The sequence below is a fragment of the Rhodococcus sp. NPDC006774 genome, from assembly GCF_040636045.1.
In the GTDB taxonomy this organism is placed as follows: domain Bacteria; phylum Actinomycetota; class Actinomycetes; order Mycobacteriales; family Mycobacteriaceae; genus Rhodococcoides.
The window spans coordinates 226,645-319,527 of sequence record NZ_JBEYIW010000007.1; the positions used below are offsets into that span (position 1 = coordinate 226,645).

At 64.4% G+C, this 92,883-nt stretch carries 88 protein-coding genes and 1 pseudogene (1 of these 89 only partly in view); 49 read left to right on the forward strand and 40 right to left on the reverse strand.

What is annotated here, in order from left to right:
- Nucleotides 1-565, reverse strand: partial view of a putative glycolipid-binding domain-containing protein gene (locus ABZ677_RS13635; protein ID WP_230596146.1) — the 5' portion only. 62 nt of this gene lie to the left of the window's left edge; the window shows 565 of its 627 coding nt (coding positions 1-565); the start codon lies at nt 563-565; the stop codon falls past the left edge of the window.
- Nucleotides 566-642: 77 nt separating this feature from the next.
- Here ABZ677_RS13635 and ABZ677_RS13640 point away from each other — a divergent pair, with 77 nt between their 5' ends.
- A complete protein-coding gene (locus tag ABZ677_RS13640) occupies nt 643-984 on the forward strand; it encodes a hypothetical protein (protein ID WP_037188837.1) in 342 nt (113 codons plus the stop codon).
- Here ABZ677_RS13640 and ABZ677_RS13645 read toward each other — a convergent pair.
- Entirely contained in the window at nt 981-2,804 is a 1,824-nt protein-coding gene (locus ABZ677_RS13645) for an ABC transporter ATP-binding protein (RefSeq protein ID WP_358370095.1), read from the reverse strand. The genes ABZ677_RS13640 and ABZ677_RS13645 overlap by 4 nt on opposite strands.
- Nucleotides 2,797-4,590 (reverse strand): ABC transporter ATP-binding protein, encoded by a 1,794-nt coding sequence (locus ABZ677_RS13650; protein ID WP_358370098.1) that lies wholly within the window; start codon nt 4,588-4,590, stop codon nt 2,797-2,799. Before ABZ677_RS13650 ends, ABZ677_RS13645 begins: the two co-directional genes overlap by 8 nt.
- 178 nt (nt 4,591-4,768) lie before the next feature.
- On the opposite strand from ABZ677_RS13650, the gene dcm reads away from it, so the two are divergent.
- The 5 genes from dcm (at nt 4,769) to ABZ677_RS13675 (ending at nt 8,596) form a co-directional block, all read left to right on the forward strand.
- On the forward strand, nt 4,769-5,917 hold the full coding sequence (dcm, locus tag ABZ677_RS13655; RefSeq protein ID WP_179274696.1) for a DNA (cytosine-5-)-methyltransferase: 1,149 nt from the start codon (nt 4,769-4,771) through the stop codon (nt 5,915-5,917).
- Complete coding sequence (locus ABZ677_RS13660) at nt 5,914-6,330, forward strand: very short patch repair endonuclease (protein WP_358370101.1); 417 nt, start codon at nt 5,914-5,916, stop codon at nt 6,328-6,330. The genes dcm and ABZ677_RS13660 overlap by 4 nt, the downstream gene beginning before the upstream one ends.
- Nucleotides 6,331-6,392: 62 nt before the next feature.
- On the forward strand, nt 6,393-7,436 hold the full coding sequence (locus ABZ677_RS13665) for a hypothetical protein (RefSeq protein ID WP_358370104.1): 1,044 nt from the start codon (nt 6,393-6,395) through the stop codon (nt 7,434-7,436).
- 9 nt (nt 7,437-7,445) lie between these two features.
- The gene (locus ABZ677_RS13670; protein WP_358370106.1) at nt 7,446-8,135 is read left to right on the forward strand and encodes a DUF998 domain-containing protein; all 690 of its coding nucleotides are present in this window, start codon (nt 7,446-7,448) and stop codon (nt 8,133-8,135) included.
- The gene (locus ABZ677_RS13675; protein ID WP_358370108.1) at nt 8,111-8,596 is read left to right on the forward strand and encodes a GAF domain-containing protein; all 486 of its coding nucleotides are present in this window, start codon (nt 8,111-8,113) and stop codon (nt 8,594-8,596) included. The genes ABZ677_RS13670 and ABZ677_RS13675 overlap by 25 nt, the downstream gene beginning before the upstream one ends.
- Here ABZ677_RS13675 and ABZ677_RS13680 read toward each other — a convergent pair.
- A complete protein-coding gene (locus tag ABZ677_RS13680) occupies nt 8,580-10,238 on the reverse strand; it encodes a dihydroxyacetone kinase family protein (protein WP_358370111.1) in 1,659 nt (552 codons plus the stop codon). The genes ABZ677_RS13675 and ABZ677_RS13680 overlap by 17 nt on opposite strands.
- Nucleotides 10,239-10,303: 65 nt before the next feature.
- On the opposite strand from ABZ677_RS13680, the gene ABZ677_RS13685 reads away from it, so the two are divergent.
- Both ABZ677_RS13685 and ABZ677_RS13690 read left to right on the forward strand, forming a co-directional pair.
- On the forward strand, nt 10,304-10,855 hold the full coding sequence (locus ABZ677_RS13685; protein WP_094740772.1) for a YceI family protein: 552 nt from the start codon (nt 10,304-10,306) through the stop codon (nt 10,853-10,855).
- Nucleotides 10,856-11,007: 152 nt separating this feature from the next.
- Nucleotides 11,008-11,625, forward strand: a complete 618-nt coding sequence (locus tag ABZ677_RS13690; protein WP_082323533.1) for an SIMPL domain-containing protein — start codon at nt 11,008-11,010, stop codon at nt 11,623-11,625.
- Here the strand turns inward: ABZ677_RS13690 and ABZ677_RS13695 are convergent.
- The 4 genes from ABZ677_RS13695 to ABZ677_RS13710 form a co-directional block, all read right to left on the reverse strand.
- Entirely contained in the window at nt 11,622-12,731 is a 1,110-nt protein-coding gene (locus ABZ677_RS13695; protein ID WP_358370115.1) for a CoA transferase, read from the reverse strand. The genes ABZ677_RS13690 and ABZ677_RS13695 overlap by 4 nt on opposite strands.
- A gap of 32 nt (nt 12,732-12,763) precedes the next feature.
- Nucleotides 12,764-13,405, reverse strand: a complete 642-nt coding sequence (locus ABZ677_RS13700) for a TetR/AcrR family transcriptional regulator (RefSeq protein ID WP_037187621.1) — start codon at nt 13,403-13,405, stop codon at nt 12,764-12,766.
- Between the two features lie 54 nt (nt 13,406-13,459).
- Nucleotides 13,460-14,827, reverse strand: coding sequence for a lipase family protein (locus ABZ677_RS13705; RefSeq protein ID WP_358370277.1), 1,368 nt, complete (start codon nt 14,825-14,827; stop codon nt 13,460-13,462).
- A 247-nt stretch (nt 14,828-15,074) separates the two neighbouring features.
- On the reverse strand, nt 15,075-15,956 hold the full coding sequence (locus ABZ677_RS13710) for a class III extradiol ring-cleavage dioxygenase (RefSeq protein ID WP_358370118.1): 882 nt from the start codon (nt 15,954-15,956) through the stop codon (nt 15,075-15,077).
- A 307-nt stretch (nt 15,957-16,263) separates the two neighbouring features.
- Here ABZ677_RS13710 and ABZ677_RS13715 point away from each other — a divergent pair, with 307 nt between their 5' ends.
- Nucleotides 16,264-16,665: a GAF domain-containing protein gene (locus tag ABZ677_RS13715; protein ID WP_358370120.1), complete on the forward strand. Its 402-nt coding sequence runs from the start codon at nt 16,264-16,266 to the stop codon at nt 16,663-16,665.
- On the opposite strand, the gene ABZ677_RS13720 is transcribed toward ABZ677_RS13715, so the two are convergent.
- On the reverse strand, nt 16,637-16,846 hold the full coding sequence (locus tag ABZ677_RS13720; RefSeq protein ID WP_358370123.1) for a hypothetical protein: 210 nt from the start codon (nt 16,844-16,846) through the stop codon (nt 16,637-16,639). The two genes, ABZ677_RS13715 and ABZ677_RS13720, sit on opposite strands and share 29 nt — an antisense overlap.
- Nucleotides 16,847-16,940: 94 nt before the next feature.
- Between ABZ677_RS13720 and ABZ677_RS13725 the strand changes: the two genes are divergently transcribed.
- The 4 genes from ABZ677_RS13725 (at nt 16,941) to fahA (ending at nt 20,717) form a co-directional block, all read left to right on the forward strand.
- A complete protein-coding gene (locus ABZ677_RS13725) occupies nt 16,941-17,468 on the forward strand; it encodes a MarR family transcriptional regulator (protein ID WP_037187611.1) in 528 nt (175 codons plus the stop codon).
- Between the two features lie 72 nt (nt 17,469-17,540).
- Nucleotides 17,541-18,734: a homogentisate 1,2-dioxygenase domain-containing protein gene (locus tag ABZ677_RS13730; protein WP_358370126.1), complete on the forward strand. Its 1,194-nt coding sequence runs from the start codon at nt 17,541-17,543 to the stop codon at nt 18,732-18,734.
- Nucleotides 18,731-19,519, forward strand: a complete 789-nt coding sequence (locus ABZ677_RS13735; protein ID WP_358370128.1) for a hypothetical protein — start codon at nt 18,731-18,733, stop codon at nt 19,517-19,519. Before ABZ677_RS13730 ends, ABZ677_RS13735 begins: the two co-directional genes overlap by 4 nt.
- 31 nt (nt 19,520-19,550) lie before the next feature.
- Nucleotides 19,551-20,717 carry a fumarylacetoacetase gene (fahA, locus tag ABZ677_RS13740; RefSeq protein WP_358370131.1) on the forward strand — a complete coding sequence of 389 codons (1,167 nt, stop codon included), beginning with the start codon at nt 19,551-19,553 and terminating at the stop codon, nt 20,715-20,717.
- Between the two features lie 9 nt (nt 20,718-20,726).
- On the opposite strand, the gene ABZ677_RS13745 is transcribed toward fahA, so the two are convergent.
- Nucleotides 20,727-21,383, reverse strand: a complete 657-nt coding sequence (locus ABZ677_RS13745; RefSeq protein WP_037154768.1) for a helix-turn-helix domain-containing protein — start codon at nt 21,381-21,383, stop codon at nt 20,727-20,729.
- A 202-nt stretch (nt 21,384-21,585) separates the two neighbouring features.
- On the opposite strand from ABZ677_RS13745, the gene ABZ677_RS13750 reads away from it, so the two are divergent.
- From ABZ677_RS13750 to ABZ677_RS13760, 3 genes are all read left to right on the forward strand, one after another.
- Complete coding sequence (locus ABZ677_RS13750; protein WP_358370134.1) at nt 21,586-22,809, forward strand: CaiB/BaiF CoA-transferase family protein; 1,224 nt, start codon at nt 21,586-21,588, stop codon at nt 22,807-22,809.
- A 1-nt stretch (nt 22,810) separates the two neighbouring features.
- Nucleotides 22,811-23,686: a hydroxymethylglutaryl-CoA lyase gene (locus ABZ677_RS13755; RefSeq protein WP_094609225.1), complete on the forward strand. Its 876-nt coding sequence runs from the start codon at nt 22,811-22,813 to the stop codon at nt 23,684-23,686.
- Between the two features lie 73 nt (nt 23,687-23,759).
- Nucleotides 23,760-25,139, forward strand: coding sequence for an SLC13 family permease (locus ABZ677_RS13760; RefSeq protein ID WP_094609224.1), 1,380 nt, complete (start codon nt 23,760-23,762; stop codon nt 25,137-25,139).
- Between the two features lie 106 nt (nt 25,140-25,245).
- On the opposite strand, the gene ABZ677_RS13765 is transcribed toward ABZ677_RS13760, so the two are convergent.
- Nucleotides 25,246-25,731 carry an Lrp/AsnC family transcriptional regulator gene (locus ABZ677_RS13765; RefSeq protein WP_052058764.1) on the reverse strand — a complete coding sequence of 162 codons (486 nt, stop codon included), beginning with the start codon at nt 25,729-25,731 and terminating at the stop codon, nt 25,246-25,248.
- Nucleotides 25,732-25,889: 158 nt separating this feature from the next.
- On the opposite strand from ABZ677_RS13765, the gene pdhA reads away from it, so the two are divergent.
- Genes pdhA through lpdA form a run of 4 tightly spaced genes read left to right on the forward strand, consistent with a single transcriptional unit; the run spans nt 25,890 to nt 30,659 of the window.
- Nucleotides 25,890-27,005 (forward strand): pyruvate dehydrogenase (acetyl-transferring) E1 component subunit alpha, encoded by a 1,116-nt coding sequence (pdhA, locus tag ABZ677_RS13770; protein ID WP_358370137.1) that lies wholly within the window; start codon nt 25,890-25,892, stop codon nt 27,003-27,005.
- The gene (locus tag ABZ677_RS13775) at nt 27,002-28,006 is read left to right on the forward strand and encodes an alpha-ketoacid dehydrogenase subunit beta (protein WP_358370139.1); all 1,005 of its coding nucleotides are present in this window, start codon (nt 27,002-27,004) and stop codon (nt 28,004-28,006) included. The genes pdhA and ABZ677_RS13775 overlap by 4 nt, the downstream gene beginning before the upstream one ends.
- Nucleotides 28,003-29,289, forward strand: coding sequence for a dihydrolipoamide acetyltransferase family protein (locus ABZ677_RS13780; protein WP_358370142.1), 1,287 nt, complete (start codon nt 28,003-28,005; stop codon nt 29,287-29,289). Before ABZ677_RS13775 ends, ABZ677_RS13780 begins: the two co-directional genes overlap by 4 nt.
- Nucleotides 29,286-30,659: a dihydrolipoyl dehydrogenase gene (lpdA, locus tag ABZ677_RS13785; RefSeq protein ID WP_358370145.1), complete on the forward strand. Its 1,374-nt coding sequence runs from the start codon at nt 29,286-29,288 to the stop codon at nt 30,657-30,659. The genes ABZ677_RS13780 and lpdA overlap by 4 nt, the downstream gene beginning before the upstream one ends.
- Before the next feature lie 102 nt (nt 30,660-30,761).
- On the opposite strand, the gene ABZ677_RS13790 is transcribed toward lpdA, so the two are convergent.
- Nucleotides 30,762-31,286 carry an AsnC family transcriptional regulator gene (locus tag ABZ677_RS13790; RefSeq protein ID WP_358370148.1) on the reverse strand — a complete coding sequence of 175 codons (525 nt, stop codon included), beginning with the start codon at nt 31,284-31,286 and terminating at the stop codon, nt 30,762-30,764.
- Between the two features lie 207 nt (nt 31,287-31,493).
- Between ABZ677_RS13790 and hppD the strand changes: the two genes are divergently transcribed.
- Nucleotides 31,494-32,699, forward strand: coding sequence for a 4-hydroxyphenylpyruvate dioxygenase (hppD, locus tag ABZ677_RS13795; protein WP_358370150.1), 1,206 nt, complete (start codon nt 31,494-31,496; stop codon nt 32,697-32,699).
- Between the two features lie 110 nt (nt 32,700-32,809).
- Here hppD and ABZ677_RS13800 read toward each other — a convergent pair whose 3' ends face one another.
- Entirely contained in the window at nt 32,810-33,793 is a 984-nt protein-coding gene (locus tag ABZ677_RS13800; RefSeq protein ID WP_358370152.1) for an NAD(P)-dependent oxidoreductase, read from the reverse strand.
- An 89-nt stretch (nt 33,794-33,882) separates the two neighbouring features.
- The gene (locus ABZ677_RS13805; protein ID WP_358370155.1) at nt 33,883-34,953 is read right to left on the reverse strand and encodes an isocitrate/isopropylmalate dehydrogenase family protein; all 1,071 of its coding nucleotides are present in this window, start codon (nt 34,951-34,953) and stop codon (nt 33,883-33,885) included.
- A gap of 279 nt (nt 34,954-35,232) precedes the next feature.
- Between ABZ677_RS13805 and ABZ677_RS13810 the strand changes: the two genes are divergently transcribed.
- The 3 genes from ABZ677_RS13810 to ABZ677_RS13820 all read left to right on the forward strand — a co-directional run bounded on the left by ABZ677_RS13810 (nt 35,233) and on the right by ABZ677_RS13820 (nt 36,750).
- A complete protein-coding gene (locus tag ABZ677_RS13810; protein ID WP_358370158.1) occupies nt 35,233-35,637 on the forward strand; it encodes a VOC family protein in 405 nt (134 codons plus the stop codon).
- The gene (locus ABZ677_RS13815) at nt 35,634-35,948 is read left to right on the forward strand and encodes a helix-turn-helix domain-containing protein (protein WP_358370161.1); all 315 of its coding nucleotides are present in this window, start codon (nt 35,634-35,636) and stop codon (nt 35,946-35,948) included. Before ABZ677_RS13810 ends, ABZ677_RS13815 begins: the two co-directional genes overlap by 4 nt.
- Before the next feature lie 91 nt (nt 35,949-36,039).
- The gene (locus ABZ677_RS13820) at nt 36,040-36,750 is read left to right on the forward strand and encodes a hypothetical protein (RefSeq protein WP_358370164.1); all 711 of its coding nucleotides are present in this window, start codon (nt 36,040-36,042) and stop codon (nt 36,748-36,750) included.
- A gap of 132 nt (nt 36,751-36,882) precedes the next feature.
- On the opposite strand, the gene ABZ677_RS13825 is transcribed toward ABZ677_RS13820, so the two are convergent.
- Complete coding sequence (locus ABZ677_RS13825) at nt 36,883-38,184, reverse strand: MFS transporter (RefSeq protein ID WP_358370167.1); 1,302 nt, start codon at nt 38,182-38,184, stop codon at nt 36,883-36,885.
- A 293-nt stretch (nt 38,185-38,477) separates the two neighbouring features.
- Between ABZ677_RS13825 and ABZ677_RS13830 the strand changes: the two genes are divergently transcribed.
- Nucleotides 38,478-39,887: an FAD-linked oxidase C-terminal domain-containing protein gene (locus tag ABZ677_RS13830; protein ID WP_358370170.1), complete on the forward strand. Its 1,410-nt coding sequence runs from the start codon at nt 38,478-38,480 to the stop codon at nt 39,885-39,887.
- Here ABZ677_RS13830 and ABZ677_RS13835 read toward each other — a convergent pair.
- From ABZ677_RS13835 to ABZ677_RS13855, 5 genes and pseudogenes are all read right to left on the reverse strand, one after another.
- The gene (locus ABZ677_RS13835; protein WP_358370172.1) at nt 39,871-40,983 is read right to left on the reverse strand and encodes a helix-turn-helix domain-containing protein; all 1,113 of its coding nucleotides are present in this window, start codon (nt 40,981-40,983) and stop codon (nt 39,871-39,873) included. The two genes, ABZ677_RS13830 and ABZ677_RS13835, sit on opposite strands and share 17 nt — an antisense overlap.
- Nucleotides 40,984-41,013: 30 nt before the next feature.
- A complete protein-coding gene (gene paaI, locus ABZ677_RS13840) occupies nt 41,014-41,382 on the reverse strand; it encodes a hydroxyphenylacetyl-CoA thioesterase PaaI (RefSeq protein ID WP_358370280.1) in 369 nt (122 codons plus the stop codon).
- A 23-nt stretch (nt 41,383-41,405) separates the two neighbouring features.
- A complete protein-coding gene (locus ABZ677_RS13845; protein WP_358370175.1) occupies nt 41,406-41,723 on the reverse strand; it encodes an EthD family reductase in 318 nt (105 codons plus the stop codon).
- Nucleotides 41,720-43,746: pseudogene (gene paaZ / locus ABZ677_RS13850) on the reverse strand (phenylacetic acid degradation bifunctional protein PaaZ). Before paaZ ends, ABZ677_RS13845 begins: the two are co-directional and overlap by 4 nt.
- Nucleotides 43,747-43,822: 76 nt before the next feature.
- Nucleotides 43,823-44,434: a TetR/AcrR family transcriptional regulator gene (locus tag ABZ677_RS13855; RefSeq protein ID WP_032380646.1), complete on the reverse strand. Its 612-nt coding sequence runs from the start codon at nt 44,432-44,434 to the stop codon at nt 43,823-43,825.
- A 111-nt stretch (nt 44,435-44,545) separates the two neighbouring features.
- Here ABZ677_RS13855 and ABZ677_RS13860 point away from each other — a divergent pair, with 111 nt between their 5' ends.
- The 11 genes from ABZ677_RS13860 to ABZ677_RS13910 all read left to right on the forward strand — a co-directional run bounded on the left by ABZ677_RS13860 (nt 44,546) and on the right by ABZ677_RS13910 (nt 54,347).
- Nucleotides 44,546-45,745: a thiolase family protein gene (locus ABZ677_RS13860; RefSeq protein ID WP_358370178.1), complete on the forward strand. Its 1,200-nt coding sequence runs from the start codon at nt 44,546-44,548 to the stop codon at nt 45,743-45,745.
- Nucleotides 45,742-46,464, forward strand: coding sequence for an enoyl-CoA hydratase/isomerase family protein (locus tag ABZ677_RS13865; protein WP_358370181.1), 723 nt, complete (start codon nt 45,742-45,744; stop codon nt 46,462-46,464). The genes ABZ677_RS13860 and ABZ677_RS13865 overlap by 4 nt, the downstream gene beginning before the upstream one ends.
- The gene (locus tag ABZ677_RS13870) at nt 46,461-47,312 is read left to right on the forward strand and encodes a 3-hydroxyacyl-CoA dehydrogenase family protein (RefSeq protein WP_358370184.1); all 852 of its coding nucleotides are present in this window, start codon (nt 46,461-46,463) and stop codon (nt 47,310-47,312) included. The genes ABZ677_RS13865 and ABZ677_RS13870 overlap by 4 nt, the downstream gene beginning before the upstream one ends.
- A complete protein-coding gene (locus ABZ677_RS13875) occupies nt 47,309-48,079 on the forward strand; it encodes an enoyl-CoA hydratase-related protein (RefSeq protein ID WP_358370187.1) in 771 nt (256 codons plus the stop codon). The genes ABZ677_RS13870 and ABZ677_RS13875 overlap by 4 nt, the downstream gene beginning before the upstream one ends.
- 187 nt (nt 48,080-48,266) lie before the next feature.
- Nucleotides 48,267-49,214: a 1,2-phenylacetyl-CoA epoxidase subunit PaaA gene (paaA, locus tag ABZ677_RS13880; RefSeq protein WP_037187547.1), complete on the forward strand. Its 948-nt coding sequence runs from the start codon at nt 48,267-48,269 to the stop codon at nt 49,212-49,214.
- On the forward strand, nt 49,211-49,573 hold the full coding sequence (gene paaB / locus ABZ677_RS13885; RefSeq protein ID WP_358370191.1) for a 1,2-phenylacetyl-CoA epoxidase subunit PaaB: 363 nt from the start codon (nt 49,211-49,213) through the stop codon (nt 49,571-49,573). Before paaA ends, paaB begins: the two co-directional genes overlap by 4 nt.
- 28 nt (nt 49,574-49,601) lie before the next feature.
- Complete coding sequence (gene paaC, locus ABZ677_RS13890; protein WP_358370194.1) at nt 49,602-50,519, forward strand: 1,2-phenylacetyl-CoA epoxidase subunit PaaC; 918 nt, start codon at nt 49,602-49,604, stop codon at nt 50,517-50,519.
- A gap of 41 nt (nt 50,520-50,560) precedes the next feature.
- Complete coding sequence (paaD, locus tag ABZ677_RS13895) at nt 50,561-51,022, forward strand: 1,2-phenylacetyl-CoA epoxidase subunit PaaD (protein ID WP_052047417.1); 462 nt, start codon at nt 50,561-50,563, stop codon at nt 51,020-51,022.
- Nucleotides 51,022-52,116 (forward strand): 1,2-phenylacetyl-CoA epoxidase subunit PaaE, encoded by a 1,095-nt coding sequence (gene paaE, locus ABZ677_RS13900; protein ID WP_358370197.1) that lies wholly within the window; start codon nt 51,022-51,024, stop codon nt 52,114-52,116. Before paaD ends, paaE begins: the two co-directional genes overlap by 1 nt.
- 16 nt (nt 52,117-52,132) lie before the next feature.
- Complete coding sequence (gene paaK / locus ABZ677_RS13905; RefSeq protein WP_094634083.1) at nt 52,133-53,440, forward strand: phenylacetate--CoA ligase PaaK; 1,308 nt, start codon at nt 52,133-52,135, stop codon at nt 53,438-53,440.
- A gap of 1 nt (nt 53,441) precedes the next feature.
- Nucleotides 53,442-54,347, forward strand: a complete 906-nt coding sequence (locus tag ABZ677_RS13910; RefSeq protein ID WP_094634082.1) for a helix-turn-helix domain-containing protein — start codon at nt 53,442-53,444, stop codon at nt 54,345-54,347.
- A gap of 10 nt (nt 54,348-54,357) precedes the next feature.
- Here ABZ677_RS13910 and ABZ677_RS13915 read toward each other — a convergent pair whose 3' ends face one another.
- From ABZ677_RS13915 to styD, 8 genes are all read right to left on the reverse strand, one after another.
- Nucleotides 54,358-55,593: an acyl-CoA dehydrogenase family protein gene (locus ABZ677_RS13915; RefSeq protein ID WP_358370200.1), complete on the reverse strand. Its 1,236-nt coding sequence runs from the start codon at nt 55,591-55,593 to the stop codon at nt 54,358-54,360.
- A 115-nt stretch (nt 55,594-55,708) separates the two neighbouring features.
- Nucleotides 55,709-56,656, reverse strand: coding sequence for a helix-turn-helix domain-containing protein (locus ABZ677_RS13920; protein WP_358370203.1), 948 nt, complete (start codon nt 56,654-56,656; stop codon nt 55,709-55,711).
- 120 nt (nt 56,657-56,776) lie between these two features.
- The gene (locus tag ABZ677_RS13925; RefSeq protein WP_358370206.1) at nt 56,777-58,297 is read right to left on the reverse strand and encodes a GMC family oxidoreductase N-terminal domain-containing protein; all 1,521 of its coding nucleotides are present in this window, start codon (nt 58,295-58,297) and stop codon (nt 56,777-56,779) included.
- Nucleotides 58,298-58,413: 116 nt separating this feature from the next.
- Nucleotides 58,414-58,896, reverse strand: coding sequence for a DUF5134 domain-containing protein (locus ABZ677_RS13930; protein ID WP_358370208.1), 483 nt, complete (start codon nt 58,894-58,896; stop codon nt 58,414-58,416).
- A 5-nt stretch (nt 58,897-58,901) separates the two neighbouring features.
- On the reverse strand, nt 58,902-60,320 hold the full coding sequence (locus ABZ677_RS13935) for an APC family permease (protein ID WP_358370210.1): 1,419 nt from the start codon (nt 60,318-60,320) through the stop codon (nt 58,902-58,904).
- Nucleotides 60,313-62,259 (reverse strand): primary-amine oxidase, encoded by a 1,947-nt coding sequence (locus ABZ677_RS13940; RefSeq protein ID WP_358370212.1) that lies wholly within the window; start codon nt 62,257-62,259, stop codon nt 60,313-60,315. The genes ABZ677_RS13935 and ABZ677_RS13940 overlap by 8 nt, the downstream gene beginning before the upstream one ends.
- Nucleotides 62,260-62,347: 88 nt before the next feature.
- Complete coding sequence (locus ABZ677_RS13945) at nt 62,348-62,917, reverse strand: TetR/AcrR family transcriptional regulator (protein ID WP_094740977.1); 570 nt, start codon at nt 62,915-62,917, stop codon at nt 62,348-62,350.
- Nucleotides 62,918-63,206: 289 nt separating this feature from the next.
- Entirely contained in the window at nt 63,207-64,691 is a 1,485-nt protein-coding gene (styD, locus tag ABZ677_RS13950; protein ID WP_358370214.1) for a phenylacetaldehyde dehydrogenase StyD, read from the reverse strand.
- 301 nt (nt 64,692-64,992) lie between these two features.
- Here styD and ABZ677_RS13955 point away from each other — a divergent pair, with 301 nt between their 5' ends.
- Genes ABZ677_RS13955 through ABZ677_RS13965 form a run of 3 tightly spaced genes read left to right on the forward strand, consistent with a single transcriptional unit; the run spans nt 64,993 to nt 68,016 of the window.
- Nucleotides 64,993-66,051 carry a carbon-nitrogen hydrolase family protein gene (locus ABZ677_RS13955; protein ID WP_358370216.1) on the forward strand — a complete coding sequence of 353 codons (1,059 nt, stop codon included), beginning with the start codon at nt 64,993-64,995 and terminating at the stop codon, nt 66,049-66,051.
- A complete protein-coding gene (locus tag ABZ677_RS13960; protein ID WP_358370219.1) occupies nt 66,044-67,045 on the forward strand; it encodes a phenylacetaldoxime dehydratase family protein in 1,002 nt (333 codons plus the stop codon). Before ABZ677_RS13955 ends, ABZ677_RS13960 begins: the two co-directional genes overlap by 8 nt.
- Nucleotides 67,046-67,065: 20 nt before the next feature.
- Nucleotides 67,066-68,016 (forward strand): helix-turn-helix domain-containing protein, encoded by a 951-nt coding sequence (locus ABZ677_RS13965; protein WP_037187511.1) that lies wholly within the window; start codon nt 67,066-67,068, stop codon nt 68,014-68,016.
- Nucleotides 68,017-68,018: 2 nt separating this feature from the next.
- Here ABZ677_RS13965 and ABZ677_RS13970 read toward each other — a convergent pair whose 3' ends face one another.
- The gene (locus tag ABZ677_RS13970) at nt 68,019-68,996 is read right to left on the reverse strand and encodes an alpha/beta hydrolase family protein (RefSeq protein ID WP_052047322.1); all 978 of its coding nucleotides are present in this window, start codon (nt 68,994-68,996) and stop codon (nt 68,019-68,021) included.
- A gap of 222 nt (nt 68,997-69,218) precedes the next feature.
- On the opposite strand from ABZ677_RS13970, the gene ABZ677_RS13975 reads away from it, so the two are divergent.
- Nucleotides 69,219-69,710 (forward strand): MarR family transcriptional regulator, encoded by a 492-nt coding sequence (locus ABZ677_RS13975; protein WP_358370222.1) that lies wholly within the window; start codon nt 69,219-69,221, stop codon nt 69,708-69,710.
- Entirely contained in the window at nt 69,707-70,093 is a 387-nt protein-coding gene (locus ABZ677_RS13980; protein ID WP_094634070.1) for a DUF5313 family protein, read from the forward strand. Before ABZ677_RS13975 ends, ABZ677_RS13980 begins: the two co-directional genes overlap by 4 nt.
- Here ABZ677_RS13980 and ABZ677_RS13985 read toward each other — a convergent pair.
- Complete coding sequence (locus ABZ677_RS13985) at nt 70,087-72,468, reverse strand: ATP-binding protein (protein WP_358370225.1); 2,382 nt, start codon at nt 72,466-72,468, stop codon at nt 70,087-70,089. The two genes, ABZ677_RS13980 and ABZ677_RS13985, sit on opposite strands and share 7 nt — an antisense overlap.
- Before the next feature lie 123 nt (nt 72,469-72,591).
- Here ABZ677_RS13985 and glgX point away from each other — a divergent pair, with 123 nt between their 5' ends.
- Nucleotides 72,592-74,634 (forward strand): glycogen debranching protein GlgX, encoded by a 2,043-nt coding sequence (gene glgX / locus ABZ677_RS13990; protein WP_358370228.1) that lies wholly within the window; start codon nt 72,592-72,594, stop codon nt 74,632-74,634.
- A 60-nt stretch (nt 74,635-74,694) separates the two neighbouring features.
- Here the strand turns inward: glgX and ABZ677_RS13995 are convergent, their stop codons facing one another.
- Genes ABZ677_RS13995 through ABZ677_RS14005 form a run of 3 tightly spaced genes read right to left on the reverse strand, consistent with a single transcriptional unit; the run spans nt 74,695 to nt 78,766 of the window.
- Nucleotides 74,695-76,401, reverse strand: a complete 1,707-nt coding sequence (locus tag ABZ677_RS13995; RefSeq protein ID WP_037187502.1) for a glycerol-3-phosphate dehydrogenase/oxidase — start codon at nt 76,399-76,401, stop codon at nt 74,695-74,697.
- Nucleotides 76,398-77,915: a glycerol kinase GlpK gene (gene glpK / locus ABZ677_RS14000; protein ID WP_037187500.1), complete on the reverse strand. Its 1,518-nt coding sequence runs from the start codon at nt 77,913-77,915 to the stop codon at nt 76,398-76,400. The genes ABZ677_RS13995 and glpK overlap by 4 nt, the downstream gene beginning before the upstream one ends.
- On the reverse strand, nt 77,912-78,766 hold the full coding sequence (locus tag ABZ677_RS14005) for an MIP/aquaporin family protein (protein WP_032379865.1): 855 nt from the start codon (nt 78,764-78,766) through the stop codon (nt 77,912-77,914). The genes glpK and ABZ677_RS14005 overlap by 4 nt, the downstream gene beginning before the upstream one ends.
- Before the next feature lie 121 nt (nt 78,767-78,887).
- On the opposite strand from ABZ677_RS14005, the gene ABZ677_RS14010 reads away from it, so the two are divergent.
- The 5 genes from ABZ677_RS14010 to ABZ677_RS14030 all read left to right on the forward strand — a co-directional run bounded on the left by ABZ677_RS14010 (nt 78,888) and on the right by ABZ677_RS14030 (nt 83,571).
- The gene (locus ABZ677_RS14010; protein WP_358370233.1) at nt 78,888-79,871 is read left to right on the forward strand and encodes a sugar-binding domain-containing protein; all 984 of its coding nucleotides are present in this window, start codon (nt 78,888-78,890) and stop codon (nt 79,869-79,871) included.
- 355 nt (nt 79,872-80,226) lie between these two features.
- Nucleotides 80,227-81,189, forward strand: coding sequence for a DUF6745 domain-containing protein (locus tag ABZ677_RS14015; protein ID WP_358370235.1), 963 nt, complete (start codon nt 80,227-80,229; stop codon nt 81,187-81,189).
- A gap of 36 nt (nt 81,190-81,225) precedes the next feature.
- Nucleotides 81,226-81,681 carry a hypothetical protein gene (locus tag ABZ677_RS14020; protein ID WP_094740975.1) on the forward strand — a complete coding sequence of 152 codons (456 nt, stop codon included), beginning with the start codon at nt 81,226-81,228 and terminating at the stop codon, nt 81,679-81,681.
- Between the two features lie 131 nt (nt 81,682-81,812).
- A complete protein-coding gene (locus ABZ677_RS14025) occupies nt 81,813-83,144 on the forward strand; it encodes an MCE family protein (RefSeq protein ID WP_037187493.1) in 1,332 nt (443 codons plus the stop codon).
- 67 nt (nt 83,145-83,211) lie between these two features.
- Entirely contained in the window at nt 83,212-83,571 is a 360-nt protein-coding gene (locus tag ABZ677_RS14030; protein ID WP_037187491.1) for an STAS domain-containing protein, read from the forward strand.
- Here the strand turns inward: ABZ677_RS14030 and ABZ677_RS14035 are convergent.
- Nucleotides 83,548-84,696, reverse strand: a complete 1,149-nt coding sequence (locus ABZ677_RS14035; protein WP_094634065.1) for a SpoIIE family protein phosphatase — start codon at nt 84,694-84,696, stop codon at nt 83,548-83,550. The two genes, ABZ677_RS14030 and ABZ677_RS14035, sit on opposite strands and share 24 nt — an antisense overlap.
- A complete protein-coding gene (locus ABZ677_RS14040; RefSeq protein ID WP_037187486.1) occupies nt 84,693-85,493 on the reverse strand; it encodes an alpha/beta hydrolase in 801 nt (266 codons plus the stop codon). The genes ABZ677_RS14035 and ABZ677_RS14040 overlap by 4 nt, the downstream gene beginning before the upstream one ends.
- An 86-nt stretch (nt 85,494-85,579) precedes the next feature.
- Between ABZ677_RS14040 and ABZ677_RS14045 the strand changes: the two genes are divergently transcribed.
- Nucleotides 85,580-86,632: an NAD(P)H-binding protein gene (locus tag ABZ677_RS14045; protein WP_358370242.1), complete on the forward strand. Its 1,053-nt coding sequence runs from the start codon at nt 85,580-85,582 to the stop codon at nt 86,630-86,632.
- A gap of 23 nt (nt 86,633-86,655) precedes the next feature.
- Here the strand turns inward: ABZ677_RS14045 and ABZ677_RS14050 are convergent, their stop codons facing one another.
- On the reverse strand, nt 86,656-87,738 hold the full coding sequence (locus ABZ677_RS14050) for a GGDEF domain-containing protein (RefSeq protein ID WP_358370245.1): 1,083 nt from the start codon (nt 87,736-87,738) through the stop codon (nt 86,656-86,658).
- A gap of 120 nt (nt 87,739-87,858) precedes the next feature.
- Nucleotides 87,859-89,343 carry an amidase gene (locus ABZ677_RS14055; RefSeq protein WP_358370248.1) on the reverse strand — a complete coding sequence of 495 codons (1,485 nt, stop codon included), beginning with the start codon at nt 89,341-89,343 and terminating at the stop codon, nt 87,859-87,861.
- A gap of 141 nt (nt 89,344-89,484) precedes the next feature.
- Here ABZ677_RS14055 and ABZ677_RS14060 point away from each other — a divergent pair, with 141 nt between their 5' ends.
- On the forward strand, nt 89,485-90,714 hold the full coding sequence (locus tag ABZ677_RS14060; RefSeq protein ID WP_358370251.1) for an SGNH/GDSL hydrolase family protein: 1,230 nt from the start codon (nt 89,485-89,487) through the stop codon (nt 90,712-90,714).
- Here ABZ677_RS14060 and ABZ677_RS14065 read toward each other — a convergent pair.
- From ABZ677_RS14065 to ABZ677_RS14075, 3 genes are all read right to left on the reverse strand, one after another.
- Nucleotides 90,687-91,862: a 4-hydroxybenzoate 3-monooxygenase gene (locus ABZ677_RS14065; protein WP_358370254.1), complete on the reverse strand. Its 1,176-nt coding sequence runs from the start codon at nt 91,860-91,862 to the stop codon at nt 90,687-90,689. The two genes, ABZ677_RS14060 and ABZ677_RS14065, sit on opposite strands and share 28 nt — an antisense overlap.
- Nucleotides 91,863-91,929: 67 nt before the next feature.
- Nucleotides 91,930-92,682 carry an IclR family transcriptional regulator gene (locus ABZ677_RS14070; RefSeq protein ID WP_358370256.1) on the reverse strand — a complete coding sequence of 251 codons (753 nt, stop codon included), beginning with the start codon at nt 92,680-92,682 and terminating at the stop codon, nt 91,930-91,932.
- A 36-nt stretch (nt 92,683-92,718) separates the two neighbouring features.
- Nucleotides 92,719-92,883, reverse strand: a 165-nt coding sequence (locus ABZ677_RS14075; protein WP_358370285.1) for a citrate/2-methylcitrate synthase, incomplete at its 5' end; no start/stop codon positions are given.

Here is a 92,883-nt window from a genome sequence, read left to right on the forward strand (position 1 = left end):
ACGAGGTCGACACCGGTGAGATGACGTGGATGCCCTCGGAACCGCTGCTGTACGTCAGCGTCGCCTCTTGAATGCTGAGGTCGAGCACGTTCACGTAGACCGTCGGCACCTCGAGGTCCTGGACCTGGGTGTGCAGACCGAATCGACGGATCGGCAGAGTGTTGAAGAAGGGGCTGAGCACCATGTCGACGTCGAGTGCGCCGCTGTAGGTGGAGCGCTGATGGCTGGTGCTGTTCTCGACCATCCAGTAGCCCTCGTCGTCGCGGCTGACGGACGCCTGCCGGTCACCCGACGCGAGCGAGGTGCGCACCGAGAGCCGCTTGGTGACGCCGTATTCGTCGGTCACCAGGTCGTAGGACGCACTGAAGGCGGGGTGATCGCTGCACGCGGCACCGATGATGCGTCCGGCAGCCTTGATGCGGTTGCCCGAGAGCTGGACCCGCACCGATTCCATACGGGGAACGTCGTGCGCTCGCCACGTGAGGATCGAGGGCCAGGTTTTCGCGTCTGCGGAGCCGGTCGCGGGGATGGAGACATGCTCTGCACCCGATGCTTGAGTGATCACGCACCTACGGTAGGCGACGAGGCCCCCAGAAGATCAAGCGGACGTGCCTTTTCTCGCAGTTCATTAAGGTTGTGCCCGTGACGACAGAGAACACCGGCGGCGGGCAGTTCGATTTCGCGCACTCCGAACAGGCCGCGAAGAGTCGACAGGACAAGGCGACCGCTCTGGCGCGTTACGTGTGGGATCGCGGCATCACCGGTGCCGAGCTCCTCGACCTCACCGACGCCGTCCGCCGAAAGCTGGCCCGCGCCGCCGACCTACACCCACCGAGCACGATGGAGACGTGGACCATCGTGGCCGAGTTGCTCGACCGTAAATCCGCATGGGCGGCCGAACACCCGGGCCACGACGGCGCGACGCCCCAGCACTCGGACGAGAAGATCATGTGGGTCAAGCCGCCGATCACTCCCTGGACTTAGACCAGCGAGTCCTCCCACGCCTCGTGCAGGTGCGCGAAGCGTCCATCTCCCGCGATGAGGTCCTCGGGGGTTCCGTCCTCGACGATGTTTCCGTCGGCCATGACGAGTACCCGATCGGCGATCGCCACCGTCGACAGGCGGTGCGCGATGATCAGCGCAGTTCGCCCCTGCAGGATCGTCTCGAGTGCGCGCTGCACCAGTCGCTCGCTCGGGATGTCCAGGCTCGATGTTGCCTCGTCCAGCACGATCACCGACGGCGCGGCCAGGAACACCCGCGCGAAGGCCACCAATTGCCTTTGGCCCGAAGACAATCGACCTCCGCGCTTGCGCACGTCGGTGTCGATTCCCTCCGGTAGCGACGCGATGAACTCCGTCAGTCCGACGGCGTCGGCCGCTGCCCGCACCTCCGCATCGGTCGCGGTGGGGCGTCCGAGCCGGATGTTGTCTGCCACCGAACCGGAGAACAGGAACGACTCCTGTGTCACCATCACGACGTTGCGACGCAGGTCCTCGTCGCCGATATCCCGCATGTCGACGCCGTCGAGCCGCACGGCTCCGGCCGTCGGATCGTAGAAGCGCGCCAACAGCTTTGCCAGTGTCGACTTGCCTGCTCCGGTGGCTCCGACCATCGCGACCACCTGTCCGGCGGGTACGTGCAGCGAGAATTCCGGCAGAACGACGCGTTCGGGGCCGTAGGCGAAGTGCACGTCGTCGAATGTGATGTCGCCCTTCGCGGTTCCGATCTCCACCGGGTTCTTCGGTGCCGTCACCGACGGCTCCTCTTCGAGGACACCGGAGATCTTCTCCAGGGCAGCGGCTGCGGACTGGTAGGCGTTGAACACCATCGCCAGCTCGTCCAGCGGCCCGTAGAACCGGCGCAGATACAGCACGTAGGCCGCGAGCACACCGATGTCCATGTGGCCGTTGATCACTCGCCAGCTACCGAACACCAGGATGATCGCGAGCGTGACGTTGCCGATCCAGCGCACGATGCCGGTGTAGCTCGCCATACCGCGCAGCGCCGCGGTGGTGGCGTCGCGATACTCCGAGTCCTCGGTACTGAGAATGGCGTCGTTGCGGCCCTCGCGTCGGAACACCTGCACCGCGCGGATGCCGCCCATCGACTCCACGAAATGGACCACCACGCGCGCGATCGCCACCCGTGTTCGACGGTATCCCTGGCGTTGTCGCCGCTGTGACCAGCGGGTGACGAGGACCAGCGGAACGAAGCCGGCCAGCACGATCATCGCCATCGGAACGTCGAGGTACACCAGGATGATCGCGATCGACACCATCGACAGGATCGCCGTCAAGGCATCGTTGAGCGCACTCTCGAGCAGTGTCTGCAGAGATTCGACATCGCTGGTCAGTCGCGAGATGAGCCGTCCCGAGGTGTACTTCTCGTGGAACGACAGACTCAGTTTCTGGGCATGGTCGAACACCCGTCCGCGCAGGTCGTACAGGATGTTCTGGCTCAGCCGACCGGAGACGGTGAGAAACGCGTAGGTGGTGAGCATCCCGAGCAGACCGAAGCCGGTGTAGCCGCCGACCGCCCACAGCAGCGGGCCCCAATCACCCTGTCCCGCAGCACCGACGCCGTTGTCCAGCGCATAGGCGATGAACAGCGGACCGGCAACGTAGGTGATGTTGTCGACCAGAATGATCAGGAAGGACAGCAGGGCCTGCTTCTTGTACGGGCGCACCAACGAGACGAGCAACCGGCGAGAACGCCCGGCCAGCACCAGGTTTCCGGTTGCGTCGACCTCGGATTCCTCGCCGCCGACGCCGCGCCAATCCGCAGCTGCAGTTTGATCAGCCATGAATCGACCCCATCACCTCGCGGTACCGCGGCGACGACGCCAGCAGTCCCTCGTGTGTTCCCTGCTCCACAATTCTTCCGTTCTCGAGATACAGCACGCGGTCGGCCAACGCAGCGGTCGACGGCCGGTGCGCCACCAGCACTGTCGTCGAATGCGCCAACACACGCCGCAATTCCTTCTGCACTTTGGCTTCGGTGTCCACGTCGAGCGCGGACAGTGGGTCGTCGAGCACCAGTACCCGCGGCTTGCCCAGCACCGCCCGCGCCAGTGCGAGCCGCTGCCGCTGCCCACCGGACAGACTCATGCCCTGCTCACCGATGCGAGTGTCCAGACCCCACGGCAACTGCTCGACGAAATCCGTTGCGTGCGCGATCTCCAACGCCTCGGCAATCTCGGCATCGGACGCGCCGGGCGAACCGAGCGCGATGTTCTCGCGCGCACTGGCCGAGAACAACACCGGATCCTCGAACGCCACCGTGACGATCGAGCGCAGATCGGCCAACCGCATCGAGGCCACGTCTATTCCGTCGATGGTGATGGACCCCTCGGTGGCGTCGAACAGTCGAGGCACGAGGTTCGTCAGTGCAGTCTTTCCGCTACCGGTGTTGCCGACCAGCGCGACGGTCTCACCCGGCTCGACGACGAAGCTGACGTCGGTGAGAAGCGGCGAGGACGCGTCGGGAAAGGTGAATCCGACGCGATCGAATTGCACTCGGCCACGGATTCTTTCGGGCAATTCGACGGGATTGTCCGGATCGGTGACGGTTTCGGGAGTGTCCATGATCTCCCAGTACCGATCCGCAGCCGTGCGCGCATTGTTCAGCTCGGCCAGCAGATACCCGAACGATTCGATCGGCCACAGCAGGAAGGTGACGATGGCGATGGCCGCGACGAGCGTGCCGACCGTCATGGTGCCCTGCACGATCGAGTACGTGCCCACCGCCAGGATCGCACCGATGGTGATCGGCTGCAGTCCGACGATCACCGCCCAGATGATCGCCAGGTAGCGCACCTTCTTCAGTTCGGTGCCACGCAACGTGCGCGCCTGACGAAGAAACTGCTTGCCCAAGTGGGCACTTCGACCGAATGCCTTGAGGACGCGAATACCCTGGATGGACTCTTCGACCGTCGTCGTGACGTCGCCTGCCTGATCCTGAGCGTCACGGGCCACGACGCGATACAGCGTCTCGAACTTGGTGCAGGCGATCACCAGCGGTACCGACGTCACCAGCATGATCAGCCCCAACTGCCAGGACTGCACCAGCAATACGCCGATACCGACGACGAGTGTGACGGCGTTGATGATGATGAACGGGCCGATGAAGGCCATGAACCGCCGCAGCGAGCCGAGGTCCGCGATGGCGCGCGAGAGCAGCTGACCCGATTCCCAGCTTTCGTGAGCCGAGACCGACAACCGCTGCAACTTGTCGAATACCGTTGCCCGCGCTGAGATCTCGAATTGGCTCGACGGGCGGGAGACCAGGTAGCGGCGAACCCAGATACCGAGTGCGTCGATGGTGCCGAGCAACAGGACGAACGCCACGGGCCACCAGACTGCCGAGAAATTGCGGTCGGTGATGGGGCCGTCGATGACGCGTTGCATCACCAGCGGAATCACCAGACCGGTCATGGTGGCGATCAGCGAGACCACGATCGAGGCGATGTAGAACCACTTGTACGGCAGCAGAAACGGCGCGAAACGACGCAGTGAGCTCGGTGGCTTCGCGGTGTCCGGGTACGGCTGATCCAGGGTTCGGGTTTCGGGATCGAGCACACCCGTAGACACAGTTCTTCTCCTTATTGCTGTGCTCGAATGATTTCATTGCACAGGCTCAGTTTCCAACCGATTTTTCGGCCCTCGCATTCCAGTGTGAAACCTCGAGCAAGGTCGAGGTCAAGTGAACCGACTCTCGAGTAACGTAGGACCGTCGGGCGAGGGAAGGGCACACGTGAGCGCACGGTCGATGGTCGGGTTGTTCGCGGGGATCGGCGGGCTCGAGCTGGGGTTGGCCGACGCGGGGTGGACGACGCAGTTGCTGTGCGAGATCGATCCCGGAGCCGGGGCCGTCCTTCGAGCGCGCATGCCCGAGACACCTCTGCACACGGACGTGACCACTCTTCGAAGCCTGCCCGCCGACACCGAACTGGTCGCGGCCGGTTTCCCGTGTCAGGACCTCTCCCAGGCCGGACGCACCGCGGGCATCACCGGTGCCCGTTCCGGTTTGGTGGACGAGGTGTTTCGGCTGGTCTCCCGTCGACGCGGTCCGCGATGGCTGCTGATGGAGAACGTGCCGTTCATGCTGCAGCTCGGCCGCGGGGCAGCCATGCGCCACATCACCGACGCGCTCGAGGACCTCGGCTACATGTGGGCCTACCGCGTCGTCGACGCCCGCGCGTTCGGTTTGCCGCAGCGTCGACAGCGGGTGGTGATGCTGGCCTCGCGCACCGACGATCCACGGGAGGTGCTGTTCTCGCAGGACGCAGGACCGCTGCCCGACGGCGACCCCACCACCCAGCCGTGCGGCTTCTACTGGACCGAGGGCATTCGCGGGCTGGGCTGGGCGGTCAACGCCGTCCCGACGCTCAAGGGCGGATCCTCGCTCGGTATCGCCAGTCCCCCGGCGGTTCGCCTGCCGTCGGGAGAGATCGTCACGCCCGGCATCATCGGGGCCGAGCGTCTGCAGGGGTTCGATCCCGACTGGACGCTGCCCGCCGTCCAGCAGCCCGGTGTGCGCAGCGGACATCGCTGGAAGCTCGTCGGCAACGCCGTCAGTGTGCGCATGGCGTCATGGGCAGCGAGCGCACTCGACGATCCCCAGCCGTACGACGCGTCGAACGATCAAGCTCTGCTGCCTGGTCAGGCCTGGCCGACCGCAGCGTGGGGACGCGATCGCACCAGCTACCGGGTCGACGTGACGACCATGCCGGTGCACGAGCCCTACGAAGACCTGATCGATTTCCTCGACGACTCGAAGCTGCTCTCCGCGCGAGCGACCGCCGGATTCCTCAAGCGGGCACGAGCAGGCAATCTCCGTTTCGTCGACGGCTTTCTCGACGACCTCGACGCACACCTCGAGCGCATGGGCGGATACGTCGATCGAGTTCCGGTGTGAGCGCGGACCGACCCGCCACCGACGCCAAGACCAGTGCCCGGCTGAGCAAGCAGAAACGCCGTGACACCAAGCCCGAGGTGGCGCTGCGGCGAGCACTGCACCGTCGAGGTCTGCGGTATTTCGTCGATCGCGCTCCGCTGAAGGGCATGCGGCGTCGAGCAGATCTGGTGTTCCCCAGGCGCAAGGTCGCGGTCTACGTCGACGGCTGCTTCTGGCACAGCTGTCCGATTCACGCCACCAAGCCCCGCAACAACGCGCAATGGTGGGCCGACAAACTGGCCGCCAACGTCGCCCGCGATCGCGACACGGACAGACGATTGATCGACGAGGGCTGGCGCGTGGTGCGAATCTGGGAACACGAGGATCCCACCGTCGCCGCCGACCGAGTGGTCGACGAACTTTCAGGAGCCTGAAACCATCTCGAGCCCCCGCGCGTCCAACCCCATGATCGGTTGATTCGAGTTCGGGGGAAACTGTGCGTAGAAATTGGTTGCTCGCGGCAGTGGCGCTGGCGATGTCGGTATCGACGAGTGGATGCGCGGTGGTGTTGCTCGGCAATGCTCTCCCCGTAGGCAGTTCGTCGCCGCAGAACAAGTACGGATTCAAGATGTCGGAGGCAGACCGATATCTCGCCGACTCGGCGGAATTCGTCCGGAGTCTCGACCCCTGCGGTTTTCTCGCCGAGGACGATCTCGCCGCCCTCGGCACAGTCGTGCAGCTCCGCCCCGATGGCGAATTGAGCACGTGCTCGGCCACCCTGAGACCTGCGACATCGAGCGCCACCGACGCCGTCTCCATCGATCTGAACGCGTATCGGCCGACGTCCGACGACCCGGGGACCGAGCAGGTCACGATCGGTGGCGAACAGGTGTATCTCGACAACTCGGCGCAAGGGTCGTGCCGCATCAGCTTTCCGCTTCGCGGGGAGTTCGACGGTGCCACCGCGGGGGCGATGGACGGTTACCTCACCGAATCCGGTCGTAGTTTCGCCGCGATCGAGGTGTCCCGCAGTGTGGGAGACGCGTGCACCGCAGCGACATCCGTTACCGAGACCGCACTCGGTCTGTTGGACGATCCACCACTGCGCGCCGAGTCCAGGTACAACCTTCCACTTGCCATGAAAGACCTGTGCGCCGTCCTGGAGCACTTGCCCGCAACCTGGACGGTGGCGCGCTGGAACCCTGCGTCCGATCCGTACCGTTGTCATTTCACGGCGTCCTCGGCAACATTCGCGGACAGCCTGGCGATGCTCGACGTCTCGCTCGGCTACGTCGACGGCGACATGCGTTCGACGGACCGCGAGCCCGTCCAGCAGGGCGGCTACACCGTCGAAACACGCGATTCCGATTCGTCGTGCTTCGCGGACATCGTGTTGGGCAACCCCGTGCTCGGCATGCCCGAGAAAGACGACACTGCCGCGCGATATGCCCGCACGGTCCCCACATTGACCGTCCTGACCGACCACTGCGACTCCGCGGTCGCACTGGCGGTGGCAACTGCCGATGTACTGACTGGCTAGCCTTGGTCGGTGCGTTCGAGAACTGAAGGCGTGGATATCCGCCGGGTCGTAGTGGCGATCTGCTTGATCCTCGCCGGACTGCTGTACTCCGCGTGGGTGGCCGAGTTCTTTCTCGATACCGGCCTGGACCCGACCACCTCGTTCCTCAGCGAACTCGACGCCCGCGATCAGCCGTACCGCGAGTTCTTCTCCACCGCAGACGTCGTCACGGGTTCACTGATGATCTTCGCCGCGGTTCTCGGCTTCCTGGCAACCCCGCGTCGACGGCTCGTCGTCACCGGCTGGGTCGCGTCGGGCATCTTCGGTATCGCCACCATCGCCGACGCAAAACTTCCCCTCGAGTGTGTCGCTGCCGACGATCCGAGTTGCCCGATCGAACCCAGCGGGCTCTTCCCGCAACTCCATCATCTTCACGCACTCACCAGCACCATCGCGGTGTTCGCGATCTTCACCGTCATGGTTGCGTTCACGCTGGCCGCGTTCCGCTACCGGCTGTACCCGCTCCTTCGGACGCTGGGCCTTGCCGTCCTGATCCTCACGACGCTGGCCACCGCGTGGCTGTTGATCGCCGACAATCTGCCCGGTCAGTACGGTCTCGGCATCGCGCAACGGATTCAAGTGGGCGGCATGTCGGCGTATCTGGTGGTGCTGGGATGTGCGCTTAGACTCGGCGCATGTCCTTCACCGCGACCGAACTGAACGGATCCAAGGTAGAGCAGTACCAGCAGCTCACCGAGCAGGCCCGCGGCCTGGTATACGAAGAGTCGAATCTGATCGCGAACGCCGCCAATCTCTCTGCGTTGGTCTATCACGCTCTGCCCGAGGTCAATTGGGTCGGCTTCTACCTGTACGACGGCACCGAACTGGTGGTCGGGCCGTTTCAGGGTCAACCGGCCTGCGTGCGCATCGCCCTGAGCAAGGGTGTTTGCGGTGCGGCCGCGACCACCCGTGAGACGCAGCGCGTCTCTGACGTCCATGCCTTCCCGGGCCACATCGCGTGCGATGCCAATACTCGCTCCGAGGTCGTCGTACCGCTGTACCAGGGTGAAACGCTGATCGGTGTGTTCGATCTGGACAGCCCTGTCCCCGACCGCTTCGACGCCGACGATCAGGCCGGCCTCGAAGCGATCGCGGCGGTTTTTCTCAACTCTCTGGGGTAGAACCAGCTGCCGCCTCGAAGAACCAGGCCATGACCAGCGCACCGGGGTCGACGACGCCGCGCGCGGCCTCACCGACGTAGCTGGCGCGGCCGCGGTTTGCGGTGATGTCCTTCGTCGATTCGGCTCCGGTCTTCGCCGCGTCGGCAGCGTCCTGCAAGGTGCCGCCGTCCTTCTCGAGCGCGTCGACGGCCGGGGCGATGGCGTCGACCATCGTCTTGTCGCCCACCCGTGCGCCACCGAGTTCGGTGATGCTGTCCAGCCCGGCCCGGGCGGCCTGCCCGATGGCCGCGAGATCCGGCTCGGATTCGAGCATCGTCCGGTAGAACTGGCGGAACCAGATGCCGAACAGCGCGCCGGACGTACCGCCCGCATGGCCGAGGTAGGCCTCACTTACCGCCTCGAATACCGTTGCTGCCGAGTAGGTTTCCTTGACGGCGTCCAGATCGAGCTGTTCGAGGGCCGCCACCATGTTGGTTCCGAAATCGCCGTCGCCTGCCTTGCGGTCCAGGTCGGTCAAGGCCGGTTCCTCGTCGAGTACCCGCTGCGCCCACGTCCCGATCCATGTCGAGGCGAACGCCGAAACCTCTCCGGAGTCCGAGGGCTCGAAGGAGGGCCCGAAGCCTCCGCGTTCGCCCACCGGCTTCGCACCACGGCTCTGGGCGTTGGGCCAACCGGGCGCGTCGGTCGGCGCGTCCCAGAGTTCGAGCATCTCGTCGTCGGCGCGCACGAGGGTGATCGAGGCTCCGCCCATGTTGAGCGCGGTGACGAAGCTGCCGACGAGCGAGCGGGATATCTCGATCCCTTTGCCGTGCAGATACTCCGAGAGTTCACCGAACAGCAGGTGCAGCTCCAGCGGGTGCGTTGCCCCGAGCCCGTTGACCACGGCGATCACCGATTCGCCCGAGTTCAATCCGAGCGAGTCCACGATGGGATCGGTCAGTTTCGCGACGATCTCCTGAGCAGGCAGCCGGGGCACGCGGTCGGTGCCGCGTTCTCCGTGGATGCCGATGCCGAGTTCGATCTCTTCCCTGGGCAACTCGAAGGACGGTTCGTCCGCTCCCGGCAGTGTGGGCGGGTTCAGCGCCACCGCCATGCTGCGTGCGTTCTCCGCGGTTCGACGCCCCAGTGCGACGACCGCCTGCAGACTGTCGCCGCGTTCTGCCGCTGCACCGCATACCTTTTCGACGACGATGGTCGCCGCGGTGCCGCGGCGTCCCGGGCCGTCCTCGCTCTCGCTGGCCACGTCGTCGTCGACGAGAACGACATCGGCGGCAATGCCGTCCTCCTGCAACAACTCCCGGGCGATCTTGAAGTTCATCACGTCACCGGTGTAGTTCTTCACGATGTGCAGCACTCCGCCGCCGGAGTCCACGGCCTTGGATGCCTCGTGTACCTGGAGAGCGTTGGGTGAGGTGAAGACCAGGCCCGGGCACGCGCCGGTGAGCATGCCGCGACCGATGAAGCCGGCATGCAGCGGCTCGTGCCCCGATCCCCCACCGGACAGCAGGGCGACCTGGCCGTCGGAGATGCGGTAGCGGCGGGTGAGATAGCCGGGATCGGCGTGCCAGGTGACGTCGTCGGTGGCGGCGACGAAACCGCGGAGGGCGTCGGCGACGAATGTTCGAGGGGAATTGGAGAACATAACTCCACCCTAACCACCTGCGCCGCGTCCCTTCGTCGGTTCTGCGAGACGGATACAGTCGGGGCATGACTACCGAGACCTGGACGCTCGACGCATCGCACGGCGGGCAGCTGGCTGTCCGGACGGATGTCACAGGAAAAGCATCCAAGATGGGGCATCGCCTCACGATCGCGGTGAACTCCTGGTCTGCGACCGTCGAGTGGTCCGGGGGCGCTCCCGCCGCGGTTTCCCTGACCGCCGAGGTGAGATCGATCGAGGTGGTCCACGGTGAGGGCGGACTGACGCCCTTGATCGGACCGGAGAAGATCGTGGCGAAAGCCAACGCGCTCAAGAGCTTCGACGCCGACCGATACCCGTCGATTCAGTTCCGTTCGGCGGAGATCACCGCCGTCGACGCCGGATTTCGGCTGTCCGGCACGGCGGAGATCCACGGCGTTTCGAGGGAGATCACCGTGGATGTGGACGTCACGGACCTCGGCGATCGATGGCACATCGCGTCCGAAACTGCTGTGCGTCAATCGGATTACAAGATCACTCCGTATTCGCAGATGTTCGGAGCAATGAAGGTGGTCGACGAGGTCACCGTGACGTTCGACGCCGAATATCGCAAGCCCTGAGCCTTTCCAATTCACCTGCAATGGTGGACACTACGGCGGTGAGTCGAAATCGATGGATGATCGGATCGTGTGTACCGGCCCTGCTGCTGACCGTAGGCCTGACTGCGGGCTGTAGCAGTCCAGCCTCGACGTCTCCCGATGGACCTCCCGGAGTGAACGTCAACGGCGTGGGAGAGGTCCAGGGCGCACCGGATACGTTGACGACCCAGATCGGGGTTCAGGCCACGGCCGAGGACGTCACCGCCGCCATCGAACAGGCGAACGCGGCCGTCAGCGAGGTCACGGACGCCGTGATCGCAGCCGGCGTCGCTCGCGAGGACATCCAGACCCAACAGGTGTCGATCGATCCGCAGTACTCGGGCGCACTGCCGGGCGGCACCTCCGACATCTCCGGATACCAGGCCACCAACACCCTGCAGGTCACGGTTCGGGACCTGTCGAAGGCCTCCGCAGTGTTGGGCGACGCCACAACGGCCGGCGGAAACGCGACCCGCATCTCCGGGGTCTCCTTCAAGATCGACGACGATTCCGAGCTGATCTCCGATGCCAGGTCCAGGGCGTTCGCCGATGCCCGCGATCGCGCCGAGCAGTACGCGACGCTCGCAGGCGGAGAACTCGGCGACGTTCTGTCGATCACGGAGTCGATCACCGGCCAGGAGCAACCGAGGTCGTTCGCCGATTCCGCCAGTTCGTTCGACACGGCGGTGCCCATCGAACCGGGACAACAGACCGTCAGCGTGTCCGTGTCGGTGAAGTGGGCGTTGAACTAAGCCCCGGCGGGCGGTGGCAAGCGGTAGTTCACCGGAGTGGCCGAGAAGTCCAGCGGATTACGGACGCCGTCGGCCACTGAACCCGGAACCTGCACTCGCGGTTCGAGACCGAGTGATTCCGCGAACGCGAACGCCTCCTCGATGGAGTTGACCGGCCCCGCGGGGACGTTGCGGGCCATGAGTTCTCGATACCATTCGTCGGCCGTACGTGATCGCAAAGCCGAGTTGAGGATGTCGACCAACTGATCTCGATGTTCGACGCGCAGAGAGTTGGACGAGAACCGCTCGTCCAGAGCCAATTTCGGGATCCCCAGCACGTCGGTCAGCGAGGAGAATTGCCGGTCGTTGCCCACGGCCAATGCCAACGGACGATCGGCGGTCTCGAACACCTCGTACGGCACCAATGAGGGATGCTTGTTGCCCATCGGGACCGGCACGACGCCGGCCCCCAGATAGGCCGACGACTGATTGCTCAACGCAGACAGCACCGACGCCATCAGTGAGGTGTGTACCTGTTGGCCTGCACCGGTGTTCGACCGATGATGCAGTGCCGCAAGGATTCCGCTGAGCGCGTGCAGTCCGGTGACGATGTCGACCATCGCCACTCCCACCTTGGTGGGCGTCTGGGCGTCGGCCCCGGTGACGCTCATCAGCCCGCCGACGGCTTGGACCACCAGATCGTAACCGGGGAGCGCGGCTCCGCCACCGGTACCGAAGCCGGTGATGGAGCAGTAGATCAGACCGGGATTGCTCTGCGAGAGCGTCGAGTACCCCAGGCCGAGGCGGTCCATCGCGCCGGCTCGGAAGTTCTCGATCAGAATGTCTGCACCCGAGACGATCTCGAGCGCCTCGGCTACGCCGCTCTCGGACTGCAGGTCGATGAACCGAGACGTCTTGTTGCGATTGACCGAGTTGAAATATGTTGCGGTGCCAGCGGAATCGTACGGTGGTCCCCACGATCGGGTGTCGTCACCGGTTTGGGGCCTTTCGATCTTGACGACCTCGGCGCCCATGTCGCCGAGCATCATCGTCGCGTACGGGCCGGCGAGCACACGAGAGAAATCCGCGACGACGAGGCCTGCGAGTGGACCGGTGGCATGCGTCATCGGTCCACTGTATTTGCGCGACAGGCTGCAGTTCAGTTCAGGTCGGGAACGAACGCTCCGAGGACGGCGACCATCGTCTCCACGATGAGTTCGATGGGTGGGCGGGGCGGAACGGTGCGGGACCAGTCGGAGACGATCTCGGTGAGGGCACCGAGGAATGCTGTTGCGGCCAAACGGTATCCGCCGGGCGGAACGAAGTCGGACCCGATTTCGGCGCGCAGGGTGGCCTCGAAGAACTCCACCCACTGTGCACGACGGCGCGTCCGGTGCTGTTCGACGGCATCGCTGACACCCAGCATTTCCAGATACGAGATCCGCGCGCGGCGCGGATCACCCCCGATCGATCCCACCAAGGCCGTCATCGCAGCGGCGACGAGCGCGCGGCGATCTCGGTCGACGTGACCGTCGAGTGCGGCGACGACCGCAGCCAGCGCATCGTCTTGGATCAGGTCGTACACATCCACGAGCAGCGCCTCACGGTTGGCGAACTCGGCGTAGAACTGACTGCGCGCCAGACCGGCTGCCGCGCAGATATCCGCTACCGAGGTGGCTGCGTAGCCGCGTACCCCGATGACCTCGATCCCGGCGTGCAAGAACCGTGCGCGGCGATCGGCTCTTCGCGCGGCAGACGATTGTCCGGCGTACATGCGGCCCTGATCGTCGGCGACAGTCACCGGCGGAGTCTACCGCCGGTGACGCCGTCGCCTTCCGTGCGCCGATCGGTTCCCTCACGCCCCGATCGGCTTACCGAACAGTCCGGCGATTATCTCGCCTACAGCGTCGACGAAGAGCGGGTGTGCACTCGTGTCGAGCGCCATCGAACCGACGTCGTTCGTTCGGCAACCGGGTTCCACCGGAACACCGGCAAAGCGATCGCGCATCCACAACACCGCGCTCGGAAAAGCGATCAACTCCAGGGTGATGTGCTCACTGAAATGGTCGCGGGTGTACGTGATATCGGCGCCCGGACGGCTGCAATACGAATCGACCATCGCGTTGACCGGTCCGATCGGCACCAGCCAGTCCGGGTTGGAGTGGTAGACGTAGAGCGGCATGTTCGGTGTGGTGCCGCCGAGCTGCATCGCGGACAGCGCCTTCTTCACCACTGGTTGTTGGATCGGGTCACCCTCGGTGTGCAGGAAGCCCTTCAGGTTGACGAACGGCAGCAGCGCCGAGCTGTAACCGACGCAGAGATTGTCCTTGGCCGCGAACAACGCCCGGCCGAGCGGATCGATGTGTTCGTCGATGAAATCGGCCAACTCGGGATCTTCACGACTGGCACCGATGATTCCCGCAGCGACGATTCCCGAGCCGAGTGTGTTGTTGGCGTTGTCCACCAAAGCCCCGAGTTCAGCGGGGGTTCCGCCCTCGGTGACTCCGACGATGTCGAGCTCAGGGGCGTAGCGTTCGGCCAGTTCGGCTGCGTGGCCGGTGGCTATCGCGCCACCGGAGTAGCCGCTCATCCCCACCTTGGTGGCCTCCCCGGCCAACTGCATGGGCGCGAAGTTCTCGGCGGCTCGGATTCCGTCGAGTGTGATCCGCCCGGCGACCGGCCCTGCGGCGAACGAGTTGTTCGGACCTTGATGATCGGGTACCGATACCGCCCAGCCCTGCGCCAACGCTGCTTGCACCTCGAGGAATTGAGCACCCGACGTCACCGCGCCTGTGACCGGCCAGGGAATCGCACCCGCACGCATCGCATACGAGGGCGCGCAGTAGGCGGCGAGAGAATCCTCGGCCAACTGAATGGAGATCAAGGGCCGCGATGCCGCGGGGACGCCACGGGGTTTGATGACCGTGGTCACCGCTGCGATCGGCTCGTCGCGACCGTTGTTGGACCGGAAGGACAACTGCCACGCGTCGACCTGCGTGGGGATGACGTTGAGAGTGGCCAGTTCGACCGGCCGTGCCGCGATGATCTGGCCCGGCGCGGTCGCGGCCACCACGTCGGCGGGCGGAAGGTAGAAGTCGGTGTCGAATTCCGGGATCTTCGGCCACGTGAACGGTGCCAGAGGCGGCTGGATTTCCACATCAGGCGAATCAGGTGCAGCAGCAGCGGGCGTCGCCATGGCGGCGAAAACCGCTGCGGCGGTCATCACGCTGATCGCTGTACGCAGGGTCCAAGATCGGGCAGAAGACACGGGTGTACTCCTTCGCGCCGGAGGACGGGATCCACAGGAGGCGCGCCCGGCGACGGTTCGTACAGCGCATCCACGCATCTTGGACACCGATGTCCGAGATGGTGTTCAGAACTGTAGAGCGAAGTGGCGTGGATAACAATGCCCGAATCGAGAAAGATTCAGAAGTGAGCCGATTCCAGCTTCAACCGATCGCCTCTCCTGGTCAGGCGACCGCGAACGACCTCTTCGCCAAGCCGAACTGGAAGCCGGTGATGGCAGTGGTCACGGGTGCTTCCGGGTTCTCGGCCGCGCCGAGGGTGACGAACAGCGGCGTGAAGTGTTCGACGGTCGGGTGCGCATACGGCATTCCCGGTGCAGCGCTCCGGAAGTCCGCAAGCGTGTTGACGTCACCACGCGCCAACGCGTCGGCGGCCCACAGATCGAAGTCCTCCGACCAGGTCGGCACGGTGTTGGTGACGAAGTTCTCGCGCGAGAGGAACGGCAACCCGTGCGTCATGAAACCCGAACCGATGACCAACACTCCCTCGGCTCGAAGCTCTTTCAGCGCAGCGCCTATCGCCATCAGCCGGTCGGGAGCATGCGTCGGCAGGCTCAACTGGAGAACGGGGACGTCGGCATACGGGTACATCACCTTGAGCGGAACCCAGGCACCGTGATCGAGTCCGCGAGAGGTGTGTCGGTGCAGATTTTCCGACGCCGGGATTGCCGCGGCCACCCGTGCGGCCAGCACCTCTGCGTCGGGCGTCCGGTATTCCATCGAGAAGTAGCGCTGGGCGAAACCGCCGAAGTCGTAGACCAGCGGAGTCGCAGCCGCCGACGCGGACAGGCTCAGCGGGGCCTCCTCCCAGTGCGCGCTGACGATGAGGATCGCCTTCGGCTTGGGCATCGACTGCGACCACGTGAAGAGTTCGTTCATCCAGAGGGCGTCATCGAAAACCGGCGGTGCGCCGTGGCTGACGTACAGGGCGGGCATCGGACCGTCGCTCGGAGTCCACATCTGCTGTGACCGGCTCGCGGGTGCGGTATCGGCGAGAAATGCGTCGAACGCTGCTCCCGCGACGGGCGGGTTGATCACAGATGTCATGGCGGGTCCTTCGAGTGTTTACTTGAAGCTTCAAGTTACCACTCGAGTCGATTCATGACAACGCCACCTCGCGGGTAGACCTCGATCGCCGGTGACCTCAGCGTCCACTATTCGTGCCTGGAAACCTTTTCCCGTTTGTGGGAGCGAATTGTGGACACTCACGTCAGTGCCGTGAGGCGTCGACGCACCGTATCGATGATGCGGTCCACCACGTCTGCGAGGTTGCTACCGCTACACCCAGCGTCCCGAGATCATCGGGCAACAGACCATACGGTATGTAAACCCCTCGGGGCCTAGGCTCGGCTGCATGCCGGACGCCGTCTATCGCGCACCCATGCCGGGCGGCGTCGAGCGTGCCCTCACCTATGGTCTCTGCGGAATGTCGGCCGACGACGAACGCTCACTACGACGCGTCGAACGCTTCGAGCAGGTACCCGACGGATCGTGGATCTGGACGCGAACCGAGCGTGGGGAGTATTTTCTCGGCCGCATCTCCGGACCTATGCGTGAAGATCGCAGCGCCGACGCGGTGGCGTCGAACATGATGTTCGTGCGGGACTGCGAGTGGACGAGCGAACCCGTTCCCGAGCGCGAGGTTCCCGCGGCGACACTGCAGACCTTCGCGCGCGGTGGCCGCAATTTTCAGCAGACCCACGACCCGCGGGTCGGTGCGGAGTCGGCTAGCGTGTGGCGAGCCCGAGGTCGTTGACCTGGGGATCTACCTGCACGACGGAGTAGCCCTGAATCTCGAACTTGTTCTCGCCCTCGGGCGGTCCGAGGACGGCACGGACGATCAGCGTTGCGGCGGCAGCGACGAGTGCGATCACGATGACCACTGCTGCCACGATCAGCAGGGTCCGTGGGCCACCGAACAGGTTCTTCGAGCTCATGGGTCCATCATGACCCCTGCGGGATGAGACACGAATCGCGCGTACGGAAGTAATAAAGGTGTTGATCAGATGAGTTCATGGCTACAGTGAATCGGTGACCGATTCACCCGAGCCCGACTTCTGGTCGTTCATCGAGACCGCCAACACCACGCTGGCCCGGGACTACGGGTTCGAGCATCAGCTGGCGACCGAGGTGCTGCTGACCCTCAACCGGGCGTCGAACATCGTCACCTACGACCTCGAAGCGACGGTTCATCGCCCGCGAGGCTGGTCGTGGTCGTCGTTTCGGCTGATGTTCGTCACGTGGTTGTCGGGCCCGATCGAGCCCAAGCGGGCGGCCGAGCTGACGGGTATGAGCCGCGCGGCCGTATCCAACCTGTCCAAGACCCTCATCGCCGGCGGACTGCTCGCCAGCACTCCCGACGAGAAGGACGGGCGTTCGGTGCGCCTCGCCCTCACCGCCCAGGGGCACGACGAGATGGTCGAGGCGTTTGCCGAACAGAACGAACGAGAGAACGCGTGGGCCAGCGCGCTCACCGAACCCGAGCAGCGGATCCTGGTGATGCTGTTGACCAAACTCATCACCCACCGCAGCCAATTCGACGTCCGGGGACGCAACTGAGGGTTGCGTAGATCACGTAAAAATAGTTAATGTATTTACTACAAGCGGTGAACACAGCACAGGAGCGATGACGTGGCCTATTACCGGCAGCTCGGATCGGTACCGCCGAAGCGGCACACCCAGCACCGAACTCCCGACGGCAACCTCTACTTCGAGGAACTGATGGGCGAGGAGGGCTTCTCGTCGGACTCGTCTCTGCTCTATCACCGCCACATTCCGTCGGCCATCGTCGACGCCACGGTCTGGGATCTGCCCGACCAGACAACGACCCCGAATCACCCACTGATGCCGCGGCACTTGAAGTTGCACGAGCTGTTTCCGGACTCCGTCGTCGCCGACACCGACGTCGTCACCGGTCGCCGGCTCGTCCTCGGCAACGCCGATGTCCGACTCTCCTACGTCGTCGCATCGAAAACCTCACCGCTGTATCGCAATTCGATCGGCGACGAGATGGTCTACATCGAATCCGGTTCAGCCACCGTCGAAACCGTGTTCGGAACCCTCGAGACGCGGCAGGGCGACTACGTGCTCATTCCGCGTGCCACGACGCACCGCTGGATTCCCGACGGCACCCTGCGCGCCTACGCCATGGAGGCCAATAGTCACATTGCACCGCCCAAGCGCTTTCTGTCCAAGTACGGCCAGCTGCTCGAGAACGCTCCCTACTGCGAACGTGACCTCCGCGGCCCCACCGAGCCTCTACTGGCCGACGGCAGCGACGTCGAAGTGCTTGTCAAACACCGTGGTTCGACGGGCATCGTCGGAACCCGATACGTCTACCCCAACCACCCGTTCGACGTGGTGGGGTGGGATGGCTGCCTGTACCCGTACACATTCAACATCTCCGACTACGAGCCGATCACCGGCCGGGTGCATCAACCGCCACCGGCACACCAGGCTTTCGAGGGGTCCAATTTCGTGATCTGCAATTTTGTTCCACGCAAGGTCGATTACCACCCATTGGCCATTCCGGTGCCGTACTACCACTCCAACGTCGACTCCGACGAGATCATGTTCTACGTCGGCGGCGACTACGAGGCCCGCAAGGGCTCGGGCATCGGGCAAGGCTCGATCTCGGTGCACCCGGGCGGTCACGCTCACGGACCGCAACCCGGTGCCTACGAACGCAGTATCGGTGCCGAGTTCTTCGACGAGCTGGCCGTCATGGTCGACACGTTCCGCCCCCTCGAACTCGGCGAAGGCGCTCTCGCATGCGAGGACACCGGGTACGCCTGGACCTGGGCCGGCCGGGGACCGAACCGATGATCCCGAAGTTCTTCCATCGCCTGTGCGACGACGCCGCAGTCTTCCCTCCCGGCAACGCGCCTGTCGATGTTGCTGTGGCACAACACCTCGCATACCGGGCCAGTTCTTTCGCAGAGCTCGTCGGCCCGTTGGTCGTGCCGATGGACCGGGTGAACGAGCTCGACCTGGGTGCTCGGATGGAGGTGGCGTTGACCGCGCCTGCCGGCCCGGGCAGTGTGGAGGCAGGCCTGCGGGACGCCGACCGTACAGCCGGGGTGACGGTTGTCGCCGTCGAAGTGGCAGTCCCCGAAGGCACGAACATCGACGCCCTGCGCACCATCACTCAGGACATCGACATCTATGTCGAGATTCCTCGAGACTCCCGAAAAGACGACATCTTCGACGCCGTCGACGAGTTCGGGTACCGTGCCAAATTCAGGACCGGCGGCGTCACGGCCGACCAGTATCCGGACGAGCAGGAACTCGCCGCGTCCATCTACGAGGCGGCACGGCGCGAGGTCCACTTCAAAGCCACCGCGGGTCTGCACCATGCCGCCCGTAACACCGACCCCCACAACGGGTTCGAGCAACACGGTTTCCTCAACGTGATCCTCGCAGCTCAGGCCGCACACAGCGGCGCTCGCGTCGGTGAGCTCGAGAAGATACTGGCGATTCGAGATGCAGACGTCCTCGCCGGGCTCGTCGCCGGGATCGAGGGACAGCGTGCATTCGCCTCCTTCGGCACCTGCAGCATCCGTGAACCCCTGGACGATCTCGTCCGCCTCGGACTCGTCCCACCTCAGTGAACCCCATCCCCGTACATCAGGAGCGCCGCTCATGACGCACATCGACATCCCCGCCGATTCCGAGTTCGGAATCGACAACCTTCCGTACGGCATTGTCAGCACTCCGGGCACGGACGCTCGTGTCGGAGTCCGCTACGGCGACAACGTGATCGACCTGTATGCAGCTCTGGGTGACGCAGACTTCGCGTCGACGAGCCTGAATGCGTTCATGGCCCGCGGACGCAGTCGGTGGGCGGAGGTCCGCTCGTCGGTCACCGACATGCTCACCGGTGGCACGACCCCCGCGGAAGCAATCGTGCCCGTTTCCGATGTCACGATGCATCTCCCCTTCGAGGTGGCCGACTACGTCGACTTCTACGCCTCCGAGCATCACGCGTCCAATCTCGGCCGGCTCTTCCGGCCCGATGCCGAACCGCTGCTACCGAATTGGAAGCACCTACCCGTCGCGTATCACGGTCGGGCCGGCACGGTTGTCGCCTCCGGCACCGACATCAAGAGGCCTTCCGGACAACGCAAGGCACCCGACGAGTCGATGCCCACGTTCGGGCCGAGTCGGCGACTGGACATCGAAGCCGAGATGGGCTTCGTCGTCGGCGTACCGTCGGACGGTCCCATCTCGCCGGATAGGTTCTCCGAGCACGTGTTCGGTGCCGTCATCGTCAACGACTGGTCGGCTCGCGACATTCAGGCCTGGGAGTACGTCCCACTCGGGCCCAACCTCGGTAAGAGTTTCGCGACGTCCATCTCGCCCTGGGTGGTGCCCTTGCTCGCATTGGAGCACGCGCGAACCTCGACGCCGGTGCAAGACCCCGAGCCGCTCGAGTACCTCCGCGAATCCCGTTCCTGGGCTCTCGATATCGACCTGACGGTCTCGTGGAACGGTCAGGTCGTATCCCGTCCACCGTACAGTGCGATGTACTGGTCGCCGGCTCAGATGCTCGCGCACGAGACCGTCAACGGCGCACGCAGCCGAACCGGTGACCTGTTCGCGTCTGGCACCATCTCGGGACCGGAGAAGAATCAACGCGGCGCATTCATCGAACTGACCTGGGGCGGAAAAGAACCGGTGTCACTCGGCGCGGAGACTCGCACCTTCCTCGAAGACGGCGACGAGGTCGTCATCGCTGCGAGTGCTCCAGGCGCGAACGGTGCCCGTATCGGATTCGGTGAGGTCCGCGGCCGCATCGTGTCGGCCTGACCCGCCCCCCTACCACTCCGGCCGGACCACGAGGGACTGCTCGATCTCCGACGCGGCATCGCACACGGCTTGCCCCCAGAGAAGCCCTGCAGTCGTGGGTACCCGCTCGATCGGGCCTGCCACACAGACGGCCGCAACGATGCGTCCGTCCCGGCGGACCGGGGCGCTCACCGACGTCAGCCCCGGCGTGCGCTCCGATCTCGACTCCCACCAGCCGCGTTCCCGACTCTCCTCGTCGGCGTCGAAGTCCCCGGCCAGTACGTGGCCGGCCGAACCGGCACCGAGTGGAAGTAACGCGCCCGCAGGCAACGAGGCTCGCAACTCTTGCCGAGAATCCTCCGACACCAGACACAGCCGATTCGAGCCTCGCACTACCCACAACTGTGCAGACTCACCGGTGTCTTCCCGCACCCGACGAAGAATCGGTACCGAGAGGTCGACGAGCGAGGACGTCCCGAAGCGGTCGCCGGGATGCAACAGACCTCCGTCCCCGCGGCGCAACATCGAGTGCTTCGCCATGTCTCCCACCAGGCGGTAGACCGTGGATGCCGACAGGCCGAGCCGATTTGCGAGGTCACTGGTGGTCTGCGGGCTTGCCTCGACTGCGTCGAGGATTGCGGCCGCGCGAGCCAGCACGCCCGTGGTGTCGGTGTTGTTCGCCGTCACTGCTCGACCTCCGCCATCGAATGCACCATTCTCACCCTTCGATTGTGTCAGCCGACCCGAGCGTCGGTTTGCGATAGTTCGAATCACAGTGGTTGCGAAACGTGATCCACCGCACTATGGTCATTCCTACCAGGAGCGAATGCAATTATCAAATAATGATAATCACGCGATCCCGCCTCCACATCCTCAGGAGTGACGTCAGGTGCACACCGACAACCAGAACGGCCCGTTACACGGAATACGTGTCATCGAACTGGGCAACTTCATCGCCGCACCGTTCGCCAGCCGCCTTTTTGCGGACTTCGGTGCCGAGGTGATCAAGATCGAGCGCCCCGGCGTCGGCGACGAGCTTCGCGGCTGGCGCCGAAACCGCGGAGACACGTCGATGATGTTTCGCACGATAGCCCGCAACAAGCACTCGGTCACGGTCGATCTACGTACCGATGAGGGCCGCGACCTTGCGCTGAAGTTGGTCGAGACTGCCGATGTCGTCGTGGAGAACTTCCGTCCCGGCACTCTCGAGCGTTGGGGTCTGGGGCCCGACCGCCTGCAGGAGGCCAATCCCGACGTGGTTCTGGTGCGGATCTCGGGGTACGGCCAAACCGGGCCTCATCGCGACCGAGCCGGGTTCGGCGGGGTCGCAGAGGCATTCGGCGGGCTGCGCCACGTCACCGGACACGCCGATCGCGAGCCGGTGCGGGCGGCTGCGCCCGTCGGAGACGTCCTGGCCGGGTTGCATGGAGCCGTGGGAGCTCTGGTGATGTTGTTGGCACGTGAACGCAGCGGAGATCACTCTCGGCCGAAGGTGGCCGACGTCGCGCTGTACGAGGCCGTCTTCATGGCGATGGAGTCACTGGTTCCGGACTACGACGCGTACGGTGCCGTTCGCCAGCGGACCGCGGGCAACTTGCCCGGCGTGGTCCCCAGTGGGATCTATCCGACCTCGGACGGAAGCGTCATGATCGCGGGCAATTCGAGCAGCGTGTTCGGACGGCTCATGACGGCCGTGGACCGGCCGGACCTTGCCGACGACTCCGATCTGGCCGACGGCGTCGGGCGGTTCGAGCGTGAGACCGAACTCGACGGTGCCATTTCTGCATGGACCGGCGCACGCCCGACGAGCGTGGTCGTCGGCGAGCTAGGTGCCGCAGGCGTTCCCGTCGGAGAGGTGTTCGACGCCGCTCAGATCGCCGAGGACGAGCACTATCTCGCACGCGGGATGGTGCAGGCGCTGAAAGTCTCCATCGAACCGGGCAGCACCGAGGAAGTGCGTTTTCCCGGGGTGGTTCCGCGCTTCGGCGATACCACCACGACCGTCAAGTGGGCCGGCCCGGATCTGGGCGAGCACACCGACGATGTCCTCGGCCGCACACTCGGTCTCACCGAAGAACAGCTCGACGACCTCCGCGCGCGGAAGGTCATCTGACATGCCACGCGTACACATCACCGACGTCTATCTCCGCGACGGTTTGCAGGACGAGAAGTGCATCGTCCCCACAGAGGACAAGCTCGCCGTACTCGACGCCACCCTTGCGTCGGGAATTACGTCCCTCGAGATCGCGTCGTTCGTTTCGGCCACCAGAGTGCCGCAGATGGCCGACGCCGAGGAGGTCATCTCACGCGCGCCCCGTCGAGACGGAACCCGTTACAGTGCACTGACATTGAACGGCCGAGGCGTCCATCGCGCCGCAGAGACGGACATAGACGTGATCCAGATCGTCACGTCGGCCAGTGAGGGGCACAGCCGCGCCAACGCCGGCCGATCCCCCGACGACGCGCTACGGGACCTGAGTTCCGCCGTCTCGACGTATCCGGACCGCTCGTTCATCGGCGGTGTCAGTACCGCGTTCGTGTGTCCGTTCGACGGCGTCATCACGCCCGAGCGGCTCGTCGAGGTGTGTGAACGAATGGCCGACACCGGCGTATCGAGCCTCGGTCTGGCGGATACTCTGGGGATCGCCACCACCGATCAGGTACTGACCGGTGTCGACGCCGTCCGAACAGCCCTGCCCGAGTTGACAATCAGCCTCCATCTGCACAACGCTCACGATCAGGCCCTCGAAACAGCAGTACGTGCCGTACTCGACCTCGAGATCGAACACTTCGACAGCGCACTTGCCGGCTACGGCGGTTGCCCCTTCGCGCCCGGCGCACACGGGAACCTTGCGACTGAGCAGCTCGTGGAAGCATTCCATCGTGCCGGAATCGACACCGGAATCGACCCTGTATCTCTGGGCACCGCGGCCGATCTGGCTCGCGATGTCGTCGCGAGAGCGCAACCTCTTTCCACCGCCACACACTGATTTCGTTGGGCAACCAGCCCACACCCGCCGCGCTCCCCGCGGCTCACCTCATCCCCCGTCCGAAAGGCCAGCCATGGTCTACGCAATCTCGATCATTGCCTTGATCGCAATTTTCACCGTCGCCACGATCACACCCATCAACATGGGTCTGCTCGCTTTCGCCGGCGCATTCGTCGTCGGTGGCGCAATATCCGGCATCCCTGTCGAGGATGTGATCGATGCCTTCCCAGGAAGCACTTTCATCATCGTCGGCGGCATCACCTTGCTGTTCGCCATCGCCAAAGCCAACGGAACCATCGATGTCGTCATCGATCGATCTCTCCGACTCGTGGGCGGACGGCGCTGGGCCATCCTGTGGATGATGTTCTTGCTGTCCGGTCTGCTGATGGCCCTCGGATCCGTTCTTGCCGTGGGCATGCTGGCACCGATCGCGATGCCACTGGCCAAGCGCAACAACATCAATCCCTTCCTGATGGGCATGGTCGTCAGCCATGGGGCTCTCGCGTGCTGCTTCTCCCCGATCAACCTCTACGGTGCCTTCGTCAACGGTTTGATGGACTCCACCGGCGTGGGCTCACATCCGCTGGCTCTGTTCCTCATCCCGTTCGTGCTCAACACCCTCATCGCCCTCGTGCTGTTCCTCGTACTCGGCCGTGACCTCATTCGTGATCGGACCCGCGCGTTCGATGTCCAGGACCTGCGCGACAACGAAGGCGGACTGCCCGTACCGTCGAGCCCGCGCCCGGGCTACACCGGACTGCCCGAGGGTAGCGGGGGCGGCACTTCCGTACAGGTCGAGGTCGATCACATCGAATCGTCCTCTATCACAACAGTTCCCAATGAGACCGTACCGCTCAACCGAATCCGAGTACTCACTCTGCTCGGCATCGCGGCCCTGGTCGTGTTGTCCGTGAGCCTGGGGCTCGACATCGGAGTCAGCGCAATCTGTGTGTCGGTCGTGTTGCTGCTGCTGACACCCAAGACTCACCCCAAGGTCGTCGACAACATCGCCTGGCCCGCCGTGGTCCTGGTCTGCGGTGTTCAGACGTACATGGCGGTCATGACCCAGAACGGCACGCTCGGATTCCTCGGCGACGCTGCGTCGGCCCTCGGTTCCCCCCTGTTGACGGCGCTCATCCTGTGCTACGCGGTAGCGATCATCTCGGCATTCGGATCATCGATCGGAACCATCGGCATCGCTCTTCCTCTCGCCGCACCGCTGCTCGCCGCCGGTGAACTCGGTGCCATCGGATTCGTTGCTGCCATTGCCTTCTCGGCGACCGTGGTCGATGTCAGCCCGTTCTCCACCAACGGGGTCATGGTTCTGGCGGAAGCCCGAGTGGACGACAAGGCCCGGTTCCAGCGAAAGATGATGGGGTACTGCGCACTCGTCGTTCTCATCGCCCCACCGACGGTGTGGCTGCTGACGGTGGTCGCCCCCTCGGTCATCTGACCCGATCGCACAGCCCCTGCTCACCGACCCCTCACTCAGTAGAGGTTTGGTAGGCAGGGGCTTTCGGCGTCTGGGCGGTAGTGCGTGACTCGACCGGATCGGGCGATCAGCGTTCGGTGGCCGGCCTCGTGCGCCCAAGACCGCCTCGGTCCTCGTCGAAGATCAACCACGTGCGGGTCGCCCGAACGCCGTCGAGCGATTGCAGCCCCTCCAGCACCACTTGCCGCAGACTCTCGTTGTCGGGAGTCCTGATGAGCACCAGCACGTCGAAATCCCCTCCGAGCAAACTGAAATGGTCGACGAACTCCATCGATCGCAACCCCTCGGACACGCTGCGCCAGGAATCCTGACGGATCGACAGCGCGATGAATGCAGAGGTCCCGAGTCCGGATGCCGCGTGGTCGACCTGCACGGTGAACCGCTCGATGACGCCCGCATCCTTGAGCCTGTCCACTCGCGTATAGGTATGTGCACGAGAGAGATTCAGTCGATCTGCCAGTACCCGCATGGAGATCCGACCGTCGGCGGTGAGTTCGGTGAGAATGCGGCGATCGGTGTCGTCCAGTTCCACTCGCTTCGAGACCTCGTCCATTCGTCCGCTCCTCTGCGTCAGTTCACCGCCCCGATCGGACATATTTCAACTCTGATCCATCGTCGGCAGCCATATGTCTGCAATTTTACGCCGTTAGGTATTCCACATGACGCTATCGGCCAGAATCGCCCTACAAGCCAATTTCAGGAGAGTGCGCCATGACGACCGTCGAGAAGGTTCCGGCAACGTCCTACCAACAGTTCATGCCCGCCGACCGTCCCGTGCAATATCTCGCACCGGACGGGACGGGCGTCGACAGCGCCGCACGCTATGCGCGGCCGTCCGACGAACGCCTGTTGGAAATGTATGGCTCGATGGTGCACGGCCGCCGATTCGACCAGCAGGCAACAGCATTGACCAAGCAGGGCCGCCTCGCGGTCTACCCGTCGGCCCGCGGACAGGAGGCCTGCCAGATCGCGGCTGCGTTGTGCCTGGACGAGCAGGACTGGATGTTCCCGACGTACCGCGACTCGATGGCGCTCGCGGCGCGTGGAGTCGATCAGGTGGAGCTGCTCGGCATGCTTGCCGGCTACTGGCACTGCGGTTACGACCCGGCCGCCTACAAGGTCGCTCCCCAATGCACACCGTTGGCAACACAGTTGTTGCACGCGACCGGCTTCGCATACGCCGAGTCCAAGCAGGGACGCGACACCGTCGCCCTCGCGTTCTGCGGAGACGGCGCCACCAGCGAGGGTGACTTCCACGAGGCTCTCAACTTCGCAGCGGTGTTCCGCGCCCCGGTCATCTTCCTGGTCCAGAACAACGGATTCGCCATCAGCGTTCCGCTGGCGCGCCAGAGCGCCGCGCCGTCGTTGTCGCACAAGGGCGTGGGCTACGGCATCGGTAGCGAGCAGGTCGACGGCAACGACCCCGTCGCGATGATGGCGGTGATGGACGAGGCCGTGAAGTACGTCCGCGCAGGCAAGGGACCGGTGGTCGTCGAGGCGCACACCTACCGCATGGACGCCCACACCAACGCCGACGACGCCACCCGCTACCGCAAGGCCGACGAGGTCGAGGGCTGGCTGGCCCGAGATCCCCTCTCGCGCCTCGATTCCTACCTGCGTGCCCAGGGGGTTCTCACCGACGAACTCCGCGAGCAGATGACCGTCTCCGCTGACGCGGATGCGGCAGCGCTTCGGGCAGGCATGAACGCAGAGCAGGATGTCGACCCCGAGGACCTCTTCCGGTTCGTCTACTCCTCCCCCACCCCCGGTCTGATCGAACAGCGCAATCAGATCGCCGCCGAGATCGCAGCAGGAGAACTGTCATGACCACGATGACCATGGCCGGAGCCCTCAACGCCGCCCTGCGCGATGCGTTGACCGAGGACGAGAAGGTCGTCGTGTTCGGCGAGGATGTCGGCACTCTCGGCGGCGTCTTCCGCGTCACCGACGGACTGACCCGCGACTTCGGCGACGACCGCTGCTTCGACACCCCGCTCGCCGAGTCGGGCATCGTCGGATTCGCGATCGGGATGGCGATGTCGGGCTACAAGCCCGTCGTCGAGATGCAGTTCGACGCGTTCGCCTACCCGGCCTTCGAGCAGATCGTCTCCCACGTGGCCAAGCTGCGCAACAGAACTCGGGGCTCGCTGACCGCACCGATGGTCATCCGGATTCCATTTGCCGGCGGCATCGGCGGCGTCGAGCACCACTGCGACTCGTCCGAGGCCTACTACGCTCACACTCCGGGCCTGAAGGTCGTATCCCCGTCCACCGTCGCCGACGCCTACTCCCTGATGCGCGACGCCATCGCCGATCCCGATCCGGTGATCTTCCTCGAACCGAAGCGGCTGTACTTCTCCAAGGACGACATCGAGCTGACCAAGACCGAGCCGATCGGCACGGCCGTCGTCCGTCGGGCCGGCACCGACGTCACGCTTCTCGCCTACGGACCGACGGTGTCCGTGGCCATGCAGGCCGCGGAGTTCGCGGCCGAGGACGGCCGTAGCGTCGAGGTCGTCGACCTGCGATCGCTCAATCCGTTCGACGACGAGACCGTCGCGGCCTCGGTACGTAAGACGGGACGCTGCATCGTGGTCCAGGAGGCGCAGGGCTTCGCAGGCGTCGCCGCGGAAGTCGCTTCGCGCGTCTCCGAGCGCTGCTTCCATCACCTGCATGCCCCGGTACTGCGTGTTTCCGGACTCGACATCCCATATCCCGCACCGAAACTCGAACACTTCCATCTGCCGTCCGCAGACCGCGTACTCGACGCGATCGACCGGCTGCAGTGGAACGACGCCCCCGATCTCAGCAAGGCGGTCACAGTATGAGCATGCAGGTGTTCCTGCTCCCCGACCTCGGTGAAGGACTGACCGAGGCCGAGATCGTCGAGTGGAAGGTCAAGCCCGGCGACACCGTCACCATCGATCAGGTCGTCGTCGAAGTGGAGACCGCGAAAGCGTCCGTGGAGGTGCCCTGCCCGTTCGAGGGCGTCGTCGGCGAACTGCATGCGGCCGAGGGCACGTCACTCGCGGTCGGCGCGCCGCTGATCAGCATCACCGGCGGTGCCGTCGCCGACGTTCCCGCCGCCCACGAGCAGTACCGCGAAGAGGAAAGAGCCGGCTCGGGAAATGTGCTGATCGGCTACGGCACGGGGCACGGTCCCACCGGCCGTCGCAAACGTGCTTCGCAGCGGCAGAGTGCGGCTGCGCCACAGTGGAGTGAAAAAGCGCCCCCTGCGGCACTCAACCACGCCACTGCACCGAAGGTGCTCTCCCCCATCGTCCGGAGCATGGCGCTGCAGGGCGGTCTCGATCTGGGCAGTATCGACACAGAAGGCAGCCACGGCGTCATCACTCGTGCAGACGTCGAGCGCGCCTTGTCGACGAATGTTCCTACGGTTGCGTCCTCGACCGACGGAGTCACTCGAATCCCGATCACCGGGATACGTAAAGCCATCGCAGACAAGCTCTCTCGTAGTCGTTCGGAGATTCCCGAGGCCACCGTCTGGGTCGACGTCGATGCGACGGCGCTGCTGCAGGCCCGCCGCGACCTCGATGCCTCCATAGACGGCGTCAAGGTGACGTTGCTGGCGGTACTCGCCAAGCTGACGATGATCGCGTTGGCGAAGTTCCCGGAGCTCAACAGTACCGTCGATACCGCTGCGGGTGAGATCCTGCGCTACGAGAACATCGGGCTCGGCATTGCTGCCCAGACCGATCGCGGACTGATGGTTCCGGTTGTGCCGCAGGCCGACAAGGCAGATCTGAAGGAACTCGCCGAACGGCTGGCCGAGTTGACCGAGCTCGCACGGACCGGTTCCCTCCCCGCAGCTCGCCTGAGCGGAGGAACGTTCACCCTCAACAACTACGGCGTGTTCGGGGTCGACGGCTCGGCCGCGATCATCAACCATCCCGAGGCTGCGATTCTCGGCATCGGACGCATCATCGACCGCCCGTGGGTCGTCGACGGCCAATTGGCCGTGCGCAAGGTGGCGCAGCTGTCGTTGGCGTTCGATCACCGCGTGTGCGACGGCGGGGTGGCCGGCGGGTTCTTGCGCACGGTGGCGGACTATGTCGAAAACCCGGTCGTGGCATTGGGATCCGTCCGATGAGCGCTCATGGCGTCGATGTTCTGATCCTCGGAGGCGGCTCCGGTGGATACTCCTGCGCGCTGCGTGCCGACCAACTCGGCCTCTCGGTCGCGCTGGTCGAGGAAGACAAGCTCGGCGGCACCTGTCTGCACCGCGGATGCATCCCCACCAAGGCGCTGCTGCACACCGCCGAGGTCGCCGATGCAGTTCGCGGCTCGGCGCATGTCGGCGTCACCGCATCGCTGACCGGGGTGGACATGCCCGCGGCACTGGACTACCAGCGCAGCGTGGTCGCCGGCCTGTACGGAGGTCTGCAGGGACTGCTGAAGCGGCCGGGTATCGAAATCGTCTCGGGCCGTGGCCAGGTCGTCGGTCCTCGCACCGTCGAGGTGGAGGGTCGACGCATCACCGGAGGCTCGCTGGTTCTCGCCACCGGGTCGTATTCGCGCACCATTCCGGGAATCGAACTGGGGCCGCGGGTGCTCACCAGCGACAGCGCACTGTCGCTGGATCGAGTGCCCGAGTCGGTCGTCGTGCTCGGCGGCGGTGTGATCGGCATCGAATTCGCCAGCATCTGGGCATCGTTCGGTACGAAGGTCACCGTCGTCGAGGCACTCGATCGCATCGTTCCGGGTGAGGACGAATGGTCCTCGAAACAGCTCACCAAGGCACTACGCAAGCGCGGCATCGACATTCGTACCGGTACCAAGGTCGAGACCGTCACCGAATCATCCGACGACGTCTCGGTGGCCCTGTCGTCCGGGGATACCCTCACGGCCGATCTGGTGCTGGTGTCCGTCGGCCGCGGACCCCGCACCGACGGTCTCGGCCTGGCCGAGCAGGGCATCGCCACCGAACGCGGTTTCGTCACAGTCGACGACAACCTGCTCACCACTACGGACGGCACCTATGCCGTCGGCGACATCGTGGCGGGATATCAGTTGGCACACCGCGGTTTCCAGCACGGCATATTCGTCGCCGAGCACATCGCCGGCCTCGCGCCCGCGCGCATCGACGGCGACGTCGTTCCGCGAGTAACGTATTCGCACCCCGAGGTAGCGTCGGTGGGGCTCACCGAGAAGGCCGCAGAGGAGAAGTTCGGCACGGTGACGTCGGTGGTCTACGACCTCGGCGGCAACGGCAAGAGCCGCATTCTGGCCACAGCGGGCGGTGTCAAAGTGATTCGTGCACGCGACGACGGTCCTGTCGTCGGGGTTCACCTCGTCGGCGACCGTGTAGGCGAATTGATCGGCGAAGCCCAACTCGCAGTCGCATGGGAAGCACTACCGTCCGAGGTCGGCAGCTTCGTCCATGCCCACCCCACCCAGAACGAGGCACTCGGTGAAGCAATGATGGTGCTGTCGGGTCGGCCGCTGCACGCGCACAGCTGATCTGGGGGCAGCTGGATCGTCCTCGACGGGATCATTCTCGACGTGGCCACCGACACAGCACTTACGTCCGATGTCGGTGGCCCGTCAGGGTTCGTGTCACGCTTACTGTTCATCTTTCCGGAAAGCAGGTGCCTTGCTTGCTTTCTCGGTGTTCAGTGTTGCGATGAGAGGCAGTGTTCGCAACGAGATGATCTCCGACAGAGCGATCACGCTGGTCGACCTCGACACCACGCCGGACTTGTTCAGGGCGATCAGTGTGGCTTGTAGGCCGTCGTGGGATGCCGCAGCGATACGGCACAACACGTCTCCGGCCCCGGTCGTCGCAAAAGCCTCCAGCACACCCGGGATCGATTCCAATTCCGATGTGACCGAATCCAACGCACCCTGCACAATTTCGAGAGTCACGAAGGCTTGCACCCCGAAGCCCGCGGCCGAGAGGCCGATCCGCGGTTCGTATCCGGCCAGGACACCCGCATTCTCCAGCCTCCGAAGTCTCGAATGCACCGTCGCGCGAGCGACATTCACGAGTCGAGAGAGTTCCAGCGCGCCTGCGCGCGGGTGATGATGCATCGCAGTCAGCAAAGCGAAATCCAACTCGTCGAGAGTCACCGCACCGCGTGCCGCCATCGCCTGTCCCCTTCCGCGCATTTTCTAGACACATCGTATAGCTACAACGGCACTTTACCGGTCGATCCAGACACACTGCCTAGCTTGAGATGTGTTGATTGACTAGCGCCGCATCGTTGGGTTTGCTGAGTGCACAGCCTCGGTCCCGCCGCCGGCCGGCCATCCACTCTCGCGCAGACAGCCCTTCCAGCGATAGGAGCACAATCCATGTCCATCGAACAAACGCTCACCAACGAAGAGCAGCTCGCAGACCTCGGCCTCGAGCAACTCCAGCAGCTCGTCGGGCTGGTGGAATACGACGGCGCACGTGACCCCTTCCCGGTCAGCGGGTGGGACGGACTGGTGTGGATCGTCGGTAATGCAACGCAGACCGCCCACTTCTTCCAATCCGCATTCGGGATGGAACTGGTTGCCTACTCCGGCCCGTCGACAGGTAACCGGGACCATCATGCCTTCGTATTGAAAAGCGGCGCAGTGCGATTCGTGATCAAAGGTGCCGTGGACCCGCAGAGCTCATTGATCGAACACCACCGGAAACACGGTGACGGAATTATCGACATCTCGCTCGCAGTCCCCGATGTCGACAAGTGCATCGCCCACGCCCGGTCGCAGGGAGCAACCGTTCTCGTCGAACCGCACGATGCGTCCGACGACAACGGAACCGTCCGATCGGCAACCATCGCCACCTACGGGGACACCCAGCACACTCTCGTCGACCGTTCGCGGTACAACGGCCCCTATCTGCCCGGATACATCGAGCGAACATCTGCTTACGTCAAACGAGACGGCGCACCCAAGCGCATCTTTCAGGCACTCGATCATGTGGTCGGAAACGTCGAGCTGGGCAAGATGGATCAGTGGGTGGACTTCTACAACCGGGTCATGGGCTTCACCAACATGGCCGAGTTCGTCGGCGCGGACATCGCCACCGACTACTCGGCATTGATGAGCAAGGTCGTGTCCAACGGGAACCATCGCGTGAAGTTCCCGCTCAACGAGCCTGCGATCGCCAAGAAGCGATCCCAGATCGACGAGTACCTCGACTTCTACCAGGGCCCCGGCGCACAGCACCTGGCATTGGCCACGAACGACATCCTGACCGCAGTGGACCAGCTCCGCGCCGAAGGAATCGAATTTCTCACCACCCCGGACAGCTACTACGAGGACCCGGAACTCCGCGCGCGTATCGGCGAAGTTCGAGCACCCATCGAGGAACTACAGAAGCGCGGAATTCTCGTCGACCGTGACGAAGACGGCTACCTGCTGCAGATCTTCACCAAGCCCCTCGTGGACCGACCCACGGTCTTCTTCGAGTTGATCGAACGCCACGGCTCGCTCGGTTTCGGACTCGGCAACTTCAAAGCATTGTTCGAGGCCATCGAACGCGAACAGGCCGCACGCGGAAACTTCTGAGCCTCGACTGGACTGCGTCGACAGACAACAATGGTGTGTCCCCACTGAACCGGGGACACACCATTGTCGACTACCAACCGCTGGTCGGCGGTCAGGTACAGAGTCTGACTTCACACATCCACGGTGACCGCCGCACGTTTGACCGTAGTGATCACTCCGCTGGGGATACCACCTCGAAGGACCGTATCGAAGTTGTGCCACACGGTCTCGATTCTGCGCTGGACGTTCTCCCAGCCGACTCCGGCCATATGCGGCGTGCACACGACCTGATCCAGCCGAAGCAATTCGCTCGATAGGTCCAGCGGCTCGCTCTGGTACACATCCAGGCCGGCACCGGCGATGCGGCCATCACGCAGGAATTCGATCAGTGCGGTCTCGTCCACGACTTCGCCGCGTCCGACGTTGACGAGAACCCCGCTGCGTTTCATCATCGCCAGTTCGTCTCGGCCGATCATCCGATCCGATTCCTCGTTCAACGGGACACTGAGGCAGACGACATCCGATACGGCCATCAGTTCCGACAGTGAGACCTGCCGAGCCGAGATGAGTTCGGAAACGGTGAGGGGTATTTCGGCGTTGTCGTAGAAGACGACGTTGGCTCCGAACCCGTGATGGACTATCTTGCCCACCCACCGACCGATATTTCCCAGACCGACGATTCCGACGGTCTTTCCGTACAGCTCCGAGTACGAGGTCTCGTCCAGCTCTTGGCGCCACTTTCCGTCTCGCATCAGCTCCATCGACGCCGGAATTCGCCTGAGCAGCGTCAACATCAACGTGAGCGCATGTTCAGCGACGGAAATCGAGTGCGTCTTCATCTGCGCAACCGGGACACCCAGTTCGTTCAATACGGGGAGCGAGAGTTGTCCGTAGCCGGAACTCATGTACTGGATGAACTTGACGTTCTTTGCTGCGCGGAAGACGTCCTCCGGAACGTCGACGCCCGAGATGATGAAGTCGGCATCAGCGGCTTCCTCGCACATCTCGGACACGTCGGAATCCAAAGACATGATTTTGACCTCGAATCCATCCGGAACGGATTCGGTGATTCGGTCGATGTAGTCCTTCAACGGATTGACAAACAAAATTTTCATTGTCATGGCGTCACTTTCGGTGTTCGTTGTCGAACCGCGATCCGCGGTTCGCGTCGATCTCTACGCAGCACGCGAGGTGCCGCATTGGATCAGGCCGGCAGAGCGTCGACGACCGCTTCCACTACATCTTGGGTACTTGCCGATCCGCCCAGATCACGCGACCGCGGGCCCGACTCCAGCGCGGACTCGACAGCATCCTGGATACCCCGTGCGGCGGCGATGCAGCGATCGTCTCCGCGTCGTTCGCCGAGCCACTCCAGCATCATGGCGGCAGAGAGAATCATCGCGATCGGATTTGCTATGCCTTTGCCCGCGATATCGGGCGCGCTCCCGTGCGAAGGCTGGAATACTCCGCGCTCCGAACTGACATCGGCCGACGGCGCGACACCGAGACCTCCGACGAGACCTGCTGCGATCTCGGACACGATATCGCCGAAAATGTTTTCGGTGACCACGACGTCGAAGCGCTCGGGGTTGGTGACCATGAGCATGGATCCCGCATCGATGTAGAGCTTTGCGCTCCCGATGTCGGGGTTCTTCGCTGCAACCTCGTCGAAGACTCTCTCCATGAGGACATTGCTGCGCAGGGCATTCGACTTGTGCAGCAACGTCACGTGCCCCGGCGTTCCCCTCTTGCGTCGTTCCCGCGCCTGCCCGAAGGCCATTGCGAAGAGCCTCTCGCAATTGGCCCGGGTGATCGTCATCCGATCGCTCGCCTGCTCGTCGCTGGGCTCGTGCACGTCGGCCAATCCGGCGAACATGCCCTCGGTCGTCTCGCGGATCACGAGCATGTCGATGTGTTCCGCCTTCACAGCACTATCGACTCCTCGGAACAGCCGAACCGGCCGGAGACTCGAGAAAAGTCCGTAGTGCGCGCGCATTTCGACCTGAGCGCCGAGCTCGAGCCCTTCGGGATCACGGACGTCGGGTAGGCCCATCGCGCCGAACAACACGGCGTCGGACTTTCCTATCTCGTCCATGTCCGCCTCGGTGATCCTGCGCCCCGTGCGGCGGTACAGATCTGCACTGAAGTCATGAAATGCGAATTCCATCTCCAGCCCGTAGCGCGCTTCACATTTTTTCAGGACGGTCAGGGCAGCATCCACCACTTCGGTTCCGATTCCGTCGCCGGGGATGACGGCAATGTCGTATCGAGTCACTGTTCTCCTGCTTCGCTTGTCGCACGCGCCTGCGCTGTCGAGTCAAACAGCGAAGGCTCATTCGATTGTCACTGAGCGTTCTCATTCAGTGAGAATTTAATTACTGATTTATGAGAAGAATAGCAACGCGTGACTGGCCTCACAAGTAACCGTGCACAGCGATGGATGCCACGCTCGGCACTGATGGAGGAAGTTTCTCCATCGAGCGCTCGTGAGCTGCAGGAACGGTCGGCGAGCACAGGCTTTGACTCGGCACTTGCATTTTCCAAGCATGAGTCCATGAGCCTGTTCATCACCTGCCCCGTCGAGAACGTCGAGCGCGCGACCGCCTTTTACACGGCGCTCGGTTGGACCCTCGACACCGAGATGTCCGACCACAACGTGTCGTGCTTCGCCATCACGCCAGGGCAGTACGTCATGCTCGGCAGCCGCGAGATGTATGCGAGCGTGGGTGGTACCGAGGAGCTGATCGGCGGACCCGACACCCCGTCGAAGGTCACGGTCTCGTTCGACCTCGGCAGCCGAGAGGCAGTCGACGAGCTGATCGAGCGTGCCGGTGCTGCCGGTGGACGGATCGGAGACACCGATGACTACGCATTCATGTACCAACGTCAGTTCGACGACCTCGACGGATACCACTATTCGCCGTTCTGGATGAAGCCGGACACCGATACGGCCGAATGAGCGGCCTCTCCGACGCCCTCGACATCGTCGGCGCACGGTGGGCGCTTCTCATTGTCGAGCCGCTACTCGAGGAGCCGCAGCGGTATGGCGATCTGCAGCGCGACCTGGGCGTACCGACTAACATGCTCGCTACCCGGCTACGCGAACTGGAGGCGGCCGGCGTGTTGACTCGTCTCCCCCTTCGGCACAACACTCGGGCCTACGCCCTGACCGAGAGAGGCCGCGCCTTGCGTGGCGCAATTGCCGCACTCGAGGACTGGGGCAAAGCAGCTGCTCCACAAGTTCGTGATTCGGATGTGAGCACGACCTGACCGGAACCTTCATCTTCGGCGACCGTGTCAGAGAAACCAGACGCGCGGGCCAACACACCGGACTACTGCAGGAGGAGGGACGTGGAGACGAGTGGATACGGTACAAGCCGTGGTCGTGTTCTACATCGCGATCTGGGTCGGAGTGTCGGCGGTCGCGGCGATGGTCGGCAAACGGCGAGTGCTGTCATGGGTGGCCGCGGTTGCATGGACCGTCCCCGCCGCTTGGCTGACGCTCATCGGGACATGGATACTTCCGGACCGAAGTCTGTACGAGCCTGCGGCCTCGGTCGCACCGTCTGAGCTGTGGCCGGTCCACCTCGCGTTGGCCGTGTGGGTGATGCCCTTCGCGGGCGTGGCTGTGTGGCTGCGAAGCGGGAGAGCGGTTCGTAACGCGTGCACGATCTGTGGGATCGCTGTTGCGACGGGCGTAGCGGTGACCGTCTTCCAGATGGCCAACCCGGACGAACTGATCTTTCTGACAACTCGAAGCGACCGGCCGCACGTCTACATCATCGTTGGCTTAACTCTCACCGTCATGGGGCTCGTTCTCATCGCAGGCGTCGTCCGGCAACCGGGAACACGTCACGTCAACCGTCTTGTCGCGGGCGCGGTCGTATTCGGGGGTGCGGCCGTGACCACCTCGATGGGCGGTCTGCTCTGGCTCAGCTGGCTGTGTGTTGTCGCCGCAACAGTCGCTCTGGTCATCGCAGCGATCCGCGCCGATCGTCGACGCCAAATGCCTCGTCGGTCCGAACAGAGCGCAAGCGAATTCAGACAGGGTGGTCGCGAGCGGTCGGCGTGAATTGCAGTCGGCGGTTTTGCGTGCGCTTATGCGGTCTTATCCACTGCACGGGTTCAGCGTCGCGGCCGGTCTTGCGTACAGACGACGAAAGCCCCGAAATCACAGCGGCTTCGGGGCTTTCGAGCAGATAACTCAGACGTTCAAATCCTCGTCTCGGCGATTCTTGATTCGCGAGGTCGCAATGAACGAGATTGCGGCCAGCATCATCAGGTAGATCGAGATCGACATCGAGGTGCCGGTTCCCTTGAACAATGCCTCGGAGATCGTCGGAACGAAGGCTCCACCGAGCACCGTGCCGATCGCGTAGCCGATGGACGCACCACTGAATCGGACTGCAGCCGGGAACATCTCGGCGTACAGGGCCGGCTGCGGTCCGTACGACAGTCCGAGTCCGACGGCAAACAGCCCGAGGGCCAGGTAGATCCAGTGCAACTCACCGGTGTCGACGAGCAGGAAGAACGGGATGGCGCACAGCACCATTGCCGCGTTTCCGAGGTTCATGATGGTGGTGCGGGCGTAGCGATCGGACAGATGCGCGCCGAGCAGAGTGAATACGCCCCAGACGATGGCTGCGAACAAGCTCGCCACCAACACATCCACGCGAGCGAGTCCGTGTTCACGGGTCGAGTACGCGACGATGAATCCGCCGACGATGATGTAGCCGTTGCCGTTGGTGCCGATGAACGACAGCGCGGCCAGCATGACCTGCTTCTTGTTGGTACGCCACAGTGCACGAACAGGAGTGTGGTTGCGCTCCTTGCGTTCCGAGAGCTCCTTGAATACCGGAGTCTCCTCGACCCGGCGTCGGATGTAGAAACCGACGAGAATGAGCACGAAGCTGATGAGGAACGGGATGCGCCAGCCCCAGGCCTCGAACTGCTCTTCACTGAGCAGACCGGTGCACAGCGCCAGTGTGCCGACCGCGATGAGCATGCCGAGCGGAACACCCATCTGGGTTGCGGCACCGTAGATTCCGCGCTTGCCCTTCGGTGCGTGCTCGACGGCCATCAGCGCAGCGCCGCCCCACTCACCGCCGGTGGAGAATCCCTGCAGGATGCGCAGCACGATCAGGATGATCGGAGCCCAGATGCCGATTGTCGCGTATGTGGGCAGCAGACCCATTCCGACGGTGGCCGCACCCATCAGGGTGAGGGTCGCGATGAGGACCTTCTTGCGGCCGATCTTGTCGCCGAAGTAGCCGGCGACGATGGCCCCGAGAGGACGGAAGACGAAGCTGATACCGATGGTGACGTAGGCGACCAGCTGTCCGGACGAGCCCATGGGCGCGAAGAACAGCTGAGCGAAGATCAGCGACGCGGCCTGCGCGTAGATGAAGAAGTCGTACCACTCGACGGTGGTTCCGACCATGCTGGCCATCGCGGCGCGGCGATGCTCACGCGACACCCCGGTGGGCGTCTCGACCTGTGTTGTCATCGACGATCTCGTTTCGTTCGGGCTCCGGCGCTCGGGCATCGAGCGGCAGTTCGGAGTGGTGGGGCGGGGTTGCGATGGGTGAAGGACGGCAACTATGCGCAAGCGCAGAACCGGATAAAACTCACCGTCCATTCGGTCGGTAATTACTGTGACCGGCGCCACCGTAGTTTGTCAAGGTGCTTGCGTACATAACAAGGCGATGGACGCACTTCGTCGGAAACTACCGATCGAAGCCTCGCGCTTCGTCCGAAACGACGCAGACATCGGTAGTGACGCCGGTCATACTCGAACTCATGGCTGCACCCACGTCGACTCTCGCTCAGCACTCTCCGGTCACCGACGAACTGGCTCGCGCCCTCGGTGCCGACGCCGTGATGACCGACCCCGACATTCTCGCCAGTTACCGGCACGACGCCGCAGCTCTGTGCGAATCCGACCTGCCACTGGTGGCGGTATTGCCGACCACGGAATCGGACGTGCAGGCCATCATGGAGATCGCCTCGGCACACCGCATTCCTGTTGTGCCACAGGGAGCATTGACCGGCCTGGCCGGAGCAGCGAACGCCAGCGTCGGAGCCATTGCCCTCAATACCCGACGCATGAACAAGATCGTCGAGTTGGACGTCGTCAACCGCACGGCCGTCGTGCAACCCGGCGTGACGAACAAGGAACTCAAAGACGCTGCTCGCGAACAGGGTTTGACGTATCTGCCGGACCCGTCCAGCTGGGAGGCGTCGACGATCGGCGGCAACATCGCCACCAACGCCGGCGGCCTGTGCTGCGTGAAGTACGGAGTGACAGCACGATTCGTGCGTGGACTACGTGTCGTACTCGCCGACGGCAGGGCGACCTTCGTCGGTCGACGCACCGTCAAAGGCGTGGCCGGGCTCTCTCTGGCCGAGCTGTTCGTCGGCTCCGAGGGAACGCTCGGCATCATCACCGAGGCCACCGTCGGCCTCGATTTCCCCAGCGCCGTACCACTCACGATGGCTGCGACCTTCCCGTCCACTGTCGCCGCAGGAGAGGCAGTGTCGAGGATACGTGCAGCGGGCATCACTCCGAGCCTGTTCGAGCTGCTGGACCGCACCACCATCGCCGCGATCGACGCCTACGCCCGGATGGACTTCGGCACCGATGCCGCGGCCGTGCTGATCGCCCAATCCGACATCGGCGCAGGCGCTGTGGAGGAGCTCGAGGCTATCGCTGCGCTGTGTACCGAATCCGGTGCGATCGATGTGGCCGTTGCCGAGGACGAGGTCGAGTCGGAGCAGCTCGTGCAGGCCCGTCGACTGGCGTACCCGGCACTCGAGCGTCTCGGATCGCCGTTGGTCGACGATGTGTCCGTTCCTATTTCACAACTCGCCACGATGATCGACGAGGTGGGTCGGGTGGCAGACCGGTTGGGTATCGTCATCGGAGTCGTCGGCCACGCCGGTGATGGGAACATCCATCCGACGGTCATCGTCGACCCCGTCGACCCGTCATCGTTGGCCAAGGCACACAGCGCGTTCGACGAGATCGCAGCATTCGCTCTCTCGCTCGGCGGGACCATCACCGGTGAGCACGGCGTCGGCCTGCTCAAACGCGATCTACTCGAGACCGAACTCGATCCCGTCGCAGCCGAACTGCAGCGTGGCATCAAGGAATTACTGGACCCGAACTATCTGCTCAATCCAGGCAAGGTCCTCACCGCCCGGCCCTGAGCCGGAGCGACATCCACACGAGCAATCGGGTATCGGGATCATCGAGATCGAGATCGAAGAGTTCCTTCGTCCGACGTAGCCGGTAGCGAAAGGTGTTGGCGTGCAGATACAGCGATGCCGACGCTGCGGCGACGTTGGATTCGTGCGCGAGTAGCGCCAGTACCGTCGTACCGTAGTCGGTACCTTCGGCGGCGTCGTACGAGAGCATCCGTTCGACGGCCGGAATCGCCAGCGGCACGTCCGAGAGCGCGCCGGTCGCCCTGTTCAGGGTGACGGGTATCCTGCTCTCCTCGAATGTCGTGGTGTGCGAACCCTTCTCGATCGCATCCAGCACCCAGTGCGCGTGGCTACGCGCCACCGCAGGCCGAGCATGCGACCCGCCGACGGCGAATGTCACCGGCACACCGAATGCCACCTCCGCCCGCCGTCGGACGCCCTCGGCTTCCTCGGCGACACCACCGTCGTCGTCCCTCGCCACGACGAAGAACACGACGTGATCGTCGACGACGAACCCGGAATCCGTATCACCGCCGAACGTGAGTTCCAACAGACCCCCGAGCTGCACGAGCAGGGTCTCCGGTTGCGCAGAGTCCACCTTCGCTGCCACTACCGCGAAGCGGCTACCGGGCGAGGTGACGACGGCGGGATCGGTCAACAACGCACGTGCCCTGGGGTTACCAGGCTCGGCCGGACGACGTCGAGCGAGGAGCAGTGGCACCGCGGCAGCGGCTGCGCGAGTCAATGCGGTGACCGCGCCGCGGTCGGGTGGGCCGGACGGAGCAGTGGAGACGATGCACCAGATCGAGCCGAGGTACTCACCGTCCACCGAGACGGCCACCGCCAGTCGCGGTAGCGCGCCAGGAACGTCGACCACATGGACCGTCGAACTTCCCCGAAAGAGCGGATCGATGTGGTGCACCATGTAGCGGGCCGGGACCTGCTTGCCCAGAATCCCGTCGCGCCGCACGTCGTCGATCGGCTGCCCTGGAACGGATGAATATGCAACGACGTAGCCCTGCGGATCCATCACCGACACTGCACCGCCCACTGCCGTGGCAGTTGCGTCTGCCAGTGCCGAGAGGTCTGCAGTGGTCACCGATTCACAGTACTTTCATGTGCTGCACCCTCAGCGCGCTATGGTGCGACTGTCCCCTCGGAATTCGGCGATCAGCTCGTCTCGACAGGTCACCGACACGTCGTACAGACCGTTGCGGCCGAACCTCGCCCGTTCGACGGCGTCTGCGACCAGGACGTCGCCGGTCTTCGTCGGACGGAGATAGCGGATGTCACAGCGGGCCGCGACGGCCGAGTCCTCGTGCGAGTTGCAGGCCATCGCGAACGTGGTGTCCGCCAACAGGAACACGTAGCCGCCGTGGGTGATGGCATAGCCGTTGACCATGTCCTCGGTCACGACCATCGACATCCGCGCGTGGCCAGGTGACAACTCGATCAGTTCGATGCCGAGCTTGCGGGACGCGGCGTCGACCTCGAACATCTCTCGCGCGATCATCGAATCTGTCACGGCTCCAACACCGACTGCTCGTTCTGGGTGAACATCGTGACGCCTCCGGTCGCGAAGTTGCGAAGATCCTTGCCTGCGGCCTTCATCTCGGGCGAGGCCAGTCCGGTCTTCAGCGATGCCTCGTCCGCGAAGTACAGGCTGGCGATCGCGTAGTACGGCGGTGGTGAATCGTCGAGCGAGTCGAGCGTGCCCCAGGTGAAGTCGACCAGTCCGGGGACTGCACGCGCGAGGGGCACGTGCACCTCGGCGTAGTGACGATCGAATGCGGCAGGATCCTCGGGCATTCCGTAACAGACGGCCACTCGTACGCTCATGATGCAGCCTCGGGCTTCGCGACGAGAGTGAGCACGTCGTACGTCGCTACGGGATCGCCGTCCTGGTTGACGACCACTGCGTCCCATCGCACCTCGCCGTAGTCGGCGCTCTGACGAGGGGTGATGAGCTGGCCGTCAACGTTACCGTCAACGAATCCTCGGCCTTGACGGGCGTCAGGAAACGCAGACTGTCGACGCCGAAGTTCGCCAGGACGGGGCCCGGTGCGGGGTCGACGAACAGCCCTGCGGCAAGCGAGACCACCAGGTAGCCGTGCGCCACGATGCCGCCGAACAGCGGATTGGCCGCTGCCGCTTCGGGATCGGTGTGCGCATAGAAGGTATCGCCGGTGAACTCGGCGAAGTGATCGATGTCGGCGCGGGTGACCTGTCGGGGTCCACCGATGATGGTGTCGCCCAGCTTCAACTCGCCGAGGTTCTTTCGGAACGGGTGGACGTCGCCGGTCGTCTGCTTCGCCCCGGCGACCCACTTGTTGCCAATGGCCGTCAGAACGTCCGGGGTTCCCTGAATTGCGGTGCGCTGCATGTGGTGCAGCACGCCGCGGATACCGCCGAGTTCTTCACCACCGCCTGCGCGGCCGGGTCCACCGTGCACCAGTACCGGCAACGGCGAGCCGTGGCCGGTCGATTCCTTGGCGTCCTCGGAGTTCAGGACCAGGATGCGTCCGTGGTACGGCGCGCTGCCCAGCACGATCTCGCGCGCGATGGCCGAGTCCTTGGTTACCAGAGATGCAACCAGGGAGCCCTTTCCGCGGGCTACGAGATCGAGCAGGTCTGCGGTGCTGTCGTAACCGATGACGGTCGAGACCGGCCCGAACGCCTCGATCTCGTGCGGTTCGGATGCGGTCTTGTCGCCGGCCTTCAGCAGCACCGGTGCCATGAACGCGCCGGGCCGCGAATCCACGGCGTCCGGATCACCGAAGACGACCGTTGCCGACTTGGTCAGTCCACGAATGGATTTGAGCACCTCGTCGCGCTGATCGATGCTGGCGAGCGCACCCATGGTGACGCCCTCGTCGGCCGGATCACCGACGACGACCTTCTCCAGCTTCGCCTTCAGCGCCTCGATGACGGGCTCGACCGAGTCCTGCGGAACCAGCACGCGCCGGATCGCCGTGCACTTCTGACCGGCCTTCGACGTCATCTCGGTGAAGACACCCTTGACGAAGAGATCGAACTCTGGATCGCTCTGTGCCACATCCGAACCCAAAATGGACGCATTGAGAGAATCCGCCTCGGCCGTGAAGTGCAGTCCCTCGCCGACGACGTTGGGGTGTGAGCGCAGGGTCGCTGCGGTATCGGCGGATCCGGTGAAGGCCACCGAGTCCTGGCCGCCGAGGTGGTCGAGCACTCCTCGGGCGCTGCCACACAGCAGCTGCACCGAACCCTCGGGCAGCAACCCCGACTCGATGATCCGTCGGAACACCAGCTCGGTGAGATATGCAGTTTGGCTGGCGGGCTTGACGATCGACGGCACTCCCGCGATGAACGCGGGGGCCAGCTTCTCGAGGAAGCCCCAGACGGGGAAGTTGAACGCATTGATCTGCACCGCGACACCGCGCCGCGAGGTGTAGATGTGCTGACCGAGGAAGGTGCCCTTCTTACCGAGTTGCTCGATCGCACCGTCGAGATAGACCGTCTCGTTGGGGAGTTCGCGTCGGGCCTTGCTCGCGTAGCTCAGGACGGTGCCGAAACCGCCGTCGATGTCGACGCCGGAATCGCGGGTGGTGGCTCCGGTGTGCCGGGAGAGTTGGTAGAACTCCTCCTTGCCGGCCAGCAGTGTCAGGCCCAACTGCTTGAGCAGCGCAGCGCGTTCGTGGAACGTCAGTGCCGCGAGCGCGGGCCCTCCGACGGTGCGGGCGTAGTCCACCATGCCTGCGACATCCAGACCGCTGGACGACACCCGGGCGATCTCGCTGCCGTCGACGGCGCTCAGCAGCGGTGCTCCCTCATCGGTTGCGGAATACCACGTGCCCTGGGCATAGCTTTCCAGAAGTCTGCTCACAACGCCTCCATCTCACCGTACGTTCGGTCGGTAATTACCATCGCCGTCGAACGCCGAGATGTCAAGACTTGTTCTGCTACGTGCGACGCAACCCGTCGAAGGTCAGCGCTACCACCGCGTCGGCCAATTCCTCGACGGATCCGCCGGTGCGCGGGCGGTACCACTCGATGAGCGAGTTGACCGTGCCGAACACCAGCTTCGACGCCAGCGCCGGGTCGACACCGGGACGCAGGTCGCCTTCTTCGGCCGCGGCCACCACGAGCCCGGTGACGAAAGAGTCGAATTCGCGTCGACGCGCGAGGGCCCGGCGCTCGACGTCGGTGTTGCCTCGCACGCGGAGCAGCAGCGTCACGTAGGGCAGTTCCGCGCACAGGATGTCCACGCTGCGTCGCACCAGGTATTCGAGGCGGTCGATGTATCGCCCGGTCGTGGCCCGATCCTCGGTCGTGACGGCGAACAGGGCATTGAGAGCCCGCGACAGCGCGAGTTCGAGCAACTCGGACTTGCCGGACACGTGGTGATAGATCGAGGACTTGGTGATGCCGAGCCGCTTCGCCAGAACCTCCATGCTGGTTCCGTCGTATCCACGGTCGTTGAAGACCTTGACCGCCACGGCCAAGAGCGAGTCCAGGTCGTATCCCGGCCGCCCTGGCTGTCCGGTCTTGCGCGGCGCGCGTGCGGTTGTCATTGCCACATCTTCTCAGTCGACGCCCGATTCCACAGCACCGTGGGCAGCAAACCTTGCCAAACGACCGAATGTTCGGTTATTAATGACGCAACCGTACGAAGGAGATCTCCAGTGGGCGAAGTATTTCTCGTTGCCGGCGCACGCACCCCGCACGGACGCTATGGCGGAGCCCTTGCCTCGGTGCGTCCCGACGACCTGGCCGGGCTGGTCGTCGCCGAGGCGGTCCGACGAGCGGGTGTGCCCGTCGACCGGATCGATGAAGTGATTCTGGGCGCCGCGAACCAGGCAGGCGAGGACAATCGAGACGTAGCGAGAATGGCGGTTCTGCTCGCAGGACTCCCCCACACGGTGCCGGGTTACACCGTCAATCGCCTGTGCGCGAGCGGACTGACGGCAGTGGCCAACGCCGCGAGCACCATTCGTAGCGGCGAGGCTGACATCATCGTCGCCGGTGGCGTCGAGTCGATGACCCGCGCGCCCTGGGTCATGGCCAAGCCAGGAACCGCGTGGGCCAAGCCGGGCGAGCTCTTCGATACCTCCCTCGGCTGGCGCTTCACCAATCCGACCTTCGCCGCGCACGACGCGGGGAGCGATCCCAAGATCACTCTGTCGATGGGCGAAACCGCCGAGGAGGTCGCGCTCAGCGAGGGCATCACCCGCGAGGAGTCCGATGCCTTCGCATTCCGCAGTCAGCAGCGTGCCATCGCCGCCCAGGATGCCGGACGCTTCGCCGATGAGATCGTGCCCGTCACGACCAAGAACGGCGAGGTCACCGAGGACGAGACACCGCGACGCGGAACCACACCCGAGAAGCTCGGCACGCTGAAGACCGTGTTCCGCAAGAACGGCATCGTCACCGCCGGAACGTCCTCACCGTTCACCGACGGTGCGTCGGCGCTGGTCGTGGCCTCCGAGGAGGCCGTGAACAAGTACGGCCTCGAGGTACGGGGCCGCATCGTCACCAGTGCGAGCGCAGGCATCGCACCGCACATCATGGGACTCGGGCCGGTGCCATCCACACAGAAGGCACTCGCTCGCGCCGGGTGGTCTGCCGACGACCTCGGTGCCGTCGAGCTCAACGAGGCCTTCGCAGCGCAGTCACTCGGCGTCATCCGCCAGTTGAACCTGAACGAGGACATCGTCAATGCCGACGGCGGGGCCATCGCACTCGGCCACCCCCTCGGCTCGTCGGGTGCCCGAATCCTGTTGACGCTGTTGGGCCGCATGGAACGTGAGAAGGCGTCCCGCGGGCTCGCGACGCTCTGCGTCGGCGTCGGGCAAGGCGTGTCGATGTTGATCGAGGCACCGTGAACACACTTGTCGTGGAGGAGCTGACGGACCGCGTTGTTGTCACCCTGAATCGCGAGAAGCAGCGCAACGCAATAGATTCCGAGATGATCGGTGAGTTGCACGAGTTGTGCGCGCTCGTAGAGCAGGATCCCAAGATCGTCATCCTGACCGGAGCGGGCGAGCATTTCGCCGGGGGTGCCGACATCAATCAATTGCGTGCCCGCACCCGCGACGACGCATTGCGCGGCATCAACCGAAACCTGTTCGACCGCATCGCCGCACTGCCCCTGCCGACCATCGCTGCGGTGCGCGGCTACGCCCTCGGGGGCGGAGCCGAGCTGTCCTACGCCTGCGACATCCGTGTCGCGTCGCCGACGGCCGTGTTCGGCAATCCCGAACCAGGGCTGGGCATCATGGCTGCCGCCGGAGCCAGCTACCGGTTACCGACACTGGTGGGAGTGTCCGTCGCCAAGCAGGTACTCCTCGGTGGCCGGATGCTCGACGCAGAGGTGGCACTCCGCTCCGGCCTGGTGCTGGACGTCGTCGACGAGCCCTTGGCCGCAGCGCATTCCCTCGCGGATCGCATTGCCAAGCAAGCACCGCTGGCACTGAAGCTGACCAAGAAGATTCTCGATGCGCCCGGTTCACACCCGTGGGCCGACGACATCGCGCAGGCCGTTCTGTTCGAGACCGAAGACAAACAACGCCGAATGACGGCATTTCTGGAGAAGAAGAAATGACAGTTCCCTCTAACGTGGCCGTCGTCGGTGGCGGCCGCATGGGTGCAGGTATCGCGCAGGTGTTCGCGGCCCTCGGTTCCACCGTCGTCATTGCCGAAGCCGCCGACCAACAAGCAGCCCTCGGCCGAGTCTCGACCGGACTCGACCGGGCGCACGAGCGCGGCAAACTCAGCGAGGATCCCGCTGCGATTCTCACCCGGGTCTCCACCGTCGCCGGGCCCGCGGATCTCCCGGACGATCTCGACTTGATTGTCGAAGCGGTTCCCGAGATTCCGGCGCTCAAGGTCGAGGTGTTGGCTCTGATAGACAAAGTCGCATCCGAAAACACGGTCATCGCGTCGAACACGAGCTCGATCTCCATCGCCGAACTCGGCGCAGCACTCAGTGATCCGAGTCGCTTCATCGGGATGCACTTCTTCAACCCGGTTCCGGCGTCGACTCTCGTCGAGATCGTGCGCGCGCCTGCCACCTCCGCGGACGTGGTGCAGCGAGTACAGCAGTGGGTGTCGCTCCTGGGCAAGACCGAGGTGCTCGTCAACGACTCCCCCGGCTTCGCTACCTCGCGGCTCGGCGTCTGCCTCGGGCTCGAAGCCATTCGGATGCTGGAGGAAGGCGTCGCCGACGCCGAATCCATCGATCGCGCCATGGAACTCGGCTACAAGCACCCGATGGGTCCGTTGCGTTCGACCGACCTCGTCGGGTTGGACGTTCGGCTCGCCATCGCAGAACACCTGGCGTCGACCCTCGGCGACAGGTTCACTCCCCCGCAGTTGTTGCGAGACATGGTTGCTCGCGGCGACATCGGACGCAAGTCCGGTCGCGGCTTCCACGATTGGACGAACGCATGACAGTACGGTTCGACGTCGCCGACGGCTTGGCGACCATCACCCTCGCTCGCCCCGAGGCGCACAACGCCCTCGACGTCGCGACGAAGGTCGCGTTGGCGGAGGCCGTTCAGAGTGCCGCTGCACCCGAGGTGCGCGCCGTGCTGATCACCGCCGAGGGCAAGAACTTCTGTGTCGGCCAGGATCTCGGCGAGCACGTCACGGCGCTCGAAGCCGATCCGGCCACGGCGATGGACACCGTCGGCGAGCACTACAACCCGGTGATTCGAGGACTCGCTGCCCTCGAGGTTCCGATCGTCGTCGCGATCCCCGGCGCATGCGTCGGCGCAGGCCTCGGGATCGCACTGGCCGGGGACATCCGAGTGGCCGGTACCAAGTCGTCGTTCGCGACGGCATTCACCGGCATCGGCTTGGCCAGCGACTCGGGATTGAGCTACACGTTGGTCGAGGCACTGGGATCGAGCCGAGCCGCGGGCCTGATGCTGCTCGGCGACAGAGTCACTGCCGCGCAGGCTCTCGACTGGGGTCTGGTGCATCGCGTCGTCGAGGACGGGGACGTACTCGAGACCGCGCACACGCTGGCGACCTCCCTCGCTGCCGGGCCCACGCAGGCCTACCGGCAGGTCAAGTCTCTGATCGCTCGATCCGGACTGTCCGACGCCTTGGACCGCGAGGCACAGGCACAAACGGCTCTGGGACAGACGCAGGACCACAAGGCCGCCGTCGACGCGTTCCTGAACAAGACGAGAGCCTCCTTCCTCGGCATGTGAGCTGGAGTGGAGCCTGCGGAACGACCCATGTGAGCGGGAGTGGAGCCTGCGGAACGACCCATGTGAACGCAAACTCGCCCCCTGCTACGAGGTTCCGCGCTCGTGCGGCGCAGCCGCTCTTGTGCGCGGAGCTGCACTCGAGGCATACTGGTTACCAACCGATCATTCGGTAATGAAAGTAGGACTTATGACCACGTCAAACACCCTGTCCGCCGAGACGCTGCAGGACGGGTTCGACGAGACCATCGCCCACGAGCAGCGCGTCGAGCCTCGTGACTGGATGCCCGACGGCTACCGCAAGTCGCTCATTCGCCAGATCGCTCAGCATGCGCACTCCGAGATCATCGGAATGCAGCCGGAGGGCAACTGGCTCACCCGCGCGCCGTCGCTGCGCCGCAAGGCCATCCTGATGGCCAAGGTGCAGGACGAGGCCGGTCACGGTCTCTACCTCTACTCCGCCGCGGAAACGCTCGGAGCGGACCGCGCCGACCTGACGGTCAAGCTCATCGAGGGCAAGCAGAAGTACTCCTCGATCTTCAACTACCCCACCCTGACGTACGCCGACGTGGGCACCATCGGCTGGCTGGTCGACGGTGCGGCGATCTGTAACCAGGTTCCCCTGTGCCGCAGCAGCTTCGGTCCGTACGCACGCGCGATGATCCGGGTCTGCAAGGAAGAATCGTTCCACCAGCGCCAGGGCTACGAACTGCTCGCCACGATGATGCGCGGCACCGACGAACAGCGCGCCATGGTTCAGGAATCGGTCAACCGCTGGTGGTGGCCGGCTCTGATGATGTTCGGCCCGCCGGACGACGAGTCCCCCAACACCGAGCAGTCGATGAAGTGGGGCATCAAGCGCCACACCAACGACGAACTGCGCCAACGCTTCGTCGACATGTCCATCCCGCAGGCGAAGGCTCTCGGAGTCACGTTCCCCGACCCGGACCTGAAGTGGAACGAGGAGCGCAAGTCGCACGATTTCGGCGAGCCCGACTGGTCCGAGTTCATGCAGGTGATCAAGGGCAACGGTGCCTCCAACGTCGAGCGCATCGCGAACCGGCGCGCGGCTCACGACGGCGGTGCCTGGGTCCGTGAGGCCGCAACCGCATTCGCCGAAAGGAACGCAGCATCATGACCGAATTCACCGCCGAGGGCGGCCACGGAGCGGTGCCCACCGAGGGTGTTCCGGTCGAGCCGAAAAGGGAAGCCGTCAAGGCAGATTGGCCCCTGTACGAGGTGTTCCTGCGCGGCAAGCGCGGCCTGAACCACGTACACGTCGGATCGCTCCACGCTGCCGACGACCACATGGCGCTGCGGCATGCTCGCGACGTCTACACCCGACGCAACGAAGGCGTCGGCATCTGGGTCGTTCCGTCCAACTCGATCGTCGCATCGTCGCCGTCGGAGAAGGATCCGTTCTTCGCACCGAGTGGCGACAAGGTCTACCGCCACCCGACGTTCTACGAGATCCCCGACAACGTTCCCCACATGTGAGACCCACACTTCAAGAGGACAAGCACTCATGACTGATCACGACAGCGCCTACGAGGGCCTCGTCGACGAGGACTCGCACGGGCAGTGGGCATTCGGGACGAGCTTCGACGACCCGCTCGCCGGAGTCGACACCACCGTTCCCGACGACGTCGACCTGAAAGCTCTTGCCGCGTACTGCCTCATGCTCGGCGACGATGCGCTGATCAGCTCACAGCGCCTCGCCGAGTGGAGCACCCGCGCACCGGAACTCGAAGAAGAAGTGGCACTGGCCAACGTCGGCCTCGATCTCCTCGGCCAGGCCCGGCTACTGCTGGCCCGCGCCGCCAAAGCCGACCCGACGGTCGTGCCGTTCATCTCGGACACCTCGCCCGCACCGTCGGAAGATGCTCTCGCGTTCTTCCGCGACGACGCCGACTTCCGGAACGTGCGACTCACCGAGCTCGACAATGGAGACTTCGCGAAATCCCAGGTTCGCCTGCTGGTGTTCTCGACGTGGCGGCTCGCCGTCTTCACTCGCCTGCAGGAATCCCGGGATCCCGTTCTCGCCGCGGTTGCGAGCAAGGGCGTCAAAGAGCTGACCTACCACCGTGATTACGCGGCTCGCTGGGTCGTCACCCTGGGTTGCGGAACCGATGAATCGAAGCGACGTGTCCGCGAGGCCGTGACGCGAATCTGGCCGTACGTCTCCGAACTGTTCGTCCCGACGGACGAGGAAATCGCGCTGGCTGGGGTCGGTGTCGCCGTCGATCCCCGTGACGTGCGCGAGGAGTTCGATTCCGTTCTGGCGCACGTACTTCACGCCGCAGAGCTGGACGCCCCCGAGGGCAAGTCCGTGGGCACCATCGGTGGCCGCGGGGGCCGGCGCGGAATCCACACCGAAGCGTTCGGGCCGCTGATCGCCGAGATGCAGGTCGTGGCGAGAGCGCATCCGGAGGGGGTCTGGTGACCACACTCGAGAAAACCGCACGCGAGATCGCCGCGACCGTCATGGATCCCGAGATGCCACTGCTCACTCTCGACGATCTCGGCGTCCTGCGCGACGTCGAAGTACGCGAGAACGGCAGTGTGCTCGTCACCATCACCCCGACGTACTCCGGCTGCCCCGCGATGGCGACGATGCGCGACGACATCGCCCACAAGCTCCAGGATCACGGCTACGCGGATGTCGAGATCGTCACCAGCCTCTCCCCCGCATGGAGCACCGACTGGATCTCCGAGGAGGGCCTGCGCAAACTTCGCGAGACCGGTTACTCCACACCGGGACCGGCTCCTGCTCGTACCTCCGGCCCGGTTCCGTTGACCCTGACCGTGAAGCCGCGCCGAATCGACTGCCCTCGGTGCGGTTCCGCAAACACCCGCCTCACATCCGAATTCGGCGCAACGCTGTGCAAAGCCCAGTATCGGTGCGACGACTGCCTCGAACCCTTCGACCACGTGAAGGAAATCTGATGACCGTCACTGCCGAGCCGGAACTGAAGAACCTGCGCAACAAGCCCTTCCACACGTTGACCGTCGCCGACGTCGAATCGCTCTGCGACGACGCCGTCGCCGTCACGTTCGATGTGCCCGATGAGCTGCGTGCGGAGTTCGATTTCAAGCCGGGTCAGTCGCTGATGCTCAGCCGGACCGTCGACGGTATCGAGCACCGTCGCTCTTATTCGATCTGCGCCCCGGCCGGCGCGCGTCCCCGGGTCGGCGTCCGTGAGGTCTCCGACGGCCTGTTCTCCTCGTGGCTCGTCCACGAGGTCAAGGCCGGCGACCGTATCGACGTCCAGGGCCCCACCGGCAATTTCCACGCGGATCCGGCTACGGCCGGCAGGCACGTTCTCATCGCGGCCGGCTCGGGCATCACCCCGATGCTGTCGATTGCAGCCTCGGTCCTGACCAACCCCGACGCCGAAGTGGTTCTGCTGTACGGTAATCGGCGGACGCGAACGGTGATGTTCGCCGAGGAGATCGCGGACCTGAAGGACCAGTACGGCAGCCGGTTCGACGTCATTCACGTCCTGTCCAGGGAGCCGCGCGAGGTCGAACTGTTCAGCGGAAGACTCGACGCCGAACGACTGCGCGAGATACTCGACACCGTCGTCGCCACACCGGATATCGATCATTTCTGGTTGTGTGGCCCGTTCGGGATGGTCACCGATGCCCAACAGGTCCTCGGAGACCTCGGTGTGGCGAAGACCAGCATCCACGCCGAGCTGTTCTATGTCGACGACGTGCCCCCGCCGCAGGAGAAGCACCGCGAGCCCGGCATCACCGGGCCCAGCAGTGAGGTCACGATCATCCTCGACGGACGTGAGGTGAAAGGTGCACTGCCTCAGGACGAGTCGATCCTCGATTCGGCCGAGCAGCTGCGCTCCGATCTCCCCTTCGCGTGCAAGGGCGGCGTGTGTGGCACCTGCCGCGCGAAGGTCACCTTCGGCGAGGTCGACATGCGCCGCAACTACGCGCTCGAGGACAACGAAGTCGACGCCGGCTTCGTGCTCACCTGCCAGACCTTCCCCGTCAGCGACACCGTGACCGTCGACTTCGACGCCTGAGACCGAGAGAACCCTCATGACCAGTGTGCTGTCCACCCCCACCGACACCCCCGACATCGAGTTCGCCTCTCGGGACCGGATATCCACCCTTCAGCTGGAGCGCCTGCAGTGGTCGCTGCAGCATGCGTACGACAACGTTGCTCATTACAAGAAGGCCTTCGACGACGCCGGTGTACACCCGACCGATCTGAAGGATCTGTCGGATCTCGCGAAGTTCCCCTTCACCGCCAAGAAGGATCTACGCGAGAACTACCCGTTCGGGATGTTCGCGGTGCCGCAGGACAAGGTTTCGCGCATCCACGCGTCCTCGGGAACAACCGGCAAAGCCACGGTCGTCGGCTACACCGCGAACGACATCAGCAACTGGGCCGACCTGATCGCCCGCAGTCTCCGGGCCGGTGGCGTCAAGCCGTCGGACAAGGTGCACGTCGCCTACGGCTACGGCCTCTTCACCGGCGGTCTCGGCGCACACTACGGTGCAGAACGCCTGGGCTGCACAGTGATTCCGATGTCCGGTGGCATGACCGATCGTCAGATCCAGCTGATCGAGGACTTCGAGCCCGACGCCATCATGGTGACACCGTCGTACATGCTCACGATCGTGGACGCGATGGTCAAGAAGGGCATCGACCCGGCCAAGACCTCGCTGAAGACCGGCGTCTTCGGCGCGGAACCCTGGACCGAGGAGATGCGCAAGGAGATCGAGAAGACTCTCGACATGGACGCCGTCGACATCTACGGCCTGTCCGAGGTGATGGGCCCGGGCGTCGCGATGGAATGCGTCGAAACCAAGGACGGACTCCACATCTGGGAGGATCATTTCTACCCGGAGGTCATCGACCCGGTGACCGGCGAGGTTCTGCCCGACGGCGAGGAGGGTGAATTGGTGTTCACGTCCTTGTCCAAGGAGGCGATGCCGATCATCCGGTACCGCACCCGCGATCTGACGCGACTGCTGCCAGGTACGGCTCGCACGATGCGTCGGATGCAGAAGGTCACCGGCCGCACCGACGACATGATCATTCTGCGTGGCGTCAATCTCTTCCCGACTCAGATCGAGGAGCTGATTCTCACCGTTCCCGCCCTCGCTCCGCAGTTCCAGTGCGTGCTCGAACGCGCCGGACGCATGGACACCCTGACCGTCCTCGTCGAGGCCCGCCCCGACGCCGCGCTCGACACGCATCCGATGGCGGCGGCAACGCTGAAGAAGCTCGTCAAGGATCGCATCGGCGTCAGCGTCGGAGTCGACGTCGTGGCACCGGCCGCCCTCGAACGGTCCATCGGCAAGGCCCGCAGGCTGATCGACAACCGCCCGGCCGTATGACATGAGCCCGGTGGCACAGGATTTCGAGCACTGGCGCGAGAACGTCTCCACGGCGTTCGTGCCGCTCGACGCTGTGTCCACCGGGCCGTCGTCGTTCGAGGGCACTCTGGTGTCGTCGACTCTGGGATCGCTGCAACTGAGTGAGGTTGCGGGCCGTGAGGTCGATGTCCGGCGCACTCGTGCCACCATCAAGCGTGCCGATCCCGGCTTGATCAAGGTCGGCCTTCAGCTGAGCGGATCCGGGACGATCGTGCAGAACGATCGCGAGGCCGTACTGCATCCGGGCGACTTCGCGGTGTACGACACCAGCGCGCCGTACGATCTGCATTTCGCCGGGGACTTCGCGATGTTCGTGGTGATGTTCCCACGCGAGGCACTGCACCTGGCCTCTCGCGAGTTGACGACCGTCGCCGCCCGTCGAATCGACGGCGATCACGGTGTGGGCGCGCTGGTGTCGCCGTTCCTGCACGGGCTGCGCCGCACCACCGTCGACGGAACACTGCCGACGGCACCGATGCTCGAGAACGCGGTACTCGATCTGCTGTGCGCCGCCCTCGACGATGCTGCACCCGACTACGCACCGGGTTCCACGCTGCTGCTCGAGGCCAAGAGCCTCGTCGAGTCACATCTCGACGATCCGACGCTCTCCACCGCCACTCTCGCTGCGCGACTGCACATCTCGGTACGATACCTGCAGAAACTCTTCGAGGCCGACGGTCGCACGGTGGCGGGCTGGATCAGATCCAGGAGACTCGATCGGTGCCACCGCGATCTCCGCGACCCCCGTTTCGCCGCAGACAGTATCGGAACCATCTGCGCGCGTCACGGTTTGATCGATTCCTCCAACTTCTCGAAACTGTTCAAGGAGACCTACGGCATGTCGCCGCGCGCGTATCGCGCCGGGTGAGCGGGAGCCCTCACGCCATCCCGGACGCAGCGAGTGGGTCCCATCCAACAGTTCGCATCACGTCGTGCATCTGCCGACGACGTACACCGGTATTACTGCCCTCGATGATCGGGTACGCAGTGGCGTCCGCCAGATACCGCAGTATCGGGAAGCTCGGGTTGTACGCCTCGACACCGACGATCTTGACCAGGTCGTTGATGACCGCGACCGCGGTCTCGGATCCGAAGATCTTGGCGTGCAAAGCCATTTCGAGTGCGCTCGGATGTTGTGACATCACTGCGTCGAGCGCGCGCCACGACAGCAGTCGAACCGCTTCGATCTTGCCTTTCGCGTCGGTGAGCACGTCGGCGACCGCTTGATGGTCGATGATCGGCACCGGCCCGCCCCTCTTCTCCGACGTGGCGAACGCAAATGCCGCAGCGAAGGCCTGGCGCATGGCGGCGACGGAGAACGTTCCGATCGATGCACCGCTCGCCAAGAATGCGTTGCGAGTCAGTTGCACTCCCTGCCCTTCCTTCCCGATCAGGTTGGAGTTCGGGACGCGGACGTTGTCGAATCTGACGCGTGAGGTCAGGCACCCCTTGAGGCCGGGTAGGTCGTACACCTCTTCCACCGAGAAACCGGTCGCGAGCTGTTCGCGCTCGACGACGATGATCGAGACGCCACCGGGAGTCCGACACACGACCGTCATGATGTCGGGTCCCGATCCGTCCCACCCTCCCAGATGTGACGCCCAGACCTTCTCGCCGTCGAGAACCCAGTGATCGCCGTCGAGAATTGCGGTTGTCCGGGTCCCTTCGGCAGGCGGCGGCGCGTCGAAATTGGCACTGCCACCGGGTTCGCTGTACGCCATGGCAGCCACCGGGCTGCCGGCGTCGACCAGGAACGGCGCGACGAAACGGGCGATCTGCTCCGGGGTCCCGGCCTCGTACACCGGAGCCAGAGCTATCAGGGGACCCGCCAGACTGATCGTGAAATCTGGACTGGCAGAGGCGAATTCTTCGACGAACAGCGCTGCGTCCACACCGCTCGAGGCGAGTCCACCGAACGGAATCGGAATCAAGCCTTTCAGAAATCCCGCTTCCACCGCTTTCTCGAATACCGGTCGGGCCAACAGAGCGCGTTCGAGTGGGTCCGGCGTGGATCGCACCTGTGCGGACAGGTCGTGGAGATAGGTGTCGGCGAACTGACGCGCGCCCTTCTTCAGTGCTTCCTGCTGGTCGCTGAGATCGAAACTGATGGGCATGGGGCGTCCTCTTCCAGTCGGCGAGTTGCAGACTCCCATTTCACCGCCGGAGCACTCCGATGGTCTTGCTGCGCAGCGCAAGACTCTGTGCTGTGTGCGCAACGTCCCCGGGTCCTCACGCCGAGCAGCGCGCCTGTGCCCGATAGTCGCGTGCAGACATCGAGTACTGCTGTCGGAAGGCCCTACTGAACGAGCTCGCATCGACCATGCCGTGGCGAATCGCAATGCGCGAGATACCGGCCGCGTTGTTCGGGTCTCTCAGCACAACGGCGATTGCAGCCAGTCGGTGCTCACGCAACACCGTGGCAAACGACGCTCCCTTGGAAAAGGCGTAATGGACGGTCCGCGGCGACACCGACAACGCGCGCGCGACAACCGAAACGGACAACTCGGGGTCACCCAGATGCGTGCGGATGTATTCGGTCGCCGCCGCTGTGATCGCGCTCGACGAGTCTGCGGCAGTCCCCCACGTTTCACCGAGAACTGCCGCAACGGTGGCATAGAAAGCGCGCTCGAGATGTATGCCTGACGACGTCGACTCGTCCGGGGCGAGCTCCCACAGAGCTTTCATTATCGACGTCAGTGCCAGGCCGGTACCCGCACACGTATCCAGCGGACGTCCGATCGTCGGTGCCTGCGGTAGGCCCGACTGCGCCAGGCAGCTGCGCGGGACCTGGTAGGACATGACGCGCCAGGGACCCTCGTAGTCGAACCAGTACGGACGAGTGGTGTCCACAACGGTGAATTGACCGGGCACGACATTGACGGCACCTGCAGATTCCGTGCGAACCCGACAGGTACCGGCCAATTGGACATTCACGAAGTAGACACCCTCACCGGTGTGCGCTACTTCCTTCTCTCCGTGCGCGATGCGTTGCCCTACGGACTCGAGCACGGCGCGATTGGTCGACCCGAGTGGCCTCAATTCGACGCGGGCATCGAAACCGCCGTCGACGATCGACTCGGTCTCGGGTGTGAGCGGAGTGAACTCACGGCAGATCACCTCCCGCCACACCTCGAATCGATCGCTTCGACGGTGGGTGGACAAATCGTGCACGACCATGTCGACTCCGCTCGAATACCGATGACCTCCGCACGAGGCATGCACCATCCATGGTGACGTCACTGCACTTCGGTGACGTCACCTCCACGTTTCGCGGGTGCAACAAGCCTGTCCGGTCCCCTAGCTTCCCAGGATCAGATCCGAGGCCCTCTCTCCCACCATGATGGATGGCGCGTTGGTGTTGCCCGACGGCACCGTGGGCATGATCGACGCGTCCGCGACCCGTAGCCCCTCGACACCGCGGACCCGAAGGTCTGCTCCGACAACGGCATCGACGTCCGACTCGGCTCCCATCTTGCAGGTGCCGACCTGGTGGTGGTACGTACCGGCGGTCTGTCGGACGTAGGCCCGTAGGTCGTCGCGGGTGCGCGCGCTCGGTCCAGGGACCACCTCGGCCTTGCGCCACGGCGCGAACGCGTCGGAGGCACCGATCTCGCGGCAGATCTCGACCGCGTCGACCATGGCCTCCAGGTCGTACGGATCGGCCAGGATGTTCGGATCCGCCAGTGGCAGTTCGCTGGGGTCCGAGGACGCCAACCGCAGAGTCCCCCGCGAGCGGGGAGCGACGATGCCGGGTGCAATGGTGTATCCGTACTCGGGCACCGGATATCCGTCGGCGGGGTACGGAATGTGCATGAACAGGGGCTGCAGATCCGGTGCAGCGCCTGCCCATCCGGTACTGCGGGCATACAACTGCGCTTCGAGCAGGTTGTTGGTGCCGGCGGCGAGCGGCTCGAGTGACTCGTAGATGTTGCTCAGCAACAAATGGTCGTGCAGGTTCTCGCCGACGCCCGGCAGGTCGACGACCGTGTCGATTCCGAGTGCTGCGAGGTGCGCTGTTGGCCCGATTCCACTGAGCAGCAATGCCTTCGGAGAGCCCAGTGCGCCACCACACAGGATCACCTCGTGGTCGGCGAACGCACGCTGCGGCTCGGTATCGCCGCGGCTGAACTCGATTCCCACAGCTCGACCGTTCTCGAGCACCACCTTGTGCACGAGCGCCCCGGTGGTGACGGTCAGATCGGGATTGTTCAGCACCGGGCCGACGAAACTCTTCCACGCGCTCATCCGCTCGCCGTCGCGGGTGGTGGTGTGGTTGTAGCCGGCACCCACCATCTCGTCGGCGTTGAAGTCGTCGATCAGCTTGTGGCCGTGTTCGACTGCCGCGTCGACGAAGGCAGCCGCCAGCGGATGCGGGGTACCCATGATGGACACCGGCAGTGGCCCGTCGCCGCCGTGGAACTCGTTGGCACCGAGCTCGTGCGACTCCGAACGCTTGAACAGAGGCAGCACGCTCTCCCAGGCCCACCCGGCGTCACCGGTGATGGACGCCCACCCGTCGTAGTCGCTGGAATGCCCTCGCACGTAGATCATTCCGTTGAGGGACGAGCTGCCGCCGAGTACGCGTCCGCGCGGCCAGAAGATACGCCGATCGTTGGCGTGCTTCTGCGGGGTGGTGAACAGTCCCCAGTCCTGCGAGCCGCCCAACAGCGTCGGCCAGCCCTGCGGGGAGTGAATCGCCGGGTCGGTGTCCACGGGACCGGCCTCGATCACGTGCACGGTGTGTCCTGCGTCGAGAAGCCTCCTGGCGAGGACGCTTCCTGCTGATCCTGCTCCCACTACGATGTAATCCGTCGACATGCGCTACTTCTTTCTGTTGTGACCGTCGACACAACAGTGGCCGAGTCCGCGAACACATACTTGTGACTGCGCGCACACATTGTGGGTCAGATGCGCACCACCATGAGCAAGCTGGGTCAGAAGGCCATCGGTGCCATTCCCAGGATCATCAGTGCGGAACCAGCGGTCACTCGCAGTCCAGGCGGGTTCGTGCGCAGCAAATGGATCGTCACGGCCATCCACCCCACCAGGAGCAGCGCGGCGATGATCCTCGGATCGGCCTCGACGCCGTGCCGGTGCCGCGTCGTCGCCTGCGATTCCGCGTGGGAGTGCATGGGCGGCAGCATCATCAGCAGCACGGCCATGCAAGTCAGGTCCACCGCGCATGGAATCGATCGGGTTCTGTTCGGCCGGTCCGCGGTGACGTGTACGGCAGCCGCAACTAGAGCGAGTATCGATATCAGCGCCATGGATGGGTCGGTACCGAAGGCCACCATGGCTGCCATGACGGTGCCCATGCACAGGTGAGCCCACCGCACCCGCCCCGTGTGCTTGCCACGTCCGAGCAGCGGGAGAACAGCACCCACTGCACCGAGCGCCATCAGCACCGTCATGACCATCGGTGTCAGACCTCCGTCGTCTCGAGAGTTCGACTCCGAGTCGCTCGTGCCGTCACTGTTCCTCCCACGAAGAATGCCACGACGACGATCAACAGAAGGGCAGCGAGCACTCCCGAACCACCGATCAGCAGCGTGAAATTGTCCAGCACGAGACTCAGAATCGCCACCAATCCCAGGGTTCCGAGTGCCGGGGCGACGACGGTGTGCCAGGTGCGTCTATCCACGGTCGATCGACGGAAGAACGCGATGATCGCGCCGCCCGTGAGGATCATCAGAACCAGGATGCTCACGGTGGCCAGTCCGGACATCCAGGTGAACAGTTCCAGCACCGGATCTGCGCCTGCTGCCGCGAAGAGCATGAGAACCACTCCTGCCGAGGCGGTCTGGAACAGTGATCCCATGTGCGGGGACCCGTGCCGAGAGTGAGTGCGTGCCAACATCGACGGGGCGACGCCCTTTCGGGCCAGTGCGAATACGTATCGTCCGATTGCGTTGTGGAACGCGAGCAGGGCGGCGAAGAGACTGGTGACCAACATGATTTCCATGATGTCCGCCGACATCGGGCCCAGGTACTGCGCGGCAGCGGCGAAGGTCAATCCCGCCGTGTCGTCGGCAGCGGCCTGCGCGACGGATGCACTGCCGAAAGCGAGAACGACGGCCCAACTCGACACCGCGTACACCAGTCCGATGGTCACAACAGCGGCGTAGGTCGCGATCGGAACGGTCCGCGTGGGGTTACGCGCCTCCTCGCCGTAGATCGCGGTGGCCTCGAACCCGATGAAGGACGCGATGGCGAACATCAGGGCGATTCCAGGTGATCCGCTGAAGAAGGCCGAGGGCGTGAACGATTCGACGTCGATACCGGCGGCACCGCCTTGGACGAACACCGCGATCGACAGGATCACGATGATGCCGATCTCCAGCACCAGCAGGACCCCGAGCACCTTGGCACCGAGATCGATGCTGCGGTAGCCGAGCAGCGCCACGATCGCGACGAGACCGAGCGCCCACAACCACCACGGCAGGTCGGGTCCGCCGTACTTCACGACCAGGCTGTCGACGGTCGATGCAGCAAGGCCGTAGATGCCCGCTTGAATGGCGGTGTACGTCAGCAGCGCCAGACCCGCAGCGCCGAGGCCCATGGTTCTCCCGAGCCCCTTCTCCACGTAGGCGTAGAACGCACCGGTGTCCACCATGTGACGGCTCATGGCCGCGTAGCCGACGCTGAAGATCAGCAGGACGATCGCCGCGACGATGTAGGCGAGCGGAGCACCTGCTCCGTTGCCTGTCGCGATCATGACCGGCAGGGCCCCACCGATGGCGGTCAGCGGCGCTGCAGCGGCGATGACCAGGAATACGATCCCGACGACGCCGATGGAACCGCGTAGCGCACCGGCCGTCGAATTCGATTGGCTATCAGACACTCTGCTCACCGCCCGCGCAGCTCGAGACGGCACAGTGCGCAGAGGTCGTTCTCGGCACATCGAGGGTGGGGTTGCGATCGAAGAATCCTGCAGGCTTCAGTTTGAAGCCGGTGTAGTCCACCGGCATGATCGGCCAGTCCTCCGGCCTCGGGAAGTGCGTGAGCCCGAACGTGTGCCACAGCACGATGTCCTCGTCGATGAGGCTACGGTCTGCTCGCACGAACTCGGGCAGACCGGCTCCACCGTGGTGCTGATTGACGAAATCGCCTGCGGCATAACGTTCGCTCCGGTCGAACTGCGTCACCCACAGATGCTTGGTGGCGAACGTGGCCCGTCGCGCAATCGACGAGTTGTCATCGGCCAGCAGCAGCGGCTGACCCTCGGGGTGCAGCGTGTATCCGACGGGCTTTCCGAGCCGGCTCAGCGAGGTCGGATTGTGGACATGCCAGACGCGGCCCACCGTGCCGTCGGCGATGCGTTGTGCCTCGGATTCCGTGGCCAGTGGGGTGTGTTGCAAAGCAAAGGCGTTGCCGTGCAGGTTGTCCGGTCCCATCGGCACTCGGCGAGTCTCGATCTCCTCGACGGAGTTGCCGATACCGTCGACCATCATGTCGAGTCGCGCACTGAACAGGTGCTGATGGCACGGCGCTCCGAGTCCAGGGGCGATCTGCGTCGCGTACGGGTAGTCACCACCGGGATGCCCCGACGTGAACACGATTCCCGTTGCCTTGACCTCGAATTCGATGGTGCCGTCGAGGTAGAGATACCAGAAGAACCCGTAGTCGTAGTTGCCGATGGTGGTGAAGAAGGAGATCACGAGTCGGCGCTGACGACGGGTCTCGTGCGAGCCCGACCACAGATCGGTGTGCTTCCACAGCACCCCGAAATCCTCTTCGTGCATGCACACGGCGTTGGTCAGCGTTTTCGGATTGCCGAATTCGTCGGCGATCACGGCGTCGAAGTACGTGATGTCGCCGACGCAGTCGCAGCCGAGTTCGAGTGAGTTCGCGTACCGTCCCACCAGGTACTCACCGGTATCGAAGTAGTTCTGCCAGGACCGAACGGGCGATGGATCGCCATAGGGGACAACCATTTCGGCGATCGAAGCGCGGTGGACGATCGGCCGGACGGTACCGGCGTCCTCGAACCCGATCTGGTGCAGTACCAGACCTTCTCGCACATCGAAGCCGACTCGGAAGGACCACTTCTCCCAGTCGACGCGATTGCCCCGCACCGTGAAGCTCGGACCGTCGGGCTGGGTGATCTCGATGGGCTTCTGCGTGCTGCGCAACGGGCCGGTGACGGACAGATCGTCGAAGTTGCCCGACTCCTCCGGGATGGGAACCACACCCAGGTCGACAACCTTGTCCACCGTCCGATTCATCACGTCCACGAAGGCGACCAGTCCGTCGATGGGATGCGCCCACGCGTGATCGGCGGGGTAATCCTGCCGAAAAGCCAAGCCGCGCAGTATGCGTCGACCATGCTCGCCCGGGTAGTCGAATACGCCTGCCGACAGGGGAGCCACTCGAACGTCGGCTACGTCCAGTCCGCGCGCGGCCAGTGCGGCAAGCCAGTCCGGGTCGGTGGAGAGCACACTCTCGACGAGCTCGAATTCCTCGTCGAGCACCGGCATCTGGCCGTCACGGATCGCGTCGAGCCGGGTGGAGCCGATCACCTGGTGCTCGTCGAGGGACACGAGAAGGTCGACGGCGTCGGGTGTCGAAATGTCGTGCAACAGCACCCGGAAGGTGCGTCGGGTGGTCGGTTCCGCGACATACAGCTCGGCCTTGTCCGGTTCGTCCAGTCCGACGTAGACGAACCGGGTTGCGGCAGTGACGAATCCAGCGGCGTCGACGATGCCTCGAACCTGTGCGATCTCGTCTTCGGTGGGTAACGACAAGGTGTGGTCGATTGCGTGGGGCGTAAGGGTTGGCATGAGTCATCCTCGAGGTCGGGTGTTGGTTCTACATACGTTGAATAAAGAAGACATGCGAGAGAACACGAGTCGTCCGCCCGCAGGGTGGCTACAGCTGAGCTATGAACCGGTCGAGCATCTCGAACTGCCGCTCGGCAGTGGTGTCGTCGGGGGTGAGCACGCCGAGAATCTGCATGCCCATCATCATGTTGAGCAACGTTTCGACGGCGAGATCGACGTCGAAGTCGCCGGCGTCACCTTCCTCGCGAGCCTGCTCGAGAAACTCCGCCATCCGCGCCCGCCACGAGACCAGGGATCGACGGTTGGTGTCGTCCATGTGCTCGTCGTACATCGCGCGCTGCCACAACGAGACTGCAATTCTCGCCTCGAGCAGAGTCTCGTCGGTCGTCGGCATCACTTCTCGACAGAAGATGCGGAGGGCATCGAATCCCGTTGCATCGCCGAGCGCTTCGTCGATGCGGCGGTTCGTTGCCTCGAAGACGTGCTCGAATGCGGTGCGAAGTATCTCGTCCTTGCCCGCGAAGTAGTGGCTCAGCGCACCGTTCGTGTATCCCGCCTCGGTCGCGATGTCCCGCATGTTCGCGGCATCGATCCCCTTGGCAGCGATCAAACGCCAGGTTGCCGCGGTGATCGCGCGGCGGCGTTCGTCGTGATCCACGAGCTTCGGCACAGCCCTACGGTAGCGGCTCCCTGCTCGGACCTAGGGTTCGGGCATCGTCATCATCGCCTTCCGATCCGTTCGGACGTTGTTTCTACGCCCGTTGAACTAAATCTTGCGACCTGCTCGTTACGAATCGCGCCTCCGTCGGTAAACACCGCGTTACCCCAGGTGAGCGGAACCTCGTAGCAGGGGTCGAAGTTCCGCTCACCGGGGTCGTTCCGCAGGCTCCACTCCCGCTCATCTGGGGTCGTTCCGCAGGCTCCACTCCCGCTCACCTGCGTGAGCTCTACAGAACGATCGTGACGACTTTCTCCTCGGTGTTGGCCTCGATACCGGCCCACCCGAGTTCACGGCCCGTGCCACTGGATTTCATGCCACCCCAGGGGAGCGCGGGATCGATTGCCGCCCAACCATTCACCCACACCGCACCGGAACGAACCTGCGCGGCCAGCGTGTGCGCCCTCGACACGTCGCGGGTCCAGATCGAGGCGGCCAGCCCGTACACCGTGCCGTTGGCGATGGCGATGGCCTCGTCGGCGGTGTCGAACGGAATCACCGTTCCGACGGGCCCGAAGATCTCCTCCTGCGCGATCTTCATGTTGTTGTCGGCGTCGGCGAAGATCGTCGGCTCGACGAAATACCCTGCGCCGTCGGGCCGCCCGCCACCCGCCGCCACCCGTGCTCCGCCGTCGCGTCCGGCCTGGATGTACCCGAGGACACTGTCGCGTTGGGTGGCATTGACCAGTGCGCCCATCGTCGTCGACGGATCGAACGGATCACCCAGGACTTGAGCCGACGCCGCAGCGGCCAAACCATCCACCACCTGCGAGTACAGCGAGCGATGCACGAGCACTCGGGTTCCGGCAGCACACACCTGGCCCTGGTTGAAGAACAGTCCCATCGCGGTTCCGTTGATCGCCGCCTCGAGATCCGCGTCCTCGAGAATGATCTGCGGGGACTTTCCACCGAGTTCGAGCGTGGTCCGCTTGAACGTATCGGCAGCCTTCTTGGCGATGAGCTTGCCGACGCGAGGACTGCCGGTGAAGCTGATCTTGTCGACGTCCGGATGCCCGACCAAAGCGTCTCCGGTCACTTCACCCAGTCCTGGAACGACATTGACCACTCCGGCAGGTACGCCCGCCTCGTCGATCAGACGAGCCAGATGCAGGATGGACAGTGGCGCGTCCTCCGGCGGCTTGACGACCACGGTGTTTCCGGCGGCCAGAGCGGGCGCGAGCTTCCACGCGGCGATCATCAGCGGGGTGTTCCAGGGAACGATCATGCCGATGACGCCCACCGGCTCACGGACGGTGTACGAGTGCGTCGGCTGCCCGAAGTATCCCGCAGTGGGGATGGAACTTCCGGTGATCTTGTCGGCCCAGCCGGCAAAATGCCGGAACGTGGCTGCAGCATTGGGAATGTCGAGCATGGCCGGTTGGCCCACGGGCTTGCCCACATCGAGAGCCTCTAGCCGCGCCAGCAGGTCCCCGTCACGTTCGATGAGATCGGCAATCCGATTGAGCAGCTTCCCGCGCACTGCTCCGGGAGTCGCGCCCCACTCGCCACCGAGCTGGGCACGGGCGGCACGCACCGCTGCATCGACATCCGACGCGGTGGCCGCCGCAACCTCGGCCAGTGTCTGTTCCGTCGTGGGGTTGATGTCGGTGAACGTGCCTCCGTCGGAAGCGCCGTGCCACTGCCCCGCGATGTAGAGCTCGGTGGCGGTGTCGGTCGGCAACGTCGGTGCGGCCGATTCCTGGACTGCAGTCATGTTTGTTGGCTCCTTCTCGGGTGCCGATAGCGGCACCTGTGGCGTGTCCGGTCCAGACTGCGCCCGGACAGGCGAGAAGGTCTTGTGTGATCGCGCACACATTGTGCGGCAGATGCGCACCGTCCTCAGCCCCGAGCCAGCGGGCCGGGATGACGAATATGTGTCGACACACCGGGCCCCGGTTACCGCCGTGTTTCGCCGCCCTGGCGTGCGACGGAGAGTCAATTATTCCGACACATCGAGGCCATCCATCGGCCTCTCAGCAGGCAAAACTGGTGCCCTCCCACACGAAAGGCCCGCAATGACACACCACCAGTTTCGCGCCGCAGCAGTCCAGGCCGCGCCGGTATTTCTCGATCTCGACGCGTCGATCGACAAGGCCATCGGCCTGATCGAGGACGCGTCCCGCGCCGGAGCCGAGCTCATCGCGTTTCCCGAGACCTACCTGCCCGGCTATCCCTGGTACATCTGGCTCGACGCACCGGCATGGGGTTTTCAGTTCACGCAGCGCTACTTCGACAACTCACTGGAGTACGGAACACCCCAGGCAGCTCGAATTGCGCAGGCCGCCAAGGACAATCACATCATGGTCGTGATGGGCCTGAGCGAGCGATACAAGGCCAGTCTCTACATCGCCCAGTGGATCATCGACGCCGAGGGCAAGACCGTCGCGATGCGCCGCAAGCTCAAGCCGACGCACGTCGAACGCACCGTGTACGGCGAAGGTGACGGCTCCGACCTGTCGGTATACGACACCGACCTCGGACGCGTCGGCGCACTGTGCTGCTGGGAGCACCTGCAACCGTTGTCGAAGTACGCGATGTACGCCCAGAACGAGCAGGTGCACATCGGAGCCTGGCCCAGCTTCTCGCTCTACACCGGCGCGGCCTACGCCCTCGGGCCCGAGGTCAACACCGCTGCCAGCCGCATCTACGCCGTCGAAGGCGGCTGCTTCGTCATCAGCCCCTGCGCGACCGTCTCCCCCGAGATGATCGACATCATGTGCACCGATGACGCCAAGCGCGCGATGCTCACCGCAGGCGGCGGTCATGCCCGCATCTTCGCGCCCGACGGCCAACTGATGCACGAGCCACTCGCACCCGACGCCGAAGGCATCGTCTACGCCGATATCGACACCAGCCTCATTTCGATCGCCAAGGCGGCCGCCGACCCGGCCGGCCACTATTCGCGTCCGGACGTGACGAGACTGTGGCTCGACAAGACTCCCGGCGACCGCGTCGTGTCGGGTGCGCAGCCTGTCGCGAACGCGCGGTACGACTTCACCGAGGACGTCGCCGCCGAGGTACGTCTCGAGATCACCGAACAGCTCGCTCGCGACGAGGACGCAGCCCGTGTCTGAACTCGAATCCGCGATCCCCGACCATCTCGTCGTTCCACGGTCGTGTCCGCGTCGAACACCCGAGGGCTACCAGCCGCCCTTTCCGTCGTACGTCGCGCGCTTTCCGGTATCCACCGAGCGAGTAGTGATGGGCTACTTCGGAATACAGGGCCTGCCCGACGCCTCCCCGTGGGGTGACGAGGGTCCTTCCCGAACGGACCGGGCGCGCTATACCGACGAGGAGGGTATCGACACGACGGTGTTCATCGGCTACTGGGACGACGTCGCAGTGTTCGATCGCTGGTTCGACTCCGTCGGTCGGCACTGGACGAGCGTCAGAGGCCGCTTCGTCGAAATCATCAGACCGACCGTCGACCGCTACGAGACGCTCTTCTCCTCCACCGGCCGCATGGAAGGTGTTGCCACTCTGACGGATTCACTCAGTGGAACCATCGAAGAGCATGCCTACTGGGGTGGGGTACGGGATCGAATCCCGTTGTCGCAGAGCGACTCGCTTGCTCCCGGCGGGGAGCCTCAGGTCGTACGCGACGGCGACAGAGTCACAATTGTGCCGCAGGAGAACCTCTGCCTCATCCGATCCGGGCAGGATTGGGCCGATACGGCCGGATCCGAACGAGAGATGTACCTGCGGGACGTCGAACCGGTGTTGCGGGCCGGCATGGACTTTCTCCGCGACGACGGACTGGCCATCGGCTGCTTCGCCAACCGGTACATGACCGTCGTGACCGACGACGGCACCGATACCGACAAATCGTTCGGGATGAGTTGGTGGCGCAGTCTGCGCGACCTCGAAGCGTGGGCCGAGTCGCATCCGACGCACGTGGCGATCTTCGGTGCTGCCCTGAAGTATCTGTCGACGATGGGGCCCGCGGCGTCGCTGAGGCTCTATCACGAGGTCACCGTGGCAGCGGCGGACGAGCAGTACTTCGAGTACTTCGGCTGCCACGACCGCACGGGTCTGCTGCGTACCGCTGCGGAGCGTTCTACTCTGTGACGAGACGGGAGGTACCTGACATGGCCGATCCGCTGCGCACCGACTCCGTCGACCTGGCCGACAGCGTCGATTTCTGGACCGCTGCGGTGAGTCGGACGTACGTCGATCTCGAGTGCACGATTCCCGAGAACGCGTCGGCCATCACCGGGCATATCGAGTCCACCGGACTTGCGACTCTCGGGTTGTCGCGAGTGTCGGCGACAGCTCAGAGCGTGCTGCGAACGCCTGCAGGTATCTCCCGAACCAGTGACGACTACTTCCTGGTCAGTGTCCAGACGTCGGGGACCGGGTTCGTCGTCCAGGACGACCGAACTGCGGTCCTGCAACCGGGAGACTTCGCGCTCTACGACACCACCCGGCCGTACAGTCTTCGTTTCGACGACCCGTTTTCCCAGTACGTCCTGATGCTCCCCGGAGCGACGCTGAGGACGCTCGTCCGGGATACGGGTTCGTTGACCGCGCGGGCGGTGTCGGGACGACACGGAGCAGGGAAACTGCTCGTCAGCATGATCTCGTCGATCATGGACGACGCCGACATGAGTACCGCCTCGGCCGAGGCCGTGTCGCAGAGCGTCGAGTACATCCTGGTCGCAGGCCTGGTCGGACTCACCGGGGTCGAGAAGCCGGCACCGTATGCGGCCTCCGAGAGACTCGGTGAGATCAAACGTGCGATGACCGCGCGGCTGCGGGATCCTGACCTCACCGTGACAGAAGTGGCTGCGTCCCTGCACTTGTCGCTGAGTACGGTGCATCGAGCGTTCGCCGGTGAGCCCTGTACCGCGAGCGAGTGGATCTGGATGCAGCGACTCGACGGCGTCAAACGCGCTCTGTGCGAACCCCAGAATTCCCGCACGACCATCGGAGCCCTGGCGGCGTCCTGGGGATTCACCGACCCGGCCCACTTCAGCCGCGCCTTCCGGGCCCGCTTCGGCTGCACTCCCAAGGACTTTCGCGATACCAACCGCGGGTGAGCTCAGATCCCGAGTGATCCCGCCAGCGTAGGCCAGCTCTTGGGCAGTTGCTCCACCCAGTAGGGCCACGAGTGGGTTCCGGTCTCGGTGAAGTCGAACGTGGCGGGGATGTTCAACTGGCCGAGTCGATCCGCAAGTCGATGGGTGCAGTAGTTCGCGCCCACCTCGATGAGACCACCGACCACCACCACGTCGAGTGCCGACGCGCTGTCGAAGCTCTCGTGCGGCCCTGGCGCTCCCGTTCCCACCGACACGTACACGTCGGTGCCGCGCAGACTTTCGGCGTTGACCACCGAATCATGTTGTGCCCAGGCGGGATCGAGCGGGCCACCCCACATGTTGTCGGCGTTTCCGCCGAATGCTCCGACGATCGCGCGGATACTCGCCTGCCCCATGGGCTCCGAGGAGGCGAAACAACCGCTGTACGACGCCACCCCGGAGTAGACATCCGGGTTACGTGCAGCCAGCATCATGGCCGACTGCGCGCCCATCGACAGTCCGGCGATCGCGTTGCGTCCGTTGCCGTCCACGGCTGCGTCGATCAGCGGCGGCAGCTCCTGGGTCAGGAACGTCTCCCACTGGTATCGACCCAGCTTCGGGTCGTCGCGCTGCCAGTCGGTGTAGAAGCTGCCGGGGCCGGCCAGAGGCAGCACGACGTTGACGTTCTTGTCGGCGAAGAATTCGGCCGCTCCGCCCTTGCGGAGCCACATGCTGTTGTCAGGGTCCTCTTCGCCGATACCGCTGAGCATGTACAGCGTCGGCCGGGATCCGGTCTTCACTGCCGGAGTGAGCACCTGGACCTCGACGACGGCCCCCATCGCGGGCGATTCCACGCTCAGAGTTCGTAGGGTGTCGGACGCGATCGATGTGTCGACGATCCGAGCCACAGGCTCGACGGGATCGGCCGTCGCGACGCCGACCGAGGACACGGACAGCATTGCGGCGACGACGAACGGGGTGAAGATGCGTCGACGACGCATGGCGATCCTCTCGGGATTTGTCACAGGGCGGGATTTGTCACAAAGAAATGGCGAAGTGCATGGAGCATTGCACAGCAACCGACCGGATGAAACGCCGAACGAGAACTCATTCGATTCGGACCGACCGGGACTCTGACAACACATCACCGCACGAGCATTCGCCCCTTTTCGCAACATCTTTCGGGCATCGAGTTCTCAGTTTGGATATCAAGTCGTCCACTAATGGTTAGTGCACTAAGTATTTCTGGTAGCCTCGACGGCGTGACGACCACCGAAGATCCACTCGCGCTCGATCGCCAGGTCTGCTTTGCGCTCGCCGTCGCCAACCGTGCCGTGCTGTCGGTGTATCGGCCACTGCTCGAGCCGATGGGACTGACGCATCCGCAGTATCTGGTGATGCTGGCGTTGTGGGGCGAGTCGCCGATGTCGGTCAAAGCCATCGGATCGGCACTGCAGCTCGACTCGCCCACCCTCTCGCCGCTTCTCAAGCGTCTGGAGTCGATGGGGTTGCTCACCCGTAATCGAAGCGCCGAGGACGAGCGCGTTCTGCTCGTCGCGCTCACTCCGGCCGGGGCCGCGCTCCGCAAGAAGGCCGAGAAGATCCCACCCGCCGTCGTGGCGAAGCTCGGCGCGTCACTCGCCGAGCTCGACGAACTGCGACGCGTCCTCACCCGCGTCAACGACGCGGCCATCGCAGCAGGAGCACTGTCGTGAACACTCGCCCGACCCGCACCCGTCCCCGCTTCGGCCAATGGCTGGGCTACGCCGTCCTCGGCCGCAAACTCCCCGATTCCATGCAGGACTGGGTTCGACACGATCTCGTCGGGCCGGGAGCAACGCCGCGTCACATCCTGCGGTCGATGATTCCGTTCCTACCGATCTTCATCGGATTCTTCGTCCTCTTCCCAGGAGCGATCTGGCTGCGCGCCTCGATGGTGCTGCTCAGCCTGCTGCTCGCGCTGTTCTACACGGCGGCGTACATGGACCAGAACCGCGCCCGACGCCTCGAGATCCACGGGCTACCGGCAGACCTGAAGAGCGAGAAGAAAACGGCCGAACTCGAACGGGAACGCGAGAACTACCGCCGCAATCACTGACCTTCGCGGCCGAGCCCAGCGGTGAAGTCGTCGGCGATCATGGTTGCCAGGTCGCGAGTTTTGCGGTTCGAGTTCTGCGACAGTTCGGTCAGTTGCGCGAAGGCCGCATCGGCGTCGATGCGGTACACCGACATCAGGATTCCGACGGCACGGCCGATGGCCGCACGGGTGTCGAGGGCACTGCGCAGTGTCGCGGCCTGGTTGTCGCTTTCTTCGAGCAACTGCTCGCGCATGCGGGACAGTTCGAGGTGCACTCGAACGCGGGCCACCAGCTCGCGGTCGTGGAACGGTTTGACGATGTAGTCCTCGGCACCGCGCCCGAGGCCGTCGAGCACGAAGTCGGTTCCCGCTCGGGCGGTCAGCAGGATCACCGGCACCCGCTGCAGGTCGTCGTCGCTGCGGATCTCGTCCACCAGTTCCAGACCGCTGCGACCGGGAAGCATCACATCGGACAGTACGAGCCCCGGCTTCGTCGATCGGGCGCTGTCGAGTGCGGTCTCGATGTCGCCCGCGGTCGTGACGGACCAGCCCTCGGCGATCAGTAGGCGCACGAGATAGTTGCGCAAGTCGACGTTGTCTTCGACGAGCAGGATGTCCGCTCGGTCGGCGGTCACCGTCGTCGAGTCGTTCGAGGCGAAGATCGCCGACACCGAATCGGCAGCGGCTGCGGGCCGCTCGACGGCTGCGGCGGCCTCCACCGGTAGGCGCGGCACCACAACGGTGAAGACACTGCCGCGGCCCACCTCGCTGTCGACGTCGATACGCCCGCCGAGGGCGGTGAGAAGGTCCGATACGAGGGCCAGCCCGATGCCGGAGCCTTCGATACTGTGTGCGCCGGATCGTTCGACGCGGTGGAACCGCTCGAAGATGCGCGGCAGATCGTCGGCGGGGATGCCGAGCCCGGTATCGGCCACGACGAGGCGAACGGTGTCGGTGTCGCCCCTCAGTCGTACGGAGATCCGACCGGACGGGGTGTACTTCACGGCGTTCGCGACAAGATTGAACACGATCTTCGACCACATCTCGCAGTCGATCAGGACGACCACGTCCTCCCCTGCGTCGGAGACGAGCTCGAGTCCTCGATCCGAGGCGACCGACGCGAACATGGACACGCAATCGCGCGTCACCGCGGCGAGGTCGGTCGGCTCGGGATGCGCGACGAGTTGACCGGCATCCGCGCTGACCACGTCCAACAGATCGTCGACGAGCCTGCGCAGTCGCATCGACGCACGGTGAACGACATCGAGGGACTCTCGGTCGGACTCCGTCAGCGTCGACGCCACACTCCCCCGTACCGCATCCAGCGGACCGGTGAGCAAGGTCAAGGGAGTGCGGAACTCGTGTCCGACGTTCTCGAGCAGACGCGTCTTCGCTTCGTCGGCCTCCGCCAGTGCCGCAACGCGTCGTCTCTCCATCTCGAAGGCGTGCGAGGCGGTCAGTGCGGTCGACACTCGCTCGGCCACCGCGACGAGGAAGGACTCGACGGAGTCGTCCTGAGCGAGGTATTCGTCGACTCCGATCAGCAGGGCTCCGACGGGCCGAACCGATCCTGCCAGGGCCAACGGAACGACCACAGCGCTCGCGACGGCCCCGTCGACGTCGACGGTCGAACGGATCAGCCGTCCGTCCGAGACGTCGACGACGTGTGCGAGGTCCCAGGTTGCGGCTTCGCATCCGACCGCACCCGACGTCGCGATGTGGTCGAGTTCTCCGTCGTCGGACAACCCGCGGCGCAGGTAGGCCGCCACGAGGGGGAACTCACGTGCCTCGTTGCCCAATGCCTCGACGGCGCGCCGGCAGATCCCCACGGGACCGCCGATGTCGTCACCGGTCAGCGACCCCAGGGCGAGCAACGCACGCATCCGGCGTTCGCCGATCACCTGCATGGTCACCTCGGTCGTCGCGACGAACACGCCGAGTACCGTACGGCCCGCTCCGAAGATCGGGCTGTACGAGAAAGTCCAGTACGTCTCCTCGGGGTAGCCGTGACGATTCATCAGGAACATCTGCCGAACACCGTGAACCGGCTTCCGGTCATCGATCACCTGCGTGCACAATCCGCCGACGTAGTCCCACATTTCGGACCAACAGTCACTGGCTCGCTGACCCGCAGCGTCCGGGAACTTCGCCCCGAGGAAATCGGTGTACGTGTGGTTGAAGATCTGCACCAGCTGCGGACCCCACCAGATCAGCATCGGGATCGTCGACGGCATGACGGTTCGTACGGCCGTCACCAACTCCTGCGGCCAGCTCTCCACCGGTCCCAGATCGGTCGCCGTCCAATCCAGCTCACGAAACCGCGCGTCGGTGGCGTTGTCACCCGGAAACAGCTCCTCCAGCTGGGCGGGACTGCCTTCGGGTTGTGGGGAATTCATCGCCTCGTCCTTCGTAACCTGCGTTCCGCTGGAACCTGGCGGGCGCAATCTCGGCATCGATAATAGCCGAACGACCGGTATGCAGGCGTTTCGCTCACCCGCCGCGGGGGTACTGGGCCGAGCATGCCCTCCTCATCAAGTCTCCCGTACCCCTTGGGCGTCTCGCGTCTGTCGAACGACGGTGCCAACCTTGCCGTCTACTCCGAAACAGCGGACTCGGTGTCCGTGGTCGTCCTGAACGACGACGGAACAGAGCGCAGTACAACGCCTTTGACGCAGCTCACCGGCCACGTCTTCCACGATCTGGTTCCCGACGTCACGCCGGGTGCCCGCTACGGACTGCGCGTCGACGGCCCGTGGGATCCCGCGTCGGGGCTGCGGCACAACTCGGCGAAGTTGCTCCTCGACCCGTATGCAACCGCCATCACCGGTCAGGTCGACTGGAACGAGTCGGTCTTCTCGCATCTGCATGCCGAGCCGGAGACCCGCAACGACGAGGACTCGGGGCCTCACATGCCGTATTCCGTTGCGGTGCAGTCGAACTTCGATTGGTCCGGCGACGAGTCACCGCGCACACCCTTGGACAAGACGGTCGTCTACGAGGTGCATGTGAAGGGATTCACCGCCACCAATCCCGATGTACCCGAGGATATTCGAGGAACGTACGCCGGCCTGGCGCACCCCGCCGCGATCGCGCATCTCAAGCGCATCGGGGTCACCGCGGTGGAGTTGCTGCCGATCCACCAGTTCGTCCAGGATTCGCATCTGCTCGAGGAAGGGCGGCGGAACTACTGGGGATACAACTCCATCGGCTTCTTCGCGCCGCACAACGAATACAGCAGCAGCGGGGACACCGGCGGCCAGGTGGACGAGTTCAAGGCATTGGTCAAGGCCATGCACGAGAACGGCATCGAGGTCATTCTCGACGTCGTCTACAACCACACCGCCGAGGGCAACCATCTCGGACCGACGCTCTCGCTCAAGGGAATCGACAACGGCTCGCACTACCGACTGGTCGACGACGACCGGAGCGCGTACTACGACACCACGGGTACCGGAAACAGTCTCAACGTCGGCCATCCCGCGGCCCTGGCACTCATTCTGGACTCGCTGCGTTACTGGGTGACCGAGATGCACGTGGACGGCTTCCGCTTCGACCTCGCGAGCACATTGACCCGTCAGGACTCGGATCTGGACGTGCACAGCGCATTCCTGAGCCTGGTGCATCAGGACCCGACGCTGGCCCCGGTCAAGCTCATCGCCGAACCATGGGACACCCAGGGCTATCAGGTGGGCGGATTCCCGGCCCGCTGGTCGGAGTGGAACGGTAAGTTCCGCGACGACGTCCGTGACTTCTGGCGCGGCGAGGGCGGTGCGCTTCCCGCACTGGCTCAGCGCGTCACCGGCAGCCCTGACGTGTACGAGAGCACCCGTCGACCCACGTTGGCCAGCGTCAACTTCATCACCGCACACGACGGTTTCACGTTGGCCGACTTGAATTCCTACGACGACAAGCACAACGAGGAGAACGGCGAGGACAGCCAGGACGGCGAGTCCGACAACCGCTCGTGGGGCTGCGGAGCCGAGGGCCCGACCGACGACGAGGGCGTCAACGCGCTGCGGGCCCGCCAGCAACGTAACCACCTGGCCACGCTGCTGCTCTCGGCCGGAGTTCCGATGATCCTCGGCGGCGACGAGCTCGGCCGAACGCAGAACGGCAACAACAACGCCTACTGCCAGGACAACGAGGTCTCCTGGTTCGACTGGAGCACAGCCGATCAGGACCTCATCGACTTCACCACCCATCTCATCGCGCTCCGCACCGAGCACCCGGCCCTGCGTCCCACCTGGTTCCGCCACGACAGCGATTCCGAGGAAGAGGGAGCAGGCCCGGACACCGTCGACTTCTACCGCGCCGACGGCGAGAAGCTGTCCGACGAGGATTGGTCGGACGGTAATGCGCACAGCATCCTGGTGTTGATGCGCGCAGGCGAGGGAGATGCGTCGTTCGCGTGGATGGTCAACGCCTCACCCGGGACCGTGGAATTCACCCTGCCGAAGGGCACGTGGACTCAGTCGACCTCGAGTGACCCGGACCAGGCATACGAGGCCGGAGGCCCGTCCATCCTGATCCGAGAGCATTCGTTCACGTTGCTGCAGGGCTGACCCGGTACCGACAAGTAATGGCGGCGGTCCTCTTCACGAGGACCGCCGCCATTACTCGGTTCAGCTCACCCCGGCGCGCACGTCCGGTGCCCCGAGCCGTGCTGCATCGGCAGTGTCGTCATCGGGCTGCTCCTGCGAATCCCGTTCTGCGAGAACACGAAGCCGGTAGTGCTCGATCTCCTCGGCGACGTGCTGCGCGTCCCACCCGAGGATCGGTGCGACGAGATGCGCCACTTCCTCGGCCGCTGCCTCCCCGCGATCGGGAACCTCGATGGAGATGCGGGTACGACGCGTCAGAATATCCTCGAGGTGCCGCGCGCCTTCATGACTCGCGGCATAGACGGCCTCGGCCTTCAGGTACTCCGGTGCATTCTCGAGAGGCTTACCGAGCTCGGGATCGGCGTCGATGAGATCCAACAACTCACCCATCAGAGTGCCGTACCGACCGAGCAGATGCTCGACGCGTGAGACGCGCATCCCGGTGCGTTCGGCCGTCAGCGCGCGGGAGTTGAACGCACCGAGGTAACCGTCGGCACCGACGAGAGGAATGTCCTCGGTGACGCACTTCGGTACCGTCCGCTCGAGCCCGTGCACCGCGGAATCGACTGCATCCTTGGCCATCACGCGGTAGGTGGTGTACTTGCCACCGGCGATGACGGTCAGTCCGCGTACCGGGCTGGACACCGCATGCTCGCGCGAAAGAGTGCTGGTGGAATCGGATTCGCCGAACAGCAACGGACGCAATCCCGCGTACACGCCGACGACGTCCGTGCGATCCAGCGGATCGGCGAGCAACTTGTTCACGTGGCCCAGGATGTAGTCGATGTCGCTCTGGCTCGCGGCCGGATGAGCCAGGTCGAGCTTCCAGTCGGTATCGGTGGTCCCGATGATCCAGTGACTGCCCCAGGGGATGACGAACAGCAGACTCTTCTCGGTACGCGTGATGATGCCGGTGGCACTGTTGATGCGATTGCGCGGCACCACCAGGTGCACGCCCTTGGAGGCGCGGACCTGGAATTGTCCACGCCCACCGACCATCTGCTGCACCTCGTCGGTCCAGACACCCGCGGCGTTGATGACCTGCTTGGCCCGGACCTCGAAGGACCGGCCCGTCTCGAGGTCGCTCGCCACGACGCCGACGACCTTGTCGTCCTCCCGCAGGAACCCCGTGACGCGAGTGCTGTTGGCGCACAACGCACCGTAGGCAGCCGCGGTACGAGCGAGCATCATCGTGTGCCGCGCGTCGTCGACCTGACCCTCGTAGAACTTCACCGCACCGCGGATTGCCGAACGCTTACCGGACGGGAAGGACTCGAGCGTCTTCTTCTTGCCGAGATGCTTGTGATGACTCGGGACACCGCGTCCGGCACCCATGACGTCGTACACGCCGATGCCGAGACCGACGTACGGACGGTCGATCACCTTCTCGAGCGGATAGATGAACGGCACCGGACGAGCGAGGTGCGGGCACAGCTTGTTCAGTACCAGCGAACGCTCCTTCAGCGCCTCGAATACCAACGCGAAGTTGAACTGCTCGAGGTAGCGCAGACCGCCGTGGAACAGCTTGCTCGAGCGGCTGGACGTGCCGGCCGCGTAGTCCCGCGCTTCGAGCAGGCCCACCTTCAATCCGCGGGTCACTGCGTCCAACGCTGTTCCCGCGCCGACGACGCCGCCGCCGATCACCAGGATGTCGAGCTCTTCGGCTTCCATCCTCGCCAGCGCGTCTGCGCGCGACTGTGGACTCAAAGCCGTTGTGGTGGAACTCATTCTTCATCAACCCAATCGAGAGTACGTGTTACTGCCTTCTTCCAGCCGGCGTAGAGCTTCGCCCGCTGGTCTTCGTCCATGGACGGTGTCCATGTCTTGTCCTCGGCCCAGTTCTGACGAATGTCGTCCTCGCTCGCCCAGTATCCGACGGCGAGGCCTGCCGCGTACGCCGCTCCGAGAGCGGTGGTTTCGGCCACGACGGGACGCACCACGTCGACATTCAGGATGTCGGACTGGAACTGCATCAGCAGCTCGTTGACGACCATGCCGCCGTCGACCTTGAGTACCTCGAGATCGACACCGGAGTCGGCGTTCATGGCCTCGATCACCTCACGCGTCTGGTACGCGGTGGCTTCGAGGACGGCACGGGCCAGATGACCCTTGTTGACGAACCGCGTCAATCCCACGATGGCACCGCGGGCGTCCGAGCGCCAGTGCGGGGCGAAGAGTCCGGAGAATGCGGGCACGAAGTACGCGCCGCCGTTGTCGTCCACCGACCGTGCGTCGGTCTCGATGTCCGCGGCCGAGGAGATCATGCCCAGGTTGTCGCGGAGCCACTGCACGAGCGAGCCCGTCACGGCGATGGAACCTTCGAGTGCGTACACCGTCGGCTGGTCGCCGATCTTGTAGCAGACCGTGGTCAGCAAGCCGTTCTTGCTCATGACCTTTTCGGTACCGGTGTTGAGAAGCACGAAATTGCCTGTGCCGTAGGTGTTCTTGGCTTCACCGGGAGACAGGCAGGCCTGCCCGAAGGTCGCTGCCTGCTGATCGCCGAGGATGCCTGCGATCGGCACTCCACTGAACGGACCGCGCTCACGGCCGGTGCCGTACACCTCGGAACTCGAGCGGATCTCGGGCATCATCGACATCGGGATGTCCATGTCCGCGCAGATGCTCTCGTCCCACTGCAGGGTATCCAGGTCCATCAGCAAGGTGCGCGAGGCATTGGTCGGATCGGTGTAGTGCAACCCGCCGTCGACCCCGCCGGTCATGTTCCACAGCACCCAGGTGTCCATGTTGCCGAAACACAGCTCTCCCGCTTCGGCTTTGGCCCGTGCACCGTCGACGTTGTCGAGGATCCACTTGATCTTCGGCCCGGAGAAGTAGGTGGCCAGGGGCAGGCCGGTCTTGGCGGTGTACTTGTTGGCGTCGCCGCCGCCGAGGGCGGTGGCGATGCGATCGGTACGGGTGTCCTGCCAGACGATGGCGTTGTAGATCGGCTTGCCCGTCTTGCGATCCCACACCAGCGCAGTCTCACGCTGGTTGGTGATACCGACTGCGGCGATGTCCTCACGCGTCAGATCCGCTGCGGCCATGGCACCGGCCGCGACGGCGCGCACGTTGTCCCAGATCTCCGATGCGTCGTGCTCGACCCAACCGGCCTGCGGAAAGATCTGCTGGTGTTCCTTCTGATCGACCGCGACGACGGTGCCCGCGTGATCGAAGATCATGCAGCGTGAAGACGTGGTTCCCTGATCGATCGCGGCGACGTACTTTCCTGCGAACTCGGTCATGGCTTCTCTCCTGTGGTCTGGGTGTCTGCTGGGAGTCGTGATGGCGGCTCGGGCGTCGAACCTTCTTGTTTGCGTAGGTTCTTTCCGATGAGCAGGTCGTACAGGAACACTCCTATCGGTCCGCCTACGAGAGGTCCGACGATCGGGACCCAGAAGTACAGGCCGCCGTATTGATCACGCCAGGCTCCACCGTAACCGGTGATGTACGACGCCAGGCGAGGTCCGAAATCTCGGGCCGGGTTGATCGCGTATCCGGCGTTGGTGGCCCATGCGAAGCCGATGGCGACGACGATGAGGCCGACGATCAGTGGAGCCATGTTGGCCATCGGTGCGGTGCCGAGCGAATCGGTCACGGCCACAATGAGGAACAGCAGGATCGCGGTGCCGATGATCTGATCGATCAGTGCCGAGGACACGCTGACGGGCAACGTTCCGTTTCCTGGAAGCGTCGAGAAGATCGTCTGGGTGGCGGTGGTGTGCCCGGGGTCCACTGCGTTGATCATGTCGTTGTAGTTCCAGCGCACCAGCAGCGCGGCCACGAAGGCCCCTGCGGTCTGCGCGAGGATGTAGGGCGCAACCATCTTCCAGCTGAATCCGCGGAAGAGTGCGAACGTGATCGTGACCGCGGGGTTCAGGTGTGCGCCGGTGATACGGCCCGCGACGTAGATGCCGAACATCACGCCCAGCCCCCATGCCCAGGCGATCGAGTCGTGGTCTCCGAGACTTCCCGATTCACCCCCCGAAACGACCTGCGCGACGACGCCGACGCCGAACAGAATGAGAATCATGGTTCCGGCGAACTCGGCAGCCATGTGCGCCGGCAGTCCCCATTCCGGTTCCTTACGAGCCATTGTGTAGCCTCCGCAAAGTTGGTGATGCACGCCACATTGCGTGCTGTTTGCCACGGTAGACGGCCTGCACTGCGTTGCACAGCTGATGCACATATGTGCAAAGCGGTCGTATACTGCGATGGTGACGGACCAACGCAGTGCGCCCGAATCGGATCTGCGGACCGGCCATGCCACCCAGGCGGCGCGCCTCTACTACTTCCAGGACATGACGATGGCGGCGATCGGCCGTGAGCTGGGCGTATCTCGGTCGACAGTCTCGCGACTCATCACGTTCGCGCGGGCATCAGGACTGGTGGAAATCAAGATCTCCACCCCCCTCGGCCAGGCACCACGAATCGAGCGCGCATTCGCCGATCTGTACGACATTCGTGCACATGTCGTCCCCGTGTCGGAAACCGTCGACGAACTGCAGCGCCTCGATCGCGTCGCCACCTTCGCAGGCCGATTGCTGACATCGTTCTTCGAGTCGGACATGGTGATGGGCGTCGCCTGGGGAACCACCGTCAGCGCCGTCAGTCGCAAGCTCGCACCCAAACGAACCCACAACTCGACCGTCGTGCAGCTCAACGGTGCAGCGAACACCCGCACCACCGGCGTCTCCTACGCCACCGACATCGTCCGAACCTTCGCCGACGCCTACGGTGCTGTGGCGCAGGGATTTCCGGTGCCCGCATTCTTCGACTACCCCGAAACCCGCAGACACCTGTGGCGCGAACGCAGCATCAAGCGAGTACTCGAACTGCAGGATCGGATGAACCTCGCCGTGTTCAGCATCGGCGTCATGAGCGGCGCCGTTCCGAGTCACGTCTACAGCGCCGGCTACCTCGAACGCGAGGACAGAGCCGAGCTCCAACGCGACGGCGTCGTCGGAGACATCGCCACCGTGTTCCTGCGGTCCGACGGCAGCCACGATCGAATTGCGTTGAACGACAGATCGAGTGGACCGAGCCTGGACCGACTCAAGGTGGTACCGCGCCGAGTCTGCATCGTCGCAGGAGTGTCCAAACTCGACGCCCTCACCGCCGCGCTGCGCGGCGGATTGATCACCGACCTCGTCATCGACGACATCAGTGCGGCCCAGTTGATCCTCCGCTCGCGCGGCTGACCCTCTTGCGCTCATCCCATTCTCGTGTCACTCTTTTCTTCATGACAACCGGAAAGGCGGACACCGCCTCCCTCACGTGAGCGCCGTGCCGATGCCGTCGACATTTCCCCGTCGAGGCACATTCAGTGACAATCCCGATGATTATGCCGAGAGCATTCGTGCGATCTGTACGCAGCGCGATCGATGGCTCGACTACGGCCTGAAGGCCGGCCCCTCCGACAGAACAGCCGCGGAATCAGCTGTGGCACAACTGTATCGACGATCAGGATACCAGGAGCCGAAGTTCGTCTGGGTGCCCTCTCCTGCAGCTGCTGCAGCGCTGATCACCGCCAGGACTTTGGCGAAGAATGCAAGTGTGGCAGCCCGGATCGCAACCGTTCTGTCCGATTCTCGACACCGGATGGACCAGCGAATCGATCGACGAAGAATCGAATGGCCGCGGTGGTATTTCCACCAGAATCCGAATGTGCGGGGCGATCGAGTAGCGCGTGTCACCGTCGCCACCCGAAGTCCGGAGGACGCGGCCCGCGCCGGCATCGGTCCCGATCCGATCATCCGCCGAACCGTGCGGAACTCGTTGCACACCAGCCTCTTCGACGGCGTAGCCACGGCCGTCCGATCCCTCGCGCCGCACCCCTTCGGCAGTATCACCTGGTACGGCCAACAGGAAGCCCATCGCGTCGCCTACTACGACATCTATCGCTCCTTCGGCCTCATGACATTCGGGCGCGAGGACAACGAACTTCTCGACATTCAATCAGCCCTCGTCGAATCGACTGGATGGTGGTGGGCGTTCGACGACATCGCAGTGATGTCCGAACGGCCGACGGCTCTGCACACCGAACCGATTCCCGATCCGGTGCACGGTGAAGTGCGACTGCACAATTCGTCCTCTCCCGCGGTCGAGTTCGGCGACGGCAGCGGTGTCCACGTCCTGAACGGGACCGTGGTTCCCAAGTGGGTGATCCACGATCCGACGGTCGAGCGCATCACCGTCGAACGCAACGTCGAGATCCGACGCAGCGCCATCGAACGAATGGGCTGGGATGCCTATCTGGACCGCGCCGGTTTACGACTGGTCGACACCGACGACGATCCGGGCAATCCCGGTTGCACCCTGCAACTGTTCGCCACACCCGCAGGATGGGGCGACGAGGGGCGAATACTGCTCGCCGTCAATGGCTCTCGCGAACGGGACGGCGAACGCCGTCGCTACGGCCTTCGCGTCCCCGGCGCGTTCTCGTCCGCGGTCGACGCCGCGGGCTGGACCTACGGTCTGGCCGGAGCCGACTACGGCCGACTACTCCGCAGAACCTGACACCACACCCCTTTCAACACACCCAAGGTGAAACACATGAACTCGAACATCACCCTGTCCGCACTGACCGACCTCACCGGTCTCGACGTTTTCGACTATCTCGACAAGGAGATATCCGTGCCCGTCATCGACGGCCTGCAAGCTCAAGGCGATCTGATCGTCGTACCGTACGCACTGCTCGACGGCATAGTCGTCCCCACCGAACAGACCCGGCGCGAGGACGTGCCACTGACGGGAATCGAACTACTGCGCAGCGCCGCAGGCGGCAACCCGCACAGCCTGGTCGCCGACGGCGGATGGTGCTCGTGGGCGAGTCCCGTTCACGACGTCCGGGGCCTGGCTCTGGGAATCCTGACCAACTCCCAGACGGCGTACCTCATTCACCCCGAACACGGAGCCACCGGAATTGCTCCGGGTCGATACGTCATCGGCCGTCAGCGTGAAGGTGGGCAGGGCGGCTGGTTCCATTCCCCCCGGCTGATTGCCGACTGACACGGTATGGCGCACATCACATTATTGCCGAAGTGCTAGGTCCATCTCACAAACCAATCTTCGGTAGTAAGTGTGACGTTGTGTACCACTAAGGTTCGCGACATGACTGCTGTCGTCGTTGCGACTCATCCATGACCGGCTCCCCCTCGCCGGTCCAGAACCGACTCCTCGGAATCGGTCTCGTCGTACTCATCGTCATGTTCGTCGGGTGGAGCGTCACCTCGTACAACAAGACGTTCAAGGACGTCGTGACGGTATCCCTCGAGACCGATTCCGTCGGCAACGCACTTCCCAGCAACGCCGACGTCAAGGTTCGCGGAATGATCGTCGGCGAAGTGCGATCGGCGACGACGGCCGGTGGCGTCGTCACCTCGGAGTTGGCCATCGAGCCGGACATGGCCGAGATGATTCCGTCGAACGCCACGGCGCGACTGCTGCCGAAGACACTGTTCGGCGAACGGTACGTCGCGTTGGTTCTGCCGGACGGTAGGCCCGGGTCGCCGATCACCGAGGGCACGGTGTTGAAGCAGGATCGCAGCGGCAACGCGATCGAGGTCGGACAGGTGCTCGACGGCCTGTTGCCGCTGCTCCAGGCAGTGCCGCCGGAGGACCTGTCGAACACCCTCGGCGCACTCGCACAGGGTCTGAGCGGTCGCGGTGAGAAACTCGGGCTCACGATCGACAGACTCGAGAACATCTTTGCCGGGCTCAACACCGAATTGCCCGCAATCCAGGAAGACCTGCGCGGGCTCGCCGACTTCTCGCAGACCTACTCCGATGCGGCTCCCGAGTTGATCAACGCGTTGGACAACCTACGGACCACCGGCAACACCGTCGTCGAGAAGCGGCCGGCCCTCGAAACGCTGTACTCCTCGATCACGTCGGCCTCGAGCACGACCGCGGATTTCCTCGATGCCAACTCTGCCGATCTCATCGGGCTGGCCGCGAATTCCCGCGAAGCACTCGAGGTGTTCGCCGAGTTCTCCCCGGCTCTCGGGTGCACCGTCGGTCAGTTCGCCGAGGGTGCCAGACGCGGCAAGATCCTGCTGGGCGAAGGCGACGAGTACCCGGGCATCAACGTCTCGATGCCGTTCGTCAACCCGAAGGGCCGGTACCTACCGAACCAGGACGAACCGCGACTGTTCGAGCAGGACCGCGGGCCGACCTGCTACTCCTCGCTCGACCGCTCGACCGGCGAATACTTCCCGCAGTACCCGGGCGGCTCCCCCAACGACGGCTCGTACCAGGTGCCGTCGAGAAACCCCGGCGAACAGGACATTCCGTCACTTCCGGTTCCTCAGTTCTCCCCCGTGCCCGCGTCGTACGCGAACTCGGTCACCGAGCAGCAGACTCTGGCCGTCGTCTACGGCGGGGCCACGGGGATCTCGCCCGACGCAGTGCCGTCCTGGACCACGACGGTCGGCGCTCCCGCGCTCAGAGGAACGCAGGTCACGTTCAGCTAGGACCTACTGATTGAATGGTCCGCATGCCCCGTCGACGAGCGCGGCGGGTAACGATTCAGGAGTACACATGCCAGCCGATACGAACACCGCCGGATTTTCCATTCAGTCCAGCAACGACGGGCGCGCGGCCGTCATCGCTGTCGCCGGTGAACTCGACGTCACCACGGCCCCCGCGCTGTCGACCGCGATCGACGCGCAGGTTTCCACCACACCTGCCGCACTGATCGTCGATCTGAGCAAGGTCTCGTTCCTGGCCTCGGCTGCCATGACCGTGCTGGCGTCGACGCAGAAGGATCACGGGGACACTCTTGTCTTCTCGGTCGTCGCCGACGGGCCGACAACCAGCCGCCCGATCAAACTGATGGGCCTCGATCAGGAGTTCGCACTGCACGCCGATCTGGCGTCAGCCCTCGCCGCTCTCGACTGACGACACTCCAAGCGCCATCACGGCTGCGTCGTCGGCCAAGCCGGTGCCGAAGCTGTTCAGCAGGACTCGTAGATCCTCGACGATCATCGCGGGCGTCGCCGGGGCGTGCGCGCTCGCGAACTCGAGCAGCGCGCCCTCGTCGTCGTATCGACCGGTGCCCACCCGGGCCTCGGTGAGCCCGTCGGTGTAGAGCATCAGGGTGTCGCCCGCGCTCAACGTCACGGTGGCAGGCACGAAGCGCGCGTGACGCAGAATTCCGACCAGTTGCCCACCCGTCATGTGGACGTACTGCGCGCTGCCGTCGGCACGCATCACCAGCGGAGGCGGATGACCGCCACTGGCCATCGACACCTCGAATCCTCCCGCCGAGCGGCTGAGCACTCCGAACACTGCTGTGCAGAACTGCGCATTGTTCTCGCGGAACTCCTGCCGCAGAACCGAGTCCAGGTTGTGCAGTACCGCGACCGGGTCGTGGTCGTACACCGCAGCCGCGCGCAGGGTGTACCGCGTCAACGACGTCACGGCTGCGGCCGACGCACCCTTGCCGCACACGTCGCCGAGGAAGAATCCCCAGCGATCGTCCGACAGCGGGAACAGATCGTAGAAGTCTCCACCCACCTCGTCGCTCGATGCCGCGTGATAGTGCGCGGCAGCGGTCATTCCCGACGGCGGCAGCAGCGCTGGCGGCAGCAGCGACCGCTGCAGTGTCTTCGCCAGCAGCTCCGCTCGCGTTCGGGACTCGAGCAACTCGCGCTCGTAGGTGCGACGGTCCCTGGCGTCGAGCGCGGTGATGCGAATCAGTACCGGCGTGTCCGTCTCGTCGGTCTTGACGTTCGCGGTCATGAACACGGGCAGCCGACGCCGATCGGAGGTCACGAAATCGATCGCAATGCCGTCGAGCTGGCCGGACATCCGCAGAATCGGACCGAAATGGGTCTCGTAGTGGATCCGGCCACCGGCAGTGAGAAGTTGGGTGAAGTCGGTGCCGATCAGGGCGTCGACGTCGAAGCCGAGCCAGTTCGCCAGCGTCGAGTTCAGTCTCACGATCCGCATGTCCGGAAGAACCGACAGATAGCCGCAGGGCGCGTTCTCGTACAGGTCCTCGATGTCGAGCTCGTTGATCACGACGATCTCACGAAGGTCGCAATCGCCTCGGCGGTCTGCTCGGGTTCGGTGACGTGCGGGCAGTGCCCGCTGGCGTCGAGGGTCTGCAGAGTGCTGCCGGCGATGTGTTCGTGAACGTATCGGCCGACCTGAGGCGGGGCCAGCGAATCCCGCGCACAGTCGACGATCATCGTGGGCAGGGCAACCCCGGCCAGATCAGCGCGATTGTCGGACAGGAAGGTGGTGCGGGCGAACACCCGTGCGCACTCGGGATCGGTTCGGCAGAAGCTCGCCGTCCACATGTTCTCGAGATCCGGTCGATCCGGCGCATTCACCACGATCGGTGCCATCGATGCGGACCAGCCGAGATAGTTGCTGTCCAACGACTCGAGCAACTCGTCGATGTCCTCACGGCTGAACCCACCGCGGTAGTCACCGTCGTCGATGTACCGGGGGGACGGCGTCAGGAGAAAGAGCTTTCTGAATCTCTCGGGAGCCGCCTGGACCGCGAGAACACCCATCATCGACGCCACCGAGTGACCGACGAACGTCACGTCACGAAGATCGAGTTCCTCGACGATGTCGACGATGTCGCGGGCGTACGCATCCAACGGCGCGTACTTGTCGGCATCCCACGCCGAGGGGTCCGACGCTCCGGACCCGACGTGATCGAAGAGCACGACCGAGAAATCCGGAGCCAGGATATCGGTCACCGAACGCCACAGAGTCTGGTCGCAACCGAACCCGTGAGCGAGCATCACCACGGGGCCGTCGGCAGCCCCGACGACCCGAACGTTGTTCCTGATGCGCGCACTCACCCGCACAGTGTGTCATCTGCCTCCGACGCCGGGGAGTGAGACTGCTCCGACGGGGTATGGCCTCTGTCTACAGAAACGAGAATCTCATGCGAGTGCTGGTCACCGGCGCAACCGGATACATCGGGTCTCGGCTGATCCCCGTGCTCCTCGAGCAGGGGCACGACGTGCACGCTGCCATGCGCGATCCGAGCAAGAAGTCGCGCTTCGCGTGGGGCGCTCACGTCACCGCGGTGCACTTCGACCTCGACGATCACGAGACCTTCGACACCGCGACCGAGAATGTGGACGCCGTCGTCTATCTGGTGCACTCGATGGACGAGGGCGATTTCGTCGAGAAGGATCGCCAAGCCGCGCAGTCCATGGCCGCCGCCGCGGAGCGCAACGGCCTGCGCCGCATCGTCTACCTCTCCGGCCTCATCCCCGACGACGGCACCCCGCTGTCCGATCATCTGCGCTCTCGCCTCCAGGTCGAGGAGACGTTCCTCGACAGTTCCGTCGACGCCACCGTGCTGCGGGCGGCGATCATCCTCGGTTCGGGATCGACCTCCTTCGAGCTGGTGCGACGGATGACCGAGCGTCTGCCCCTCACGCCCATCCCGACGTGGATGCGCAGGCAGGTGCAGCCCATCGCCGTCGTCGATGTGGTCGCCATCATCGCCCGTGCCCTCGGCGACACCGCACGCCCGGGAACGTTCGACATCGGCGGAACCGAGACGATGAGCTACCCGGAGTTGCTGAAGGCGTACGGCAGCGTTGCCGGTCTGCGTCGCGTACAGATTCCGGTTCCGCTGTTGCCGACCGGCCTGGTGGGGCGCGCCGTCGCCACCATCACCGCCATGCCTCCGGGCACGGTGATCTCGTTGGTGGACAGCCTCACCCACGACATGGTGGTGCGCCGTGGGAACGCGGCAACGGAGGTGTTCGCCGAGCCCGGTACGTCACTGATGAGCGTCCGGGAGGCCCTGGAGCGTTCGATCACCGTGACCGCCGAGGAGGGCACCGATGCCCACGCCGATCCCCAGGCTGCCGCCGACACCGATCCCGAGTGGGCAGGCGGAGTCGTCGACATCGTGGACGGCCGTGTGCGGCAACGGCCGTCGGGAATTCTGGGAAAGGCTCAGCTGGGGGCGACCCGGTAGACGCGCTCGGGAGAGTACGTCGACTAGGCGAAATCGACGACCGACACTTCTCCCCCGCGTTCTTTCGCGTCGTACATGGCGGCATCGGCTCGGTGCAGTAGTTCGTCGAGACGAAGCCGGCGATCGGTGGTCGGCCTCCAGGCGATTCCGATACTCGTACTGATGCCGATGCCATCGAGGTCGAACGACCTCAACACCGAGCAGCCCGAGACGAAAGTGTCGAGCTCGTCGCGATCCGCGGGGAAGACGACTGCGACGAACTCGTCCCCACCGAGGCGTGCGGCCACGTCCGTCGGTCCGATCGCCGTCCTGAGCCGGTCGGCGACCGACCGTAGGGCCGCGTCGCCCAGGCTGTGTCCACCACGGTCGTTGAGCAGTTTGAACCGGTCGACGTCGATCACCGCCACTCCGATCAGGGGTGGCGTGGGAGTTTCGGCAAGTCTCTCGTCGACAGCCGAGTACATGCCTCGTCGATTGAGCAGTCGGGTCAGCGGGTCGAGGCGCGCGTGGACGGCGGTCGCGCGTATCGATCGTCGAGCGGTCTCGAGGATCGCCTGGATCACCAGCGGAAGGACCACAACCGAAGACAGCGCAGGGGCGAAGTAGATGTAGAGATCGAAAACGCCCACATCTTCGGTCTGCACGCCCCAGACCGTGAAGCCTGCGATAACGACGCCGGCGAAAGCACAGTGCGCCGCCAAGATGCGCCAACCCAGTAGAAATGCGATGAACACGCCGACCAAACCCATGTGGATGGTGGCGCACAACCGAGCGGGAGACCCCGTGGTCATTGCGGCGGCCACGACTACGCTGACGTCCGCCCATGCGACGAATGCGATGGCAGCGCGGTAGCCAGGCCACGGCCGCAGGAACCACCACGCCCCCACCACCGCTGCGGACGCCATGACTGCGCCGTGGACCGACCGGGCCAGGAGTCCCTCGGGCCCGAGCGGATGCACTTGCACGATGACACCGAGAATCACCATGGACATGCACAGCGCACAGATCGCATATCTGAGCACTCGCAGCTGGCCGGTCGATTCCAGCGCGCGGGTAGCGAAAGCGAACTCGGCTTCTCCGACACCGCGACGGCTCTGCTCAGGCATCGGATTCGATCGCCTTCCGTCGGCGTGCGAGCGGCCCGAGTCGAGGACGTGCCGCGCTGTGCGGCAATGGTAAGCCACGGAGTTCTCGAAAGATTCGAAACAACGGCCGTGGAAGCGGAGCTACCCGAGGGTGTCGTAGTGGTGCGACCAGGGCGCTGCTCGTTCCCACTGACCCGCGAGTTGGACGAGCAACCCCTCGCCGCCGAGCGGAGCGGTGAAGTGTGCACCCATCGGAAGACCACTCGGCGTCCAGTACCCGGGTAGTGACAGCGCGGGACGCCCTGTGACGTTGGCCAATTGGGTGTACGGAATCCACGAGATGTTGTCGTCGATCATCTGATCGACGATGCCGGTGTGCCGAAGCAAGCCAGCGGTTCTACTGCGCAACAACAAGTCCGACGCAAATTCCAGCGGCTTCGCAAGGTCGAATGCGGCCACTTTCGGCGGTAGTTCCGCAACGGTGGGCGTCAACAGCAGGTCATAGGTCTCGAAGTAGGTGGCCAGTGCCCGTACGTGCACGTGGCGACCTTCCACCGCCTGGAGGTAGTCGACGCCTCCTGCGGATCTCCCCAGAGCCGCCATGATACGCGTATCGCGCTCGAAAGAGTCGTCACCGCAACCGGTTCGACGCTTGACCTCATCCAACTCGTAGGCCAGGTAGGTGAACCACGCCAACAGGAATTCTCGGTTCAGGCTCGCGTCGTCGTACGGCGGGGCGTCGAGAAGTTCGACGGTGTGGCCCAGGTCGGTCAGGGTTTTCGCAGCCGATTCCATCGCGGCAACGGCCTGCGGATCCGGCGTCGGATTCACCGACGTCACCGCGTACATACCTATCCGTAAAGGCTTCGGGTCCTTGCTCGTCAGAGACAGGAAGCTGCCCTCCGGACGGGCCGGCAGGTAGCCGGACGTCGCCTCCCCGCCTGCCAGCACGTCGAGCATCGCGGCGGTGTCGCGTACCGATCTGGACACCACTCCGTTCACGGCTGCTCCATGCATCGCCTCGCCGAAGGTGGGACCCGACGGCACCAGCCCACGGCCGGGCTTGAGTCCGACGAGTCCACAGCACGACGACGGAATGCGAATGGACCCCCCGCCGTCGCTCGCCCCTGCCACCGCGGCGATGCCGGCAGCGACCGCGGCGGCCGACCCGCCCGAGGAACCACCGGGAGTTCTGCTGTGATCCCACGGATTTCGCGCCGGACCGAACACCGTCGGCTCGGTGATTCCCTTCGCGCCGAACTCCGGGGTGTTGGTCTTGCCGAAGATGACGAGGCCGGCATCGAGCCAGCGCTGCACCACAGTCGAGTGCTCGGGCATCGGCAGATCCCGCAACGCACGAGATCCACTCGCAGTGGGCAACCCGGCATAGTCCTGCGAGAGATCCTTGATCAGAAACGGTACGCCCGCGAACGGACCCTCGAGCGTTCCTGTCACCTGCTCGTTCGCCTGCTCCGACATGAGTCGCACGATGGAATTGAGCGATGGATCGACCGATTCGGCCTGCGCCAGAGCACAATCGAGCAATTGCCGGGGCGTCACCTCGCCGTCGGCCACCAGTTTCGCCAGGCCGAGACCGTCGTGCTGTCGATACTCGTCGATGCGCATGAAGTCAGCCTAGCGACGGGCGACCCTTCTGTACGCCGAACGGTTTGCCTACAGACATTAGGCAAATGTAAGGTGCCTATAGGTGCGAGAGCGCCTCGGGTGCACATCCGCCCGGCCCGGTACCGACAGATCGCGACACACATGATCACCACCGATATCTCCGACGCGATCCTCCGCGGCGCAGCCGAGTTGGAACGCACACCCCGAGGCATTCTCCCGCATCGTCTTCCACTCGATACTCGCACGCGCTACACCGACCCCCAGCTGGCGATGGCCGAGTCTCAACCGTCCGGAGTTCGGTTGGTCTTCACCACCGCTGCCACCACCATCGAGATCGATGCCGTGGCCACGCGGCGCGCGTTCGTCGGCCTACCCCCGCGACCGGCCGGTGTGTTCGACCTGCGGGTGGACGGTGTGCTCACCGAGCGGGTCCCGACGACGGGTGGCGTCACCACGATCATCGACATGACAACCGGAACGGTCACCGATCGGGTCGAGACCAGCGGCGTCATCCGGTTCTCGGAGTTGCCCGAGACCGACAAGCTGGTCGAGATCTGGTTGCCGCACAACGAGACCATCGAATTGATCGCCCTACGAACCGACGCGCCTCTGTCTCCCGTCGTCGACGAGCGACCGGTCTGGATCAGTTACGGCAGTTCGATCGGTCAGGGATCCAATGCGGTCGGTCCGAGCACCACCTGGACGGCACTGGCCGCGGCCGCCACCGGTGTACAGGCGAGAAATCTGGGCTTCGGCGGGTCCGCACTGCTCGACCCGTTCGTCGCCAGAACCATTCGCGATACGCCCACCGATCTCATCAGCCTCGAGATCGGCATCAACCTGGTCAATTCCGACGTGATGCGGTTGCGCGCCTTCACCTCCGCGGTACACGGATTTCTCGACACGATCCGTGACGGTCACCCCGACACCCCGCTGCTCGTGATCTCCGCGCTCCTGTGCCCCATCCACGAGAACACACCGGGGCCAGGAGCTTTCGACCCCGCTGCATTGGCATCGGGCTCGGTCGAGTTCATGGCGACGGGCGATCCCGCCGAGGTTCGGGCCGGAAAACTCACGCTGACCGTGATCCGCGACGAACTCGCCCGCATCGTGGCCGACCGCGCCGCAGAGGATCCTCACCTGCACTACCTGAACGGACTGGACCTGTACGGACACAATGATTCCGAGGAGCATCCGTTGCCGGACAACCTTCACCCCGACCAGGCGACACACGAACTGATTGCCCGACGCTTCGTAGCGAACGGTTTCCTGACGAACTCGAAGTTACGGATGGATTCCGGGCAGATCCCGTCCATAACTTCGAGTTCGGCACTCCAGAGGGGTCAGAATCCGATCGGCAATCCGGCGTAGTTCTCGGCCAGTCCCATCGCACCCGCTTCGCTGGAGGCCACCCACTTCAATTGCGAGAGTTGCAGTTGCGCATCGAAGGGGTCGTCGCCGGTATGCAGCATCGTCGTCATCCACCAGGAGAAGTGCGTGCAGCGCCAGACGCGACGAAGGGCGGTGTCGCTGTAGGCATTCGCTTTGTCGGCGTCGCCCTGTTTCAGCAATGACGCCAATGCAGGCGCAAGCATTGCCACATCCGCCACCGCGAGGTTGAGACCCTTTGCGCCCGTGGGCGGAACGATGTGCGCGGCGTCTCCGGCGAGGAACAGATTCCCGTGTCGCATCGGGGTCTGCACGTAACTACGCATCGGCAGCACACTCTTCTCGGTAATCGGCCCCGGGTTCAGCGTCCACCCGTCCTGGCCGTGACCGAGCCTGGTGGCCAACGCATCCCAGATTCGATCGTCGGACCACGTGTCGATATCGGTACCGTTGGGCACCTGCAGATACAGCCGGCTGACCGTCGACGATCGCATGGAGTGCATCGCGAATCCGTCCTGATGCCAGGCGTAGATCAGCTCGTCCGTCGACGGCGCGACGTCGGCCAGGACGCCGAGCCAGGAGTACGGATACACCCGTTCCCAGGTGTTGCGCACCGAATCCGGCATCGCTGCGCGACTCGGCCCGAAGGAACCGTCGCAGCCGGCGATGACGTCGGCGTCGATCCGCATCGATGTTCCCGACGCGTCGGTGAACGTCACGAACGGCGACTCGGATTCGACGTCGTGCAACGCGGTATCGGAGACGTCGTAGAAGATTTGCTGACCGGCCTTCTCGCGCGCGGCAACGAGATCCTTGGTGACCTCGGTCTGCCCGTACACCCATACGCTTCGATCGACGAGGGTGCGAAAGTCGATGTGGTGCCGCTCTTCCGGCCACTGCAGGTAGATTCCGCGGTGCTCGTGGCCTTCGCGATGCAACCGCTCACCGAGGCCGTGCTCGTCGAGCAACTGGACCGTCGAATGTTCGAGAATGCCGGCGCGAATTCGGGAGAGCACGTATTCCTGTGTGCGCGACTCGATCAGAACGGAGTCGATTCCCTGCTCCCCGAGCAGGTGGGACAGCAGCAGACCCGCGGGCCCTGCACCGATGATGGCGACCTGTGTACGCATGCATCGAGTACACCGCGCGTTCTGGCCGCGAACAAGGCGGAGTTTCCACTCAGTGAAAAGCTGCCTCTCACCCCCGCAGGCTTCGCTCGATTCCTCGGGCGGCAACCTGCAGAGCGGCAACCATTCTGGCTCGATCACGGCCGATGCTCGGAACCACGATGCCCAGCGCAGCCACCACACTCTCGCCCTCGCCGCGGACCGGTACGGCCACCGAACACGCCCCCAACGTCATCTCCTCGACCGTCTGCGCATACCCCTCACGATGCACTCGGCGTAGTTCGACGTCCAACTTCCCCGGATGAGTCACCGTATACGGGGTGATGCGGGCCAGGTTCCTCAGCACGCGATCGTGCACCTCGCGGGGGGCGTAGGCCAACAACACCTTGCCGACTCCGGTCGCATAGAGAGGCAGGCGAGCTCCGACTCGGCTGACCGCTGGTACCGACGCGTGTCCGGCCAACCTGTCGAGATAGAGCACTTCGTCGCCGTCGCGGATGGCCAGATGCACCGTGGCGAGGGTCGCGCCGTAGATGTCGTGCAGAAACGGCGAGGCGATCTCTCGCAGATCGGCTTGATCCCGCGCCAGCAATCCCAACGTCCACAGTCGGCGTCCCACCACGTAGCGGCCGTCGTCGCCGCGGACGAGCGCGCCCCAATCGACCAGTTCACGCACCAGACGATGCGCAGTGGCAACGGGCAGATCGGCACCCTCGGCCAGTTCGGTCAGTGTCAGCGCTGGGGTCGTCTCGTCGAACACGGCCAGCAACGCCAACAGTCGCGAGGCCACAGAGGCCCCGGGATTCCGCACGTTCCCAGCCATCAGCACGACGATAGCGCCACACCACGAACTTTCCGCTCAGGACGGGTTTCGCGCCACCCAGCCGTCGACGGACTCGGGGGTGCGGGGTTCGGGGCCGGTGTAGAGAGCGGCCGGTCGGACGAGCTTGCCCAGGCGCTTCTGTTCCAGGATGTGTGCGCACCAGCCCGCGGTACGTCCGCAGGTGAACATTGCGGGCATCAT

Excerpts from the sequence above, each read along its gene's own strand:
- styD (WP_358370214.1), bottom strand. The coding sequence starts at position 64,691 with ATGACTGCAGTCCAGGAATCGGCCGCACCGACGTTGCCGACCGACACC.
- hppD (WP_358370150.1), top strand. The coding sequence starts at position 31,494 with ATGTCCATCGAACAAACGCTCACCAACGAAGAGCAGCTCGCAGACCTC.
- ABZ677_RS13970 (WP_052047322.1), bottom strand. The coding sequence starts at position 68,996 with ATGCGTCGTCGACGCATCTTCACCCCGTTCGTCGTCGCCGCAATGCTG.
- ABZ677_RS13685 (WP_094740772.1), top strand. The coding sequence starts at position 10,304 with ATGACTACCGAGACCTGGACGCTCGACGCATCGCACGGCGGGCAGCTG.
- ABZ677_RS13910 (WP_094634082.1), top strand. The coding sequence starts at position 53,442 with ATGAGCCCGGTGGCACAGGATTTCGAGCACTGGCGCGAGAACGTCTCC.
- paaB (WP_358370191.1), top strand. The coding sequence starts at position 49,211 with ATGACCGAATTCACCGCCGAGGGCGGCCACGGAGCGGTGCCCACCGAG.
- ABZ677_RS14005 (WP_032379865.1), bottom strand. The coding sequence starts at position 78,766 with ATGGCTCGTAAGGAACCGGAATGGGGACTGCCGGCGCACATGGCTGCC.
- ABZ677_RS14030 (WP_037187491.1), top strand. The coding sequence starts at position 83,212 with ATGCCAGCCGATACGAACACCGCCGGATTTTCCATTCAGTCCAGCAAC.
- paaI (WP_358370280.1), bottom strand. The coding sequence starts at position 41,382 with ATGTTCGAGGTCGACGCCGCGTCCCGCAAGCTCGGCATCGAACTGATC.
- paaC (WP_358370194.1), top strand. The coding sequence starts at position 49,602 with ATGACTGATCACGACAGCGCCTACGAGGGCCTCGTCGACGAGGACTCG.
- ABZ677_RS13645 (WP_358370095.1), bottom strand. The coding sequence starts at position 2,804 with ATGGCTGATCAAACTGCAGCTGCGGATTGGCGCGGCGTCGGCGGCGAG.
- ABZ677_RS13710 (WP_358370118.1), bottom strand. The coding sequence starts at position 15,956 with ATGACATCTGTGATCAACCCGCCCGTCGCGGGAGCAGCGTTCGACGCA.
- ABZ677_RS13855 (WP_032380646.1), bottom strand. The coding sequence starts at position 44,434 with ATGACAACCGCACGCGCGCCGCGCAAGACCGGACAGCCAGGGCGGCCG.
- ABZ677_RS13705 (WP_358370277.1), bottom strand. The coding sequence starts at position 14,827 with ATGACCGCCGCAGCGGTTTTCGCCGCCATGGCGACGCCCGCTGCTGCT.
- ABZ677_RS13870 (WP_358370184.1), top strand. The coding sequence starts at position 46,461 with ATGACAGTTCCCTCTAACGTGGCCGTCGTCGGTGGCGGCCGCATGGGT.
- ABZ677_RS14025 (WP_037187493.1), top strand. The coding sequence starts at position 81,813 with ATGACCGGCTCCCCCTCGCCGGTCCAGAACCGACTCCTCGGAATCGGT.
- paaE (WP_358370197.1), top strand. The coding sequence starts at position 51,022 with ATGACCGTCACTGCCGAGCCGGAACTGAAGAACCTGCGCAACAAGCCC.
- glgX (WP_358370228.1), top strand. The coding sequence starts at position 72,592 with ATGCCCTCCTCATCAAGTCTCCCGTACCCCTTGGGCGTCTCGCGTCTG.
- paaK (WP_094634083.1), top strand. The coding sequence starts at position 52,133 with ATGACCAGTGTGCTGTCCACCCCCACCGACACCCCCGACATCGAGTTC.
- ABZ677_RS13845 (WP_358370175.1), bottom strand. The coding sequence starts at position 41,723 with ATGAGCGTACGAGTGGCCGTCTGTTACGGAATGCCCGAGGATCCTGCC.
- ABZ677_RS13775 (WP_358370139.1), top strand. The coding sequence starts at position 27,002 with ATGACCACGATGACCATGGCCGGAGCCCTCAACGCCGCCCTGCGCGAT.
- ABZ677_RS13815 (WP_358370161.1), top strand. The coding sequence starts at position 35,634 with ATGAGCGGCCTCTCCGACGCCCTCGACATCGTCGGCGCACGGTGGGCG.
- ABZ677_RS13790 (WP_358370148.1), bottom strand. The coding sequence starts at position 31,286 with ATGGCGGCACGCGGTGCGGTGACTCTCGACGAGTTGGATTTCGCTTTG.
- ABZ677_RS13675 (WP_358370108.1), top strand. The coding sequence starts at position 8,111 with ATGTCCTTCACCGCGACCGAACTGAACGGATCCAAGGTAGAGCAGTAC.
- ABZ677_RS14045 (WP_358370242.1), top strand. The coding sequence starts at position 85,580 with ATGCGAGTGCTGGTCACCGGCGCAACCGGATACATCGGGTCTCGGCTG.
- ABZ677_RS13715 (WP_358370120.1), top strand. The coding sequence starts at position 16,264 with ATGCCGGACGCCGTCTATCGCGCACCCATGCCGGGCGGCGTCGAGCGT.
- ABZ677_RS13800 (WP_358370152.1), bottom strand. The coding sequence starts at position 33,793 with ATGAAAATTTTGTTTGTCAATCCGTTGAAGGACTACATCGACCGAATC.
- ABZ677_RS13830 (WP_358370170.1), top strand. The coding sequence starts at position 38,478 with ATGGCTGCACCCACGTCGACTCTCGCTCAGCACTCTCCGGTCACCGAC.
- ABZ677_RS13680 (WP_358370111.1), bottom strand. The coding sequence starts at position 10,238 with ATGTTCTCCAATTCCCCTCGAACATTCGTCGCCGACGCCCTCCGCGGT.
- ABZ677_RS13915 (WP_358370200.1), bottom strand. The coding sequence starts at position 55,593 with ATGCCCATCAGTTTCGATCTCAGCGACCAGCAGGAAGCACTGAAGAAG.
- ABZ677_RS13810 (WP_358370158.1), top strand. The coding sequence starts at position 35,233 with ATGAGCCTGTTCATCACCTGCCCCGTCGAGAACGTCGAGCGCGCGACC.
- fahA (WP_358370131.1), top strand. The coding sequence starts at position 19,551 with ATGACGCACATCGACATCCCCGCCGATTCCGAGTTCGGAATCGACAAC.
- ABZ677_RS13875 (WP_358370187.1), top strand. The coding sequence starts at position 47,309 with ATGACAGTACGGTTCGACGTCGCCGACGGCTTGGCGACCATCACCCTC.
- ABZ677_RS13760 (WP_094609224.1), top strand. The coding sequence starts at position 23,760 with ATGGTCTACGCAATCTCGATCATTGCCTTGATCGCAATTTTCACCGTC.
- paaD (WP_052047417.1), top strand. The coding sequence starts at position 50,561 with ATGGATCCCGAGATGCCACTGCTCACTCTCGACGATCTCGGCGTCCTG.
- ABZ677_RS13995 (WP_037187502.1), bottom strand. The coding sequence starts at position 76,401 with ATGAGTTCCACCACAACGGCTTTGAGTCCACAGTCGCGCGCAGACGCG.
- ABZ677_RS14055 (WP_358370248.1), bottom strand. The coding sequence starts at position 89,343 with ATGCGCATCGACGAGTATCGACAGCACGACGGTCTCGGCCTGGCGAAA.
- ABZ677_RS13975 (WP_358370222.1), top strand. The coding sequence starts at position 69,219 with ATGGTTAGTGCACTAAGTATTTCTGGTAGCCTCGACGGCGTGACGACC.
- ABZ677_RS14070 (WP_358370256.1), bottom strand. The coding sequence starts at position 92,682 with ATGGCTGGGAACGTGCGGAATCCCGGGGCCTCTGTGGCCTCGCGACTG.
- pdhA (WP_358370137.1), top strand. The coding sequence starts at position 25,890 with ATGACGACCGTCGAGAAGGTTCCGGCAACGTCCTACCAACAGTTCATG.
- ABZ677_RS13920 (WP_358370203.1), bottom strand. The coding sequence starts at position 56,656 with ATGGTCGTGCACGATTTGTCCACCCACCGTCGAAGCGATCGATTCGAG.
- dcm (WP_179274696.1), top strand. The coding sequence starts at position 4,769 with ATGGTCGGGTTGTTCGCGGGGATCGGCGGGCTCGAGCTGGGGTTGGCC.
- ABZ677_RS13955 (WP_358370216.1), top strand. The coding sequence starts at position 64,993 with ATGACACACCACCAGTTTCGCGCCGCAGCAGTCCAGGCCGCGCCGGTA.
- ABZ677_RS13695 (WP_358370115.1), bottom strand. The coding sequence starts at position 12,731 with ATGACGCATGCCACCGGTCCACTCGCAGGCCTCGTCGTCGCGGATTTC.
- ABZ677_RS13780 (WP_358370142.1), top strand. The coding sequence starts at position 28,003 with ATGAGCATGCAGGTGTTCCTGCTCCCCGACCTCGGTGAAGGACTGACC.
- ABZ677_RS13755 (WP_094609225.1), top strand. The coding sequence starts at position 22,811 with ATGCCACGCGTACACATCACCGACGTCTATCTCCGCGACGGTTTGCAG.
- ABZ677_RS13765 (WP_052058764.1), bottom strand. The coding sequence starts at position 25,731 with ATGGACGAGGTCTCGAAGCGAGTGGAACTGGACGACACCGATCGCCGC.
- ABZ677_RS13720 (WP_358370123.1), bottom strand. The coding sequence starts at position 16,846 with ATGAGCTCGAAGAACCTGTTCGGTGGCCCACGGACCCTGCTGATCGTG.
- ABZ677_RS14065 (WP_358370254.1), bottom strand. The coding sequence starts at position 91,862 with ATGCGTACACAGGTCGCCATCATCGGTGCAGGGCCCGCGGGTCTGCTG.
- ABZ677_RS13930 (WP_358370208.1), bottom strand. The coding sequence starts at position 58,896 with ATGGTCATGACGGTGCTGATGGCGCTCGGTGCAGTGGGTGCTGTTCTC.
- ABZ677_RS13985 (WP_358370225.1), bottom strand. The coding sequence starts at position 72,468 with ATGAATTCCCCACAACCCGAAGGCAGTCCCGCCCAGCTGGAGGAGCTG.
- ABZ677_RS14050 (WP_358370245.1), bottom strand. The coding sequence starts at position 87,738 with ATGCCTGAGCAGAGCCGTCGCGGTGTCGGAGAAGCCGAGTTCGCTTTC.
- glpK (WP_037187500.1), bottom strand. The coding sequence starts at position 77,915 with ATGACCGAGTTCGCAGGAAAGTACGTCGCCGCGATCGATCAGGGAACC.
- lpdA (WP_358370145.1), top strand. The coding sequence starts at position 29,286 with ATGAGCGCTCATGGCGTCGATGTTCTGATCCTCGGAGGCGGCTCCGGT.
- ABZ677_RS14020 (WP_094740975.1), top strand. The coding sequence starts at position 81,226 with ATGAACTCGAACATCACCCTGTCCGCACTGACCGACCTCACCGGTCTC.
- ABZ677_RS13825 (WP_358370167.1), bottom strand. The coding sequence starts at position 38,184 with ATGACAACACAGGTCGAGACGCCCACCGGGGTGTCGCGTGAGCATCGC.
- ABZ677_RS14060 (WP_358370251.1), top strand. The coding sequence starts at position 89,485 with ATGATCACCACCGATATCTCCGACGCGATCCTCCGCGGCGCAGCCGAG.
- ABZ677_RS13940 (WP_358370212.1), bottom strand. The coding sequence starts at position 62,259 with ATGCCAACCCTTACGCCCCACGCAATCGACCACACCTTGTCGTTACCC.
- ABZ677_RS13965 (WP_037187511.1), top strand. The coding sequence starts at position 67,066 with ATGGCCGATCCGCTGCGCACCGACTCCGTCGACCTGGCCGACAGCGTC.
- paaA (WP_037187547.1), top strand. The coding sequence starts at position 48,267 with ATGACCACGTCAAACACCCTGTCCGCCGAGACGCTGCAGGACGGGTTC.
- ABZ677_RS13925 (WP_358370206.1), bottom strand. The coding sequence starts at position 58,297 with ATGTCGACGGATTACATCGTAGTGGGAGCAGGATCAGCAGGAAGCGTC.
- ABZ677_RS13735 (WP_358370128.1), top strand. The coding sequence starts at position 18,731 with ATGATCCCGAAGTTCTTCCATCGCCTGTGCGACGACGCCGCAGTCTTC.